Origin of the sequence: Mangrovicoccus ximenensis, from assembly GCF_003056725.1 — a bacterium.
GTDB classification, from domain to species: domain Bacteria; phylum Pseudomonadota; class Alphaproteobacteria; order Rhodobacterales; family Rhodobacteraceae; genus Mangrovicoccus; species Mangrovicoccus ximenensis.
Map to the genome: position 1 here is coordinate 1 of NZ_QBKZ01000024.1, position 110,098 is coordinate 110,098.

107 protein-coding genes and 12 pseudogenes (1 of these 119 cut by a window edge) are annotated in these 110,098 nt (G+C 68.1%); 54 read left to right on the forward strand and 65 right to left on the reverse strand.

What is annotated here, in order from left to right; translation table 11 throughout:
* The 6 genes from C7T91_RS25905 to C7T91_RS25935 all read left to right on the forward strand — a co-directional run.
* Positions 1–797, forward strand: a 797-nt coding sequence (locus C7T91_RS25905; RefSeq protein ID WP_236638514.1) for an NAD(P)/FAD-dependent oxidoreductase, incomplete at its 5' end; no start/stop codon positions are given.
* Positions 794–1,831, forward strand: coding sequence for an ABC transporter substrate-binding protein (locus C7T91_RS25915; protein ID WP_108262558.1), 1,038 nt, complete (start codon positions 794–796; stop codon positions 1,829–1,831). The genes C7T91_RS25905 and C7T91_RS25915, both read left to right, overlap by 4 nt.
* A 36-nt stretch (positions 1,832–1,867) precedes the next feature.
* A complete protein-coding gene (locus tag C7T91_RS25920) occupies positions 1,868–2,731 on the forward strand; it encodes an ABC transporter permease (protein WP_108262561.1) in 864 nt (287 codons plus the stop codon).
* Positions 2,728–3,513, forward strand: a complete 786-nt coding sequence (locus C7T91_RS25925; protein WP_108262563.1) for an ABC transporter permease — start codon at positions 2,728–2,730, stop codon at positions 3,511–3,513. The genes C7T91_RS25920 and C7T91_RS25925 overlap by 4 nt, the downstream gene beginning before the upstream one ends.
* Entirely contained in the window at positions 3,513–4,526 is a 1,014-nt protein-coding gene (locus C7T91_RS25930) for an ABC transporter ATP-binding protein (protein ID WP_108262565.1), read from the forward strand. The genes C7T91_RS25925 and C7T91_RS25930 overlap by 1 nt, the downstream gene beginning before the upstream one ends.
* A complete protein-coding gene (locus tag C7T91_RS25935; protein ID WP_108262567.1) occupies positions 4,523–4,921 on the forward strand; it encodes a cysteine hydrolase family protein in 399 nt (132 codons plus the stop codon). The genes C7T91_RS25930 and C7T91_RS25935 overlap by 4 nt, the downstream gene beginning before the upstream one ends.
* 82 nt (positions 4,922–5,003) lie before the next feature.
* Here C7T91_RS25935 and C7T91_RS25940 read toward each other — a convergent pair whose 3' ends face one another.
* Complete coding sequence (locus tag C7T91_RS25940) at positions 5,004–5,369, reverse strand: hypothetical protein (protein ID WP_108262569.1); 366 nt, start codon at positions 5,367–5,369, stop codon at positions 5,004–5,006.
* Between the two features lie 100 nt (positions 5,370–5,469).
* Between C7T91_RS25940 and C7T91_RS25945 the strand changes: the two genes are divergently transcribed.
* On the forward strand, positions 5,470–5,745 hold the full coding sequence (locus C7T91_RS25945) for a DUF4177 domain-containing protein (RefSeq protein ID WP_236638515.1): 276 nt from the start codon (positions 5,470–5,472) through the stop codon (positions 5,743–5,745).
* A 23-nt stretch (positions 5,746–5,768) separates the two neighbouring features.
* Here C7T91_RS25945 and C7T91_RS25950 read toward each other — a convergent pair whose 3' ends face one another.
* Positions 5,769–6,026: a BolA family protein gene (locus C7T91_RS25950; RefSeq protein WP_108262573.1), complete on the reverse strand. Its 258-nt coding sequence runs from the start codon at positions 6,024–6,026 to the stop codon at positions 5,769–5,771.
* A 101-nt stretch (positions 6,027–6,127) separates the two neighbouring features.
* Between C7T91_RS25950 and C7T91_RS25955 the strand changes: the two genes are divergently transcribed.
* The gene (locus C7T91_RS25955; RefSeq protein ID WP_108262575.1) at positions 6,128–6,760 is read left to right on the forward strand and encodes a DnaJ domain-containing protein; all 633 of its coding nucleotides are present in this window, start codon (positions 6,128–6,130) and stop codon (positions 6,758–6,760) included.
* Here the strand turns inward: C7T91_RS25955 and C7T91_RS25960 are convergent.
* The 9 genes and pseudogenes from C7T91_RS25960 to C7T91_RS38740 all read right to left on the reverse strand — a co-directional run bounded on the left by C7T91_RS25960 (position 6,735) and on the right by C7T91_RS38740 (position 13,903).
* Positions 6,735–7,325 (reverse strand): globin family protein, encoded by a 591-nt coding sequence (locus C7T91_RS25960; protein ID WP_108262577.1) that lies wholly within the window; start codon positions 7,323–7,325, stop codon positions 6,735–6,737. The two genes, C7T91_RS25955 and C7T91_RS25960, sit on opposite strands and share 26 nt — an antisense overlap.
* A gap of 694 nt (positions 7,326–8,019) precedes the next feature.
* Positions 8,020–8,422: pseudogene (locus tag C7T91_RS25965) on the reverse strand (hypothetical protein); the annotation flags it as partial.
* A gap of 6 nt (positions 8,423–8,428) precedes the next feature.
* A pseudogene (gene rpe / locus C7T91_RS25970) lies at positions 8,429–9,088 on the reverse strand (ribulose-phosphate 3-epimerase); the annotation flags it as partial.
* Between the two features lie 10 nt (positions 9,089–9,098).
* Positions 9,099–10,040 (reverse strand): CbbX protein, encoded by a 942-nt coding sequence (gene cbbX, locus C7T91_RS25975; RefSeq protein ID WP_108262579.1) that lies wholly within the window; start codon positions 10,038–10,040, stop codon positions 9,099–9,101.
* A 173-nt stretch (positions 10,041–10,213) separates the two neighbouring features.
* Positions 10,214–10,633, reverse strand: a complete 420-nt coding sequence (locus C7T91_RS25980) for a ribulose bisphosphate carboxylase small subunit (protein ID WP_108262581.1) — start codon at positions 10,631–10,633, stop codon at positions 10,214–10,216.
* Positions 10,634–10,692: 59 nt separating this feature from the next.
* On the reverse strand, positions 10,693–12,159 hold the full coding sequence (locus tag C7T91_RS25985; RefSeq protein ID WP_201742265.1) for a form I ribulose bisphosphate carboxylase large subunit: 1,467 nt from the start codon (positions 12,157–12,159) through the stop codon (positions 10,693–10,695).
* Positions 12,160–12,181: 22 nt separating this feature from the next.
* Entirely contained in the window at positions 12,182–13,261 is a 1,080-nt protein-coding gene (fba, locus tag C7T91_RS25990) for a class II fructose-bisphosphate aldolase (RefSeq protein ID WP_108262583.1), read from the reverse strand.
* Positions 13,262–13,274: 13 nt separating this feature from the next.
* Positions 13,275–13,460 (reverse strand): annotated as a pseudogene (gene pgk, locus C7T91_RS25995) (phosphoglycerate kinase); the annotation flags it as partial.
* Complete coding sequence (locus C7T91_RS38740; protein WP_108262585.1) at positions 13,457–13,903, reverse strand: GyrI-like domain-containing protein; 447 nt, start codon at positions 13,901–13,903, stop codon at positions 13,457–13,459. The gene C7T91_RS38740 and the pseudogene pgk, both read right to left, overlap by 4 nt.
* Positions 13,904–13,943: 40 nt before the next feature.
* Here C7T91_RS38740 and C7T91_RS26005 point away from each other — a divergent pair, with 40 nt between their 5' ends.
* The 8 genes and pseudogenes from C7T91_RS26005 to C7T91_RS26040 all read left to right on the forward strand — a co-directional run bounded on the left by C7T91_RS26005 (position 13,944) and on the right by C7T91_RS26040 (position 21,759).
* Positions 13,944–14,951: an acetyl-CoA carboxylase carboxyltransferase subunit alpha gene (locus C7T91_RS26005; RefSeq protein ID WP_108262587.1), complete on the forward strand. Its 1,008-nt coding sequence runs from the start codon at positions 13,944–13,946 to the stop codon at positions 14,949–14,951.
* A gap of 100 nt (positions 14,952–15,051) precedes the next feature.
* On the forward strand, positions 15,052–15,462 hold the full coding sequence (locus C7T91_RS26010; protein ID WP_108262589.1) for a hypothetical protein: 411 nt from the start codon (positions 15,052–15,054) through the stop codon (positions 15,460–15,462).
* Positions 15,463–16,118: 656 nt separating this feature from the next.
* Positions 16,119–16,435, forward strand: a pseudogene (locus C7T91_RS40470) (IS30 family transposase); the annotation flags it as partial.
* A 670-nt stretch (positions 16,436–17,105) separates the two neighbouring features.
* A complete protein-coding gene (phnC, locus tag C7T91_RS26020; RefSeq protein WP_108262593.1) occupies positions 17,106–17,918 on the forward strand; it encodes a phosphonate ABC transporter ATP-binding protein in 813 nt (270 codons plus the stop codon).
* A gap of 54 nt (positions 17,919–17,972) precedes the next feature.
* Positions 17,973–18,902 (forward strand): phosphonate ABC transporter substrate-binding protein, encoded by a 930-nt coding sequence (phnD, locus tag C7T91_RS26025; RefSeq protein WP_108262595.1) that lies wholly within the window; start codon positions 17,973–17,975, stop codon positions 18,900–18,902.
* A 63-nt stretch (positions 18,903–18,965) separates the two neighbouring features.
* Entirely contained in the window at positions 18,966–19,829 is an 864-nt protein-coding gene (gene phnE / locus C7T91_RS26030; protein ID WP_108262597.1) for a phosphonate ABC transporter, permease protein PhnE, read from the forward strand.
* Complete coding sequence (phnE, locus tag C7T91_RS26035; protein WP_108262599.1) at positions 19,826–21,145, forward strand: phosphonate ABC transporter, permease protein PhnE; 1,320 nt, start codon at positions 19,826–19,828, stop codon at positions 21,143–21,145. The genes phnE (C7T91_RS26030) and phnE (C7T91_RS26035) overlap by 4 nt, the downstream gene beginning before the upstream one ends.
* Complete coding sequence (locus tag C7T91_RS26040; protein WP_108262601.1) at positions 21,145–21,759, forward strand: LbetaH domain-containing protein; 615 nt, start codon at positions 21,145–21,147, stop codon at positions 21,757–21,759. Before phnE (C7T91_RS26035) ends, C7T91_RS26040 begins: the two co-directional genes overlap by 1 nt.
* Here the strand turns inward: C7T91_RS26040 and C7T91_RS26045 are convergent.
* From C7T91_RS26045 to C7T91_RS26055, 3 genes are all read right to left on the reverse strand, one after another.
* Complete coding sequence (locus C7T91_RS26045) at positions 21,756–21,983, reverse strand: UTRA domain-containing protein (protein ID WP_236638516.1); 228 nt, start codon at positions 21,981–21,983, stop codon at positions 21,756–21,758. The genes C7T91_RS26040 and C7T91_RS26045 overlap by 4 nt on opposite strands.
* Positions 21,980–23,380: a YifB family Mg chelatase-like AAA ATPase gene (locus C7T91_RS26050; protein ID WP_108262605.1), complete on the reverse strand. Its 1,401-nt coding sequence runs from the start codon at positions 23,378–23,380 to the stop codon at positions 21,980–21,982. The genes C7T91_RS26045 and C7T91_RS26050 overlap by 4 nt, the downstream gene beginning before the upstream one ends.
* Before the next feature lie 68 nt (positions 23,381–23,448).
* Positions 23,449–24,666: a multidrug effflux MFS transporter gene (locus C7T91_RS26055; protein ID WP_108262607.1), complete on the reverse strand. Its 1,218-nt coding sequence runs from the start codon at positions 24,664–24,666 to the stop codon at positions 23,449–23,451.
* An 81-nt stretch (positions 24,667–24,747) separates the two neighbouring features.
* On the opposite strand from C7T91_RS26055, the gene C7T91_RS26060 reads away from it, so the two are divergent.
* Positions 24,748–25,086: a hypothetical protein gene (locus C7T91_RS26060; protein ID WP_108262609.1), complete on the forward strand. Its 339-nt coding sequence runs from the start codon at positions 24,748–24,750 to the stop codon at positions 25,084–25,086.
* Positions 25,083–25,427: a hypothetical protein gene (locus tag C7T91_RS26065; RefSeq protein WP_108262611.1), complete on the forward strand. Its 345-nt coding sequence runs from the start codon at positions 25,083–25,085 to the stop codon at positions 25,425–25,427. Before C7T91_RS26060 ends, C7T91_RS26065 begins: the two co-directional genes overlap by 4 nt.
* 287 nt (positions 25,428–25,714) lie before the next feature.
* Here C7T91_RS26065 and C7T91_RS26070 read toward each other — a convergent pair whose 3' ends face one another.
* The 7 genes from C7T91_RS26070 to C7T91_RS26095 form a co-directional block, all read right to left on the reverse strand.
* On the reverse strand, positions 25,715–26,374 hold the full coding sequence (locus C7T91_RS26070) for a rhomboid family intramembrane serine protease (RefSeq protein ID WP_161556118.1): 660 nt from the start codon (positions 26,372–26,374) through the stop codon (positions 25,715–25,717).
* 93 nt (positions 26,375–26,467) lie between these two features.
* Positions 26,468–27,259 (reverse strand): exosortase C-terminal domain/associated protein EpsI, encoded by a 792-nt coding sequence (locus tag C7T91_RS37055; protein WP_236638517.1) that lies wholly within the window; start codon positions 27,257–27,259, stop codon positions 26,468–26,470.
* The gene (gene xrt / locus C7T91_RS37060; RefSeq protein ID WP_236638518.1) at positions 27,256–28,041 is read right to left on the reverse strand and encodes an exosortase; all 786 of its coding nucleotides are present in this window, start codon (positions 28,039–28,041) and stop codon (positions 27,256–27,258) included. Before xrt ends, C7T91_RS37055 begins: the two co-directional genes overlap by 4 nt.
* 120 nt (positions 28,042–28,161) lie before the next feature.
* A complete protein-coding gene (locus C7T91_RS26080; RefSeq protein WP_108262615.1) occupies positions 28,162–29,541 on the reverse strand; it encodes a hypothetical protein in 1,380 nt (459 codons plus the stop codon).
* 13 nt (positions 29,542–29,554) lie between these two features.
* A complete protein-coding gene (locus tag C7T91_RS26085) occupies positions 29,555–30,151 on the reverse strand; it encodes a polysaccharide biosynthesis/export family protein (RefSeq protein WP_108262617.1) in 597 nt (198 codons plus the stop codon).
* A gap of 187 nt (positions 30,152–30,338) precedes the next feature.
* Positions 30,339–32,795 (reverse strand): tetratricopeptide repeat protein, encoded by a 2,457-nt coding sequence (locus C7T91_RS26090; RefSeq protein ID WP_108262619.1) that lies wholly within the window; start codon positions 32,793–32,795, stop codon positions 30,339–30,341.
* Positions 32,796–32,950: 155 nt separating this feature from the next.
* Positions 32,951–33,622, reverse strand: coding sequence for a sugar transferase (locus C7T91_RS26095; RefSeq protein WP_108262621.1), 672 nt, complete (start codon positions 33,620–33,622; stop codon positions 32,951–32,953).
* Between the two features lie 501 nt (positions 33,623–34,123).
* Here C7T91_RS26095 and C7T91_RS26100 point away from each other — a divergent pair.
* The 10 genes from C7T91_RS26100 (at position 34,124) to C7T91_RS38120 (ending at position 42,996) form a co-directional block, all read left to right on the forward strand.
* Complete coding sequence (locus tag C7T91_RS26100) at positions 34,124–34,969, forward strand: ExeA family protein (RefSeq protein WP_108262623.1); 846 nt, start codon at positions 34,124–34,126, stop codon at positions 34,967–34,969.
* Between the two features lie 14 nt (positions 34,970–34,983).
* The gene (locus tag C7T91_RS26105; protein ID WP_108262625.1) at positions 34,984–36,519 is read left to right on the forward strand and encodes a GumC family protein; all 1,536 of its coding nucleotides are present in this window, start codon (positions 34,984–34,986) and stop codon (positions 36,517–36,519) included.
* Positions 36,520–36,552: 33 nt separating this feature from the next.
* The gene (locus C7T91_RS26110; RefSeq protein WP_108262627.1) at positions 36,553–37,407 is read left to right on the forward strand and encodes a CpsD/CapB family tyrosine-protein kinase; all 855 of its coding nucleotides are present in this window, start codon (positions 36,553–36,555) and stop codon (positions 37,405–37,407) included.
* A 133-nt stretch (positions 37,408–37,540) separates the two neighbouring features.
* Positions 37,541–38,341 (forward strand): S49 family peptidase, encoded by an 801-nt coding sequence (locus C7T91_RS26115; RefSeq protein WP_108262629.1) that lies wholly within the window; start codon positions 37,541–37,543, stop codon positions 38,339–38,341.
* A 4-nt stretch (positions 38,342–38,345) separates the two neighbouring features.
* Entirely contained in the window at positions 38,346–38,531 is a 186-nt protein-coding gene (locus C7T91_RS26120) for a hypothetical protein (RefSeq protein ID WP_108262631.1), read from the forward strand.
* A gap of 2 nt (positions 38,532–38,533) precedes the next feature.
* The gene (locus C7T91_RS26125) at positions 38,534–39,481 is read left to right on the forward strand and encodes a calcium/sodium antiporter (protein WP_108263091.1); all 948 of its coding nucleotides are present in this window, start codon (positions 38,534–38,536) and stop codon (positions 39,479–39,481) included.
* A gap of 11 nt (positions 39,482–39,492) precedes the next feature.
* Positions 39,493–40,272: an SDR family oxidoreductase gene (locus tag C7T91_RS26130; RefSeq protein WP_108262633.1), complete on the forward strand. Its 780-nt coding sequence runs from the start codon at positions 39,493–39,495 to the stop codon at positions 40,270–40,272.
* 288 nt (positions 40,273–40,560) lie between these two features.
* Entirely contained in the window at positions 40,561–42,435 is a 1,875-nt protein-coding gene (uvrC, locus tag C7T91_RS26135) for an excinuclease ABC subunit UvrC (protein WP_108262635.1), read from the forward strand.
* 121 nt (positions 42,436–42,556) lie between these two features.
* Positions 42,557–42,697 carry a hypothetical protein gene (locus tag C7T91_RS33950; protein WP_201742266.1) on the forward strand — a complete coding sequence of 47 codons (141 nt, stop codon included), beginning with the start codon at positions 42,557–42,559 and terminating at the stop codon, positions 42,695–42,697.
* 173 nt (positions 42,698–42,870) lie between these two features.
* Entirely contained in the window at positions 42,871–42,996 is a 126-nt protein-coding gene (locus tag C7T91_RS38120) for a hypothetical protein (protein ID WP_269102566.1), read from the forward strand.
* 114 nt (positions 42,997–43,110) lie between these two features.
* Here C7T91_RS38120 and C7T91_RS26145 read toward each other — a convergent pair whose 3' ends face one another.
* From C7T91_RS26145 to C7T91_RS26155, 3 genes are read right to left on the reverse strand one after another with little or no spacing between them, the layout of a single operon-like run.
* Positions 43,111–44,085 carry an alpha/beta hydrolase gene (locus tag C7T91_RS26145; RefSeq protein ID WP_108262637.1) on the reverse strand — a complete coding sequence of 325 codons (975 nt, stop codon included), beginning with the start codon at positions 44,083–44,085 and terminating at the stop codon, positions 43,111–43,113.
* A gap of 53 nt (positions 44,086–44,138) precedes the next feature.
* Positions 44,139–44,885: an SDR family oxidoreductase gene (locus C7T91_RS26150; protein WP_108262639.1), complete on the reverse strand. Its 747-nt coding sequence runs from the start codon at positions 44,883–44,885 to the stop codon at positions 44,139–44,141.
* Between the two features lie 37 nt (positions 44,886–44,922).
* Positions 44,923–45,276 carry a cyclophilin-like fold protein gene (locus C7T91_RS26155; protein WP_108262641.1) on the reverse strand — a complete coding sequence of 118 codons (354 nt, stop codon included), beginning with the start codon at positions 45,274–45,276 and terminating at the stop codon, positions 44,923–44,925.
* A 351-nt stretch (positions 45,277–45,627) separates the two neighbouring features.
* Here C7T91_RS26155 and C7T91_RS26160 point away from each other — a divergent pair, with 351 nt between their 5' ends.
* Both C7T91_RS26160 and C7T91_RS26165 read left to right on the forward strand, forming a co-directional pair.
* Positions 45,628–46,095 (forward strand): (R)-mandelonitrile lyase, encoded by a 468-nt coding sequence (locus tag C7T91_RS26160; protein WP_108262643.1) that lies wholly within the window; start codon positions 45,628–45,630, stop codon positions 46,093–46,095.
* Positions 46,085–47,044: a PQQ-dependent sugar dehydrogenase gene (locus C7T91_RS26165; RefSeq protein WP_108262645.1), complete on the forward strand. Its 960-nt coding sequence runs from the start codon at positions 46,085–46,087 to the stop codon at positions 47,042–47,044. The genes C7T91_RS26160 and C7T91_RS26165 overlap by 11 nt, the downstream gene beginning before the upstream one ends.
* 34 nt (positions 47,045–47,078) lie before the next feature.
* Here the strand turns inward: C7T91_RS26165 and C7T91_RS40040 are convergent.
* Together C7T91_RS40040 and C7T91_RS26175 are read right to left on the reverse strand one after the other, a co-directional pair.
* Positions 47,079–47,546 (reverse strand): annotated as a pseudogene (locus C7T91_RS40040) (hypothetical protein); the annotation flags it as partial.
* Positions 47,456–47,971, reverse strand: a complete 516-nt coding sequence (locus C7T91_RS26175; protein ID WP_108262649.1) for a hypothetical protein — start codon at positions 47,969–47,971, stop codon at positions 47,456–47,458. The pseudogene C7T91_RS40040 and the gene C7T91_RS26175, both read right to left, overlap by 91 nt.
* A gap of 530 nt (positions 47,972–48,501) precedes the next feature.
* On the opposite strand from C7T91_RS26175, the gene C7T91_RS26180 reads away from it, so the two are divergent.
* Positions 48,502–49,422 carry a GNAT family N-acetyltransferase gene (locus tag C7T91_RS26180; protein WP_108262651.1) on the forward strand — a complete coding sequence of 307 codons (921 nt, stop codon included), beginning with the start codon at positions 48,502–48,504 and terminating at the stop codon, positions 49,420–49,422.
* Positions 49,423–49,577: 155 nt separating this feature from the next.
* Positions 49,578–49,841: a hypothetical protein gene (locus tag C7T91_RS26185; RefSeq protein ID WP_108262653.1), complete on the forward strand. Its 264-nt coding sequence runs from the start codon at positions 49,578–49,580 to the stop codon at positions 49,839–49,841.
* Positions 49,842–51,081: 1,240 nt separating this feature from the next.
* Here the strand turns inward: C7T91_RS26185 and phnE (C7T91_RS26190) are convergent.
* The 4 genes from phnE (C7T91_RS26190) to phnD (C7T91_RS26205) all read right to left on the reverse strand — a co-directional run bounded on the left by phnE (C7T91_RS26190) (position 51,082) and on the right by phnD (C7T91_RS26205) (position 54,542).
* On the reverse strand, positions 51,082–51,912 hold the full coding sequence (phnE, locus tag C7T91_RS26190) for a phosphonate ABC transporter, permease protein PhnE (protein ID WP_407943343.1): 831 nt from the start codon (positions 51,910–51,912) through the stop codon (positions 51,082–51,084).
* Positions 51,909–52,703: a phosphonate ABC transporter, permease protein PhnE gene (phnE, locus tag C7T91_RS26195; RefSeq protein ID WP_108262655.1), complete on the reverse strand. Its 795-nt coding sequence runs from the start codon at positions 52,701–52,703 to the stop codon at positions 51,909–51,911. Before phnE (C7T91_RS26195) ends, phnE (C7T91_RS26190) begins: the two co-directional genes overlap by 4 nt.
* On the reverse strand, positions 52,700–53,494 hold the full coding sequence (phnC, locus tag C7T91_RS26200; protein ID WP_108262657.1) for a phosphonate ABC transporter ATP-binding protein: 795 nt from the start codon (positions 53,492–53,494) through the stop codon (positions 52,700–52,702). Before phnC (C7T91_RS26200) ends, phnE (C7T91_RS26195) begins: the two co-directional genes overlap by 4 nt.
* Before the next feature lie 76 nt (positions 53,495–53,570).
* Positions 53,571–54,542: a phosphate/phosphite/phosphonate ABC transporter substrate-binding protein gene (gene phnD / locus C7T91_RS26205; protein WP_108262659.1), complete on the reverse strand. Its 972-nt coding sequence runs from the start codon at positions 54,540–54,542 to the stop codon at positions 53,571–53,573.
* Positions 54,543–54,729: 187 nt separating this feature from the next.
* On the opposite strand from phnD (C7T91_RS26205), the gene C7T91_RS40475 reads away from it, so the two are divergent.
* Positions 54,730–55,110 (forward strand): DeoR family transcriptional regulator, encoded by a 381-nt coding sequence (locus C7T91_RS40475; protein WP_236638542.1) that lies wholly within the window; start codon positions 54,730–54,732, stop codon positions 55,108–55,110.
* On the opposite strand, the pseudogene C7T91_RS37065 reads toward C7T91_RS40475, so the two are convergent.
* The 10 genes and pseudogenes from C7T91_RS37065 to C7T91_RS26265 all read right to left on the reverse strand — a co-directional run.
* Positions 54,996–55,853: pseudogene (locus tag C7T91_RS37065) on the reverse strand (ABC transporter ATP-binding protein); the annotation flags it as partial. The gene C7T91_RS40475 and the pseudogene C7T91_RS37065 sit on opposite strands and share 115 nt — an antisense overlap.
* Complete coding sequence (locus tag C7T91_RS26225) at positions 55,850–57,103, reverse strand: metal-dependent hydrolase family protein (RefSeq protein ID WP_108262664.1); 1,254 nt, start codon at positions 57,101–57,103, stop codon at positions 55,850–55,852. The gene C7T91_RS26225 and the pseudogene C7T91_RS37065, both read right to left, overlap by 4 nt.
* A 66-nt stretch (positions 57,104–57,169) precedes the next feature.
* Positions 57,170–58,726 (reverse strand): ABC transporter substrate-binding protein, encoded by a 1,557-nt coding sequence (locus C7T91_RS26230; RefSeq protein ID WP_108262667.1) that lies wholly within the window; start codon positions 58,724–58,726, stop codon positions 57,170–57,172.
* 45 nt (positions 58,727–58,771) lie between these two features.
* Positions 58,772–59,659, reverse strand: coding sequence for an ABC transporter permease (locus C7T91_RS26235; RefSeq protein ID WP_108262669.1), 888 nt, complete (start codon positions 59,657–59,659; stop codon positions 58,772–58,774).
* A 3-nt stretch (positions 59,660–59,662) separates the two neighbouring features.
* Positions 59,663–59,998, reverse strand: a complete 336-nt coding sequence (locus C7T91_RS38130; protein WP_269102574.1) for an ABC transporter permease — start codon at positions 59,996–59,998, stop codon at positions 59,663–59,665.
* Positions 59,887–60,585, reverse strand: coding sequence for an ABC transporter permease (locus C7T91_RS26245; protein ID WP_108262673.1), 699 nt, complete (start codon positions 60,583–60,585; stop codon positions 59,887–59,889). The genes C7T91_RS38130 and C7T91_RS26245 overlap by 112 nt, the downstream gene beginning before the upstream one ends.
* Before the next feature lie 221 nt (positions 60,586–60,806).
* Positions 60,807–61,847 carry a ketopantoate reductase family protein gene (locus C7T91_RS26250; protein WP_108262675.1) on the reverse strand — a complete coding sequence of 347 codons (1,041 nt, stop codon included), beginning with the start codon at positions 61,845–61,847 and terminating at the stop codon, positions 60,807–60,809.
* Entirely contained in the window at positions 61,844–62,542 is a 699-nt protein-coding gene (locus tag C7T91_RS26255) for a creatininase family protein (protein ID WP_108262677.1), read from the reverse strand. The genes C7T91_RS26250 and C7T91_RS26255 overlap by 4 nt, the downstream gene beginning before the upstream one ends.
* Positions 62,542–62,895: a hypothetical protein gene (locus tag C7T91_RS26260; RefSeq protein ID WP_145963026.1), complete on the reverse strand. Its 354-nt coding sequence runs from the start codon at positions 62,893–62,895 to the stop codon at positions 62,542–62,544. Before C7T91_RS26260 ends, C7T91_RS26255 begins: the two co-directional genes overlap by 1 nt.
* A 54-nt stretch (positions 62,896–62,949) precedes the next feature.
* Positions 62,950–66,573: a vitamin B12-dependent ribonucleotide reductase gene (locus C7T91_RS26265; protein ID WP_108262681.1), complete on the reverse strand. Its 3,624-nt coding sequence runs from the start codon at positions 66,571–66,573 to the stop codon at positions 62,950–62,952.
* Between the two features lie 391 nt (positions 66,574–66,964).
* On the opposite strand from C7T91_RS26265, the gene C7T91_RS26270 reads away from it, so the two are divergent.
* Positions 66,965–67,624, forward strand: a complete 660-nt coding sequence (locus C7T91_RS26270; protein WP_145963027.1) for a hypothetical protein — start codon at positions 66,965–66,967, stop codon at positions 67,622–67,624.
* Between the two features lie 586 nt (positions 67,625–68,210).
* Here the strand turns inward: C7T91_RS26270 and C7T91_RS26275 are convergent.
* Together C7T91_RS26275 and C7T91_RS26280 are read right to left on the reverse strand one after the other, a co-directional pair.
* Positions 68,211–69,251: an aldo/keto reductase gene (locus C7T91_RS26275; RefSeq protein ID WP_108262685.1), complete on the reverse strand. Its 1,041-nt coding sequence runs from the start codon at positions 69,249–69,251 to the stop codon at positions 68,211–68,213.
* 849 nt (positions 69,252–70,100) lie between these two features.
* Positions 70,101–70,436 (reverse strand): cupin domain-containing protein, encoded by a 336-nt coding sequence (locus C7T91_RS26280; RefSeq protein ID WP_108262687.1) that lies wholly within the window; start codon positions 70,434–70,436, stop codon positions 70,101–70,103.
* A 916-nt stretch (positions 70,437–71,352) separates the two neighbouring features.
* Here C7T91_RS26280 and C7T91_RS26285 point away from each other — a divergent pair.
* Positions 71,353–71,589: a hypothetical protein gene (locus C7T91_RS26285; RefSeq protein WP_108263095.1), complete on the forward strand. Its 237-nt coding sequence runs from the start codon at positions 71,353–71,355 to the stop codon at positions 71,587–71,589.
* Positions 71,590–71,901: 312 nt separating this feature from the next.
* Here C7T91_RS26285 and C7T91_RS26290 read toward each other — a convergent pair whose 3' ends face one another.
* Positions 71,902–72,204: an SHOCT domain-containing protein gene (locus tag C7T91_RS26290; RefSeq protein ID WP_108262689.1), complete on the reverse strand. Its 303-nt coding sequence runs from the start codon at positions 72,202–72,204 to the stop codon at positions 71,902–71,904.
* 152 nt (positions 72,205–72,356) lie between these two features.
* Here C7T91_RS26290 and C7T91_RS37070 point away from each other — a divergent pair.
* Positions 72,357–72,542: pseudogene (locus C7T91_RS37070) on the forward strand (IS256 family transposase); the annotation flags it as partial.
* 285 nt (positions 72,543–72,827) lie between these two features.
* The gene (locus C7T91_RS37075) at positions 72,828–73,124 is read left to right on the forward strand and encodes a hypothetical protein (protein WP_236638554.1); all 297 of its coding nucleotides are present in this window, start codon (positions 72,828–72,830) and stop codon (positions 73,122–73,124) included.
* Positions 73,125–73,182: 58 nt separating this feature from the next.
* On the opposite strand, the pseudogene C7T91_RS37080 reads toward C7T91_RS37075, so the two are convergent.
* A pseudogene (locus C7T91_RS37080) lies at positions 73,183–74,030 on the reverse strand (tyrosine recombinase); the annotation flags it as partial.
* 119 nt (positions 74,031–74,149) lie between these two features.
* On the opposite strand from C7T91_RS37080, the pseudogene C7T91_RS26305 reads away from it, so the two are divergent.
* A pseudogene (locus C7T91_RS26305) lies at positions 74,150–74,386 on the forward strand (DNA polymerase III subunit chi); the annotation flags it as partial.
* Between the two features lie 46 nt (positions 74,387–74,432).
* Here the strand turns inward: C7T91_RS26305 and C7T91_RS26310 are convergent.
* Positions 74,433–75,308: pseudogene (locus tag C7T91_RS26310) on the reverse strand (MFS transporter); the annotation flags it as partial.
* 187 nt (positions 75,309–75,495) lie between these two features.
* Here C7T91_RS26310 and C7T91_RS26315 point away from each other — a divergent pair.
* Complete coding sequence (locus tag C7T91_RS26315) at positions 75,496–76,128, forward strand: TetR/AcrR family transcriptional regulator (RefSeq protein WP_108262693.1); 633 nt, start codon at positions 75,496–75,498, stop codon at positions 76,126–76,128.
* Between the two features lie 400 nt (positions 76,129–76,528).
* Here the strand turns inward: C7T91_RS26315 and C7T91_RS26320 are convergent, their stop codons facing one another.
* Positions 76,529–77,713 carry a M14 family zinc carboxypeptidase gene (locus tag C7T91_RS26320; RefSeq protein WP_108262695.1) on the reverse strand — a complete coding sequence of 395 codons (1,185 nt, stop codon included), beginning with the start codon at positions 77,711–77,713 and terminating at the stop codon, positions 76,529–76,531.
* A gap of 181 nt (positions 77,714–77,894) precedes the next feature.
* Between C7T91_RS26320 and cphA the strand changes: the two genes are divergently transcribed.
* Both cphA and C7T91_RS37085 read left to right on the forward strand, forming a co-directional pair.
* Positions 77,895–80,636 (forward strand): cyanophycin synthetase, encoded by a 2,742-nt coding sequence (gene cphA, locus C7T91_RS26325; protein ID WP_108262698.1) that lies wholly within the window; start codon positions 77,895–77,897, stop codon positions 80,634–80,636.
* 19 nt (positions 80,637–80,655) lie between these two features.
* Positions 80,656–81,387: pseudogene (locus C7T91_RS37085) on the forward strand (cyanophycinase); the annotation flags it as partial.
* Positions 81,388–82,837: 1,450 nt separating this feature from the next.
* On the opposite strand, the gene rimK reads toward C7T91_RS37085, so the two are convergent.
* Positions 82,838–84,265: a 30S ribosomal protein S6--L-glutamate ligase gene (gene rimK, locus C7T91_RS26335; RefSeq protein ID WP_108262702.1), complete on the reverse strand. Its 1,428-nt coding sequence runs from the start codon at positions 84,263–84,265 to the stop codon at positions 82,838–82,840.
* A gap of 151 nt (positions 84,266–84,416) precedes the next feature.
* On the opposite strand from rimK, the gene tgt reads away from it, so the two are divergent.
* A complete protein-coding gene (tgt, locus tag C7T91_RS26340; protein WP_108262704.1) occupies positions 84,417–85,547 on the forward strand; it encodes a tRNA guanosine(34) transglycosylase Tgt in 1,131 nt (376 codons plus the stop codon).
* Positions 85,548–85,787: 240 nt separating this feature from the next.
* On the opposite strand, the gene C7T91_RS26345 is transcribed toward tgt, so the two are convergent.
* Positions 85,788–86,588: a quinoprotein dehydrogenase-associated SoxYZ-like carrier gene (locus tag C7T91_RS26345; protein WP_108262707.1), complete on the reverse strand. Its 801-nt coding sequence runs from the start codon at positions 86,586–86,588 to the stop codon at positions 85,788–85,790.
* Positions 86,589–86,771: 183 nt separating this feature from the next.
* Between C7T91_RS26345 and C7T91_RS26350 the strand changes: the two genes are divergently transcribed.
* The gene (locus C7T91_RS26350) at positions 86,772–87,161 is read left to right on the forward strand and encodes an NAD(P)-dependent oxidoreductase (protein ID WP_108262709.1); all 390 of its coding nucleotides are present in this window, start codon (positions 86,772–86,774) and stop codon (positions 87,159–87,161) included.
* Positions 87,162–87,198: 37 nt separating this feature from the next.
* Here the strand turns inward: C7T91_RS26350 and C7T91_RS26355 are convergent, their stop codons facing one another.
* Positions 87,199–88,311: a mandelate racemase/muconate lactonizing enzyme family protein gene (locus C7T91_RS26355; protein WP_108262711.1), complete on the reverse strand. Its 1,113-nt coding sequence runs from the start codon at positions 88,309–88,311 to the stop codon at positions 87,199–87,201.
* Positions 88,312–88,375: 64 nt separating this feature from the next.
* Positions 88,376–89,086, reverse strand: coding sequence for a GntR family transcriptional regulator (locus tag C7T91_RS26360; RefSeq protein ID WP_108262713.1), 711 nt, complete (start codon positions 89,084–89,086; stop codon positions 88,376–88,378).
* Between the two features lie 188 nt (positions 89,087–89,274).
* Here C7T91_RS26360 and C7T91_RS26365 point away from each other — a divergent pair, with 188 nt between their 5' ends.
* Positions 89,275–90,168 carry a transporter substrate-binding domain-containing protein gene (locus C7T91_RS26365; RefSeq protein ID WP_201742267.1) on the forward strand — a complete coding sequence of 298 codons (894 nt, stop codon included), beginning with the start codon at positions 89,275–89,277 and terminating at the stop codon, positions 90,166–90,168.
* A gap of 59 nt (positions 90,169–90,227) precedes the next feature.
* Entirely contained in the window at positions 90,228–91,361 is a 1,134-nt protein-coding gene (locus tag C7T91_RS26370; RefSeq protein WP_108262715.1) for an ABC transporter permease subunit, read from the forward strand.
* Here the strand turns inward: C7T91_RS26370 and msrB are convergent.
* Positions 91,261–91,722 (reverse strand): peptide-methionine (R)-S-oxide reductase MsrB, encoded by a 462-nt coding sequence (msrB, locus tag C7T91_RS26375; RefSeq protein ID WP_108262717.1) that lies wholly within the window; start codon positions 91,720–91,722, stop codon positions 91,261–91,263. The genes C7T91_RS26370 and msrB overlap by 101 nt on opposite strands.
* Before the next feature lie 168 nt (positions 91,723–91,890).
* Here msrB and C7T91_RS26380 point away from each other — a divergent pair, with 168 nt between their 5' ends.
* A complete protein-coding gene (locus C7T91_RS26380) occupies positions 91,891–92,340 on the forward strand; it encodes a cation:proton antiporter domain-containing protein (protein WP_108262719.1) in 450 nt (149 codons plus the stop codon).
* A 57-nt stretch (positions 92,341–92,397) separates the two neighbouring features.
* Here C7T91_RS26380 and C7T91_RS26385 read toward each other — a convergent pair whose 3' ends face one another.
* The 4 genes from C7T91_RS26385 to C7T91_RS26400 all read right to left on the reverse strand — a co-directional run bounded on the left by C7T91_RS26385 (position 92,398) and on the right by C7T91_RS26400 (position 94,893).
* Positions 92,398–92,643, reverse strand: coding sequence for a hypothetical protein (locus C7T91_RS26385; protein ID WP_108262721.1), 246 nt, complete (start codon positions 92,641–92,643; stop codon positions 92,398–92,400).
* 159 nt (positions 92,644–92,802) lie between these two features.
* On the reverse strand, positions 92,803–93,279 hold the full coding sequence (locus C7T91_RS26390) for a DUF3429 domain-containing protein (RefSeq protein WP_108262723.1): 477 nt from the start codon (positions 93,277–93,279) through the stop codon (positions 92,803–92,805).
* Positions 93,276–94,226: a 4-hydroxy-3-methylbut-2-enyl diphosphate reductase gene (gene ispH, locus C7T91_RS26395; protein WP_108262725.1), complete on the reverse strand. Its 951-nt coding sequence runs from the start codon at positions 94,224–94,226 to the stop codon at positions 93,276–93,278. Before ispH ends, C7T91_RS26390 begins: the two co-directional genes overlap by 4 nt.
* 88 nt (positions 94,227–94,314) lie before the next feature.
* The gene (locus C7T91_RS26400) at positions 94,315–94,893 is read right to left on the reverse strand and encodes a LabA-like NYN domain-containing protein (RefSeq protein WP_108262727.1); all 579 of its coding nucleotides are present in this window, start codon (positions 94,891–94,893) and stop codon (positions 94,315–94,317) included.
* Positions 94,894–95,265: 372 nt separating this feature from the next.
* Here C7T91_RS26400 and rpoZ point away from each other — a divergent pair, with 372 nt between their 5' ends.
* The 4 genes and pseudogenes from rpoZ to C7T91_RS26420 form a co-directional block, all read left to right on the forward strand.
* A complete protein-coding gene (rpoZ, locus tag C7T91_RS26405; protein WP_108262729.1) occupies positions 95,266–95,619 on the forward strand; it encodes a DNA-directed RNA polymerase subunit omega in 354 nt (117 codons plus the stop codon).
* 43 nt (positions 95,620–95,662) lie between these two features.
* Complete coding sequence (locus C7T91_RS26410; RefSeq protein WP_236638519.1) at positions 95,663–97,789, forward strand: RelA/SpoT family protein; 2,127 nt, start codon at positions 95,663–95,665, stop codon at positions 97,787–97,789.
* 94 nt (positions 97,790–97,883) lie between these two features.
* Positions 97,884–98,519, forward strand: coding sequence for a DUF2062 domain-containing protein (locus C7T91_RS26415; protein WP_108262733.1), 636 nt, complete (start codon positions 97,884–97,886; stop codon positions 98,517–98,519).
* Between the two features lie 98 nt (positions 98,520–98,617).
* Positions 98,618–98,806, forward strand: a pseudogene (locus C7T91_RS26420) (pyridoxine 5'-phosphate synthase); the annotation flags it as partial.
* 571 nt (positions 98,807–99,377) lie between these two features.
* Here C7T91_RS26420 and C7T91_RS26425 read toward each other — a convergent pair.
* The 7 genes from C7T91_RS26425 to pcaD form a co-directional block, all read right to left on the reverse strand.
* Entirely contained in the window at positions 99,378–99,800 is a 423-nt protein-coding gene (locus tag C7T91_RS26425) for a group III truncated hemoglobin (protein ID WP_108262735.1), read from the reverse strand.
* Positions 99,801–99,887: 87 nt separating this feature from the next.
* Positions 99,888–100,949 (reverse strand): 3-carboxy-cis,cis-muconate cycloisomerase, encoded by a 1,062-nt coding sequence (locus C7T91_RS26430; protein ID WP_108262737.1) that lies wholly within the window; start codon positions 100,947–100,949, stop codon positions 99,888–99,890.
* Positions 100,946–101,818 carry a BKACE family enzyme gene (locus tag C7T91_RS26435; RefSeq protein WP_108262739.1) on the reverse strand — a complete coding sequence of 291 codons (873 nt, stop codon included), beginning with the start codon at positions 101,816–101,818 and terminating at the stop codon, positions 100,946–100,948. Before C7T91_RS26435 ends, C7T91_RS26430 begins: the two co-directional genes overlap by 4 nt.
* On the reverse strand, positions 101,793–102,404 hold the full coding sequence (pcaG, locus tag C7T91_RS26440; protein ID WP_201742268.1) for a protocatechuate 3,4-dioxygenase subunit alpha: 612 nt from the start codon (positions 102,402–102,404) through the stop codon (positions 101,793–101,795). Before pcaG ends, C7T91_RS26435 begins: the two co-directional genes overlap by 26 nt.
* Positions 102,404–103,144, reverse strand: coding sequence for a protocatechuate 3,4-dioxygenase subunit beta (pcaH, locus tag C7T91_RS26445; RefSeq protein WP_108262744.1), 741 nt, complete (start codon positions 103,142–103,144; stop codon positions 102,404–102,406). Before pcaH ends, pcaG begins: the two co-directional genes overlap by 1 nt.
* Complete coding sequence (gene pcaC, locus C7T91_RS26450; RefSeq protein ID WP_108262746.1) at positions 103,137–103,523, reverse strand: 4-carboxymuconolactone decarboxylase; 387 nt, start codon at positions 103,521–103,523, stop codon at positions 103,137–103,139. Before pcaC ends, pcaH begins: the two co-directional genes overlap by 8 nt.
* The gene (pcaD, locus tag C7T91_RS26455; protein WP_108262748.1) at positions 103,520–104,329 is read right to left on the reverse strand and encodes a 3-oxoadipate enol-lactonase; all 810 of its coding nucleotides are present in this window, start codon (positions 104,327–104,329) and stop codon (positions 103,520–103,522) included. Before pcaD ends, pcaC begins: the two co-directional genes overlap by 4 nt.
* 106 nt (positions 104,330–104,435) lie before the next feature.
* On the opposite strand from pcaD, the gene pcaQ reads away from it, so the two are divergent.
* The gene (pcaQ, locus tag C7T91_RS26460; RefSeq protein WP_236638520.1) at positions 104,436–105,332 is read left to right on the forward strand and encodes a pca operon transcription factor PcaQ; all 897 of its coding nucleotides are present in this window, start codon (positions 104,436–104,438) and stop codon (positions 105,330–105,332) included.
* Positions 105,333–105,430: 98 nt separating this feature from the next.
* A complete protein-coding gene (locus C7T91_RS26465; RefSeq protein WP_108262752.1) occupies positions 105,431–106,426 on the forward strand; it encodes an alpha/beta fold hydrolase in 996 nt (331 codons plus the stop codon).
* Here C7T91_RS26465 and C7T91_RS26470 read toward each other — a convergent pair.
* Positions 106,369–106,938: a YdcF family protein gene (locus C7T91_RS26470; RefSeq protein WP_108262754.1), complete on the reverse strand. Its 570-nt coding sequence runs from the start codon at positions 106,936–106,938 to the stop codon at positions 106,369–106,371. The genes C7T91_RS26465 and C7T91_RS26470 overlap by 58 nt on opposite strands.
* A 21-nt stretch (positions 106,939–106,959) precedes the next feature.
* Positions 106,960–107,091 (reverse strand): hypothetical protein, encoded by a 132-nt coding sequence (locus C7T91_RS38135; RefSeq protein WP_256368227.1) that lies wholly within the window; start codon positions 107,089–107,091, stop codon positions 106,960–106,962.
* Between the two features lie 128 nt (positions 107,092–107,219).
* On the opposite strand from C7T91_RS38135, the gene C7T91_RS26475 reads away from it, so the two are divergent.
* Positions 107,220–107,780 (forward strand): shikimate kinase, encoded by a 561-nt coding sequence (locus C7T91_RS26475; protein WP_236638521.1) that lies wholly within the window; start codon positions 107,220–107,222, stop codon positions 107,778–107,780.
* A complete protein-coding gene (aroB, locus tag C7T91_RS26480; RefSeq protein ID WP_108263101.1) occupies positions 107,773–108,960 on the forward strand; it encodes a 3-dehydroquinate synthase in 1,188 nt (395 codons plus the stop codon). Before C7T91_RS26475 ends, aroB begins: the two co-directional genes overlap by 8 nt.
* Before the next feature lie 563 nt (positions 108,961–109,523).
* On the opposite strand, the gene C7T91_RS26485 is transcribed toward aroB, so the two are convergent.
* On the reverse strand, positions 109,524–110,098 hold the 3' portion of the coding sequence (locus C7T91_RS26485) for a hypothetical protein (protein ID WP_108262758.1). It continues 109 nt past the right edge of the window; 575 of the gene's 684 nt are visible here — the last part of the coding sequence; its start codon lies off the right edge, out of view; it ends in the stop codon at positions 109,524–109,526.

Sequence of the window (110,098 nt, forward strand, 5' to 3'; positions counted from 1 at the left end):
CAACCGCGCCGAAGCTCTGGGACCTGGCCGTGATCGGCGCAGGCCCGGCCGGCATGGCCGCCGCTGCGACCGCCGCGAAAGCAGGGCTCTCGGTCGTCCTCCTCGACGAGGGCGAGGCCCCCGGCGGCCAGATCTACCGCGACATCGAGACCGCAACGCCCGCGCGACGCAAGGTGCTGGGCCCGGATTACGCGGCGGGCGGCCCGCTGGCCGAAGCCGTGCGCAGCGGCGCCCTGACCTACCTGCCGCGCAGCATGGTCTGGAACATCTCGACCGACCGGGTGCTCGACATCTCGCGTGACGGCGGCTCGACGCAGCTGCGCGCGCAATATGTTCTGGCCGCGACCGGAGCAGTGGAGCGGCCCTGCCCGGTCCCGGGCTGGACCAAGCCCGGCGTGACCACCGTCGGCGCGCTGCAGATCCTGCTGAAATCCGCGGGCATCGTCGAGGAGGACGCCATCCTCGCCGGTTCCGGTCCGCTGCTGTGGCTGGTCGCCAAGCAGATGATCGACGCGGGCATCCGGCCCGTCGCCGTGGTCGACACCACGCCGAAGGGCCGGATGCAGGCCGCGCTGCCGCATCTGGCGGGCGCGCTGCGCGGCCACCGCTACCTGCGCAAGGGGCTGGGGCTGATGCTGGCCGCGCTACGCCAATGTCGCCGCCGCCCTTTCGACCACGCGCGAGGGGCCGGCCACGCCGCCCGCCCGCGCCGAGGTGCTGCGCCACCTGGCCGGCTGAACCCCAACACCAAGAGGGCCGTCAGAGCCCCGACCACACCGACAAGGAGACCGACATGAAATCCGCCTTCCTTCTTTCCCTCTCCGCCGCCGCACTGGCCGCGTCCGGCGCGCTGGCCGACGAGATCCGGGTGCTCAACTGGCAGGGCTACGGCACCGACATCGACTGGGCCGTGAAGGCCTTCGAGGAGGCCACCGGCCATACGGTCGTGCACGAGTACTTCAATTCCGAGCAGGAGATGCTGACCAAGATGCGCACCAATCCCGGCGCCTATGACGTCGTGCTGGTGAACGCCATCTACAACCCGCAGGCTACCGCGGAAGGGCTGCTGTCGCCGATCGACCCGGCCGGACTGGAGAACTTCGTCGGCATTCCGGCCGAGTTCGCCGGCAGCGCGATGCTCAACGAAGGCGGTGCGCTCCATGGCGTGCCCTGGACTTGGGGCGTGACCTCCTTCGCGGTCAACACACAGGCCTTCGACACCGTCCCCGACACGCTGGAGGTGCTCTGGGACCCGGCGCACGAAGGCCGCGTCTCGGTGCGCGACGATGCGGTCGAGGCGATGCAGATCGGCGCCCTGGCGACAGGACAGGACATCAACGACATCCGGGACCTCGAGGCGGTCCGTGCCAAGCTCGAGGCGCTGCTGCCGCAGCTGCGCACCTTCTGGGGCAGCGAAAACGACTGGAACCAGTTCATGGCGGCGGGCGAGTTCGACGTCTCCACCTACTGGTCCGGCTCGGCGGCCCGCTCGGCGGCGATGGGCCTGCCGGTGGAATTCGTGGTGCCGAAGGAAGGCGCGATCGGCTGGCTCGACAGCCTCGCCGTTCCGGCCAGCTCGGAGCACAAGGAAGCTGCACTCCAGTTCATCGACTGGATGATCGACCCGGAATTCTATGTCGGCTGGGATGCCGAGGGCGCGCCGGCCTCTGCCAATGGCGAAGCTGCGGCGGCCCTGGACGAAAGCGCCTTCAACCGCCGCGTCCTGGGCGATCCCGAAGTCGCCGCCCGCGTCCAGTTCCAGGCGCCGATCGACGACGGGACCCGCCGCGAATACCTCGAGATCTGGCAGGCCCTGAAGGCCGTCCAGTAAGCCCGGAAGCGGCACCACTCGGAAACGGAGGCCCGCATGGCAGACCTCGAAACCCCGGCAGAGCGCAGGCGGCTGTTCACCCTGCTCTCCCCGGCCTATCTTTGGCTCACGGTGGCGGTCTTCCTGCCGCTTTCGGCCATGCTGTTCTTCAGCTTCCTTACCGACATGCCGCAGGACGCCCCGGACTGGGGCGTCACCCTAGGCAACTATGCGGAGTTCCTGACGAACCCGACCTATGCCACGCTGCTGCGGAAATCGCTGACCCTGGCCTTCACCGTCACCGGCTTCTGCATCCTGATCGGCTATCCCTGCGCTCTGGTGCTGGCGAAATCGATCAAGGGACGGTCCCGCGAGGCGCTGTTCCTGATGGTCATCCTGCCCTTCTGGTCGAACTCGCTGGTGCGGATCTTCTCCTGGGCAATCGTGCTCCGGGGCAACGGCGTGCTCGAGCGCGCGGTGAACTGGCTTCTGCCCTTCGACGTGCGGCTGAACCTGATGTTCACCACCGACGCGGTGGTTATCGGGCTGGTGCACAGCTACCTGCCCTACGTGATCCTGACCTCGTATCTGGCGCTGCAGGCGGTGGATGACGACCTGATCGACGCGGCCCGCTCGATGGGCGCCTCGAAGCTGACCATCCTGCGCCGCATCCTGCTGCCCTTGTCGCTGCCGGGCCTGCTGGCCGGCGCGGTGCTGGTCTTCGTGCCCGTCGTCGGATCCTTCATGGAGCCGCGCATCCTCGGCGGCCGCATGGGCACCTATTACGGCACGGTGATCGAGGACCAGTTCGTCGCCGTCTACAACTGGCCGCTCGGTGCAGCGCTGTCCTTCATCCTGCTTGCAGTCGTCATCGCCATCCTCGCCGCCGCGAGCCCCGTGCTGAAGAGGGCGCAGACATGACCCGTTCCCCGCTCGTCCTCCTCGGCCGGATCTGGCTGGCGCTGATCCTCGTCTTCCTCTACGCGCCGATCCTCGTCATGGCGGCGATGTCCTTCAACGCCTCGCCCTTCTACCAGCTTCCCTTCGAGTTCTCGACCACCTGGTATGCCAAGATGGCCGGGAACCAGCAGATCATCACCGCCGCCATCCGCTCGGTCCTGATCGCCTGCGCCACCACGGTGGTGGCGACGGTGCTGGGCACCGCCGCCTCGGTCGCGCTCTTCCGCTACGACTTCCCCGGCAAGCGCATCCTGCAGGTGCTGCTGTTCCCGCCGATCGCGATTCCGTGGCTGATCACCGGCACGGCGATGCTGGTCTTCTTCTTCGCCGTCGGCATCGGCCGCGGCACGCCCGCGGTGCTGATCGGCCATGTCGCGCTGGCTCTGCCGTATGTCATCGTCACGGTCTCGGCGCGGCTCTCGAGCTTCGACGTCACGCTGGAGGAGGCCGCGCGCTCGATGGGCGCCGATGCCTGGACGGTGCTGCGCCGCGTCACCCTGCCCTGGATCGCGCCGGGGGTCGTCGCGGGGGCGCTCTTCGCCTTCGCCGTCAGCTTCGACCAGTTCGTGGTCAGCTACTTCCTGTCCGAGCCCGGCGACAGCACCCTGCCGGTGCTGATCTACACCGCGATCCGCAAGGGCTTCACCCCCGAGATCAACGCGATCTCCACCATCATCGTCACCGTCTCCATGGCGGTCATGTTCCTCGCCACCCGCTATTCCAAGTTCGGAGGGTCCCGCTGATGTCCCGCGTCGACGTTGCCAACGTGACCAAGAAATTCGGCCATGCCACCGCGCTGGACGATGTGTCGATCACCTTCGAGGATGGCGGGTTCTTCGCCCTTCTCGGCCCCTCGGGCTCGGGCAAGACCACGCTGCTGCGGACCATCGCCGGGTTCTACTTCCCCGAAAGCGGCACGATCCGGATCGGCGAGCAGAATGTCGAGAAGGTGCCCGTGGAGAAGCGCGACATCGGCATGATGTTCCAGAACTACGCGCTCTTCCCCAACATGACCGTGGCCGACAACGTGGGCTTCGGCCTGCGCGTCCGCAAGGTTCCGGCAGCCGAGGAGAAGCGGCGCATCGCCGAGGCGCTGGAGCTCGTCCAGCTCGGGCATCTGGCGGACCGGCGGCCCTCGCAGCTTTCGGGCGGCCAGCGCCAGCGCGTCGCGCTCGCCCGCGCCATCGTCACCAATCCTAGGGTGCTGCTTCTCGACGAGCCGCTCTCGGCGCTCGACAAGACGCTCAGGGTCGACATGCAGATCGAGCTGAAGCGCATCCAGCGCGAGATCGGCATCACCACCATCTTCGTCACCCATGACCAGGAGGAGGCGCTGACGCTGTCGGACCGGATCGGCATCCTGAAGGACGGGCGCATCGTCCAGGCGGGCCCGCCGCGCGAGGTCTATGACCGGCCGGTCGATGCCTTTGCCGCAGGCTTTCTCGGCGAGGCCAATTGGCTGCCCGAAGCGGCGCTGCCCGGCTTGGCGCTGCCCGGCGCGGCCGCGGGACGCCGCTTCGCCACCCGTCCCGAAATGCTGTCGATCTCGGCCCAAGCACCGGGCGAGGGACGCAATGCGGTGAAAGGCCGGCTGCTGCAGCGGGTCTTCGCCGGGGCGATGGCGACCTGCCTCGTCGATGTCGCGGGCACGCAGTGGAAGCTCGTGGCGCGCGACCGCGACATCCCCGAGCTGCCCGGCGGCGGCGAGGTCTGGCTGAGCTGGGATCCCTCCGACACGCTGGCCGTCCCGGCATGAGCAGCTGGCTGCTCGTCATCGACATGCAGCCGGGCTTCGGCCATCCCGACAGCCCCTGGTGCACGCCGGGCTATGACGCGGTGGCCGGGCGGGTCGGGGCGCTGGTCGAGGCCTATGGCGACCGGGTGCTCTTCACCCGGTTCCAGCCGCCCGGCGAACCGCAGGGCGCCTGGCGGCCCTATTATGACCGCTGGTCCTTCGCAGTGGACCCGGCCCATGCCGGGCTCTGGGACCTGGACCCCCGCTGGCAGGGGCGACCGAGCGTGGCGGGCCAGCGCTTCGCCAAGTGGCGCGAAGCCGCACCGCCCCGCCCTTGCGGTCCGCCGCAAGGCAGGACATCGCCGTTTGCGCTCCGGCAGCGCTTGGTCTTGGAAGTTCCGGAGACCGGCCGCTGATGGAAGCCGCCGCAACCGCAGCCGGCCGGCCGGGGCCCCGCTCCAGGCCGGGGCGCATCCTGCCTGCGGTGCGCAGACCGGCTCAGCGCGCCGGAATCAGCCGGATTTCGCCTTCGCGGACCGCCACCCAGTAGCAGGAGGCCGTCGGTCCCGACAGCGCAGGCGTCAGGCTCTGGCAGTACCGGCCCTCGCCGGTGAAGACCCAGACGCCGCGGAACTGCTCCCCGGCATAGAGGCCCGACACGGTGCCGTCCGGTTCCACCCGGGCGCGGTAGCCGTCGCCCGAGAGCCGTTCGCCGACCACCGCCTCCTGGAAGCGGGCGCCGTCGCGGATCAGTTCGTATCCGGCATTGTCGAGCCCCGCCATGGTCAGCGGGTCGGGCCCCGGCAGATCCGCCGTGCAGGCGCCGAGACAGAGGCAGAGGAGGACGAGTTCTAGACGGGACATGGGCAGGAGCTAAGCGTCACAGTGTTTCTCCGTGGTTAACGTGGGACTTTGACGGCACGGTTCCGGGGAAGTAACGCGGAACCGGAACGGAGGGTCCCTGATGAGCTACGAATACCACGTCATCCCCGCACCCGAGCGCGGCCAGAAGGCCAGGGGCGCCAAGACGCCCGATGCCCGCTATGCCGCAGCGCTGGCCGAGGTGCTGAACGCGCAATCGTCCGAGGGCTGGGAGTTCCAGCGCGCCGAAGTGCTGCCCAGCCAGGAAAAGCAGGGCCTGACCGGCAGCCGCACGGTCTATGTCAACGTGCTGATCTTCCGCCGCCCTGCCGCGGGGACCGCCCCTGCGGCCCTGCCGGAGAGCCCCGGCGCGGACTGATCCCTGCCCGCCCTGCGCCGCGCTCAGGCCCGGATCTCGAGCGCGAGCGCGTGGATCGCGCCCATGAGGTCCTTGCCCAGGGCCTTGTGAATCGCCCGCTCGCGACCGACGCGCGTCATCTCGCCGAAGGCGGGCGCGGCGATGGCAACGCGGAAATGGCTCTCGCCCGAGCCATCATCCCCGGCATGGCCTGCATGCATGTGGCTTTCGTTGACGACGGTCAGCTCGACCGGCTCGAAGGCCTCCGTCAGACGCGCCCGAATCTGGTCCGCAATACCCATTTTTTGTTCCTGCCCCTCTTCCGCTCGGCGAATTAAACGCTAGAATTCCCGCCTGTTTCGAATTGCTACCGTGCTGTGGTCCTAAAGAAAAGGTGACTCTGATGGCCAAGGAAGATCCCTTCGGGTTCGACATGTCCGTGTCTTCCGCCAAGAAGAAGCGCGTCCGGGGCCGCCGCGGCATGTCCGGCGCCTTCGACACCTCGCAGCGCGTCTGCGAGCACGAGGGCTGCGAGGAAGCCGGCAAATACCGCGCGCCGAAGAGCCCCGACGCGCTCGACGATTTCTTCTGGTTCTGCAAGGACCATGTCCGCGAATACAACCTGAAGTGGAACTTCTTCAACGGCACGACCGAAGCCGAGATGAACCAGCAGATGGAGCAGGACAAGGTCTGGGGCCGCGAGACCAAGCCGTTCCGCAAGACCGTCGAGGAACGCGCCTGGGCGCGGCTCGGGATCGACGACGCGCATCAGGTGCTGGGCGAGAACGCCACGCGCAACCCCGGCAAGGGCGATCCGTCCTCGGGCACCCGCCGCCTGCCGCCGACCGAGCGCCGGGCGCTGGAGATCCTCGAAGCCAAGGACACTTGGACCAAGGTCGAGATCCGCAAGCAGTACAAGTCGCTGATCAAGGTTCTGCACCCCGACATGAACGGCGGCGACCGCTCCGACGAGGAACGGCTGCAGGAAGTCGTCTGGGCCTGGGACCAGATCAAGGAGAGCCGCAGCTTCCGCTGACGGCCTCCGGCACCGCCGCGCAGCTCCACAGCGCGGCGGGCAGGTCCAGCCGCAGCGCACCGGTTGCGCGCGGCAGGTACACCGTTTTCGAATATCCGGCGAAGGGAATCGTCAGCCCGTCCGAGAAGGCAACCGCCGTGACCGGGACATGGATGCGCGTCCCCGACCCCGCCTGGCCGGTCGCCTGCGCGTCAACCTCGATCTCTCCCTTCAGATGCACCATGGCGACATGCAGCGCCCGCATGCGGACCAGCATGCCCGTGGCGGCGCTGGCCAGCCCGGCCGGTGCGGCGAACGCCGTGTTGCGGTCGGTGACCGGCGCGCCGCCCATCGCGCCGAGCGGGCCGAGCACCGGCGCAAGGTCATGGGCGTGCTGCACCACCAGGCCGATCGCGGCGCCGAGCTTGCGGCCCTGCCCGGCAAGCTCGGCGGGAAACATCGGCCGGAGCGCGGGGTCGGTGCGGAAAAGCTCGGCGTAGAAATCGGCGGCCAAGCCGGGCGCGTCCTGGGCAAGCACCTCCCAGGTGGCGCGGATTTCGCGGATATCGTCTTGGCTCAGGGCCATCGTGGCATCCTCCAATTGCTGATGGTGCCACCATGGGTCCTGCGCTTTTCCGGCTTGTGTCCGGATGCCGGGGCCGGGGTTTCATTTGTTTCAGCCCCGCGGCGGGCCGCCCGGCTCCGGGGGCGGACGCTTGCCGGACGGCCTGCGGCGCGGGCCAGCTGGACCGCAAGGAGCGGCGGTGCGCGCAAATCCAAGGGGCTGCACCTGGCAAATCCAGCATGCCGGCTGCGCAGCATGGGCAGCCTCCCAAGACGGCGCGCGTGACGGCCAGCTGGACAAGCTGTTATCGGGCGCTGCGGCAGGGAGGGTCTCTGGCCGTCCGGTTCGATCCTTCCCTGCCGCGGCACGCCGCACTGTCCGGCCGACGTGGCCGCCAGCAGTCCCATGGCGACGCTGCGATCCAGTCGGCCTCGCCCTCGAGGGCCTCTTTGGCCTGCCGCTCCGCCAGATCGATCCAGCGTAGCGCCACATCGGCCCGCCCGTGGCGAACGGCTTCTTGGAAAGTCTGCCGGCTCTGTCCTGGCTGGGTTGGTGCGTCCGGGACTTCAGCCCCCTGTCCCGGCGCCAGATGACCTTGGACAGGGCCATTCCAAATGGGCCTTTGCATCTGCTGGGGGACAATGGGGCATCGACGGGGCATTGTTGCAGACGTCAGCGTCGGGACAGGATGCCCCTTTTCCCAGCTGGGCTAAGGTCATGCGTTCGATCTCGGCAGTGCGGGGGCGTCGAGACGGTTCAAGACTGGACGGCACGCGTCCTCGGTCGGATCGCAGCCGCGAATGATGCGGGTGCGGATGTGGATCTTGGCGGTCTGGCGGTCGGGGTCCCTCGGAGCGATCCGTTCTCCGAAGGACCTGAGGCCTTTCCTCCCGGCGCCGCTCCGGCTGCGGACATGGTCGCCGGACCATCGCTTGCCGAACGAGCCGGAACCGTAGCGCCAGTGGCACCGTCGAGATCGAACGCGGCCGAGGCGCCCGCAAGATGTCGCTGCGGGCCAGGGCGGCGGGGCGGTCCTCCTTCCGGAAACGCCCGCTCCTGCGGATGGGAGTGCCGCCGCGCGCCGGGATCGCCGAGTGGCACCGGCGGGTGCCGGAGGCAGCGGTGGCTGCCGCGCGGATCGCGGCGATGTTCCGGCCATAGACCTCCGGGCTGTCCACCGAGCCGCCGCGGAACACGGCGGAGCCCGCCACCAGCACATCGGCCCCGGCCTCCGCCAGCAGCGGCGCGGTGACGGGATCGACGCCGCCGTCGATCTCGATCTCGACCGGGCGGTCGCCGATCATCTGGCGCAGCCGCCGGACCTTGCCGGTCATGTCGATGAATTTCTGGCCGCCGAAGCCGGGATTGACGGTCATCACGCAGACAAGGTCGCAGAGCTCCAGCAGATGCTCGGCCGCCTCGGCCGGCGTGCCGGGATTGAGCGCGAGCCCGGCCTTCATTCCGGCAGCGCGGATCGCCTGCAGCGTCCGGTGCGGATGCGGCCCGGCCTCGACATGCGCGGTCAGCACATCTGCCCCGGCCTCGGCATAGGCATCGATATAGGCGTCCACCGGCGAGATCATCAGATGGACATCCATCACGGTCGTCACATGCGGGCGGAAGGCCTTCACCGCAGGCGGGCCGAAGGTCAGGTTCGGGACGAAATGCCCGTCCATCACGTCGACATGGACCCAGTCGGCGCCCTGCGCCTCGATGGCGCGGATTTCCGCGCCGAAATTGGCGAAGTCGGCGGACAGGATGGAGGGGGCGATCTTGATGGTCATGGCGGTCTCCTCATTCGGCCGCTTGCGCCATGCGGGCACGGTCGGTGGCAAGCCCGCCGCGGAACACCCGGCTGGCGCGCAGGTCGGTCTCGGTGATGGTGCTGAGCTCCTCTGCGCCGAGCGGGCCCCTGGCTTCGCTGAACAGCCGGTTCGCTTGGCGCAGCCGCGCGCGGTCGAGCGCGTTCCTGATCGAGCGGGCATTGGCGAAATGCGGCTGGTGGCGGCGATGCGCGATATACTCGGCCATGGCGGCGCGGGCCTCCGGCGCAAAGGCGTAGTTCTGCTCGCCCAACATGATCTCGGAGATGCGCAGCAGCTCGTCGTCGGAATAGTCCGGGAACTCGATATGGTGGGCGATGCGGGAGCGGAATCCGGGATTGCTTTCGAAGAACCGGTCCATCCGGTCGGCATAGCCGGCGAGGATCACCACCAAGTCGTCTCGGTTGTTCTCCATCACCTGCAGCAGGATCTCGATCGCCTCCTGGCCGTAGTCGCGCTCGTTCTCGGGACGGTAGAGGTAATAGGCCTCGTCGATGAAGAGCACGCCGCCCATCGCCTTCTTCAGAACTTCCTTGGTCTTCGGCGCGGTATGGCCGATATACTGGCCGACGAGGTCGTCGCGGGTGACGGTGACCAGGTGGCCCTTGCGGACATAGCCGAGCCGGTGCAGCAGGCTCGCCATTTTCAGCGCGACCGTGGTCTTGCCGGTGCCGGGATTGCCGGTGAAGGACATGTGCAGGGTGGGCATCTCGGTCGCCAGCCCCATCTGCCGCCGCGCCTGGTCGACCAGCAGCAGCGCGGCGGTCTCGCGGATGCGGGATTTCACCGGGGCGAGGCCGATCATCTCCTCGTCGAGCTCGCGCAGCACGTCGCCCGTGCCGCTGTCCTCGAAGGCGCGGGCCAGGTCGACGGTCTCGGGGCGGGGGGCGGGGTCGTCTGCGGTCTCGGTCATCGGTCTGCCTCGCAGGGTCTCGGGGGAAAGGGGGACCGCAGCCGCGCGGGCTGCGGTCCTTGGGACGGGGGCCGGTCCCCGGGGGAGCGTGAGGGGGAACCGGACCGGCAGCCGCCACTGGGACTGGAGGACGGACAGCTGCCGCGGGCGGGAGCCCGCCCCGGCGCAAGGGATCAGGCGTAGCGCGCCCCCTCGGGGCGGTCGGCCGAATAGCTCTGGATCGTGTAGCGCACGGTCCGTCCTTCGCCTTCCTGGCGGACCAGGCGGAAGCCGGGTTCCTCCTTGGGGCGGTTGACGATGAAGGACATGCGGATCGACTCCCATCCCGGGGAGGCGTCGAAGGCGATGACGCGGATGTATTTCCCGCCATGCTCCTTGCGGCATTCGTTGACCTCGTAGACCACCGCGGCGGCGTCCGGGTTGTCGAACATCGGGTGGCCCCACATCTCCCAGTAGGTGTTGCGGGGATGCGGATCGTCGGTCCATTCGACCGAGACGGCCCAGCCCTTGTCGATGGCGTATTGGGCCTGGAGGCGGATGTCCTCGTCGGTGAAATCCGGCAGGAAGCTGAAGGTGCCCTGGGTGAGGCGCATGGGGATTCTCCTTTGGAAACGGGGGAGGCGCCGGGTCTGCGCCCGGCGCGGGACAGGGCTCAGGCGGACACTTCGGGCGTGGGCGCGAAGTCCGGCGCGTCGGTGGAGGCGTAGTCGAAGGTCACGTCCTTCCAGGTGTCGAGCGCCTGCTTCAGGGGCGTGCAGGTCTTGGCCGCATCGCGCAGGATGTCCTCGCCCTCGTTCCAGATGTCGCGGCCGGCATTGCGGGCATAGACCATCGCCTCCAGCGCCACGCGGTTCGCCGTGGCGCCTGCCGCGATGCCATGCGGATGGCCGATCGTGCCGCCGCCGAACTGCAGCACCACGTCTTCGCCCAGATAGGTCAGCAGCTGGTGCATCTGGCCCGCATGGATGCCGCCCGAGGCGACCGGCATCATCTTGTTGAGGCTGGCCCAGTCCTGGTCGAAGAAGATGCCGTTCTCCAGCGCCATCGGGTTATGTTCCTCGCGGAAGATGTCGTAATAGCCCTTGGTGGTGGCGGGATCGCCCTCGAGCTTGCCCACGACCGTGCCGGCATGGAGATGGTCGACGCCGGCAAGCCGCATCCACTTGGCGATGACGCGGAAGCTGACGCCGTGGCTGCGCTGGCGGGTATAGGTGGAATGGCCCGCGCGGTGCAGGTGCAGGATCATGTCATTGTCGCGCGCCCATTTCGCCATCGACTGGATCGCGGTGTAGCCGATCACCAGGTCGATCATGACGATGCAGGAGCCGAGCGACTTGGCGAACTCGGCGCGGGCGTACATCTCCTCCATCGTGCCGGCGGTGACGTTCAGGTAGGTGCCCTTGACCTCGCCGGTCGCCGCCGAGGCGCGGTTGACGGCCTCCATGCAGTAGAGGAAGCGGTCGCGCCAATGCATGAAGGGCTGCGAGTTGATGTTCTCGTCATCCTTGGTGAAGTCGAGCCCGCCCTTCAGCGCCTCGTAGACCACGCGGCCGTAGTTGCGGCCCGAAAGCCCCAGCTTCGGCTTGACCGTGGCACCGAGGAGCGGACGGCCATAGCAGTTGAGACGCTCGCGCTCCACCACGATGCCGGTCGCCGGGCCCTGGAAGGTCTTCACATAGGCGGTCGGCAGGCGCATGTCCTCGAGGCGCAGGGCCTTCAGCGGCTTGAAGCCGAAGACATTGCCGATGATCGAGGCAGTGAGGTTGGCGATGCTGCCCGGCTCGAACAGGTCGAGGTCATAGGCGATATAGGCGAAGAACTCGCCCGGCGCGTTCGGCACGGGATCGACGCGGTAGGCCTTGGCGCGGTACTTGTCGCAATTGGTCAGCCGGTCGGTCCAGACCACGGTCCAGGTCGCGGTGGAGCTTTCGCCCGCCACGGCCGCGGCGGCCTCGATCTCGTCCACCCCGTCCTGCGGCGTGATCCGGAAGAGCGCGATCACGTCGGTGTCCTTCGGCGTGTAGTCCGGCTCCCAATAGCCCATCTGGGCGTATTTCATGACGCCGGCGGCATAGCGCTTCTTGCCGTCGGTGACGGTCTGGGGGCTCATGTCGTTCATCTCGGGGTTCCTCCCTTGGAAATCAGGCTGCTTTCTGGGCTGTGATGCGGGGGTCCAGCGCCCCGCTTGCGTATCGCTTGGCCATCTCGTCCATCGAGACGGGCTTGATTGTCTTCGCGTGCCCGGCGGTGCCGAAGCGTTCGAACCGGTCGCGGCAGAGCGCCTCCAGCTCCTTCATCGCCGGGATCAGGAACTTGCGCGGGTCGAACTCGGCGGGCCGTTCCTGCGCGACCTTGCGGAACTGCCCGGTCATCGCCATCCGGCAGTCGGTGTCGATGTTCACCTTGCGCACGCCCATGCGGATGCCCTTTTCGATCTCTTCGACGGGCACGCCGTAGGTCTGGGGCATCTCGCCGCCATTGGCGTTGATCAGGTCCTGCAGCTCCTGCGGGACCGAACTGCTGCCATGCATCACCAGATGCGTGTCGGGCAGCTTCTCGTGGATCGCGGCGATGGTGGACATGGCGAGGATCTCGCCGTCGGGCTTCCTCGTGAACTTGTAGGCGCCGTGCGAGGTACCGCAGGCAATGGCCAGCGCGTCGCAGCGGGTGGCCATCACGAACTCGACGGCCTGCTCCGGATCGGTCAGCAGCTGGTCATGGCTCAGCTTGCCGACCGCGCCCGATCCGTCCTCCTCGCCCGCCTCGCCGGTTTCCAGAGAGCCCAGCACGCCCAGCTCGCCCTCGACCGAGGCGCCGACCGCATGGGCGGCAACCGTCACGCGCCGGGTGATCTCCACATTGTACGCGTAGGAGGCCGGGGTCTTCATGTCCGCCTCCAGCGAGCCGTCCATCATCACCGAGGTGAAGCCGTGGCGGATCGCCGAAAGGCAGGTCGCGTCGTTGTTGCCGTGATCCTGATGCAGGACGACGGGGATGTCCGGGTTCATCTCCGCCAGCGCCGTCACCATGTGGCGCAGCATGATGTCGCCCGCGTAGCTGCGCGCGCCGCGGCTGGCCTGCAGGATCACCGGCGCCTCGCAGGCGGCGGCCGCGGCCATGATGGCGAGGCCCTGTTCCATGTTGTTGATGTTGAAGGCCGGAACGCCGTAGCCGTGCTCGGCCGCGTGATCCAGCAATTGCCTCAGCGTGATTAGTGCCATCTGGGGTCCTCCCTCATGCAGCCCGGTCGGCGGTCTTCAGCGCCGCGATCCCGGGCAGATCCCTGCCTTCCAGCCATTCGAGGAAGGCGCCTCCGGCGGTGGAGACATAGGTGAATGCGTCCGTGGCCCTGGCCGCGTTCAGCGCCGCGACCGTGTCGCCGCCGCCTGCCACCGTGACCGCGCGGCCCGCCCTGGTCAGCGCTCGTGAATCACCGCCTCCCCCTCCACGGCCACCCCGGCATGGCCGGACAGTTCGGACGCCGGCACAAGCTCGGGGTCGTCATGGCAGACCGCCACCAGCACCTGTCCCGGCGCCCAGAGGCTCCGGGCATCGAAAACCCGGCGGGCGCGCTCGAAGGTGCTGCCGATCAGCGCGCAATCGCCGCGGTGACGCAGGGCGGCCAGCCGCCTCGCTGGCAGGTCTCGGATCGTGACATCGTACATTCCGGGCACTCCGGTCGGACAGGCGCGGTTCCCCCCGGTTCCTGCGGCCCGTCCGCCGCCATGGCCAGCGCCGGCGGGGCGAGACGCCGGGATGGCATGGCGGCTGCATCCGCGCCCGCCCGTGCTGCCCGAATTTTCTGCAGCTGCCCAATTCCCGGACCCGCCGCAACCGCGCTGGCGAGTTGCGTTTCCCTGCATCCGGCTCCATATAGCCCACCGGAACAGACGGAGCCCACGGATGCAGAGCTATCTCGATTTCGAAAAACCCCTGGCCGAGATCGAAGGCAAGGCGGAGGAGCTGCGCGCGCTGGCGCGGGGCTCGGAAGAGATCGAAGTCGAGCGCGAGGCAGAGGCGCTCGACCAGAAGGCCAAGGCGCTTCTGGTGTCGCTCTACAAGGACCTCTCGCCCTGGCGCAAATGCCAGGTCGCGCGCCATCCGAACCGGCCGCATTGCAAGGACTACATCTCCGCGCTCTTCACCGAGTTCACGCCGCTTGCCGGCGACCGCGGCTTCTCCGACGACGCCGCGGTGATGGGCGGGCTGGCGCGGTTCAACGACCGCCCGGTCGTGGTGCTGGGCCACGAGAAGGGCCATGACACCGCCAGCCGCCTCGACCGCAATTTCGGCATGGCCCGCCCCGAGGGCTACCGCAAGGCCGTGCGGCTGATGGACATGGCCGACCGCTTCGGCCTGCCGGTGATCACCCTCGTCGACACGCCCGGCGCCTATCCGGGCAAGGGCGCCGAGGAACGCGGCCAGTCCGAGGCGATCGCGCGCGCAACCGAGAAATGCCTCGGCATCGGCGTGCCGCTGGTCTCGGTGGTGATCGGCGAAGGCGGCTCGGGCGGCGCGGTGGGTCTCGCCGCGGGCAACCGCGTGGCGATGCTGGAACATTCGGTCTATTCGGTGATCTCGCCCGAAGGCTGCGCCTCGATCCTGTGGAAGGATGCCGGCAAGATGCGCGAAGCCGCCGAGGCGCTGCGCCTGACCGCGCAGGACCTGCTTCAGCTCGGCGTGGTCGACCGGGTGATCGCCGAACCGCTCGGCGGCGCGCAGCGGGCGCCGGACGTGGCCATGGAAAATGTCGGCCAGGCGATCGAGACGATGCTGGGCGAGCTCGCGGGCCTCGACCGCAAGGCGCTGGTCGCCGACCGGCGGAAGAAGTTCCTCGAGATGGGCCGCATCGCGCTGCCCGAGCCGAGTTCCTTCATCCCCAGCCATTTCCCGGGCCGCGACCGCGGCTGACCCCGGCAGACCGCTAAGATTCTAGGCACTATTCCGGCGGTCCTGCCGCCGGACTGCCCTATCCTGCCGCCGGAGCGCCCCGGAGGACAGGAGGTCGGGCATGGGATGGCGGATCGCAGCGGCGGCGCTGCTGCTTGCGGGCTGCAGCGGCAGCATGCAAGGCGTCACCCGGGGCGGCGGCACGCCTGTGCAAGTCTCCTACCGGCAGCATTTCGACACCGGCCGCATCGCGGCGGTGATCGACGGCGAAGAGTTCCGCGGACGCCCCGCCCTTGCAGCGGCCGGAGACGGAAGCGGCAGGGCCGCCTTGGACCCGCTTATCTCGGACTTCTTCCTCGGCACCACCTACGCCACCTCGCCGTCGGGGGCGTTCACGGCCCTGCTGCGCGGCGACCGCGGCAACCGCCTCGCCTGCGACCTGAGCTACAGGGACCGCTCGGGCTACGTTCCCTCGGGCGGAACCGGGGTCTGCCGCCACAGTGACGGGAGGATCATCGACATCTCCTGGTGACCGCGGGAAAGCCGGTCCCCGTCACGCCGGACCGGACAGGCAGCGGCCAGAAGCTACGGCGCCGTCCTGCCCAGCAACGCACCCGACACAGCCGGCGCGGATGCGCCCAAGGAGAATGCGGCAGCCGCAGCCTCACTTGAGGGACCGCCGAGCGGGCGATGTCCAGAGGCAGACCCGGGACCTGCCGCCGCAACGGCGGGCGGGCCGTCGCCATCTTGCCGGTGACCGCCCCGGGGCGCAGCCCCCGCCCGGCGCATCCCCTTGGCCGGAAACGCCGGAAATGCCGCAAGCCAGCGGCGCCTGCACCGCAATGCAGTGGTCGATGAGCCGCGCCGGATCTGGCAGCCGTTCCGCCCCCTTCGCTGGAACCGGACGCCCGCTCGGCACTGTCGGCTCATTGCGCCCGAGAGACATGCTCCCCCTTGCGACGGCCTGCACGGCGCCCGGCCCGTCAGCGGCCTGTCCGGAGGCAGACCCGACCCCTGCCGCCGCAACGGCGGCGCCCCTTCGGCATTTCCCCGATGACCGCCGCCGCGATCAAGACCCGCCCGGCGTGTCCTCCTGGCCGAAAACACCGAGAATGCCGCGGGCCAGCCGCTCCTGCACCGCGTCGCCATGGGCGATGACCCGCTCCAGCGGACACGATCATCGATGCCCTCCCGCCCTTGCCCCTGGCGGCCAGGCAGTCGATCACTTTCGACCGAGGGTTCGAGATGGCTTCGTTGCGCGAACTCGGCACCGGCATGGGCACGGAAACTTGGTTCTGCGACCCGCAGGCACCGTGGCAGAAGGGCCAGGTCGAGACCCTGAACCGCCGACGCGCCGCTACCTGCCCGGCGACACCCCGGTGTCGGCGGTCCCGAACCGATCCATGAGGTCGATCTGCGACCGCCTCAACGCCACGCCGGGGACGTGCCCCGGCTGCCGGACGCCGGCCGAGGTGTACCGCGAGGAACGCGCCAGGCTGATCTGAGCCAAGACCGGTGTCGCAACCGGGTTGGAACTCACCAGGGGTGCGTGCCACCTTGAAGAGCGTCTCCTCCTGGAAGCCAATGAGTTATCCGATGAGCAAAACCGGCATGGGACCGGTCTGCAGACATGGTTCAGCGATCCGTCCCCGCCCGGGCAGACGGGAACGGCCGGGACGGCCAGCCGGCGCGCGAAAAGGTGGCTGCCGGAGACACGCGGCATCCCGGCAGCCGGTGGCCATGATTTGGAGAGGAGTGCCGGCCGCCTCGGCGCCACGCCCCGGAATTGCCCCGGCTGGAAGACACAGGCCGAGGTGTTCCGCGAAAGGATGAGGGACGAAACGGGGCGGGACGTCTGCCCTGAACAGCAGGAGCCGCGCTTCAGGCAGCGCTGACCCGTGGCGCCTCCGCCCGGTGGTCGGCGGATTGAGTCCGGCCGTGGCGGTCAAGGACAGGAGTGCCGCAAGCTCCCCGCATGCCGGGGGCGCCGCGGGCCTGCTTGGCGACCGTAGCGGCTGTGACGCCCATATCATTCAATATCAATATGTTGCAGCCGGAGGCCGGACCATGCGCTTTTCCGGACCACGGGCGCAATGCTTCACAATTCCTTTGCCTGCCCGTCACGAAACCGACGCCCTGGCGGCCTAGCAGGACCCGCGACGAAAGAGGTGATGCATGTTGCAGGTCGAAAATCTGACCCGGCGCTTCGGCAGCAGGACGGCCGTGGACCGGGCCAGCTTCCAGGTGGAGAAACCCTCGATGATCGGGATCATCGGACGCTCCGGCGCGGGCAAGTCGACGATGCTGCGGATGCTCAACCGGCTGACCGATGCCAGCGAGGGCCGGATCCTCTATGACGGCACCGAGATAACCGCGCTCGGCGGCGCCGACCGCCGCCGCTGGCAGAGCCGCTGCGCGATGATCTTCCAGCAGTTCAACCTGGTGCCGCGGATGGACGTGGTGTCGAACGTGCTGCACGGCACGCTGAACCGCCGCTCGACGCTGTCCTCCCTGTTCAACCTCTACCCCGAGGCCGACATCCACCGCGCCATCGGCATCCTCGAGCGCCTCGGCATCGCAGAGCACGCGCCGAAGCGCGCCGAGGCCCTCTCGGGCGGCCAGCAGCAGCGCGTCGCCATTGCCCGGGCGCTGATGCAGGATCCCGACATCATCCTCGCCGACGAGCCGATCGCCTCGCTCGACCCGATGAACGCCCAGGTCGTCATGGACACGCTGCGCCGCATCCACGAGGAGGACGGCCGCATGGTGATCGCCAACCTGCACACGCTGGATACCGCGCGGCGCTATTGCGACCGGGTGATCGGCATGCTCGACGGCCGCATCGTCTTCGACGGCACGCCCGCGCAGCTGACCACCGGCGCCGCCCGCGACATCTACGGCGCCGGCGCCGATTTCTCCGAATACGCGACCTCGACCGCGATCGTCACCCCGGCTGCCGCGCTGCGCGAAGCCGAGGCCCTTATCTGACCGTTTCAACCGGCCGCGTCCCGGTCCGGGGCGGCCAACCCAAGGAGAGAGAGAATGAAAGCTCTTGCACTTGCCCTGGCCGCGACCACGGCCCTCGCCTCCGTTGCCTCCGCCCAGGAGATCAGCGAATTCCGCCTCGGCATCCTCGGCGGCGAGAACGCCCAGGACCGCATCGCCAACAACGAATGCCTGGCCGAGCAGATCACCGCCAAGCTCGGCGTGCCGGTCAAGATCTTCGCCCCCGCCGACTACAACGGCGTGATGCAGGGCCTGCTGGGCGGCACCATCGATGCCGCGATCCTCGGCGCCTCGGGCTATGCCGGCGTCTACCTGCAGGACCCCGAAGCGGTCGAGCCGGTGCTGGTCAAGACCAACCTGGACGGCTCCTACGCGTATCATTCCATCGGTTTCGCCCGCAGGGACTCGGGCATCGCCACGCTCGCAGACGCCAAGGGCAAGGTCTTCGGCTTCGGCGATCCGAACTCCACCTCGGGCTACCTGATCCCCTCCGTGGAAATCCCGGCCGGGAATCCCGACATCTCCGCGAATGCGATGCAGGACGGCGCCTCGGACTACTTCGCCGACGTCAAGTTCACCGGCGGCCACGAGCAGACCATTGTCGCGGTCTATAACGGCGACATCGACGCCGGCGTGACCTGGGCCGACGGCCAGGGCGCCTGGGAAGACGGCTACAATTCCGGCGCGCTGCGCAAGGCCGTCGATGCGGGCCTCGTCGACATGAACGACATGGTCGAGATCTGGAAGTCGAAGCCGATCCCCGAAGGCCCGTTCGTCGTCCGCAAGGCGCTGCCCGAGACCGTCAAGGCCGAGGTCACCTCGATCATGGACAACCTCTACGAGACCGATGCCGACTGCGCCTACGGCGTTGCCGCCGGCGACACGCTGGGCTTCAACCCGATCGGCCACGATGCCTACGAGTCGATCATCGCCGTGCGCCGCGCGAAGATCGAGCAGGGCTCCTGATCCGCTGACCTCTTTCCCGCGGGCCCGGCTGCGTCCGGGCCCGCGCCTGTTTCCGGGGGACCCATGACCGACCTTGCCTCGCCGCCGACCGGCGCCATCCGCGACAGCTACATGGCCGAGCTGCGCCGCCGCAGGCTCTATGGCGGGCTGGCGCTTCTGGTCTTCGCCGCGCTGATGGCCGCGGGTTTTCGAACCGCCAATGACCGCAATGCCGGCGGCTTCCTCGACGGGCTGCACCGGGTCGGCGACTATCCCGCGATGGTGCTCTCCGAGGCCTGGGAGAAACGCGCCCAACTTCCCGCGAAGCTGCTGGAATACCTGCCCGATCTGGTCGAAACGCTGAACATCGCGGCCGTCTCCACCCTGGCAGGGGCGCTGGCCGGGACGGTGCTGGCCTTCCTGTCGATCCCCGGGCTCGCGCCCTGGCCCCGCATGGTGCCGCTGTTCCGCCGCCTGATGGATCTGATGCGCGCGATCCCCGAGATCGTCATCGCGCTGATGCTGATCTTCGTGCTCGGCGGCGGGCCGGTCCCGGCGGTGATCGCCATCGCCTTCCACACCGCGGGCGCGCTCGGCAAGCTGTTCTCGGAGGTCGCCGAGAATGCCGATGCCAAGCCGGTCGAGGGGCTGGCTTCTGTCGGCGCGGCCTGGGGCCAGCGCATGGCGCTCGGCGTGCTGCCGCAGGTGGCGCCGAACTTCCTCAGCTATGCGCTCCTGCGCTTCGAAATCAATGTCCGCGCCTCGGCGATCCTCGGCTTCGTCGGCGCGGGCGGGATCGGCTACGAGCTGAAGAACGCCATGGCCTGGGGGCCCGGCCGTTTCGGCGATGCCGCCGCGATTTTCGTGCTGCTCTTCGGCGCGATCGTGGCCTTCGACCAGCTCTCGGGCCATGTCCGCCGCCGTCTCGTCGAAGGAACCCGCACATGACCGCAATCGATGCTGGCGACCTGCGCGCCTCGGCAAGCCGCCTGTTCCGCCGCAAGCAGCTGGCCGGCTTCGGCCTGCTGGCCGGCGTGGTGCTCTATCTCGCCTATGCTGCCTTCGCCTTCGACATCGCCGGGCTGATGGGCCGGGCGCGCTGGGAAAACGCGGCGGTTCTGGCCTCGGACAGCTGGAGCTACAAGACCCATGTCGAGCGGCAGCACCGTTCCGGCGAGATCGAGATCGCGATCGAGGGCGAGCGCCGCGGCACCTATCCCCCGGGCGAGGCGCCGGACTGGATCGGCCTCGGCGATGCCGTCACGGTCGATCTGGGCCATGGCGCGGTGGCGCGGCTGCTGCCCGGCAACGTCACCGAGATCGACATCCCGGATTACGGCACCGCGCGCCTGGCGCTGGAGGGCCGCGACATCTCGAACGATTTCGGCGACGTGCCGCCCGGCTGGGTCAGCGCCTCGGACAAGCGGGTGATGGTCACCCTGCCCGGCGCGCGCGTGACGATGACGCCCGCCCGGACCGAGATCTTCCGCTATTTCTTCGGCTGGGACCTGTTCTGGTTCACCCTCGACAGCCCCTATTACGGCCACGGACCGGGCGAGATCCTGTTCGGCCCGCGCCTCGACCCCGAGCGCGGCAACATCGCGGGCGCGGCGCAGGACTGGTGGACCAACGCCGTCTGGCACCACAAGGACGTCGCCTGGGCGATCTGCGAGACGATCCTGATGGCCTTCCTGGGCACCTTCGGCGCGGCCCTCGTGGCGCTGCCCCTGGCCTTCCTCGCGGCGCGGAACTTCACGCCGGTCTGGCTGGTGCGCGGGCTGTTCCGCCGGGTCTTCGACTTCATCCGCGGGGTGGACTCGCTGATCTGGACGATCGTGCTGGCCCGCGCCTTCGGGCCCGGCCCGCTGACCGGCGCGCTGGCGATCCTGGTCACCGATGCGGGCACTTTCGGCAAGGTCTTCTCCGAGGCGCTGGAGAACATCGACGGCAAGCAGGTGGAGGGCATCCGCTCCACCGGCGCCAACGGGCTGCAGCGCGCGCGCTTCGGGGTGCTGCCGCAGATCGTGCCGGTGCTGGCCAGCCAGGTGCTGTATTTCCTCGAGTCGAACACCCGCAGCGCGACGATCATCGGCGCCATCACCGGCGGCGGCATCGGGTTGCTGCTGACCCAAGCGATGCAGACCCAGAAGGACTGGGAAGAGGTCGCCTATTACATCGTGCTGATCGTGCTCATGGTGATGGCGATGGACTGGCTTTCGGGCAAGCTGCGCGCCGCCCTGATCGGCCGCGGGCGCGGACACTGATGCCGCGCCTCGGCCCCGATCCGGTCCTGCATCCCGATTGCGAGATCTCGGAGAGCCGCTTCGGCGCGTTCTGCGAGATCGGCCGCGGCAGCCGCCTGTCGCGGGTCGAGATGGGCGATTACAGCTATTGCGACCGCCATGCCGAGATCGCCAATGCGCGGATCGGCAAATTCGCCAACATCGCCGCCTTCTCGCGGATCGGCGCCACCGACCATCCGCTGGAGACCGCCGCCTGCCACCATTTCCTCTACCGCTCGGACGACTACTGGGACGATGCGGAGCCGGATGAGGCATTCTTCGCCCGCCGCCATGCCCGGATCGCCGAGATCGGCCACGACAGCTGGATCGGCCATGGCGCGATGGTGAAACCGGGCGTGACGCTCGGCCATGGCGCGGTCGTCGCCTCCGGCGCGGTCGTTACGAAGGACGTGCCGCCCTACATGATCGTCGCGGGCGTCCCGGCGGCGCCGCTGCGCGAGCGGCTGCCGCGGGAGCTGGCGGAGCGGATGATCGCGCTTGGCTGGTGGGACTGGGACCACGGCCGCCTGCGCGCCGCGCTGGAGGATTTCCGCAGGCTCCCTGCCGGGGCATTTCTGGACCGCTACGGAGGCTAGTCCTCGCCCAGCGTCAGCGTGATCCGTTCCCCGGCCCACCAGGTGCGGCCATGCTCCACCGGCTGCCCGTCCGGGCCGAGATTGAGCGCGGTCGTGCAGAGCAGCGGCGCGCCCTCCGGCAGTTCCAGCTGGAGCCCCTGCGTCGCGCTGGCCGGCACGGCGGTGATCCGAGTCCAGGCGCGGGTGTAATCGGCGATCCCCGCAGCATGCAGCGCCCGGGTCACCCCCTGCCCTCCGGCCAGCGCTTCGGCGATGCCGCGCGGTGCAGCATCGCACGGCTTTCGGCATCGAGCGGTGCGATCTGGTCGAGCAGCCGCCCCCCCGCATCCGCATTCAGGCGCACTTCGGGATGATCGGCGAAGCGCGCCGCCTGCACCGCGCGGGCGGCGGCGACGCGCTCCGCGATCACGGCCGAGGTCTCGCCCGAGGCAGGCAGGTCGAGATCCTGGAACTGGACGGGGGGCACCTCGATGCGCAGGTCGAACCGGTCCATCAGCGGGCCCGAGATGCGGCCCAGGTAATCCTCGCCGCAGCCCGGCGCGCGGGTGCAGGCGCGTGCTGCATCGGAAAGATAGCCGCAGCGGCAGGGATTGGCCGCCGCCAGCAGCATGAAGCGGCAGGGATAGCGGACATGGGCATTGGCTCGGGCAACCATGACCGATCCGGTCTCGATCGGCTGGCGCAGGGTTTCCAGCACCTGGCGGGGGAATTCCGGGAATTCGTCCATGAAGAAGACGCCGTTATGCGCCAGCGAGATCTCGCCGGGCTTGGCGCCCTTGCCGCCGCCGACGATGGAGGGCATCGAGGCCGTGTGATGCGGATCGCGGAACGGCCGCGCGCGGGAGATTCCGCCCTCGTCGAGAAGCCCCGCCAGCGAGTGGATCATGGAGGTCTCGAGCGCTTCGCCCGCGGTCAGCGGCGGCAGCAACCCGGGCAGCCGCGCCGCCATCATCGATTTTCCCGAGCCCGGCGTACCGATCAGCAGCGTGTGATGCCGTCCGGCGGCCGCGATCTCGAGCGCGCGCTTGGCCCGTTCCTGGCCCTTTACCTCCGACAGGCAGCCGACGTCATGGCCCGGCAGCACTTCGCCCGGTTCCGCAGGGGGCAGAGGCGACTGGCCGGTGAAATGGCGCACGACATCCGACAGCGACGCCGCGGCCAGAACCTCGGCGCCGCCGACCCAGGCGGCTTCGGCACCGCAGGCCTTGGGGCAGACGAGGCAGCGGTCCTCCTCGGCAGCGGCCAGCGCGGCGGGCAGGGCGCCCACGACCGGCACCAGCGAGCCGTCGAGCGACATTTCCCCCAGCGCCAGGGCCCGTTCCACCGCGTCGCGCGGCAGGATGTCGAGCGCCGCGAGCAGCGACAGCGCGATCGGCAGGTCGAAATGCGATCCGACCTTCGGCATGTCGGCGGGCGCGAGATTGATGGTGATCCGTTTCGAGGGCAGGGCGATCGACATCGCGCTCAGCGCGGTGCGCACCCGGTCGCGCGCCTCCGACACGGCCTTGTCCGGCAGGCCGACGATCGAGAAGGCCGGGAGGCCGGGGGTCACCGCGCATTGCACTTCGACGGGCCGCGCGTCGAGCCCGTCGAAACTTACCGTGAAGGCGCGTGCGACCATGGCCCCCTCCCGCCGCTGACGGCGGAGCGTGGCCCCGGCTTGGTTAACGGGCGCTTAACGCAGCCCGGTCAGGCCTGTGCCAGCTGCTTTTCGCGGCGGATCACATAGGCGATGCAGCAGAGCCCGGCGACGACCGAGATCAGCATCAGCCAGATCAGCGGCAGCGCGCCCGACTCCTCGGTCAGCACCACGCCGGCCAGTGCCGATAGCCCGGCGCCGCCGCCGATCATGATCGCGCCGCCGACGCCCGAGGCGGTGCCCGCGAGCTTCGGGCGCACCGACAGCATCCCCGCCGTGCCGTTCGGCATCACCAGCCCGTTGCCGAGGCCGACCAGCGTCATCGAGCCGAAGAACACCGCGACAGTCGCCTCCCCGGCATAGAACAGGCTCAGAGAGACCAGCATGCCGAAGCTCGAGATCAGCCCGCCGGCCACGATCATCGCATTCAGCCCGAAGCGCACCGAATAGCGGCCCGACAGCCCGTTCCCGGCCATGTAGCCGACCGCCGGGGCGCCGAAAAAGAGGCCGAGCTCGGCCGGGGTCAGGCCGAACACCACCGATCCCACGAAGGGCGCGCCGCCGAGATAGGCGAAGAAGGCGCCCGAGGCCAGGGTGGTCGACAGGCAGTAGCCCCAGAACCTGCGCGAGGTGAAGAGCTCGGGCACGTCGCGGAACTGTTCGCGGAAGCCGCCCGCGGCCTGCGCGGGCGCGGTTTCGCCGAGATCGAACCAGACCAGCGCGAAGACCGCGATGCCGCAGATCAGCAGCGCCTGGAAATTCGCCTGCCAGCCGAAGGCGGAATCGAGCAGCCCGCCCACCACCGGCGAGACCATCGGCACCAGCGCCATGCCCATGGTGACATAGCCGATCCGCGAGGCCGCCTCGTTCGCCGGGTACATGTCGCGCACGATCGCGCGGCTCAGAACCATGCCGGTGACGATCACGGCCTGCGCCATGCGGAAGCCGAGGAAGATGCCGACCGTTGGAGCGAAGAGCGTGCCGAGCGTGGCCAGGCAGAACAGCGCGCAGGAGACCAGCAGTACCGGCCGGCGGCCGAACCGGTCCGAGATCGGTCCGATGCCGAGCTGCAGCAGCGCGTTCATCGCCAGATAGACCGTGACCGAGGCCTGCATCAGCGCGTAATCCGTGCCGAAATGCTCGGTCATGCGCGGCAGCGAGGGCAGGTAGATGTTCATCGTCGCGGCCGACAGGCCGGCGATGGTCACGAGGGTGAAGATGTGGGGCGGGGTGCGCCTGTCGAGGAAGCGCGAAGGCTTGGCTTGCATTGTTCCTCACATGCCGTCAAAGAGCGGGCTTGTCCATGGCTGCCATGCCGCATGCGCGGCGGGCGAGAAGGGGGCTTGGCGATGCGCCGCTGGCAGGTGACCCGCGATACGGGCTGCGTGACCCTGTCCCGACCGGGACGGGCGCGCTTCGATGTCGGCGCTGCGGCGGAGTTTCCGGCGCTGCGTCCGGTCGTTCTGGCCCATGAGATCCGCAAGGATCTGTGGCGGATGCTGCAGGATCTGCGGGGCTTCTCGCCGGTGGTCGAGATCCGCGTGGCGGCCCCGGGGCTTGCGGTCCGCGCGGGCGGCATGCTGGCGGGACAGGGGCGCCTGGCGCCGGGCATCGAGGAACGGATCGCCGGGCTGCTGGCCGATCCGCAGAAGCGGGCGCGCTGGATCGCCCATGCGAGGTTGAGATGATAAAGCACAAGGGCTTCCCGGGGCGCTTTCCCGGGACCGATTTCCAGTTCACGATCCGCCGCGCCAATCCGCGCGGCGTGACGCCGATCACCCGGCGCGAGCGGTTCAAGGACCGCAAGGCGGTCGACAAGGCGGTGGACGAAGCCTTCATGGCCGCGCTCTGGGAACATTTCGGCGAGGAGCCCTTCGAGCGGGGCAATCTCGATGCCGGGCGTCTGTCCTGGCTGTTCGGCCGCGAGGTCGTGCCTGCATCGGAGCCTTTCGATCCGTCGGATTACGAGGCGCTGCTCAGGATCGATGTCGACGCGGCGCGGCTGTCCTTCCCGGATATCTTCTATTGACGGACTCGGGGCGGTGACTCGGCTGCTGCCCTGAACGGGCGGCAGAGCCCGTCCCGTCCCGATCCTGCCCGGTTTCGCGGCATCCGCCTGTTCAACTGGCGGAGCGATGGGCATTGCCGGGAATGAGGTAACCTGCGGCCAACCTTTCCGTGGGCGGGCGGCGGAGCTGGGCGCAAGCTGATCCTGCGCCGAGGTCACGTGCGGCGCAAGCGTACGAGTGTTCCAGTTACCCCTTCCTCTGACAAGCGGCCACGGTCTGCCCGACCGGGCCGCTTTTTTTCCGGCGCTCAGGCGCTGCGGCGGCGGCGGCGGTAGATCGGCCGCCCCCAGATCAGCGCCAGCACCCAGCCGGTCAGGAAGCCGCCGAGATGGGTTTCCCAGGCCAGCTGGCCATGCAGCAGCAGGTAGAAGACGACATTGTAGGCGACGAGGATGAAGAGCGCACGCCAGATCTCGCGCATGCCCTCGCCGTAATGGCGCCGCTCCTGGTAGCCCCAGGAGATCCAGACGCCGAGCAGGCCGAACAGCGCGCCCGAGGCGCCGACCATCGGGGTGGGCGAGTTCGAGAGCGCGCCATAGAGCGCCGCGCCGCCGATCGAGGTCAGCAGGTAGGCGGTCAGGAACTTGGCGGTTCCGGCCTGGCGGGCGATCTCGGTGCCGAAGCTCGACAGCGCCAGCATGTTGACCAGCAGATGCAGCCAGCCGGCATGGAGGAAGGCGTAGGTGACGAACATAGTCACCGGCTGGAGCGTGAAATTCGGCGTCCAGTCGCGCAGCAGCGGCGCGTAGAAGGCGAAGTCGTCATAGATCCAGCCGCGCCAGTAGGGCGAGCCGAACAGGCGGAAGTCCGAGGCCTGGAGCACGGCCTCGATGGCGCAGTTGACGGCAATCAGCAGGATGACGGCAATCTGGGGCTGGCGGGTCTGGGTGGGCGCGCTGGTGGGCAAGGCATCCTCTGACATGTCAGCCGCGGGTTCCGCCCGAAGATATGCCGATGCGGAGGGGGCGCAAGTCCCTAGTTTCCTTGCGCCCGCCGCCGGTCACTCGGGCAGGAAGCGCGGCAGCGGCACCAGCACGTCCTTCATGATCGCCTGCAGGCGGCGGTCGGCCTCGGCCTCGTCGCCGTTTTCGATGTCGATGACGAAGCGGACGATGGCGCCGTCCTTGCGGTGGATGGTCCAGGCGTCCTTCAGCACCGACAGCTTGGTGAGGAAGTCGTTGGTCATCCGCTTGCCGCGTTGCTCGAACCAGTAATAGACCAGCTGGTTGTGCATGCCCTTCTGGATCACCGCGCGGTTCAGCTCGAACACGCCGTAGCCGACATCGGTCATGTCGACCTGGTAGGGGGCGAGGCTGTAGACCTCCCAGCCTCCATTGGGCAGGCAGACCTCGGGCGAGTGCAGCCCGCCGCCATTGGTCTGGTCCTGGTAATAGGCAGAGAAGAACTGGAAGGTGCTGCCGTCGAGCGAGTTGCGGTAGGTCGCGGCCACGTAGTCATCGGCCCCGAGCACGGTCTCCACCGCCGGGTCGAGCCGGGTGAAATCGCCGTACCAGGACCCGAAGCTGCGCGGGAACATCATGTAGCTCTGCCGCTCGGGCACGATGATCTCGGGCTCCTGCAGCCGGTTCCAGGCGACCGAGACGCCGACCGTCAGCACCGTCAGGGCGATCAGTGCCGCGCTGGGGACGACCGCGAAGATGCGGCGCGCCTCGTTGGCCAGCCCGTGGGTTTCCAGGTCGATGGCCTGGCTCAGCGGCAGCGGGTTCGGCGTCAGCCGCTGCAGGCCCATCGCCATCAGGAACAGGAGGCCGACGCAGGCGAGGAAGATCACCCAGCCCTCGAAGAAATGCAGGAAGCCTCGGCCTGCTCGATCCCGTAATAGTTCACCAGGATCCCGATCATGCCGATGCGGAAGCTGTTCATCAGCACGGTGATCGGCGCCGCCGACAGCAGCATGACCGCCTTGTGCCAGAACGGGCCGCGGTAGAGGATCGAGAACAGGTAGGAGAAGCTGAGGATCGGGAACAGGTAGCGCAGCCCCGAGCAGGCCTCGGCGACCTGCAGCTTGTAGACGCCCAGATCGATGATGTTGCCGTCGAGATAGACCGGGATGTTGGCCAGCTGCACCACGGCGACGCCGATCTCGGAGGAAATGCCCTGCAGGAAGATCGACAGCTTCCAGTAGAACAGCTGCGGCAGCGGCAGCATGAAGACGAGGTGCAGCACCGGGGCCCAGTGGCTCTTGCCGCGGTCCCAGCCGAAGCAGATCAGCACCAGCCCCATGATCCAGATGATCAGCGCATAGCAGACGATGTCGGCGACATCGACGATATTGCCGACCACGGCCAGCGCGATGGCGAAGAGCGAGACCGCCACGCCCGGCCAGCGCAGCCGCACTTGGTCGGGGACGGGGGGCGTGTGGCGCAGCTCGCGCAGGAAGAGATAGAGCGAGATCAGCGGGATCAGCGGACCGTGGCTGTATTCGGGGGTCACCCAGGCGCGGGCCAGGGCGGTGAAGCCGTACCAGAACACCGGAAGCGACGCGACGACCGCAAGGACCAGCCAGGCGAAACCGTGCCAATTCACCGAAACCGGCGTGTTCTGCGGTCCCACTCTTACATCCGTCGAATCCACTGACATTCCAATGCCTCTTTAACGAAAAGCCCGGGAACCAGCTATAAAGGCCGAGTCCCGGGCAATCACCTGATAATTGGGTGAAGTGCGGAATTTTCCCTAGCGCCTGGCGGAGAAGCTCCGGGTCAGCGTCAGGAAGACCGCATTCGACATGGAATCGCCGTCGTCATCCTCCATCCGGGTCTGGTGGCGGATGCCGGTGGAGACCGCCCAGTCGCGGGTGATCGTCTGGTCGTACTGCGCCGTCAGGGTCAGCCGGGTCAGGCTGCGGTCGTCGAATTCGTCCTCCAGATCCTGCTCGCGCCCGGCAAGGGCGGAGAGGGTGAAGGACGAGACCGGGTTGATCGCCTTGGTATAGGCGGCATCCAGCGCGAGGTTCAGGCGGTCATTGAGGTCGTCATTGACCGACAGCTGCTGGCTGAGGCCGATGTTGAACTGCGAGGTCGGCCCCGCGGTCACGTAGTCGAGCTGGAAGACCGGGCTGACATCGGAGGCGTCGGTGACGCTGGCCCCGGCCTCGCCCGAGAAGCTGCCGGTGGGGGTGTCGAACTCGCGTCCGACCATGACGTCGGTCTTGGTGCCGCCGGCATAGTTGCTTGCGTTTGCGGAGGCGTAGATGTTGCCGTTGGGCAGGTCATGCGTCACCGACAGGCCGCCGACGACGCCTTCGCGGGTCGTCGAACTGCGGCTGGCGTAATCGGAATCGACCTGCTGGTAGCCGATATTCGCGTCGATCGTGGTGATCGGGCTGATATCGGCCTTGGTGCCGACGCGCAGCGATGCGGATTCCGACTGGTTGCCGTTGCCGCGGTCGTTGTTGTAGCCGGAGGCCTCGACATAGATCTCGGCGGTCTCGGTCACGTCGAAGCCGACCATCGCGGTCAGCTGCTGGTACTCGCGGTCGACCAGCCCCGATCCGCTGTCCGTGTCGTGGTAGCTGATGTCGGTGGCGCGCCCCGACAGGCCGAAGCGGATGGGACCGTCGCCATTGATGTTCAGGGCGAAGCCGCCGCGCATCAGGGTGCGGCGGCCGCCGCCCCGGGTGTCGTCGAAGCTGCCGTCGTCATTGAAATACCGCAGCGGGTCGAGGAATTCGACATCGGCGTCATTGGCAAGGAAATTGAACGAGAAATCGCTGTCGTCGATGCTTCGGGAATAGTTCAGGTCGACCGAGCCGTTGTCCAGGTCGGTCTGCGTGCCGCTTTGTGGCAGATCGGCCACGCGCAGGTCGCCGGACACGTTGCCGACCAGCCGGTCGACCGGCGTGATGCTGGAAATCCCGAAGCGCAGCGTGTTGGTCCAGAGCAGCGCATCGCCCGGAGACTTGTCGGCAAGCGCGTAGTTGTCGTTGCCTTCGAGGGAGCTGCTGATGCTGGCGGACAGGATGGTGCCCTGCTGGGCCTGCTGCGATGCGGCCGGGAGCGCGATGATCACAGCGCCGCCGGAGACGGCGCTGGCAAGAAGGGTGTTGCGGATCACGTGGCGTGCTCCGTCATTCGAACAGGCGGCGCTGCGGCACCAGGATCACGTCGCCATCGGCCATCGTGGTTGCGCCGGTGATCTGCGCGCCTCGGGAAATCGCGCGGTAGTCGAAACGGTAGATGATCTCGCGGCCGTTGCTGTCGGTGCGGCGCAGCTGGATGCGCTTGGTGGCGGCGAAGTTGGTGAGGCCGCCGCCCATCGACAGCGCCTGCAGCAGCGTGGTGCCCTCGGGGATCTCGAGGCGGCCGGGCGCGTTGACTTCGCCGAGGAAGTAGACTGCGATCAGCTCTTCGTCATTGACCGTCTGGGTCTGCGGCGACAGCTGGGACAGGTTGACGAAGACCGTCGGCGCGGCGGCGAAGTTCGGCGACAGCGCGCTGGTCAGGTTGGCCTGGACCTGGCTGAGGGTGCGGCCCGAGGCCTGGATGCTGCCGGCGAAGGGGAAGCTGATGCGGCCGTCGGGCAGGACCAGAACGCTGCGGTTGAGTGCCGGGTCTTCGAGCACTTCCACGGAGAGCGTGTCGCCCGGTTTCAGCGTGTATTGCTGCGCGAATGCCATCGCGCCGGCGAAGATGAGAAAAATTGCTGCGATAATCGGTCTGAACATGCCGTGCCTCGTGCCAGGGGTGCCTTTGGGGCTTCGGGCCGAGCTTAGACCGCAGCAGATGCGAACCCAACCGCGTCAAGGCCCTGTGGCGCAGGAAAGCGCCGCGGCGTATTCCCGCGGCCACAGTTTGCGCCAGGCAGGGCAGGCTGTTGCGCCCCGGCCCGCATGGCGGGCCGGGGGTTGCGGATCAATTCGGCGTTTCGGCGGCTTTCGCGGCCGCGGCGTCGCGGGCGGCCTGCAGCTCGCCGATGCGCGCGGCATTGCCGGCATCGGTCAGTTCGATCGCCCGGTCGTAGATGACCACCGCATCCGCGGGCCGTCCCGACGCCTCGAGCGCGGCCGCGTAATGCTGCTGGACCATCGGATCGGCGGTCAGCGCGGCGGCAGCGTTCTGCAGGTAGGGCAGGGCCTCCTCGACATTGCCCATCCGGTAGGCGATCCAGCCGTAGGTGTCCTGGAAGGCCGGGACCTGCGTGCCCTTGAGGCGGCGCGCGATCACGTAGGCGCGGTTCAGGTCCTCGTGGCTGTCGCGGTAGGAGGTGATCAGGCTCGCCAGGTTGTTGGCGACGATCGTCGAGTTGCTGTTGCGGTCGTAGAGCTGCTGGTAGATCTCGATCGCGCCCTCGACATTGCCGGCCTTCTCTTCGAAGCCCGCCTTCTGCCACAGGAGGTTCATCGAGTCCGGCAAGGCCGCGATGCCTTCGTCCAGCGCGGCCAGGGCAGCGGCGGTGTCGCCGGAATTGGACAGGGTCGAGACATAGGCGCGCCAGACCAGTTCCTGCTGCGGGTTCTTGTCGAGCAGGCTGCGGTAGACCTCGGCGGCCTCGCCGTACTTGCCCTCGACCCCGAGCAGGGCGGCGTTGAGGAAGCGCAGGCCGTCGGACTCGGGCGCATCGGCCAGAACCTCGTCCATGAAGGCGCGCGCGGCGGAGACGTTGCCGTTCGACAGATGGGTGCGGATGATCGCCGCCTGCGCCATCAGCGCGGTGGAGTTGTCCTCCATCATGCCGCGCAGCAGCTCCATGCTCTCGTCGGTGCGCTGCATGCGGACCAGGATGGCGGCCTCCATCTGCGTGGCCAGCGACTTTGCCTGCGGGTCGTCGGAGGCGGCGAGGCTGCGGACGATCTGCTCGGCACGCGACCAGTCGGCCATCCCGATGTAGACCTGCGACAGCAGCTGCAGCAGGCCAAGGTTCGAGGGCGTGCGGCGCACGGCCATGGTCAGCACGTCGCGGGCGGCCTGGTACTTCTCCTCGGCAATCAGCAGCTGGGCGAAGCGGCTGCTCTCGTCGGCGGCATAGGCGGACTTCTCGGCGGCGATCTGGAGGTTCTCGCGCATCAGGTCGCGGTTGCCCTCGCGTTCATGCGCGCGGGCCATCAGCGTGTTCAGCGCGGGGTCGCGGGGCGCCTGGTCCATGGCGGTGCGCAGCGACAGGATGGCATCGCCGACCCGGTCCTGGTCGATCCGCCGCTGTGCCTGCAGCTTGAGCGCTTCGACATGGCGGGGGTCGGTTTCCAGGACGGCCTCGACGATCTCGGAGGCTTCGTCGCTGGCGCCGGTGGCCTGCAGCATCCGGGCCAAGGTCACCTGGGCGTCGCGGTTCTCGTCGTCGATCTCTTCGTCGCCGATCTCGCCGAGCAGGGTGCGCATCTCGGCGATTGCCTGCTCGCGCTCTCCGCTGTCGAACAGCGTGCTGGCGCGCAGCGTGCGGAACATCTCGTTGTCGAGCCCTTCCTCGACATAGGCGTCGATCTGTTCGAGGGCCGCTTCGGTGCCGTTCACCTGCAGCAGGAACTGCACGTATTCGACGCGGGGCAGCACATCGTCGTCCTTGCGCTCGACATCGGCCTTCATGAACTCCTCGGCCGACACCTTGTCGCCGTTGGCGAGATACCAGCGGACCAGCGCGAGCTTGAAGGTCTTGTCCTCCGGGAAGACGTCGACCCCCTTCTTCAGCACGTCGCCGATGCCCTCGGAGTCGTTGAGCTGGCTGAGCAGCTGCAGCTTGAAGTTGTAGTAGCGCTTGTCCTCGGGATAGATCGCGATCGCCTCGTCCAGCAGCTCGAGCGTGCCGTAGGAGTCATTGAGCGCGACCGAAGCGTCGATCAGGGCGTTGCGGGCGTGGAACAGGGTTTCGTCGTCATCCAGAAGCGCGCGGGCCTCGGTGCGGATCTCCTCGATCCGGCCGTTGTCGCCGTTGCGGCGCGCCGCGCGAAGGTCGCGCACCAGGAGGAGGGCGCGGACCCTCGGGCTTTCCGGGTCCAGCCTGTCTGCGGCGTCGAGATTGCTGTCGAGCCGGTCGAAATCGCCGAGCGTGGCGGACATTTCCGCCGCCAGGATGCGCGGTTCGAAATCCTGCGGATGCTGCTGGGCCGCGAGCAGGTACTGTCCGTAGGCGTCCTGGAGGTCACCCATTTCCCTGCGCAGCTCGGCATAGGCGAGCCGCGCCTCGAGATGCTCCGGCATCAGGTCGAAAATGCCGCGCAGCTCCACTTCTGCGCGCTGCAGGTCCCCGGCCTCGATCAGGGCCTCGGCATTCTCGAACTTCCGCTGCGCTGCCTGCTCGCTGTCCTCGCAGGCGGCAAGGGAAAGGATCAGAGCCGAAGACAGCAATGCGGTCCCGATCTTGCTGGTCAGTGACATAAGTGCCTCGAATTCTTTTCAATAGTCTTGAGCCAAGGCCGCCGGACGGCAGGCCCGAAGCCGCTATGCATCTATATAGCAGAAAACGCCGCGCACGAAGCGCGACGAAGACGACATCAACGCGATGTTACGTTTGGTCAGCCGACAATGCGCGGTCAGGCGCCGGTGCCCCGGCAGATCGCTCCGAAAGTCTTGAAAATCACGCGCAGGTCCGTGCGGAAGCTCAGGGCGCGGTAATAGTCTTCGTCGTAATGCGAGCGGGCGGCAAAGCTGGTTTCGTGGCGGTCGCCGATCTGCCAGAAGCCGGTGACGCCCGGGAGCAGCATGTAATAAGCCTTGCCCGGATACAGTTCCCGCTGCGACGGCAGCATCGGCCGCGGTCCGACCATGCTCATGTCGCCGATCAGCACGTTGAGGAACTGGGGAAGCTCGTCGATCGAGGTCTTGCGGATGATGCGGCCGACCAGCGTGATGCGCGGATCGTTGCAGAGCTTCTGCTTCTCGTCCCATTCGCGCTTGGCGTCGGGATTGGAGGCGAGGTGCTCCAGCAGCCTGGCTTCGGCATCCGCGACCATCGAGCGGAGCTTGAACATCCGGAACTGGCGGCCGTCCTTGCCGACGCGGATCTGGACGAAGAAGGGGTTGCGCCCGTCAAGGGCGACCAGGAAGGAGAAGATCAGTATGACAGGCAAGACGACAGGCAGGCTGCATACTACGAAGACAATATCAAATACTCGCTTAAATGTTCCGCGGTAGCCGGATAGGTGTGGTTTGAATTCGACAATTTCGCACGCTTCGTGCGCTGCCGACTGAAGATGAATGGTCACGCCAGATCACCTCATGGAGTGTACAAATGTTTTCATGCTTCAGAGATTGATTGCGTCAGACCAATGCCCTGCTGTTACTCCGGACAGTTCTAGCAGAGTTTTCAGATCGATCAATCAAGCGCTTAATTTTATGGAAAAGAAGGTTAAGTCCTCGAAGCCTGCCAAGCATATGTAATAATTCAACAAAAGACTTGCTTCGCCAGTCTGGGCCGCGTGGCATGGTTGTGTATATAGTTAATATCTTTGGGAACATGGTGGGCGTTTGCGGAAATTTACACGATTCTGGACGATGGCAGCCCGTCCGGAGCGCAGCGGGCGGGGCCAACGGGGGCGAGTCGCCGGCTTGCGACCTTTTGCTGCGAAGTTGAAAAACCGCAGAGACCTCGCCTTGCATTTGTGCCACCCGTGCCGGACCGGGCCAGCCTGGTTTTGACGGAATCTTGTTGAAGATGCCGGGATTGCCGGGGACATCGGCGGGACGGGCGTGTAAGCTGGGACACCATGAACAAGACGGCACCAACGGAAATCTACAATTCCCATTTCGGGTTTGCAGAACGGCCTTTCACGCTGCTGCCCGATCCGGAATTCCTGTACTGGTCGCGCGAGCATCGGCTGGCCTTCACGATGCTGGAATACGGCATGATGACCCGCACGCCGATCACGGTGATCACCGGCGAGGTCGGGGCCGGAAAGACGACGCTGCTGCAGTACCTTCTGCGCTCGATCACCGAAGATGTCGACATCGGCCTGATCTCGAACGCCCAGGGCGGCCGCGGCGAGCTGCTGCAATGGGTGCTGCACGCCTTCTCTGTGTCCTTCGATCCGAACTGCAGCTATGTCCAGCTGTTCCAGCTGCTGCAGGACCACATGCTCGAGGTCTACGCCGAGGGGCGGCGGATGGTGCTGATCATCGACGAGGCGCAGAACCTGACCCCCGAGACCGTCGAGGAACTCAGGATGCTGACCAACATCAACAGCAACAAGGACGAGCTCCTTCAGCTGGTTCTGGTCGGCCAGCCGGAATTCCGCGAGATGATCCGGCGCCCCGAGCTGCGGCAGTTCCTGCAGCGGGTCGGGGCCAGCTTCCATCTCGGGCCTATGACCGCCGAGACCGTCGTCGAATACGTGGCGCACCGGCTGCGCTTCGCGGGCGGCACCGGGACCGAGATCGATCCTGCGGCCATCCCGCTGATCCATGAGGTCACCGGCGGCGTTCCGCGGCTCGTCAACCAGATTTGCGATCTGGCCCTTGTCTATGCTTTCGCATCCGAACAGCCTGCCGCCACCGAGGAAACGATCCGCTCCGTCCTGAGCGACGGGGTCTTTCTCGGCGGCTACGCGTCCTAAAGGAATAAAGCGCGATGAGAATTGATTTCTCTTACTACATTTCGGTCTTCTGGAGACGGTTCCACTATTTCTTCGTGATCGCCTCCTGCTTCACGGTGATCGGGCTTGCCGTGGCCGTCATGATGCCGCCGGAATATTCCTCTTCCGCGCGCCTGCTGGTGGAATCGCCGCAGATCTCGGACCGCCTGGCCTCCTCGACGGTGGAGGTGGTGGCCAACGAGCAGCTCCAGGTGATCGAGCAGCGCGTCATGGCGCGCTCCAACCTGATCGACATGGCCACCGAGCTGGGCGTGTTTCCGAACCAGGCCTCGATGACTGCGAACGACATCGTCACCGAGATGCGCGAGCGGACCCAGTTCACCATCTATGGCGGCCGCAACCAGGCAACCTTCGTGGACGTGTCCTTCCGCGGGGCCGATCCCGCTGTCGTTGCCCGGGTCGCCAACGAACTGGTCACCCAGATCCTTGACGTGAACGTGCGCCTGCGGACGATGGCGGCGGGCGACACGATGGACTTCTTCAAGGAGGAAGTGGCGCGGCTGAGCGCGGAACTCGACCAGCAGAGCGCCCGCATCCTCGACTTCAAGACCTCCAATGCCGAGGCGCTTCCGGAGAACCGCGACCTGCTGATCGACCGGCAGGGCACGCTGATGGAGACGGTGCAGGGGCTTGAAGCCCGGCTCGAAGCGCTGCGCGAGCAGCGCAAGAATGCCGTCGAGCTGTTCGAGGCGACCGGGTCCGTCGGCTCCGGCTCGGCGATGACGCCGGACGAGGCGGCCCTGGCCGATGCGCGCCGCGAGCTCGACAACGCGCTTGCGGTCTTCGCGCCCGACAATCCCCGCCTCAAGGTTCTCGAAGCGCGGGTCCGTCAGCTCGAGGCGCGCGTGGCCGGCAGCATGGGGGCGGCCGAGGGCGGCGCCCAGGCTGTCTTCGACGCCCAGCTGTCGCAGGTCGATGACCGTATCGCGGCAACCGAGCGCAACATCGAGGAGAGCCGCGAACAGCTGGCGGCGATCCAGGAGAGCCTGGGCAAGATCCCGGCCGCGACCGTCACGCTCGACGGGCTCCAGCGCGACTACGAGAACACCCAGTCGCAGTACCGCGACGCCGTCGCGCGGCTTGCCGAGGCGGAGACCGGCGAACGGATCGAACTCGGCGGCAAGGCGCAGCGCATCTCGGTGGTCGAACAGGCGACGCGGGCAACCGAGCCGTCGAAGCCCAACCGTCCGGTGATCGCTGCCGCGGGTCTCGGGATCGGGTTGTCCCTGGGGCTCGGCTTCATCGTCCTGCTGGAACTGCTGAACCGCTCGATCCGCCGCCCCGCCGAGATCAGCGACAAGCTGGGCATTGCCACCTTCGCGGTGATTCCGCTGATCCGCACCGAGCAGGAAACCCGCTGGCGCCGGATGGTAATCATGTCCACCGTCCTGCTGCTCTTCGTGGCGATTCCGCTGACCATATGGGCCATCCACATGTATGTCGTGCCGCTCGACGTCTTCGTCGAAAGCGTGGTGAACAAGCTCGGCATGAGCGTTTCCTTCAGCAATTGATCCGCAGCGGCCGGAGTCGAAGAGGACAGACCGATGGAAAGACTTCAGAACGCCCTGCACCGCGCCCGTGAAAAGCGCGGGGAAGCAGCCGAGAGCACGATGCGCACGGCCAAGCCGCGCAGCGGCGGCGGGGGCGGCGGCAACAGCGCGGAAATCGCGGCACGCTGGGAGGCGCTCAAGCCCTTCACCCCGAACCCGCGCGCGCTGCAGCAGACCCGCGTGGTGTCGTATTTCGGCAAGCAGCAGGCGACGCCCTTCGACCTGATGCGCACCAAGGTCGTGCAGCAATGCAAGGCCAAGGGCTGGAAACGGCTGGTGGTGACCTCGGCGACGCCGAAATGCGGCAAGACCACGGTCACCGCGAACCTGTCCTTCTCGCTCGCGCGGCAGACCGACCTGCGGATCATGGTGATCGAGCTCGACCTGCGGCGCCCGAGCCTTGCCAAGGTTCTGGGGCTGAAGGAACCGCATTACTTCGCCAAGGTGCTGGCCGGGGAGGAGCGCGCCGAGGATCACCTTGTCTGCCATGGCGGCAACCTGGCCTTCGGCACCAACCTGGCGGCCGAAGCGAACTCCTCCGAGCTGCTGCAGAGCATCAAGACCCGCGAGACGCTGCAGGCGCTCGAAGAATACTACAAGCCCGACCTGACGATCTTCGACACCGCGCCGCTGCTGGCCAGCGACGACACGATCGGCTTCCTCGAATATGTCGACGCCGCGCTGCTGATCGCGGCCGCCGAGCAGACCACGATCGAGGAACTCGACGTCGCTGAAAGCGAAGTCAGCGAGATGACCGAGGTGATGGGCGTGGTGCTCAACAAGTGCCGCTATTCGGCCGGCGGCTACGGCTACGAATACGGCTACGGCTACGGGTACGGACAGTATTGACGCCGGTTGGCGGCGGAGGAGCAGGGCCCGGGGCGCAGGCAGCGTCCCGGGCCCTTCTTCATTGCGGCGGCGGCCGCGGCTTTCCGCCGCGCCGCGACTTGCTGGGGAGGGGTGCAGCCTCTATGTGCTGCGCATGAAACTGTCTTTCGCCTCCCTGCGCCGCAAGCCGCGCGTGAACGTGGTCCATCTCCAAGGTGTGATCTCTTCCCAGACGCGCGGCAGCGCGCTCAACGACCGCAGCCTCGCGCCGCTGATCGAGAAGGCCTTCTCGAAGGGAAAGCCCGCGGCGGTGGCGCTGGTGCTGAACTCGCCGGGGGGCAGCCCGGTGCAGTCCTCGCTGATCGGCGCGCGCATCCGCCGCCTCGCCGAGGAGAAGCAGATCCCGGTCCATGCCTTCGTCGAGGATGTCGCGGCTTCGGGCGGCTACTGGCTGGCCTCGGCCGCCGACCATATCTGGGTCGATCCCTGTTCGGTCGTGGGCTCGATCGGCGTGATCTCTTCCTCCTTCGGCGCGCATGAGCTGATCGCCCGCCACGGGATCGAGCGGCGGGTGCATACCGCCGGGCGCTCCAAGAGCATGCTCGACCCGTTCCGCCCCGAGAAGGACGAGGACATCGCGCGGCTCGACGGCATCCTTTCGCAGATCCACGATGCCTTCATCGCCCATGTGAAGGACCGCCGCGGTGCCAGGCTGCCCGCAGAGGCGGACCTGTTCACCGGCGAGGTCTGGGTCGGGCAGAAGGCGGTCGAGCTCGGCCTCGCCGACGGCCTCGCCCATCTCAAGCCGAAGATGCAGGAACTCTACGGCGAGAAGGCGGCCTTCACCGTCTTCGCCAAGCGGCGCGGGCTGATCCCCTTCGTCGGCGCCCGCATCGCCGGAGACCTCGGCCTCGCGATCGAGGAGCGGGCGCTCTTCGCGCGTTACGGGCTCTGAACCCGTGATCAAGATCGTCACCTTCTTCCTGATCGGCATGGCCATCCTGGCGATCTTCGGCCGACTCCGCTTGCCCAGGCTGCCGAAGCCCCGGGGCAGAACGAAACTCAAGGCACCGCGCCGGTGCCCGCGCTGCGGCGGCTTCATCGTCGGCAGCGGACCGTGCAACTGCGAGGAGCGCGACACGTGATGATGGACTGGGTCTATACCGGGCTGGGATTGGTGATCCTGGTGCTGGCCGGCGATGCTCTGGTGAAGGGGGCGGTGAACCTCGCGCTCCGCCTCGGCATTCCCGCGCTGATCGTCAGCCTGACGATCGTCGCCTTCGGCACCTCGGCGCCCGAGCTGCTGATCGGCATCCAGGCCGTGCTGGACGATGCGCCGGGCATCGCGCTCGGCAACGTGGTCGGCTCGAACACCGCCAACATCCTCCTGGTGATGGGCATCCCGGCGCTGATGGCGCCGATCATGACCGGCGCATGCGACACGCGGAAATCCTATTACGGGATGCTCGCGGGCAGCTGCCTGTTCATCGCCATCTGCTTTCTCGGCCCGATCACCTGGATGCATGGCGTCGTTCTTCTGGCGGCGCTGGTCGCCGTGCTCTGGGACCAGGCGCGCGACGCCCGCGCCCACCGCAAGGCGATGACTGCCGAGGAGGAGATCGAGGAGGTCGAGGGCGCCGACCCGTCGATGCCCGGCTGGAAGATCGGGCTCTGGCTGGTGCTGGGCCTCGTCGGCCTGCCGATCGGCGCCGACCTGCTGATCGAGGGCGCGGTCAACATCGCCCGCGATTTCGGCATCTCCGAGACCGCCATCGGCCTGACCCTCGTCGCGGTCGGCACCTCGCTGCCGGAGCTCGCCACGACCGTCGTCGCCGCGCTGCGCCGCCATGCCGAGGTCGCGCTCGGCAATGTCATCGGCTCGAACGTCTTCAACCTTCTGGGCATCATCGGCGTCACCAGCTTGGTCAAGCCGATCCCGGTCGACACGCAATTCCTGACGACCGATCTGTGGGTGATGCTCGGCGCCTCGGTGCTGATGGCGCCCTTCGTGCTGATGGGCAAGAACATGACCCGGCCGGTCGGGGCGCTGCTGCTGGCGCTCTATGCGGGCTATCTCGTCGTCGTGCTGGGCTGAGGAGGGCAGAGATGGGCGTTGCGCTGGTAACCGGAGCGGGCAAGCGGCTTGGGCGGAGCATGGCGCTCTGCCTGGCGCGGCAGGGGCATGACATCGCGGCGCATTACGCGAGCTCCGCCGCCGAGGCCGAGAGCCTCTGCGCGGAGGTGCGCGCGATGGGGCGGGAGGCGCGGGCCTTCCGCGCCGACCTGACCCGCGAGGAGGAGATGCAGGCGCTGGTGCCCGCCGTGGCGGAGGCCTTCGGGCGGCCGTTGACGGTGCTGGTGAACAACGCCTCGATCTTCGACTACGACAATATCCGCAGCGCCACCCGCGGCAGCTGGGACCGGCACATGGAAAGCAACCTGCGGGCGCCTTTCGTGCTGATCCAGCACTTCGCCGCGCAGGTGCCCGAGCCGGTCGCGGACGATCGCGGAGAGCCGGTGGCGCAGGGCCTCGCCGTCAACATGATCGACCAGAGGGTGCGCAAGCTGACCCCGGAATTCATGACCTACACCCTGGCCAAGATGGGGTTGTGGACATTGACCCAGACCGCGGCCCAGGGGCTTGCGCCGCGGGTCCGGGTGAACGCGATCGGCCCGGGCCCGACGCTGCAGGGCGCCCGCCAGAGCGATGCGCATTTCGCCGGGCAGCGCGCCGCGACCGTGCTCGGCCGCGGGTCCAATCCCGAGGATATCGAGCAGGCGCTGCTTTATTTCCTGACGGCGCGGGGCGTGACCGGACAGCTGATCTGCACCGATGGCGGCCAGCATCTCGCCTGGCAGACTCCGGATTTGCTTGGCGTAGAGTAACCTTTCCCCGGCCAGTTGTGCACCGGTGAAAGAGGGCGTCATAAATGCATCAAGGAATTGTTAGAATTCTCAAAATCTTAAGGTGTGTCTGAAAATCTTTTCTTTGTTTTCAGACCCTTGAAATTTAGCCCAAGAAATGGGCAATCTGTGGAAAGACAGGTGAAACAAGGGAAAAACGCATCTACCCAGAACTTCTCCAGAGAGTTATCCACAACTTCGGTGGATTTGTTCTCTCTTGAGCTCGCTCCGGAAACGCGGCAGGGCTCCAAGGAATCAAGACGCCCGGACATGACTGCCGATTCTGACCTTCCTCCCGATGCGCCGCTGACCGGCCACGCCCTGATCGCGGACTACCTGCGCAATCTCGAGACCTCGCCGGGCGTCTACCGGATGCTCGATGCGCAGCAGCGGGTGCTCTATGTGGGCAAGGCGCGGAACCTCAAGGCGCGGGTCTCGAGCTATGCGCGGCCGCATGGCCATAGCGGGCGGATCGCGCGGATGATCTCGGAAACCGCGTCGATGATGTTCCTCACGACGCGCACCGAGACCGAGGCGCTGCTGCTCGAGCAGAACCTGATCAAGCAGCTCAAGCCGCGCTACAACGTGCTCCTGCGCGACGACAAGAGTTTCCCGAACATCCATGTCACCGGGCACGACTTCCCGCAGATCACCAAGCACCGCGGCAAGAAATCGGCGCCCGGGCGCTATTACGGACCCTTCGCCTCCGCAGGCGCGGTGAACCGGACGCTGAACCAGCTGCAGCGGGTCTTCCTGCTCCGGAACTGCACCGACAGCCAGTTCGAGAGCCGCACGCGCCCCTGCCTGCTCTACCAGATCAAGCGCTGCAGCGCGCCTTGCGTCGGCTATGTCTCCGCCCCCGAATACCGCGCGCTGGTGAAGGATGCAGAGGAGTTCCTCTCGGGGAAGTCCACCAAGCTTCAGGCGCAGCTCGCCGAGGAGATGCAGAAGGCCTCGGAAGCGATGGAATTCGAGCGCGCCGCCGCGCTGCGCGACCGGATCCGGGCGATGACCCAGGTGCAGACCGCGCAGGGCATCAACCCGCGCGGCGTGGCCGAGGCCGACATCGTCGCGCTGCATGCCGAGAACGGACAGGCCTGCGTCCAGGTGTTCTTCATCCGCGCCAACCAGAACTGGGGCAACCGCGACTACTATCCGCGCGTCGGCGAGGGGGTCAGCGAGACCGAGATCATGGAGGCCTTCCTCGGCCAGTTCTATTCCGACCGCGAGCCGCCGCGGCAGCTCTTGCTGTCGCATGGCATCGAGGACGAGGATCTGATGCTCGAGGCGCTGGCGCAGAAGGCCGGGCGCAAGGTCGAGATCCTCGTTCCGCAGCGGGGCGAGAAGGCCGAGCTGATCGCCGGGGCCGCACGCAATGCCCGCGAGAGCCTGGCGCGCAAGATGTCCGAGACCGCGACCCAGGGCAAGCTCCTGCGCGGGGTCGCCGAGGCCTTCGGGCTCGACGCGCCGCCCGCGAGGATCGAGGTCTACGACAACTCGCATATCCAGGGCACCAACGCGGTCGGCGGCATGATCGTCGCTGGCCCCGAGGGGTTCCTGAAGACCCAGTACCGCAAGTTCAACATCCGCGGCGACGAACTGGTCCCGGGCGACGATTTCGGCATGATGAAAGAGGTGCTGACGCGCCGGTTCAAGCGCCTCTTGAAGGAGGATCCGGACCGGACGCTGGGGCTCTGGCCGGATCTGCTGCTGATCGACGGCGGTGCCGGGCAGGTGAGCGCAGTCCACGAGATCATGCAGGAATTCGGCGTCGAGGACGTGCCGATGGTCGGCGTCGCCAAGGGCATCGACCGCGACGCGGGCAAGGAGGAATTCCACCGGGTGGGCCAGAGGCCGATGGCGCTGCGCCGCAACGACCCGGTGCTCTATTTCATCCAGCGCCTGCGCGACGAGGCGCACCGCTTCGCCATCGGCACCCACCGGGCCAAGCGCGCCAAGGCCGTGGGGGCGACGCCGCTCGACGAGGTTCCGGGCGTGGGCGCGGCGCGGAAGCGCGCGCTGCTGGCGCATTTCGGCTCGGCCAAGGCCGTTGGCCGTGCCAATCTCGCCGACCTTCGCGCGGTGGAGGGCATCTCCGACAGCATGGCGCAGAAGATCTACGATTTCTTCAACCCGGGCAGCTGAGACCGGCAGGACGTGCCGCAGGCGGCGTCCGTGCCTCGCAGGGCCGGGCGCTCGGGCGCGGTGACCTTTCCGCCCGGCTCCCGGACCGGGAGGTATCGCATTTCCGGAGAGCTGGACCCACATGAACGCAAGACCGCATGTCTTTTCCGAGGGGCGCGCTGCCGGGGGCTGGGCCTGCATCCTGATCATCGAGCGGGCCGAGCACGTGCTGGGCGGCGGGCGGCGCTGCACCTACCGGATCACCCCGGCCGCGGCGGGCTGAGCCCCGTTTGCGGCGGCGCGGCATGTGCCGCAGGCGGTTCAGGCCGCACCAACAGACGGATTCTGCCATGCATGGACCGCACGGCGGGATTGCACAGGTGGACGTGGTTTCTGCGGCGCAGAAAGCCTATCTTCGGTTGCAACAGACGAATTGACCGAAGACGGAGAACACCGATGATCAACCGTACCGATGCCGAAACGATCCGCGCCGCCCACCAGATGCGCAGCGACGCCATCCGCAACTTCTTCGCGCGCCTGCTCGGCTCGCACGCCCCGGTCGGCGCACCGCACCACTCGTGACCGCCCGCCCCGGCTCTGCCGGGACCGGCCCGTGAAAAAGCCCCGGCTGTCGATCGACGGCCGGGGCTTTTCCGTTTCCGGAAGGCCGGGAGGCGCAGCACGCCCCCCGCGGGATCACTCGGCGGCCAGCGCCTTGCCCTCGGCGAAGGCCGCGCCGAAGAAGGAAACCAGCTTGGCGAAGGGGATCTTGTCGAGCCGGTCGTAGAGATCGACATGGTTGCAGTCCGCCACCTTGAAGAGCTCCTTCGGCTCCGGCGCTTCGTCGAAGACGTCCTCGGAAAAGTAGAGCGAATGCGCCTCGTCCCCGGCGACCAGCAGCAGCGGACGCCCGGCCAGCCAGTCGAGGTCGTCGAGCAGGGCGAAGTTCATCCAGGCGGGCGACGAGGTCATGGTGAACTGCGTCGTCGAGCGCGGATGGTAGCCGCGCGGACGGGCATAGAATTCGCCGAATTCCGCTCCGACCGGGTTCGCCCCGGCATCCCATTCGAGCGGCGCGCCGCGGTCGGTCATCGCCGCATCGCCGGTCTCGAAATCGCTCCAGCGCTGTTCGGCCAGCGTCTTCAGCGCGGCTTGGCGGTCGGCATCGGTCAGGCTGTCGCCGAAGCCCTTCTTCATCATCCGGCTGATGTCATACATCGACACCGTCGCCACCGCCTTGATCCGCGGGTCGATCTTGGCCGCGGACAGCGCGAAGCCGCCCGAGCCGCAGATGCCGATCGCGCCGATCTGTTCGCGCGCGACGAAGGGGCGGGTGCCGAGGAAATCGACCGCCGCCATGAAATCCTCGACCATCTGCTCGGGCGAGGAAAGATGCAGCGCGCCGCCTTCGGAGGCGCCGTTCCAGGCCGGGTCGAAGGTCAGCACGACGAAGCCCTGCTTCGCCAGCTCGTTGGCATAGATGCCGGGGCCCTGCTCCTTGACGCCGCCATAGGGCGCGCCGACGATCAGCGCCGGATATTGCGCGGTCTCGTCGAAATCGGCCGGGGCGTAGAGATCGGCGGCAATGCCGATGCCGTAGCGGGTCTCGTAGCTGACCGGGCGGCGGGTGACGTCAGGGGAAAGTTCGAAGATGTAGTTGTCCTTGGGCATGTCTGCCTCCTTTCGGAATGGGGCGGGGGCGCCGCGGTCGCGGCGCCGGGATGTCATTCGGGCTGGACGGTCGGGCGGAACAGGATCTCGTTCACGTCGACATAGGCGGGCTGGGACACGGCAAAGGCCACCATGTCGGCCATGGTCGAGGCCGGGATGCCGATCTCGCCGACCACGTCGCGCACTGCGTCGCCGAGGCCTTCCTCGGTGATGTGGCTGGCCAGCTCGGTATTCACCGCGCCGGGCGAGATCACCGTGACGCGGATGTTGTGCGGCTTCACCTCCTGGCGCAGCCCTTCGGAGAGCGAGCGCACCGCGTGCTTGGTCGCGCAATAGACCGCGCCGGTCGCCACAGTCTTGTGCCCGTAGACCGAGGACACGTTGATCACATGGCCGGATTTCTGCTCCTTGAACACCGGCAGCGCGGCGGCGATGCCGTAGAGCGTGCCCTTGAGATTGACGTCGACCATCCGGTCCCATTCGTCGATCCGCAGGCTCTCCATCGGCGAGAGCGGCATCAGTCCGGCATTGTTGAAGATCACGTCGAGGCGGCCGAAGGTCTCCGTCGCCGCCGCGACCAGCGCCTGCAGGTCCGCGAGCTTGGTGACATCGGTGGCCACCGCGATGGCCTCGCCGCCCGCGGCGCGGATATCGGCGGCGATCGCGTCGAGACGGTCCTTGCGGCGCGCGCCGAGCACCAGCTTCGCGCCCTGCGCGGCCAGGCCGCGGGCGGTGGCTTCGCCCATGCCGCTCGAGGCGCCGGTGATCGCGATGACCTTGCCCTTGATGTTGTCCGTCATGCCGGTTTTCCCTTCCTGTTCAGTCAGCCGCGCCCGGTCACTGGGCGGCTTCGATCCGCATCCGGTAGTTGCCCTTCTTCAGCAGCCCGTCGAACGCGCCGTCGATGGCGCCGAGCCGCACCAGCCCCGCCGCTGCGGAAAAGGGCTTGTAGAAGATCGCCAGGTTCCCCCAGGGCGCATAGACCGTCAGGTCGCCGGCCTCGGGCTTGTAGGCGCGCGGCGCCTCCGACGTGTCGATCTTGCCGGGCAGGTCGGCGATCTTCTCGATGCCGTGATAGTCGCTGATCTCCAGGTCGAGCGGCAGCATCGCGGCGAAGCTGCGCCCGGCCGGGGTGTCGTCGAGGGTGGCGGCGATCTCGGTCTCGCCTGCGGTCATGCGGATGCGGGTCATGTCTGTCTCTCCTGCGGGACCGGGACCTGCGGGGCAGGCACCGGGCCGTGCGTTGCGGGCCGGAGCTGGATCTAGCCGGTCCTGCGCCCCGGATAACCCCCGGCACATTGCTTCCTCCCATGAGGCGCGCTCATGAATGGCGCGGGAACCTTGGCGCAGCCCTGCGGTTGCGCGCAAGCCCGGGCAAGCGTGGCTCAGCATGGCCGCCACTCATGAAGCCGCCTCATGACCGTCTTCGGGCCAGCGCCCATGAAAGCGCTGGCGGGCCTGACTAGCTCTGGGCGAGGATGGCGCGGGATCGGCCCGCGCCGCCGGCCGAGATGCCGCCTTCCCGACAGGAGACGACCTGACATGACCCTTTCCCGCCTCGCCGCCGCCGCCACGATCGCCGCCCTTGCTGCGCCCGCCGCCTTCGCGCAGTCGCTGGAAATCACCAAGGCCGAGGACCGCGCCGGACAGATCGGCAGCAGCGAGACCTTCTCCGGCACCGCCTATGTCGCGCCGGTCTTCGCACCGAACATGAACGATGTCAGCGCCGGCGAAGTCACCTTCCTGCCGGGCGCGCGCTCCGCGTGGCACACCCATCCGGTCGGCCAGTACCTGGTCGTGACCCAGGGCACCGGCTGGTACCAGGAAGAAGGCCAGCCCAAGCAGATCATGCAGGCCGGCGACGTGGTCTTCGCTCCGGCGGGCGTGAACCACTGGCACGGCTCCACCGCAACCACCTCGGTCACGCATCTGGCGATCCAGGCGAACGAGGACGGCTCGGCCGTGACCTGGGGCCGCCTGGTGACCGACGAGGAGTTCAATGGCGAATAACCGCTTCCGGTCCAGCCGGGGGGCAGCCGAAAGGCTGCGCCTCGCGCTCCTGTCGGGCAGCATCGCGCTCGGCCTGGCGCTCTGCCCCGCCGAACGCGCAGCGGCAGGCGAGACCCTGCTCGGCGGGCTCGACTATCCCTGGGACGTCGAGGCCCATGGAAGCGCGCTCTACGTCACCGAGAAGGCCGGAACGCTCGGCATCTTCGAGGACGGCACGTTCCGGCGCCTGCCCGTCGAGACCAGCGCACCGATCCTCGACAGCCGCGGCGGCGGGCTGATGGGGCTGGCGCTGCTGCCGGATTTCGCCGAAAGCCGCCGCGCCGTGCTCTACCACCACACCGGCACGCCCGAGTCCCGGTCGAACCGCGTCATCGAGGTCGTGCTGAAGGGCGATGCCTGGCACGAGACCCGCGTGCTGATCGACGCCATCCCCGGCCATCCGCTCTACAATGGCGGCCGCGTCGCCTTCGGGCCGGACGGGATGCTCTACGTCACCACCGGCTGGACCGAGAACCGCGCCCTGCCCCAGGATCCGGACAGCCTCGCGGGCAAGATCCTGCGGATCGCCCCGGATGGCAGCATCCCCGCGGGCAATCCCTTCGCCGGATCGCCGGTCTGGTCGCTCGGCCACCGCAACCCGCAGGGCCTGGCCTGGGACGATGACGGCCAGCTCCTGGCCGCCGAGCACGGGCAATCGGGCCATGACGAGATCAACCGCATCGAAGCGGGCGGCAATTACGGCTGGCCCGAGGTCCAGGGGGACGGAACCGCGCCGGGCATGATCCCGCCGCTGGCGCAGTCCGGCCGCGGCACCTGGGCGCCGTCGGGCATCGCCTGGGCCGGCGATCGGCATAGCCCAGCGGCACGATCGGCGCGCCCGAGAGCCCGGCAAGGATCACCGCGCCGGGCTTGGCGCGTTCCGGCGGTCCCATCGGTCCGTCAGGCGTGATCCCCAGCGTGTCTCCGGCCCGCAGCGCCTGCAGCGCGGCGCGCATCGAGCCGGTCTTGCTGCGCGAGGTCCTGAGCAGGATCGGCTCCAGCCCCACGGCGCGCAGCAATTCGATGATGATCTGCCCGTCGGCATGGTCCGAGACCAGCACCTTGGCCTTGCGCCCGATCAGCGACCCGACGAAGGGCGTGCAGGCCAGCCGGGAATGCCAGGCGCAGAAGATGATCGGCTCGCGGTTGCCCTCGGGGCCCCAGGCGTCGAGGCCCAGATAGCTCCAGCGCGTGGTGCGCTCGACGAAGCGGATGTAGCGGGCATAGCCGTTGCGCACGGCCCGCTGGACGCGCGGATTGCGCTGGATCCGGACTTCCAGCCGCCGGAGCCGCTTCCTGAGTTTGACGCGCTTGGCCATGGTCAGCGTCCGGGCGCGAGCTCCTTGATCTCGGGATAGGCCGAGCGGATCAGGTCGGCCTGGGCCTGGGTGTCGATCCGCGCGAAATGCCATTCGCCGCCTTCGAGGATGGCGATGGTCGCGGTGTCGAAGCGCACCCGCTGGCCGGAAAAGATCGAGGTGCCCTTCAGCCGCACCACGCCCCAGGTCAGCCCGCCGGCATCGTCGAGCATCACGCCGGTAAGATCGGCGGTCACGTCCTCGGGCTTCGAGGTCCGGCCGAAGGCCTTGGCCTGGTCGACCAGCGTGTCGCGGATCAGCTTCGGCGGGGTCATCGCCTGCTGCGCGACGCTGGGGATCACCCGCTCGGGCAGGGCGTCGATCACCCGCGCGGCGCGGTTCTTCTCGGTGTTGCGGGCGAAGGCGGCGGCGTCCTTCTCGAGGCTCTTCAGCTCCGGCGCGCTCGGCGCGCGCTCGGCCAGGGCAAGCCCGGCGGCACAGGCGAGGACGGCGGCAAGAAGGACGGTAAGGCGCGGCATGGGCAGGCTCCTGCAGTGTTCGGTTTGGCGGAAGCTAGCCTCTGCCCCGCCGCGGGGCAAGGCAGGCCGCCGCGCCTCTTGGCATAGGTGTTTTTCTGCCTCTCCGGGCAGGCCGTGCCTTGGGCCCTTCCCGGCAGGGCGCTCCGCGGCCACTCCGGCCGGAGACCGGCTGCTGCCCCGCGCGGCAAGGGTCGGCTGCTGTCTTTCCGGGGCAATGCGCGCCGCTGTTGCCCTGAGGCAAGGCGCTCTGCAGCCGCTCTGGCGGGGAGCACCAGCCGGCCCCTTGGGGAGAGCGGTCCGCTCTCCGCCGATCTGCGCGCCCGGCTGGACGCCTGCCTCGGCTGGTGGCGCGCCACGCGGGAGGACTGATCGCGCCGCAGCGTTGCCCGGGCTTCGGGACGCGCTGCGGCATCGGCGCACCGTGCCGAATAATCTTCTGTTTCGGAGGCCGAAACGGGCTTTTCCCCTGCGCTGCCCGTGCCATCATGCAACCGGGCAGGAGTTCGGCAGCAAGGTGCAAGGAAACGGGCATGGAATCGGCGGAGACTCTGGACAGCGGACCCGGCGCGGCAGCGGTCGGAGCGGACCAGATGATGATCGACAGCTTCCTCGCCACGGCGCGGCGCATCACGGCAGCGGACCGCCCGCTGCTGCACGAACTGGCAGTCGGCGTGTTCTGGCCGCACCGCTCGCGCGATCTCGACATGATGATCCGGCTCGGAGCGGGCTATCTGGCAACCGACGAGATCGGACGCGCCATGGGGTCGGTGATGCATTTCCCGGCCGAAGACGATTTCAGCTTCCTCGGCATGATGGTGGTGGCGCCCCGGCTGCGCTCCTACGGGACCGGGCGCTGGCTGATGCGGATGGTGATGGCCGAGGCCGAGGGCTGCGACCTGCGGCTGACCGCGACCAAGGCCGGTTACCGGCTCTATGAAAGCGAGGGCTTCGAGCCGCGCGGCCTCGTCCGCCAGCACCAGGGCCGCGTCCGCTCGATCCATGCCCCCGAACAGGCCGAGGGAACGGAGATCCGCTCGCTGGTCCCAGGCGACCTCGACGCCGTGCGCACGCTCGATGCCGAGGCCTACGGCGCGCGGCGCGCCAAGGCGCTGGACGTGTTCCTCGGGGCCTCCGAGGGCGTCGTCGCCGAGCGCGGCGGCCGGATCACCGGCTATGCGCTGATGCGGAATTTCGGCCGCGGCAAGGTGATCGGCCCGGTCGTCACCGAAGACGAGCGCACCGCCATGCAGATGGTCGCGCCCTTCATCCAGGCCAACGAGGGCAAGTTCCTGCGCATCGACACGCTGGCCGAAAGCCCGGTCTTCGACGCCTTCCTGTCGGCCGCGGGACTCGGCATCTACGACACGCTGTCGGAAATGGTGCTGGGCGCGCAGCGCCGTGCCACGACGGGGCCGCAGCTCTTCGGCATGGCCTCCCACTCCTTCGGCTGAGCTCCCGCGGCGCCGCTGCTTTGGATTGATACAAGGGAGGCGCCGGGACAGCCGCGGAGCGTCCATCCGGGCGCCCTGCGGGGGGTGGCCCGGAAACCGCCGGTTCGGGCCCATCAGGCACGGCATGGCCGGTCCGGACGCAGCCGCTTCCGGGCATGCCATCGCCCCTGGCCGCCGACGGGGAGCACGGGCAGGTGCAGAGCTTCAGGATGTCGGTCCAAGTCAGCGGGCCGAACGGCGGACAGCTGGCGCGCTGCCCGCTGAACGGGACCGACGGCGGCGCCATATTTGCCGCTCCCTGCGGCTGCGGTCTCAAGATCCTCGCCCGCCTCCGGCGCGTTTGGGCCGGCTTCATCGCCGCCATCATGGTGTTCATGACCGGGTGCCGGGCCCCGGAGCGGGCCGGGGCCGCCGCCTGATGCAGGTGTTCGGGATCGACGCGATGAAAGCCTCCGGCGGTGAGCGAAGGATGGGCCAGCCTGTCTCTGCGCGCCTCGGAAATTCCCTTCAGACAACAGGCCCGGCCACCCGCGCGGTTGGCCAGGTCCGCCCGGCGGTTCGGACAAGCGGCAGCGGCAGTTCGGCTGCCCGTCCCCTGCCATTCAGGCGGCGACATGACCCGCATGTCCGGCACGGGCATCGACGGGATCCGCAGGAATGCCGCGCAGTCCAACCCGTTCCGCAATCCGTCAGGTCCCGGAATGCAAGTGCAAATCCACTCAGACGGCAGGGGCTGGCCGCAGCTCCGGCGCAAGGCAAGTTGCGGCCTCCGCTTCTCGGAGGCAAGACTGACGGAAAGCGCCCAGCCAAGGAGCCTCGCACGGCACGATGCCCGAAGCGGCCTCTCCGCGCCGTCCAGATCCGGAACGGCAAGCCGGGCGGCCCGCTCCGGGCCGGGGCGCCGCACAGGAACCGATGGCATCGCGGGGCCGCCAGTCCACGCCCGCCGGACAGCGGCATCCTTCCCATGTCCAGCTAGCGGGGCGATCCTCATGGCCGTGCGGCTGGAACGCCAGCCGCCGGACACGCACCAGTCCCGCGGGAGGCAGCGGCCCGGTCCCCGACCGGATCACGGGCCGAGAGCATGCACAGCTTGCCATGGCCTTGCGGCGGAAGGCCGTGTCCGGCGTGCCCCGGCACGCCATGCGGGAGCAGCATCCCGACCAAGCAGCGGACCACCAGTCGCCAAAAGACGAGGATATCCGGGCAGAGGCGGTCCGGAGCGCCAGACAGGCCCCGGCCGCCGGCCGGCTCCGCCTGCTCCAACCGGCTCCGCACCTGCCCATCGAACGGTCGCGGAGCGGAGCTTCATCAGCCATCCCCGCGAACCAGCCAGGGCGGGCGCGCATTTCGGCACGCCCCCAGTCCGGATCGGCCCGCATGGCTCCGGCAGTGACGGAACGGACGGTGCCGGATGGGCAAACGCCCCGGCCCCCCCCGATCAAATGTGGATGACCTTGCCGCGCCCCGTGCCGCCCGCCCTGGCGCCCGGCCGGTCACGGACCGTGCCGGCAAAGCTTGGCCCTGACATTTCGAGACCGCCGCGGAGCAGAGCCTCGGGACCGAAACGGCCGCCTTGCCCGGAGGGCCGCGCCGGGACTGGCTCGTCCGGCAGCCGCGGCAGCTGCGCCCCCGCCCCGGGCCCCGGTGCCGCCCGCATCACAGGATGCGCCGCCGCAGCCAGGCCGAGATGATCTCGCCCAGCAGGACCAGGCCGAGGATGCACAGCAGCACCGTCGCCGCCTCCTGCCATTTGAACGTGTCGATTGCCGATTGCAGGATGATGCCGATCCCGCCGGCGCCGACCAGCCCCAGCACGGTGGATTCGCGCAGATTGATGTCCCAGCGCAGGATCGCCACCGCCCAGAAGGTCGGCATGACCTGCGGCACGATCGCGTAGAGGATCACCTTGGCGCGGGAGGCCCCCGTCGCTTCCAGCGCCTCGACCGGGCGGGTGTCGATCTCCTCGATCGCCTCGCCGAGCAGCTTGCCGACGAAGCCCACCGAGCGCAGCATGATCGCGGCGATGCCCGCCACGATGCCCGGCCCGAAGATCGCCACGAACAGCAGCGCCCAGATGATCGTGTTGATGGAGCGGGACGACACGAGGATGATCCGGCCGAGCCACAGCGTGGCCCGGTTCGGCGTGGTGTTCTGCGCCGCCATCCAAGCCACCGGCAGCGACACGAGGACCGCGAAGAGCGTCGCGATGGTCGCGATGTTCACGGTCTCCCACAGCACCCGGAGGATGGTGGCGAGATTGGCGGTATCCGGCGGCACCATGCGGCCGAAGAGATCGCCCATCTGCGCCGGGGCATCCCAGACCCATTCCCAGATCACGTCGATCGAAGTGATCGACCAGCCGACTGCGAGGGCCGCGCAGAGAAGGCCGAGATAGCGCGCCATGCGCTGGCGCGGCGTGAAGCGGTGCCAGTCCTCGGGAAAGGCCTCGCGCAGCGGCGTGCCCGGCATCATGCCCTGATCGCTCATATCCGCTTCCTGATCTGTCCGCTGATCGCCTCGCTGACGAGGATCGCGCCGACGATGATGATGGTGATGGCAAGGGCGAAGTCGTAGTCGTAGCGGCCGAAGGCATTGGCCAGGGTGGCGCCGATCCCGCCTGCCCCGACGATGCCGATCATCGCGGAGGCGCGCAGGTTGCTGTCGAGCTGGTAGATCGACAGGCCGATCTGGCGCGGCAGGATCTGGGGGAAGATCGCGTAGACCAGCACCGACAGCGTTGGCGCCCCGGCGGCCCGCAGCGCCTCGACCTGGCCGAAGTCGATCTCTTCGATGCGTTCGGCCAGCATCTTGGCGACGAAGCCGACCGAATAGACGATCAGCGTCAGCACCCCGGCAAGCGGCCCGAAGCCCACCGCCTTGACGAAGAGGATCGCCACGATCACCGGGTGGAAGCTGCGCGCCACGATGATCAGCGCCCGGCCGAGATAGAAGACCGGCAGCGGCGCAATGTTGCGCGCGGCCATGAAGGCGATCGGAATCGACAGCAGCACGCCGCCGACGGTGGCCAGGATGGCGATCTTCAGGCTTTCCAGAAACCCGTCGATCAGCAGCCCGCTGCGCTCGAAGCTGGGCGGGAAGGCGCCGCCGAAGATCTGCGCGGCGCGGCCGAAGCCCTCGGCCACGCGCGGCCAGTTGACCGGCAGCGTGGCGATCGTGCCGATGACATAGGCGGCGACGGCCAGCCAGAGCGCCCATCGCAGCGCCGGGTTGCGGATCATGCGCGGCTTGCGCCAGCGGTCGCGGGAGGCGGCGCTCATGTCGCCACCTTCATTTCGAGCGGCGCGGCCGAGGTCCGGGCGCGGTCCTGCGACGGGATGCCGGCATAGATCTCCTCCATCGCGTCATCGGTCAGGTCGCCCGGCACGCTGTCGAAGATGATCCGGCCATAGCGCATGCCCACGATGCGGTCGGTATAGGTCCTGGCCTCGGCGACATTGTGGATATTGATCAGCACCGGCAGCTTCAGCTCGCCCGCTAGGTCTCGCAGCAGCTGCATGATCTGCTCGGAGGTCTTGGGATCGAGCGAGGCGGTCGGCTCGTCCGCCAGCAGGATTTCGGGACGCTGCATCAGCGCGCGCACCACGCCGACGCGCTGGCGCTCGCCGCCCGACAGCTCGTCGGCGCGCTTGTCGGCGTAATGCGCGATGCCGACCCGCTCCATCAGCTCGTAGGCGCGGCGGATGTCCTCGCGCGGATAGCGCCGCGCCAGCGCCGCCCAGGTCGAGATGTAGCCGAGCCGTCCGGACTGGACGTTTTCCATGACCGTCAGCCGGTCGACGAGGTTGAAGCCCTGGAACACCATGCCGATCTTGCGCCGTGCCTCGCGCAGCTGGCGGCCGCGCAGCCTGGTCAGCTCGGTGCCGTTCAGCTCGATGCTGCCCGAGCTCGGCTCGACCAGCTTGTTGATGCAGCGCAGGAGCGTGCTCTTGCCCGCCCCCGAGGAGCCGATCACCGAGACGACGGTCTCGCCCTCGATGGTCAGGTTGAGGTTCTTCAGCACCGGGTCGCCGGTGCCGTATCGTTTGACGAGATCGGTGATCTTCAGCATGCGGTCGCTCCGTCGCGCTGGCCGGTTTCGCAGGGCGGCGGGCAGGCCTGGACGGCCCGCCCCGGGTGGGAGGCGCTCATTCGGCGGCGAGGCCCTCGGGCGTGTAGCTGACGCCGTTGGCGGCCTGGATCTCGCGGATCACCGCCCAGTCCTCCTGATAGGTGACCGGCACGAATTTCGACACGCCGGAGAACTCCTCCCCGAGCGCCGTGCCGGAGAAGTCGAACTCGAAGAAGGCCTGCTTGATCTTCTCGACCAGCGCCGGGTCGAGGTCGTGGGCATAGGTGTAGGAAGTGGTCGGGAACGGCTTCGACTCCCAGACGATCCTGACCTCGTCCGGATCGTAGAGACCGCGCTCGGCCATGCGGTCAACCACTTCCGAGGCGACCGGCGCGGCGTCGTAGTCGCCGGCCACGACGCCCAGCATCGACTGGTCATGCGAGCCGGAATAGACCACCTCGTAATCCTCCTCCGGGGTCACGCCCAGATTGGGAAACAGCGCCCGAGGCGCGAGATTGCCGGAATTCGAGGTCGGCGAGGTATGCGCGATCCGCTTGCCCGCGAGGTCCGCCATTGTCTCGATGCCGCTGTCCTTGCGGGTATAGACTTGGAGCTTGTAGCCGAATTCGCCCTCGTCGGATCCCATGATCGCGAAGGGCACCGCCCCGGCCAGGTTGACCGCGAAGGGCGTCGGGCCGGTCGAGAAACCGGCGATGTGCAGGCGCCCCGAGCGCATCGCCTCGACCTCGGCGGCATTCGACTGCACGGCGAAGAACTTCACGCTCTTGCCGGTGACGTCCTCGAGATGCGAGATGAACGGCTCCCAGATATCGGCATAGATCGCCGGATCCTCGACCGGCGTGTAGGCAAAGACCAACGTTCCCGGATCCTGCAGCCCCTCCGCGGGCGAGTCAGCGACCAGATCGCCGTCGGCGTCGCAATACATCGGATCGAGATCGCCCCGCGGACAGTCCTGCGCCTGCGCCGTTCCGGCAAGCAAGGCAATGGCAGATGCCGCGGCGAGGCCGCGGAAAGTCGTGTCGAACATGATTTTTCCTCCGTTCGCGCCACATCTCCCTCCTCAGAGATTTGTGGCACTTGCCACATACTCAGCACTAATCAGTGGTCACTGCAATAAATTTGTCGCAATATTGTGGCAGGCTCCGCCCGGAGGATTGCCGATGACCGACCCGACCCAGCGCCTGCGCAAGGCCGATCGACACGAAAGAATACTGATGGAGCTTCGGCTTAGATCGCATCTGCGGATCAGCGATCTGGCGCGGGACTTCGGGGTAGCGACCGAGACGATCCGGCGCGACGTTGCGGAACTCGAGGCCGAGGGGCGGGTCTCGAAGGCCTTCGGCGGCGTGGTCCCGGTGGCGCCGGGACAGCGGCCGGACGTGGAAGCGCGCAGCCGCGACCGGCAGAAGGAACGCGCCGAGATCGCCCGCCAGGCGGCCGCGCTGGCGCAGCGCGACATCGCTTTCGGGCAGCGCGGCGCAAAGGGACAGCCGGGAGGCATGGCATGCGGGCTCGGCACCGACCCGGCGACCGGCTGCAGCCGCTGGCCGCGCATCCGGCCCGAAGGCAGCGAGGCGAGAAGCCCGGCGGTATAGGGATGGCGCGGGCGGCGGGTGATCTCGGCGACGGGTCCATGCTCCATGATCCTTCCGCCATACATGACGACGACCTCGTCGCACATCTCGCGGACCACGCCGATATCATGGGTGATCAGCATGACGGTGGTCCCCGTCAGCCCGCGCACGAGGTCGAGGATCTGCGCCTGGATGGTGACGTCGAGCGCGGTGGTCGGCTCGTCGAGGATCAGGAGGTCCGGCTTGTTCGCCATGGCCATGGCGATGGTCACGCGCTGGCGCATGCCGCCCGAGAGATTGTGGGGGAATTCGCGCGCCCGCACCTCCGGATCGGGAATGCCGACCATGCGCAGGAGTTCCACCGCGCGGGCGGCGGCCTCGCGGCGGGGGATCGAATGGTGGGCGAGGATGGTCTCCTCCACCTGCCGCCCGATGCGGTAGACCGGGTTCAGCGCCGCCATCGGGTCCTGGAAGACCAGGCAGAGCGCCTGGCCGCGCAGGGCCTGCCGCTCGCGCTCGGAGAGCAGCGCCAGGTCGCGGCCACGGAACAGGATCTCGCCGCCCGCGATGCGCCCCGGCGGGTCGATCAGCCCCATGACCGACAGCGAGGTGACGGACTTGCCCGAGCCGCTCTCGCCGACAATGCCGACGGTGCGGCCCTCGGGCACGTCGAAGCTGACCCCGTCGACCGCACGGACCGTGCCCTTCGGCGTGTCGAAATGGGTGGCGAGATTGCGCACCGAGAGGACCGGGGCCGCCGTCATGCCGGGCAGCTCGCCGCGACCGGGTTCATCGCGGCGCGGCCCGCAGGCATGACGGACACGCCGTCCTTGAGGATGAGGCTCAGGTCGCGCAGCGCGTCGAGATCGGCGAGCGGATCGCCGGGGCTGACGAGGATGTCGGCGGCCATGCCCTCGGCGAGAGTCCCCCGCCCGTCGAGATGGATCGCTTCCGCCGCGAAGCCGGTGGCGGCATGGATCGCCTCGCCGCGGCTCATGCCGATCTGCTCAAGCAGTTCCAGCTCCTGCACGAGGCTGTCGAAGGAGGTGTAGCGCCAGCCGGCATCGGTCCCGGCGACGAAGCGCACGCCGGCCTCGCGCAGCTTGCGGCCGTGATCCATGTTCATCGCCAGCGTCTTCACCCAGCGGTCGAGGAAGGCCACCTGGTCGGGCCGCGGGCTTTCCAGCGCGCGCAGCGCGTTCAGGATCGTGCCGCAGACCGCCAGCGTCGAGGTGACCGGAATGCCCGAGGCCGCCAGCCGGTCGGCAACGGCCGGGTCATAGCTCTGCGTGCCCGGCCCGGTGATGAAGCCCGCATGCTCGATCTGGTCGACGCCCGCGGTGATCGCGATGTCGATGGCCTCGGCGCAGAGGCAATGCACGGTGACCATGCGGCCGTTGCGATGGCTCTCGCCGACGATGGCCTGCATCTCCGGCAAGCTGTAGGCCGGGCGCCAGGCCATGGTGCCCAGAGTGCCGCCGCCCGACCCCATCACCTTGATGAAATCGGCGCCATCCTTGATCATCTGCCGCACCTTCAGGCGCAGCCCGTCCTCGCCATCCGCCTCGCCGCCCATGTACCAGGTATGGCCGCCGGTGATGGTGATCGGCTGGCCGCAGGCCATGATCCGCGCGCCCTCGGCATAGCCCAGCTCGATGGCACGCCGCGCCGAGATCGACGTGGTGCCGAAGGCGCCGAGATCGCGGATCGTGGTGATCCCCGCGCGCAGCGCGGTGGCGGCGTTGCCCATGGCGGTGGCCAGCATCACCTCGGGCCCCTCGCGCATCGCCTCTTCCAGCGTCAGCCCGTTGCCGGGCAGGTTCAGGTGGGAATGGGTCTCGATCAGCCCGGGCAGGATGGTGCCGCCGGGAAACTCCTGCACCTTCGCGCCCTCGGGCGCCGGGCCCTGCCGGACGGAGAGGATGCGGCCGCCCGCGATCTCGACCAGCGGATCGCGCAGCGGCGCGTGGCCCGTGCCGTCGATCAGCTGCGCGGCCTTCAGGAAATGGGACATGGGGAACTCCTGCCTCGGGTCGTCTTGTCGGACCGGCCCCGCAGCGGGGACCGGCCGGGATCATGGTCACTCGGCGATGGCGGCCGCGCCGAAATACTGGAAGCCGCCGCCCGACCAGGTGATGCCGGTGACGGACTTGTCGGCCAGCGTCAGGTCGAGGTTCTGGCGGATCGGCAGGATCACCGCGTTGTCGAGCAGGATGTCCTGGACCTGCTGGTAGATCGCCTCGCGCTTGGCCGGGTCCAGCTCGGAGCGGCCCTGGTAGATCAGGTCGGTCAGCGCGTCATCGCTCCAGTGGCTCCAGTTGAAATACTGGTCGGGCAGGAACCAGAAATGCAGCGCATCGGGGTCGACGCCGATATACTGCGACGGCGTCAGCGTGGAGCCGCCGTCGATGTTGAGGTCGAGCCAGGCAGGGGCGTTCAGCGCCTCGAATTGCGCGTCGAAGCCGATTTCCGACAGGAAGCCCTGGATCGCCTGCGCCTGCGCCATGTAATGCGCCTTGCCCGAGATCGCGGTGATCTTGACGGTCAGCGGTTGGCCGTCCTTCTCCCAGATCTCTCCCTCGCGGGTCCATCCGGCCTCTTCGAGCAGGCTCATCGCCTTCTCGGGATCATAGGGGTATTTGCCTGCGGCGTCCTCGTCATGGCCCAGCATCCCCACCGACAGCGGCGTGTAGCTCGGCGGATAGACACCGGCCTCGGCCAGCTGGATCAGCGCGGTCTGGTCGACCGCATACATGATCGCCTTGCGCACCAGGATGTCGTCGGTCGGGAAGAGCGAGGCGTTGATCGGGGCGAAGATGCCGAGGCCGCTGATCTCCACGGGCAGCTCGGTGTAGCGCCCGGTCGCGGTCAGGGACTTCCAGTAGAGGCCGGGAGTCTGCTGCATGACCTGGCTCTGGCCGGACTGGAACTGCTGCACGCGGCTCTGCGGGTTCGGCACGATCTGGAAGGTGATCCTGTCGATCGCCGCCGGTCCCTCATGGCCGAGCGAGGCCGCCATCCAGTTGTAATCCGGGTTCTTCTCCAGAACGATGCTCTGGCTCGGGGTCCAGGAAACGAATTTGAACGGGCCGGTGCCGACCGGGTTCTGGCCAAGCTCGGGCCCGTATTCCTCGATGGCAGCGGGCGATTGCATGCCGAGATAGGGTTCGCCCATCTGCGCCAGAAGCGGCGCATAGATCTCGTCGCAGGTGAAGGTCACCTCGAAGTCGCCGGTCGCCTCGGCGTGGCCGCAAGGCCCGAGCAGGCCGAGCGAGATCTTCGACTGGGTGTCTTCGCCGGTGATGTAGTCGATATTGGCGACCACGGCGGCGGCATCGAAGCGCGTGCCGTCATGGAAGGTCACGTCCTGGCGCAGCTGGAACACATAGGTCAGCCCTTCATCGGAGACCGTCCAGCTGGTCGCCAGAAGCGGTTCCACCTCGAAGTCCGGCGAGATCCACACGAGCGTGTCGAAGATGTTCGACAGGATCGGGCCGACATTGCGCTTGCCGGTGGTGACCGGGTTCAGCGTGTCGTTGGTCTCGGCCCAGCCCACGACCAGCTCCTGCGCCTGGGCGGTGCCCGCAAGGCAGAGGCCGAGCGCCGTCAGAACGGCGGGAAGTCGTCTTGCAGTCATCTCAATACTCCACTGTTGGTTGGGGGTCTTGGCGCCCCTCGGAATTCAGTCGGCGATGGTCGGGTCGAGCACGTCCCTGAGCCCGTCGCCCAAAAGGTTCACCCCGATGATGAAGAGGCTGAGGAAGACGCCGGGAAAGACGGTCATCCACCAGGCCAGCGTCAGGAACATCTGCCCGTCATTGAGGATCGCGCCCCATTCCGGCTGCGGCGGCTGAACGCCGAGCCCGATGAAGCCGAGCGCGGTGATCCACAGCGCCGCGACGCCGAGCCAGGTGGTGGTCATCACGATGACCGAGCTCATGACGTTCGGCAGGATATGGGTGAGCATGACGCGGACCGGACCGGCGCCCAGCACGATGGCGGCATCGACGAAGGGCAGGCTGCGGATCTCGCGCGTGGCGCCCTCGACCAGGCGGGCATAGACCGGCACGAGGATGATCGAGATGGCGATGATGCCGTTGATCAGCCCGGGACCGAGGATCGCGGTGATCGCCAGCGCCAGCAGGATGCCGGGGAAGGCAAGCAGCAGATCGACGAGCCGCATGATCGCGAAGCCCGTGGCGCCGCCGGCATAGCCTGCGACAAGCCCCAGCACCGTGCCCGCAATGGCCCCCATGACGACGACGGCAAGGCTTGCCGCCATGGTGACGCGCCCGCCGTAGAGGACGCGGGCCATCATGTCCCGGCCGAAGGCATCGGTGCCCATCGGATGGGTCCAGGACGGCGGCTGGAAGGTCTCCATCGCGCTCTGCCTTGCGGGGTCGTAGCCGGTCAGCAGCGGCGCGCAGATCACCAGAGCCGCGAGGATCACGCAGATCAGCGTTCCGGCCGCCAGCGAGCGATGGCGGAAGGCGCGCAGGACAGAGACCGCGAGCGGGGTCTTCGCGGCGAGGCCGCTGTCGTCAGAGGGGAGCGTTTCGGCAATCGCCATGGATCAGCGCCTCGCGATCCGGGGGTCGAAGAGCGGATAGCAGAGATCGACCAGAAAATTGGCGCCGGCATAGATGACGGCGATGATCAGCACCACCGCCTGCACGGTCAGGTAGTCCTTCGACAGGATCGCATCGACCAGCAGCCGCCCCAGCCCGGGGCGGGAGAAGACGGTCTCGACCACCACCGTGCCCGAGAGCAGGTTGCCCACCTGGATGCCCACGACCGTCAGGATCGGCAGAAGCGAATTGCGCAGCACATGGCGCAGGAAGACGGTGGCACGGCCCAGCCCCTTGGCGCGGGCCGTGATGACATGCTTCTGCGTCTGCGCCGAAAGCACCGAGGAGCGGATGAAGCGGGCGTTGAACCCGACCGTGCCGAGCGCCACGTGACCGCCGGAAGCACCACGCCCTTGAAGCCGGTGCCGCCGACCACGTCGAAGATCGGCCAGGTCACGGCGAAAAGCAGGATCAGCAGGAGGCCGAGCCAGAAGCTCGGGATCGACATCAGCGCCAGCGCCAGCCCCATGCCCAGCGTGTCGGCGGCGCGGTTACGCTTCAGCGCGGCGGTGATGCCGATGGCGAGGCCGAGCAGCACCGAGAGAAACAGCGCGCAGACCGTCAGCTGCAGCGTGGCCGGGAAGTTCGCGGCAATCAGCTCGGCGACCGGGCGCTGCTGGCCGTAGGAATAGCCGAAATCGCCGCGCAGGAGATTGCCGAGCCAGGTCAGGTACTGCGTGGCCATCGGTTCGTCGAGACCGAGCTGCCGGCGCAGCCGCTCGACCACCTCCGGATTCGCGGCCTGCGTGCCCAGGAGCGCCATGACCGGGTCTCCGGGGATCAGCCGCAGCATCAGGAAGACGAGCCCGCTGATCCCGAAGGCAAGCGCCGCGATGGCGGCAAGACGGCCGGCAACATAGTTCAGCATCGGGGCAAGGATCCTTGCGGCATGACGTCTCCTGTCCGCCCCGGCGGGGGCAGGCTGTGGATTTCAGCTCATCGGCTTGTTCTGCCCGGACAGGTCACAAGGAGCGCCTCGGCGCCCTCAGCCGCCCGGATGCCCTCAGCCTAGCGGCAAAGCATACGGCTGTGTCATACGGATTTCCGGGCACCCCATAGGGCAAGGTTATGGGGTGCCGGGATGGTCTGTTATGCCCCGGTGGAACGATGTACTGCGGGAAGATAACCGGCCAGCTCCTCCAGCACGTCCCAGCCCTGCGGCCGACCAGCCTCCAGCTCGCGGATCAGCGCCGTCAGCGCGCGGCAGAGTGGAACATCGACGCCCAGCCGTTCGGCCTCCGCCACCACGGCGCCGACCTGGAAATCGACCTCGGTCCGCCGCTTGCGCACCGCGATGTCGCGCCAGATGCCGGAATGGGTCTTGGCCGTGGCACGGTTGAAGGCGACGAGCGCATCGAGCGAGGCCTCCGCCGCCTCCGGCGGCGCGCCCGGCATGTAGGCCGCCGGATCATAGCCGTTGAAGCCGAGCGGCCGGGCCCCCGCGGCCAGCGCCACCGCCATCACCTCACGCGCAACGCCGGCGAAGACCTCGCGATAGCCGGGATGGGCGAAATTGTCGGACATCGAGGCCGGGGTCAGCGCCGTGGCGAAGAGCATCGCGCCATAGCCCATCTTGCCCCAGAGATAGTCCATCACCCGCGGGCTGGCCTCGGCCTCCGGGTCGAGCACGGCGAACAGGTCGCGCACCCGCACCAGCCGCGGCGTCAGGGCGCCGCCGAGCTCGCCCACCGCGATTTTGCCGCGGTTGCCGAAGAGCAGCCGGCCGGGCGCGATGTAGTCGCCTGCGTAGTTGACGAAACAGCCGATCACCCGGCCCTGCCCGAAAATCCGTTCCAGCCACGGCTCGAACAGCCCGTTCTGCGCCGAAACCACGGCGCCGTCCGGCGCCAGCACGCGGGCAAGCTGCCCGGCCGCGGCCTCGGTCTGCGGGCCCTTCACGCAGAGGAAGGCCAGATCGAAGCGCCCCTCGACCTCGTCCGGAAGGGCCGCGCGGACCGGAACCGTGAAACTGTCCACCGGCCCCTCGACCGCCAGCCCGTCGCGGTTCATCGCCGCGACGTGATCCGCATCGGCATCGACGAGGAGCACGTCATGGCCCGCGCGCGCGAGATAGGCGCCGAGAATGCCGCCGATGGCGCCCGCGCCCCAGATCAGGACCGGCGCGCTCATGCCCAATCCTCGATCACCTTGCGGGTTTCGGCAACGCCCGCCGCCCAGACGCGCGCCATCTCGTCATCGCTGCGCTGGTAGAACCCGCCGTAATTGCCGTCGCCCAGAAGGATGCGCGCCGAGACCGGATCGCGCGATTTCAGCGCCTCGACATCGACCATCGGCTTCTGCTCGGCGGGCATCTCGACGCCCGCGAGCCGCGTCCAGGGGAAGTTCTCCATCCAGGAGGCATGCGAAGCGACCGGGTCGATCGCCTTCACCGTCGCCATGGTTCCGGGCGCAGCCCACCAGTTGTGCCAGCGCACCTGCGCGTCCGGCCGTCCGGCCAGCCATTCCATCGCCGCCGTCTGGCCCGGATTGTTGCCGCCATGGCCGTTGACCAGCACGATCCGCCGCGCGCCCGCCCGGTAGAGGCTTTCCAGGATATCGCGGATCAGCCGCGCATAAGTCTCGAGCCCCAGCGTCACCGTGCCCGGATAGGCCGCGAAATAGGGGGTGAGGCCGTAAGGCAGCACCGGCCAGACCGCCGCGCCGGAGGGCCCGGCCGCCTCCTCCGCCATCTTGCCCGCCAGGATCGCATCGACCGACAGGCTCAGATAGGCATGCTGCTCGGTGCTCCCCAAGGGCAGCACCGCCCGGTCGTCGCGGGCCAGATGCGCCTCTGCCTGCATCCAGTTCATCTGGGAAATCAGCATCACTCGTGTCCTTCACCTGGTGTTTCACGGCCTGTCCGCCGGGCGCGCAGCGCCTCGATCCGCGGCAGGATGTCCTTGCGCAGCACGCCCAGATCGGGCGTGTAGCGGTATTCGATGGCGCTCTGGTCCGGGCGCAGCCCGTCGCGCACCTGCCCGGCGCGCGCGGCATGGATGATCACCTGCGCCTCGGCCAGCGCCGTGCCGAGCTGCGGGTCGTCCAGCGTCAGCGATTGCAGGATCTCGACATGCGGCAGGAAGCGCAGCGCCTCGGCGCGCATCTGCAGCACCAGCTGCGGCTTGGTGGACACCAGGACGACGCGCGCGCCCGGCTCCACTTGCCAAACAGGGGGCATCCACACACGCCCCGGGAACCGTCCCGCCCCGGGCCTGACCCGGGGCCTCTTCCGTCAGCTGCAGCCCGAGGTGCCGCCGCAGGTGTTGCACTTCATGCAGGTGCCGTTCCTGACCAGCGTGTAGTTGCCGCAATCGCCGCAGGGATCGCCCTCGTAGCCCTGCATCCGCGCCTTCATCCGCGCATCCATCGCCGCCGGGGCGGCAATCGCGGCCGTGGCCTGCAGGTCGAACACGGTCTCGAAGCCCAGCGCGTCGCTTCCCTGCACCAAATCCTGCGGCAGCCGGTTCCTGAGATAGCCCGAGGAACTGATCTGCTTCAGCACCTGCAGCGATTTCGACGCCGCGGTTTCGCCGGCGGGCTTCACGTTCGACGCGCTTTCCGAGACCCCGCCCCCCAGCGTGTCGAAGCTGGTGCCTTCGGGCTGGACATGCGCCAGGTCGGTGCGGTCGAGATAGCTCACCGCCAGCTCGCGGAAGATGTAGTCGAGGATCGAGGTCGCGTTCTTGATCGAGTCGTTGCCCTGCACCATCCCCGCGGGCTCGAAGCGGGTGAAGGTGAAGGCATCGACAAATTCCTCCAGCGGCACCCCGTATTGCAGCCCGACCGAGACGGCGATGGCGAAGTTGTTCATCATCGCCCGGAAGCCCGCCCCTTCCTTGTGCATGTCGATGAAGATCTCTCCCAAACTGCCGTCGCGGTACTCGCCTGTGCGCAGATAGACCTTGTGGCCGCCGATGATTGCCTTCTGGGTATAGCCCTTGCGCCGCTCGGGGAGCCTTTCGCGCCCGGCCCGGACCTCCTTGACGATGATCTTCTCGACGATCTTCTCCGCCAGCACGGCGGCCTTTTCCTGCGGATTGCCGGTCTCGAGCAGCTCCGCCGCCGCGTCGTCGTCCTCCACCAGCGCGGCCGCCAGCGGCTGGCTCAGCTTCGAGCCGTCGCGGTAGAGCGCATTCGCCTTCACGCCCAGCGCCCAGCTCTGCTCGTAGGCCCGCAGGCAATCCTCGATGGTGGCATCGTTCGGCATGTTGACCGTCTTGGAGATCGCCCCCGAGATGAAGCTCTGCGCCGCCGCCATCATCGAGATATGGCTCTCCACCGACAGGTAGCGCCGTCCGGTCTTGCCGCAGGGATTGGCGCAGTCGAACACCGCCAGATGCCCCGGCTTCAGGTGCGGCGCACCCTCCAGCGTCATCGTCCCCACCACATGGTCATTGGCCGCCTCGATCTGCCGCCTGGTGAAGCCCAGATGCGCCAGCATGTCGAAGGTCGGGTCCGCCATCTTCGCCGCGGGAATGCCCAGCACCCCGGTGCAGAATTCCTCTCCCAGCGTCCATTGGTTGAACACGAAACGGATGTCGAAGGCCGAGCCCAGCGCCTTCTCGATCTTGGCGATCTCCCCCTTGCCGAAGCCATGGCCGACCAGCGCCCTGTGGTCGATCCCCGGCGCCTCGGCAAGCGACCCGCGCCCCACCGCGTATCCCGTGATCTCCGCGATCTGCTCCGCCGTGTAGCCCAGCCGCTCCAGCGCCTTCGGCACCGCGCGGTTGATGATCTTGAAATACCCCCCGCCCGCGAGCTTCTTGAACTTCACCAGCGCGAAATCGGGCTCGATCCCCGTCGTGTCGCAATCCATGACAAGGCCGATCGTCCCCGTGGGCGCGATCACCGTCGCCTGGGCATTGCGGTAGCCGTGCTTCTGCCCCAGCCGCAGCGCCTCGTCCCAGGCCGCCGCCGCCAGATGCGGCAGGTCGGGATCGGGACAGTTGCGCCGGTCGAGCGGCATCGGCTTCACCGCCAGCCCCTCATAGCCGATCTCCGCCCCCTGAGCCGCAAGGCTGTGGTTTCGGATCACCCGCAGCATGTGCCGGGCGTTCCGCTCGTATCCCGCAAAGGCGCCCAGCTCCGCCGCCATCTCGGCCGAGGTGGCATAGGCCGTCCCCGTCATCAGCGCCGTGACAGCCCCGCAGAGCGCCCGCCCCTCTCGCGAGTCGTAGCCATGGCCCATGGTCATCAGCAGCCCGCCGATATTGGCATAGCCCAGCCCCAGCGTGCGGAACTCGTAGGACCGGCGGGCGATCTGCTCCGAGGGGAACTGCGCCATCATCACGCTGATCTCAAGCGTCACCGTCCAGAGCCGGGCGGCGTGCATGAACTCCTGCGCGCGGAACTCCCCCTCCCGGTAGAAGGCCAGCAGGTTCAGCGAGGCGAGGTTGCAGGCCGTGTCATCGAGGAACATGTATTCCGAGCACGGGTTGGAGCCGCGGATCTCTCCGTCCTCCGGGCAGGTATGCCAGGCATTAACCGTGTCATGGTACTGGATGCCCGGATCGGCGCAGGCCCAGGCGGCATGGCCGATCTGCTCCCACAGGTCGCGCGCCCTGACCGTCTTGGCGACCTTGCCGTCCGTGCGGCGCAAGAGCGCCCAGTCCGCGTCATCGCGCACCGCCGCGAGGAAGGCATCCGTCACCCTGACCGAGTTGTTGGAGTTCTGCCCGGCCACCGAGGCATAGGCTTCGCTGTCCCAGTCGGTGTCGTAGGTCGGAAACTCGATCGAGGTGTAGCCCTGCCGCGCGTACTGGAGCACGCGGTTGACATAGGTCTCGGGGATCATCGCCTTCTTGGCGGCGCGGATCGCCTGTCTCAGAGCATCGTTCTTCGCCGGATCGGCGGCATCGGCGATGCTGCCGTCCCACCGGGCAATTCCGGCGAAGATCTGGTTGAGATGCATCTCGTGCATCTTGGAGCCTGCAACCAGGCTCGCCACCTTTTGCTCTTCCTTCACCTTCCAGTTGATGAAGTCCTCGATATCCGGGTGATCCGCGTCGCAGATCACCATCTTGGCCGCGCGCCGGGTCGTGCCGCCCGACTTGATCGCGCCCGCTGCCCGATCGCCGATCTTCAGGAACCCCATCAGACCGGAGCTCTTGCCCCCCCCGGAGAGAGCTTCGCCCTCGGCCCGGAGGCTTGAAAAGTTCGTGCCCGTCCCCGAGCCGTACTTGAACAGGCGTGCCTCGCGGACCCAGAGATCCATGATGCCGCCCTCGTTCACCAGGTCGTCCGAGACGCTCTGGATGAAGCAGGCATGGGGTTGCGGATGTTCATAGGCCGATTTCGACTTCACCATCTTGCCGGTGAAGGGATCGACGTAATGGTGCCCCTGGGAGGGACCGTCGATCCCGTAGGCCCAGTGCAGGCCGGTATTGAACCATTGCGGACTGTTCGGCGCCGCCATCTGGCGGGCGAGCATCAGCCGCATCTCGTCGAAATAGGCGCGGGCGTCCTCTTCGGCGGTGAAATACCCGCCCTTCCAGCCCCAATAGGTCCAGGCCCCCGCCAGCCGGTCGAAGACCTGCCTTGCCGAGGTCTCGCCGCCTTGGCGCTCCTCCTCGGGGAGCTGGGCCAGCGCGGCGCGGTCGGGGACCGAGCGCCACAGCCAGTCCGGAACCGCCTTCTCCGGCACGCGCTTGAGCTTCGCCGCGATGCCCGCCCTGCGGAAGTATTTCTGCGCGATCACGTCCGAGGCCACCTGGCTCCAGCCTGCGGGCACTTCGACCTCGTCGAGGCGGAAGACAACCGTGCCATCGGGATTGCGTATCTCGGAAGAGACATGGGCGAATTCCAGCCCGGCATAGGCCTCGGCAGCTCCGGTCGTAAACTTGCGCTCTATCTTCATCAGGGCCTCTGCAGCTCGTCACTCGGGTTCCACGGGGCCCCGGAAGGGCCGACATCCGTCTGGTCGCGTGCGTCGGAAGCAAAGGCACCGGCCCATGGCCTGGCAGGGCCACAAGATATAGAAAAGCGCATTGTCCCCCGATAGCGTGAGGCCACCACATCTAGCGTAGGCGTGCCGCACGTCCACAAGTAAGCGTGGATCGCCCGCACCGGTCAACGAAGAAATCACAACTTCTTGCGGTTTTTTCTGTTGACCCCACAACATGCGATTCCCTGCGGGGCCGGATCAAATTTACTTAGAATGTTCAGGACCGGTGCGCTGCCATGCGGAATGTTATAGATACGTGAACAGACATCCCCCGTCCCGATCCTGCGAAGGAAGGAGTTTCCCCTTGGCACATCCAGGCTGCGCCCTGCGCGGCTCCGCTCTCCTCATGGCTTGCTCCCTCTTGGGCCTGGCCGCTGCTCCGGTCCCCGCAAAGGCAGGAACAGTCGCCTATTTCCATGACTTCCTGGGAGCGACCTGCATCCGCGAGGAAGATCTGGAAACCGCCTACCGCGAAGGCTTCAAGGGCACGCGGCCGCCGCCCCTGTGCATCGAGCAGCCCTGCGCCGAACTCCTGGACCGCAGCACCTACGAGCGCGAAATTCTCGGCCGCGAGGCGACCGGGGAGGAGTGGCAATCCTATCTGGACACCCGCGAGACGGTCTGCACCAGCGCCGACCCCGACAGCATGGCCCGGCTCCTGCCGGCGCCGCCGCCCGCAGGTCCGGCGGCGGTGACGCGGGCCGCCTTTTCCGGGGGATTCGATCTCGGCGGTCCGGTCACCCCCTGGCAGGAGGCAAGCGCCCCCGGCTACGGATCGCACCAAGTGGACCGCCCGGCCGGACAGCGCAGCCGCAGCGATCCGGACCCCGATCGGCTCCGTCTGGCTCAACCCGGACAGGCCCGACGGGATGCCGAGAGGCCAAGGAAGCAGTCGGCGGCGGCCCCTTGGCCGGGCCAGGAGAATGCGCAGCCTGAAAATGGACACCGGTGGCAACAACCTTGAAAACCCCCGGCACGTCCGGCAGGGAGCATGGCCCCGGAGTGCCGATGCGCGGATGAGACGCCGGACGCATGGCTTCCCACCTTGGCCAGGGGGAGGATGAATGATCCGGGCAAAGGCCGGATGCATGGAAGCAGGGTCAGCGGAACATCGGCAAACCGCTTGCAGGGGAAGGCCGTTCATGCTTGCCCGCTGTTCTGGGAGAGCCGAATTCGAAGCCGCCGCCCGGAGGCTGCGGGGGAAGAGCGGCATGCGTGATCCCGGCGCGTGCCGCTTGCCCGCGCGACGGCAGGCCGATGGCCGGGTCTCAGCACGAATTCAAGGGGCGCGCGCTGGCGGAGTCCGGCAGGAGGATCGGATGGGGATTCTGCATCCGGAAAATTGGCTTGGCCCGGGTGAAACAGGCGATCGCCTTGGCGAACATGGCCTGCATCGGCTGAGCCGTGCGTGGCTGGGCCGCCCCATGGCAAACGGCCCTCAGCGGCTGTCCGGATGACGCTGCCATGCAGCCGGAACGATACGACACCGGTGTCTCCGGGGCCCGGAGGGACTGCGCAGGCCGCTGCTGCGGCCCGCACTTGGCACACCGTCAGAACGGCTGCGGATGCGCCTTGTGGACCGCGGCGATGTCCTTCAGGCAGTCCTCGCTCAGCGTGATGCCGTCGGCGGCGAAGATCTGCTCCAGCTGCCCGGTGGAGGTCGCGCCGATGATCGCAGCGCCCATGAACGGGCGGGCGAGGCAGAAGGCCAGCGACAGCTGCACCATGGTCAGCCCGTGCCTTTCCGCGACCTGCTGGTAGGCGGCGACGGCCTCCAGCGCGCGCGGCACCAGGCGGCCGCCCAGATCCGGCGTGCGGGTGGCGCGGGTGCCCTCGGGGATGGCGCCGCCCTGGTACTTGCCGCTGAGGATGCCGGTCGCCAGCGGCGAATAGGCCAGCAGCGGGATCTCCTCGTTCATCGAGGCCTCGGCTGCATCGGTGTCGAATTCGCGGTAGAGCAGCGAGTATTCGTTCTGGATCGTCGCCATCCGCGGCAGGCCCATCTCGTCGGCGACGCGCGACCAGGTGGCCATGCCCCAGGCGCTTTCGTTGGACAGGCCGACATAGCGCAGCTTGCCCGCCTCGATCTGGCGGCCGAGTTCGCCCAGCACGTCCTGCATGTGCTCGACGGTCTCGTTGCGGTTCTGCTTCGAGGGATCATAGACCCAGTTCTGGCGGAAGGCGTAGGAGCCGCGGTTCGGCCAGTGCAGCTGGTAGATGTCGATCACGTCGGTCTTCAGCCGCCGCAGCGAGCTTTCCACCGCGGTGCGGATCTCGCTGGCGCTGATCGGCGCGCCGCCGCGGGCCTTGCCGCCCGCGCCGCCGATCTTGGAGGCGAGGATCCAGTCGTTGCGTCGCCCGGTCTTCTCGAACCAGTTGCCGATGATTTCCTCGGTGCGGCCGACGGTTTCCTCGAGCACCGGCGCGACCGGGTACATCTCCGCCGTATCCATGAAGTTGATGCCGCGATCCGCCGCCATGTCGATCTGGGCATGGCCTTCGGCCTCGGTGTTCTGGCTGCCCCAGGTCATGGTGCCGAGGCAGAGCTCGGTGACCACCAGGTCGGTGCGGCCCAGCTGTTTCTTCTGCATGTGTCTTCTCCGGATGCGGTCCCGCCTTTGGCTAGTATGCCAGTGGCCGGACCGCAAGGCCGCGGCAGGCCCGGCTTGGAACAAATGTGGAACATGCTAGAATCCGGGCATGAACGACATGATGCTGAGTCGCGGTGTGCCGCGTCCTGCGGCGGAGCTGCAGGTCTCGCCCGAAATGTCCCTGCTGCCCGGACGGGCGCATGAGCTGTGCGGCGCGGCTCGGCGGCGGCTGGCGCTTGCGGTGGCGGCGCGTCTCGCGGGGCGGCGCGGCGCCGACCGCTGGCCAGGCCCTGCGCAAGACAGCGTGCCGCCATTCGCCCTTGCCGCTCGGACCACTGGCGCGGCAAGGCCCGCTCCCGAAGCGACGGCGCACCGGATCGCCATCGCGGAAGCGGCCATGACGGGTCTTCGGGAAGCTCGGATGATCCGGACCGCGGCCGGTCGGATCGCGGCGGCAAAGCCAGCGGCAGGCGAGGTTGGATGCCTCTCTCCGCAGGGCCGGCGCCCGCACCGGATGCGGATCATCAATTTCGGATCAACCGGCGGCCGTCCGGCAGAGCTGCAGGATGGAGCTGCGGGCTACCGGCTGCCGGTCGGACCGGCGAACTGGTCAACCGGTCGGAGCATGTGGCCAGCCGGGACCTGCGTTTCGATCGAGACCTCGTGGACCAGGGCGCCTTGCGCCTGCAGCCGGGACCCCGTCATCGCTGTTCGCCCCAAGCTGCCGCTTCGAGATCGAGACAGCGGCTAGCCCTGAAGAAACGCCTTGGATTTTCAACGGAATAGGCTGGCTTCTGCCCCCTGGATTGGATTGGGAAGCTGAAAGCCAAGCAGTTCCTGCTGCTGCGGTCAGCTTTTGATCCGGTACCGGTCAGCTTCTTCAAAAACGTCGATGACCAACGTCCCGGCCTTGATCACTGCGCCATGCTCGACACCAGCTGGAATTGAATAGCTGTCGCCTGAGCGGTAAATTCTTGTCTCGCCTCCAATGGTAAATTCGATTTCACCTTCCACGACAGTGCCCCATTGCGCTCCATGCGCATGAACAGGCAGCACCATATCTTTGAGGAAAGTGAAGAAGGCCACTAGGCCAGCGTCTGACTTCACAACAGCCGTTTGAACGACATCTTCTGGAAACGGCACGTCGATGCTGGGAAAGGCCGCGATGAAATCCGGATAAGGCATGGCGAGCTCCTCTTGTCGATGATCGCGTAGACTCTAGCACAGCCGCGACCCGCCGCTTCTGCAGATTCTCCACTTGGGCTCCGGCGCGGTGCTGCAGGTCCGCGTCCCTTGGTCGGCCTCCTCGCGCGTTCCAAGATCGGCTTGATCGCGGGCGGCGGGAAAGGGCTGGCTTGAGGCGCTCCGGGTGACGAGCGCAAGAGGCTGGTCCTTCCCGCCCAGCATGGCGTGGTTGCGTTGGAGGAACTATCGGCGCCAAGGCCAAGGCGCCGCGCTGCGCAAGGCTGTCGAGAACCCATTCCTACCGGTCGGGCAACTTGGGCTGCGTGCACTTGATCTGGCCTGCATGGGAAGCGGCCGCTATATCCTCTAAATTTTCTATACGACCACCCCCATTTCGACGGCCAGCGCTCCGTCAGCCAAGCCTTCGTCACCGGTGACCTGCACGGACATTGGGGGAAACCCTGAGCCTGCGGCCTCACGGCATCTGCACGCGCCAACTGCACCGTCGGCGCGATCGGCAGCCATTGTGCGTTGTCCATCGGTCCAAGGGTCCAAGCACGCGAGAATGCTGCAGGACGCGTCGAACCGCTGCTCGAGGTGATCGACGGCAACGCGCCGAGATAAGCTCTGCGCAGCTTGGAACTTGGGACGGCGCAATTGGTTCAACAGCCAACTCTCCCAAAGCGGCGAGGTTCAGGTTGTCCGTTTCAGCCACACTGCCGACCTCTTGCCCGCCTGCCACGGTTTCCATGCCGCGGGCAGCCTGACGCCGATGACAGGCGTGGCCGCCGGATTGGCCCCGCCGCCGCGCGGCGGGCCAAGGAGCGCCGCGCACAGCAACGTGAACCGCTTTTCCAATCACAAATGATAAAATATTCATGTGGCCGCCTACGCGGCCGCGAAGAGGGAGGGAGAAATGAAGACACTTATCATGGCCGCACTTCTGGCAACGATTGCGGTCCCGGCGCTGGCCTTCCACTGCCCTGCGGACATGGCTGACATCGATGCTGCCCTTGGATCGGCGAACCTGAGCGAGGGTGATCTGGCGCGCGTCAAGGAGCTTCGGATGGTTGGAGAGACCGAACACGCGTCGGGCAACCATCAGGCCGCAGTCGATGCGTTGGCCGAAGCGAAGGAGCTGCTCGGACTCTGAGAACCGGACCGGATGCCGGCGGTCCAGCCGAAGCTGGCAGGGGACCGGGAGTTCGACATCCCGGAGAGCGGGGCATGAACGCCAGGATCCGCCATTCGCCACGCGTTGCCCTGATCCGGAAATTGCGCCCCGGCGCCAGCCAGGCAGCCGCGCTGCCGCAAGGCCGCTGAACTGACGGCATAACGCGCGATCCCGTTGGACATGCGCGTCTCCAGCGCGGAAACTTGGCAATGCCTCACGCGGAAAGGGCCGGCGCCGAACTGCCCGCCTAGCGTCCTGCTGCCGCGATGCAGGTCCGGCGGCAGCGGTTCCTCAGCCCGCGAGGAGCTTCCTGCGCGCAGCGTAGTCCTCGGCGTCGATCTCGCCGCGGGCGAGGCGCATGTCGAGTTCCGCCAGCGCATCCGGCTTCCGGCGCTGCGGCGCGGGGCCGTCGAAGCGGCGGACTGCCCATATGACACCGGCGACCACGAGGCCGAGGACGATCAGCCAAAGGACCGGGCCGAACATCATGCCCATCCCGTAGCCATAGCCCCAGTCCATCATGTGCCCGTAGCCCTCGGGATCCGCGAGCGCCGGCGAGGCCATGACCGATAGCGGAAGAACGAAGCGTTTCATGATCATCTCCTGTCATCGAAGCTGCGCCGCCCTTTTAGACCCGGGGCCGCCGCCCGGCCTTGACATGGCGCAGGCGGCGGCTGGGTCTCACGCGATCGTGCAGACCGCGGGTTCGGTCATCTTCCCGCTCGCCAAGTAGCTCATGTGGTGGCATTGCAGCATCCAGCGCGCCACCGTCTGACGGGGCAGGGTTCGATCCGCTCGCGGATCGGCTTCGGGCGAACGTCCGCGCCACCATCGAAGCGATGTTCAAAGAGGAGCTCGAGGCTTTCATCGGGCGCTGCCGCCATGGCCGTGGCGGCAGTGTGCAGAAGGGGTGCCGTCGCGGACGCCGGGACGCTGGATATCAGCATGTTTCCCGGATCGTCAGTCTCGTCCGCCTCCCGTGATACGGCGCCCTCTGCCTTCACCGGCAGGATGGGCAAGGTCAGCATCGGGCTCCGCTAACCATGGTGTTCATGGCCGGATACCGAGTCCCGGAGCAGGCCGGGCCCGTCGCCTGAACTCGTTGTTCAGGATCGACGACTTGCATCATCATCGCCGGAGGCTTCGTCCATGCCGCGCTCGCGCGGCGCTCGGACCGGTGGCGCGACCGCGCTCGCTCCTGGACGCCTGGTCGCGCCGTGTCGCCGGCTTCGCAATCTGCCGCAGCATCGACGCCCGCCTGGCGGCCAAGGCGGGAGACGGGCGGCGATCCGCAGGCAGACCGCCTGGCGGAGGCCTTCGCGGACGAGGCGCAACCGCTGCCCGAAGGCGTCGGCGAGGCCATCCTCTCCGCACTGACGCTGCTGGCCCCGGGGGCGGAGGCGGATTTCGAGGACCGGGCGCGGGCGCTGGAGTTGCTGCGCGCGGCAGGACAGGACCGGGCGGCCCGCCGCATTGCCGCCGACATGATCCTCGCCGGAGGGATCGGACGATGATGGACCAGTGGATCAGCCGTTTTCTAGAGGCGCAGAGCGCCGAGCTCGACGCCGCGCTCAACACCCGCCTCGCCCGTGCCTCCAGCACATGGGTATAGACCTCGGTGGTCGACAGGTCGGCATGGCCCAGCATCATCTGGATTGCCCTTAGATCGGCGCCGTTCTGAAGCAGATGCGTGGCGAAGGCATGGCGGATCGTGTGCGGCGTCACCGTCTCGGGCGAGACCCCGGCCTTGAGCGCCAGCGTCTTCATCAGCAGGAAAAAGGCCTGCCGGGTCATGTGCCCGGTCGCGCCGCGGCCGGGAAAGAGATAGGTCGAGTGTGGCTTGCCGCGCTTCTGCTTGGCCANGCTCTTCCTCGGNCATCGCGCTGCGCCAGCCAGTCGGCCAGCGCGGAGCGGGCGGGCGGCGACAGCGGCACCAGCCGTTCCTTGCCGCCCTTGCCGCGCACCAGGATCATCGCCGGATTGCCGCGCGCCGCGGCGACAGGCAGGGTGACCAGCTCGCTCACCCGCATGCCGGTCGCGTAGAGCAGCTCGAGCAGGCAGGTGGTGCGCGACTTCTCCATGGCGTTGCGGCCATGGTCCTGCGCGGCCGTGAGCAGGCGCTCGACCTCTTCGACGCTCAGCGTCTTCGGCAGGCGTTTCGACCGGCCCGGTCCGCGGATCTGGATCGCGGGATTGTCGGTGCGCAGGTCTTCCTCATAGGCGAAGCGGAAGAGCTGGCGGATCGAGGCGAGCCGTCGGGCGCGGGTGGCGCGGGACAGGCCCTGGGCCTCGCAAAAGGCCAGGTAGTCCTCGATCTCGGCGCGGTCGGTCCCTTCGAAATGGCTGTCGCGTTCAGCCAGCCAGCCGGCGAAATCCTTCAGGTCGCGGCCATAGCAAGGACGGCACGCCCTGGATCCATCTCGACATTGCCGGCGTCGCGGCGGTCAAGTCGGACACGGTCCTGTCGCCGAAGGGCTGCACCGGCTGGGGCGTTCTGTCGATCGACCGGCTGGTCCGGGACCGGTTCGAGGGCTGATCCATGGGCCGCGCCATGTTCTACCACCTGACCGACACGCCGCTGGAGGCCACGCTTCCGCGGCTGCTGGAGCGGTCGCTGGAGGCGGGCTGGCAGGTCGACCTGCGCGGCCGCGACCGGGCGCGGCTGGAAAAGCTCGACGGGATGCTCTGGCTCGGTCCCGAGGAGGGCTTCCTGCCGCACGGGATCGAGGGCGGGCCGCATGACGCCCGCCAGCCGGTCCTCTTGACCACCGCCGCCGCGGTCTGAAGGCGCCGCCGAGCAGTGCCGGCCCGAAGCTGCCGGCCGCCGAGAACAGCAGGAAACCGGCCGCGAAGAACAGGAAGCCGAGCGCGGGCGTCCCTGCGCGTCCCAGCCGCAGCCGCACCGGGCTGAAGAACAGGGACATGACGCCGCCGGCCAGGGTCATCGCCCCCATCAGCAGGCCCGCCGCCTGCGGCTCGGGATGGCCGAGCGTCGCGAGGAAATAGGGCGCCTGGGTCGGCAGCAGGTAGAAGCAGACGAAGCACAGCCCCGCAAGCAGCACGACCAGCGCGAGCGTCGCGATCCAGCCCGCCTCGCCATCTGTGGCCGCGGCATGGGCGCCCGGGCCGGCGTCCTGCGGGCGCCTGAGCGCCAGCAGCATGACCGGCAGGTAGACCGCGGCGATGCCGTAGATCGCGAAGGGGCCGAGCGGCGAGGCGGCGGCCAGCCAACCGGCCAGGACAAGGAAGATCAGCCCGCCGAAATTCGTGGCGGCGATCTGGAGCCCCATGAACTTGCCGCGGGCGGCGCCATGGAAATAGTCGCCGATCAACGCGGTCTGGGCGGTCATGATCAGCGCGACCGACACGCCGAGCATCAGGCGGCTGGCCAGGATCAGGTGCAGCGTCGGCAGGTAGAGCCCGGCCGTGCCGGCAATGGCGAAGAGCGCAACGCCGGCGATCAGCTGCGGCCGGCGGCCGAAGCGGTCGGCCATGGCCCCTGCGAAGGGGGCAAGGATCGCCACCATCAGCGAGGGAGCAGTCACCAGCAGCCGGGCCAGCAGCGCGGCATTGTCCTCGCCGGCAAAGCGGGCCTCGATCCCGGGCAGGGCCGGGCTGATCAGGCTGTTGGACAGGATCGTCAGGGAGGCCGCCAGCAGCAGCGCGATCGCCCTGGCGTCCTTGAGAAGCGTCAGCATGGTGCGGCCTTTCGGTCGGAAGCCTTCCGCGGCCGGGTCGGCGGGCAGCGCGGCGGAAGGTGCGGGATCGTTGTCGATGGAACGCCCGCAGGCCGTCGGGACGGGAGCCGTCCGGGCCAGGCGGGCAGTTGATTACATTTTCCCGATTCTGTAACTTCTCCGGACCGGACCGTCAAGGAAGCGTGAAGTGCCGAGAACAGGACTGAGCCCCGCCGCGGCCCGCCGCCGCGCCATCGAGATCGCCGTGGACCGGATCCGGTCCCATGGCTTCGCCAAGCTGCGCCTTGCCGATGTCGCGCGGGAGATGGGGGTCAGCCACGCCGCGCTCTATGGCCATTTCCGCGACAAGGCCGGACTTCTGGACGCGGTCACCGAAACCTGGCTGGACGAGGCGCGCGCCCGCACGGCGGCGATCTGCAGCGGGTCCGGACCGGCCGCAGAGCGCATCGAGGCCTGGTTCGCCGAGCGCTACCGCATGAAGAGCGCGCGGGCGAAATCCGACCCCGAGATGTTTTCCGGGTTCGGCGAGGCGACTGCGGACGAGCGCCCGGTGATCCGCGACCATCTGGAACGGATGACCGGCGAGCTGGCGGGGCTGCTCTGCGAAGCCGGGCTGGGCGGCCGCGAAGAGGCGGTGATGCTGGAAGAGGCGATGACCGCCTTCCTGCACCCGGCGCTGATCACCCGGGGGCCGGACAGCCGGCGGGAGGCAGCCTTGCGGCATTTGCTGCGGATCATCCTGGCCGGGCTGGCGGCCGGCTCCGGCGGCGGGACTCCGCCGGGCTGCGGGCCTTCCGCCGGAGCCCGGAACGGGAATTGAGGTCCAGCCGGGGAGAACGCGCCGGGAGAAGCCGGCGTCCCGGCCGCAGCGTCATCGCCGGGGCTGCGGAACTGTCCGGGCCATGCCGGGGACGGAGGCGATGCGGCAGGCCCCGGCACCGATCATGTCCCCGGACGTGCAGGGCTGCATGGGGACCCTGCTTGATCGCAACACCTTTCCCGGCAACTGCCCGGGGGACGCCATTGCGGAGGCAGGTCCGGCTTTGCAGCCGCAGGCCGCGGCAGAGCTCTGCGTGCTTTCGCCTCAATGCGCCCGAAACATCTGGGGAGACCGGCCGGCACTTCACCTCCGGAAAGCGATGCGGGCGCTTCTGCCCCCCAGCCAATCTGCTGCAAATTTCAAGGTGCAGCGGCCGGCTTGGCCGACCGCGACGCTGGCGTCACCGCCAGGCCGCGACACGCGCCGCCAAGGCGGTCCACGCGTCCTTGGCGGTCAGCGCTGGGGCCAAGACAGTGGCGCGCTGCCGCTGGCGACGTCCAACGGCCCATCGCGAGCGCGCGGATAAAGGCCGGCACCCTGTCCGCGCGGTGGCTTCTTCCGCCGATCCGGACCACTGCGCTCGGCAAAGGCCCGACATTGCGGGCGAAGGCCTCGACAAGTGCGCCCGGCGGATGGCCTGCATCGCGGGCTGTTGCGGTGATTTCGGCGGTGGCGTGCCGGAGGAGCCCCATGGCGAGACCCGGGCCCGCAGGCAACCGGCCGTCTCGCAGAATGCCCCGGCACCTTTGCCCGCTCGGCCCCGCTGTCCGGCATGATGCAAGGGCCCGCGAACTGCGGCGCGCTCCGACCGACTTCGCGGCCAAGGTCCGGGCGCCCCGCGACAGGGATGTCCGGGGAACGCGGCCGCCAGCGCCCACCAGGGGCCGGAACAGGCCTCGTCGAACGGGTGGCCGCCCGAGAGGTCGCAGAGCAGCACGGCGCGCGCGTCGATCTCGGCGGCAAGGTCGGCGGCCGCGGGCCAGAGCGCGTTGCCGGTATAGAGATGCACCAGCGCCTCGTTGTCGGCATGCAGGTCCAGCACGATATCGGCGTCATGCGCGAGCTCCATCAGCCGGATTCGCAGCCCGTCCAGCTCGCTGCGCACCGGCAGCCCGGCGATGGCCTGCTTCATCGCGGCGCGGATCGCGGCGACATTCGCCGCGGCATCCGCCCCCAGCGCATCGCCGATCGTGCCCGAGACCATCTCGGCGAGGTCGGGATAGCCGCGGTTGTAGTTCTCGCCGGTGGCGTCGTCATGGCGGCCGCGCAGGTAGCCGCCATGGATCTGCGACAGGCCGATCGGGTTGGCGACGGGCACCAGCACGATCTCGCCCCGGATCAGCCCCTTGGCCGCGGCCTCTCCGAGCAGCGCGGCGAGCCGCGAGAGCACCAGCATTCCGGGCAGCTCGTCGGCATGGAGCCCGGCCTGAAGATAGACCTTGGGCCGGGCGCCGGGCGTGCCGAAGCGCAGCACCGTCAGCGTCCGCGCATTCTCGGGGCCGAAGCCCAGCAGGTCCCGCGCCGTCGGGGACGGGCCGGGAGCGGGATCGGGGGAAGGACTGCGTTCGTCGGTCGGATCGGTCATGCCAGTGCTCCGCGATGGCGACAATGTCGTCCCATGTCTGGAAAAAAAGGCGCTTGCGGTCAATGCGGCGCGCTGCGGGCGCCCTGGCGGCCGGGCGGGACAATTTTTCCTTTCGGCCTTTCGGCTGACGGGGTTAGGCATGAGGTATCGCGAATTTGTGCGGTCGGAGCGGAGATTGAGCATGCAGATTGTCAAGACCTCGGTCTATGTGGGCCCGAACATCTATTCGAGGAAGCCGCTGATCCGCCTGACGGTCGATCTGCACCGCCGCGCGGGCAGGCCGGTCTCGGACTATGCCGACCTGCTGATCGATCCGCTTCTGGAGTACGTGCCCGCGCTGGCCAAGGCGGTGGACGGGCAGGGCGCGCCCTTTGCCGAGCGCGCGCGGACCGACCCTGCATGCGGCCTGGGCGAGCTGATGGCGCAGCTGGCGCTGGCGCTGCAGGCCCAGGCGGGGGCGCCGGGGCGTCTCGCCTTCTGCTGCCCGGCGAAGCATCCCGACGAGGTGGAGGTGCTTTTCGGCTACGAATCCGAGGATATCGGGCTGATGGCCGGCGACACGGCGCGCGACCTGATCCTCGACCTGATCGCGCCGCAGGAGGGCACCAGCCCGGAGAAGATGCGCGAGGCGGTCGAGGATTTCATCTATTTCGCCGAGCGCAATTCGCTGGGTCCGTCGGCACTGGCGCTGGTGAAGGCCGCCGAGGAGCGCGACATTCCCTGGGTGCGGCTCAACGATGCCAGCCTGATCCAGGTCGGCCAGGGCAAGTACCAGAAGCGGATCGAGGCGGCGCTGTCCAGCCAGACCTCGCATATCGCGGTGGAGATCGCCGCCGACAAGGAGCTCTGCACGCGGCTCCTGTCCGATCTGGGCCTGCCGGTGCCGGACCAGTGCTATGTCCGCGATGCCGAGGATGCTGCCGAGATCGCCGAGGATTTCGGCTTCCCGGTGGTGATCAAGCCGATCGACGGCAACCATGGCCGCGGCGTGACGGTCAACGTGATGACCCCGGAGGAGGCTGCGGAGGCCTATGGCATCGCCGCCAAGGAAGGCTCGGGCGTCGTCGTGGAGAGCATGATCCAGGGCGACGACCACCGGCTTCTGGTGGTCAACGGCGTGCTGGTCGCGGCAGCCAAGCGGATGCCGGGCCATGTTGTCGGCGACGGGCAATCGACGGTGGCGGCGCTGGTGGACAAGGTCAACGAGGACCCGCGCCGCGGCAAGGGCCACGAGAACATGCTGACCCGGCTGGAGCTCGACGCGGTGGCCGACAAGTTGCTGGCCGAGAAGGGCTACGATCACGCCACAGTGCCGGCGGCGGGCGAGGTGGTGTACCTGCGCAAGACCGCGAACCTGTCGACGGGCGGCACCGCGATCGACGTCACCGACGTGATCCACCCGGACAACAAGCTGATGGCCGAGCGGGCGATCCGCGCCGTCGGCCTCGATATCGGCGGGGTCGATTTCCTGACCACCGACATCACCCAGAGCTACCGCGAGACCGGCGGCGCGATCTGCGAGATCAACGCGGGTCCGGGGATGCGGATGCATATCGCCCCCTCCGAAGGCGAGGGCCGCGACGTGGGCGGCGCGGTGATGGACATGCTCTTTCCCGAAGGCAGCCCCGCGCGCATCCCCGTAGCGGCGCTGACCGGCACCAACGGCAAGACCACCACCGCGCGGATGCTGGCGCACGTCCTGAAGATGGCGGGCTTCACCGTCGGCCAGACCTCGACCGACGCGGTCTATGTCGACGACAACGTGACGGTGAAGGGCGACATGACCGGGCCGACCGCCGCCTCGATGGTGCTGCGCGACCCGACCGTCGACATGGCGGTGCTGGAAACCGCGCGCGGCGGCATCGTGCGGGCCGGCCTCGGCTACCAGTTCTGCGACGTGGGTGCGGTGCTGAATGTCAGCTCGGACCATTTGGGCCTCGGCGGGGTCGAAACCATCGACGAGCTCGCCGAAGTCAAGCGGCTGGTGGTCGAGGTCGCCAAGGACTGCGCGGTGCTGAATGCCGATGACATCTACACGCTGAAGATGGCCGAACATACCGAGGCGAAACATATCTGCTACGTCACGCGGAACGCCGACAATGCGCTGGTGCGGGAGCATATCAAGCTCGGCAAGCGCGCGGTGGTGCTGGAGCAGGGGCTGAACGGCGACCAGATCGTGATCTACGAGCACGGCCACCAGATCCCGCTGATCTGGACCCACCTGATCCCGGCGACGCTGGAGGGCAAGGCGCTCCACAATGTCGAGAACGCGATGTTCACCGCGGCCATGTGCTTCGCGCTCGGCCTGTCGCTCGACCAGATCCGTACCGGGCTGCGCACATTCGACAACAGTTTCTTCCAGAGCCCGGGCCGGATGAACGTCTTCGACGAGCACGGCTTCCGGGTGATCCTCGATTACGGCCATAACGAGGCCGCGGTCGGCGCCATGGTCGACGTGGTCGAGCGGCTCAACCCGATCGGCCGCAAGATCGTCTGCGTCACCTGCCCGGGCGACCGGCGCGACCAGGACATCAAGGCGATCGCGGCCAAGGTGGCAGGCAATTTCGACCATTACATCTGCCACAGCGACGACAACCCGCGCGGCCGGACCCCCGAGGAGGTGCCGGGCATCATCCGCGACGAGCTGATCGCGCTCGGGGTCGCGCCGGAGGCCATTGACATTGTCCCGAAGGAAGAGGAGTCCGTGCAGGCTGCGCTCGACATGGCGCGGCCGAACGACCTCGTGCTGATCTTCTGCGACGGCATCACCCGCTGCTGGAAGAAGATCATCTACTTCAAGCCGAAGGAGGCGCCGCAGCCGGTCCCGCCGGAAACCCTCGTCGCAGCCGCGGGCTTCGACGTGCCGGAGGGCTACCGCCTGATGAGCGACGAGCGCGGGGTCCGTATCGTCCTGGATAGCTGAACCGGAGCGGACACGCGACATGGCGAAATTTCCATCGAAGGCAGCGCTCGCCGCCGCGGGGGGCCGCAAGCTGGCCGTCATCGGCGGCCGCCTCGAGGATGACAACGCCGATATCTACGGCGAATTGCACCGGCTCTCGGGCGGGCGGATCCTGATCTTCCCGACCGCGTCCGCGGAACCCGAAGCGGTGGGCGAGGAAAGCCTCGAGGCCTTCCTGTCCCATGGCTTCGAGGCCGCGGTCGCGCCGCTCCACGGGCCCGGGGCCGCGCTCAGGGCGGGCGATCCCGACCTGCTGGAGCTCATCGCCGATTACGGAAATTTCTACTTCACCGGCGGCGACCAGGCGAACATCCTGGCGGCGCTGGCGCCGGGCGGCGTGCCCACGGCGGCGCATCGCGCGATCACCGCGTGCCATGCGGCGGGCGGGCTCCTGGCGGGGTCCAGCGCCGGGGCGGCGATGATGTCCCAGCCGATGCTCCTGGGAGGCACGTCGCTGGAATCCGTCGTCCATGGCGTGACCGAGCGTCCCGAAGCGCCGGGGCTCTTGATCGGCGACGGGCTGGGCTTCTTTCCCTTCGGCATGGTCGACCAGCATTTCATCAAGCGCGGGCGGCTCGGCCGGATGGTGGTGGCGATGCATGCGACCGGCCAGGCCACGGGCTTCGGCATCGACGAAAACACCGCGCTGATCGTCGAGGGCGCGGCCGGCAAGGTGGTCGGCGAATACGGCATGATGCTGGTCGATCTCGCGGGCATGGAGACCGACGCCAACCTGCGCAGCTACCAGGATTTCCGGCTGAGCTATCTCGACCACGGCGACCGGATCGACCTGCGCACCGGGCGGCCGCATCCGGGCGAGGCGAAACGCAGGGTGCTCAAGCGGGACATCGCCTATCGCGGCCGTCCGCGCTCGCGGCGCAACGCCTTCGGCGCCTACACGCTCTACGACCTGATGGCACGGCTGGTGCTCGGCGACCCGAAGCACTACCGCGGGGACAGCGTCGAGGCCTATGACGCGAAAAGCGCCTTCAACGTCTCGGTGACGCTGGAACGGGTCGAGCGCGAGACCAAATGCCTGATCGCGACGCCCGAGTCGGGGCTGCGGATGACGGCGCTGAATTTCCGCACGACGATCCTCGCCGAGAAGCTGAGCGCGACGAAGCTCGCCGACCGGATCGGCCGCCGCCAGACCCGGACCTTCGGCATGGACCCGCGCCCCGAGGCGAAGATCGTCCTCCTGGGCTCCTCGCCCTTGCGCTCTGCCGATGAGATGACCGAGGCGCCGCTTGCGCTGCTGAAGGGCGGCAAGGTCGGCGTTCTGGCCGCGGCCTCCGCCGAGCCGCGCGGGGTCGCGCGCGACCATGTCGAGATGCTGGCGCGGCACGGGATCGAGGGGGTCGATCTGGATGTCACCATCGACACGGTGGAATACACCGCCCATGACGCGGATTTCCTGCAGGATGTCGAGGCGATGTCGGGCTTCCTGTTCTGCGGCGGCAACCAGATCCGGCTGGTGGAGACGCTGCTCCACCGCGGCGAGGAAAGCGCGCTGCTGCGCGCCATCGCCCATGCCCATGCCCGCGGCGCGCCGCTGATTGCCGCCAGCGGTGCGGCGGCGGCCCTGTCGGGGGTGATGATCGCGGGCGGCTCGACCTACGAGGCGCTGCGTTTCGGCGTGTCCTCGGATGTCGGCCATCAGGGGCTGGCCATCCAGGAAGGCATCGGGCTCTTCCCGGCGGGGATCGTCGACCAGAACCTGATCGGCCAGGAGCGGCTCGGCCGCCTCGTCGTGGCCTGCGCCGAGGAGAACGAGCGCTTCGGCATCGGCATCTTCGAGGACAGCGCGGTGATCGCCTCCGAGGCCGGGATGAAGCTCGAGGCCGCCGGTCTCGACGGCTTCGTGCTGGTCGAGATCGATCCGGGCCAGCTGGTCCTGCAAAGCGACAACTTCGTCGCCAACGGCGTCCGCCTGACGGTCTTCGGCCCCGGCGACAGCGTCGATCTGCGCGACGGCACGGTGACCCGCGCAAACGGCACGGAGGCTTCCGCGGCGCTGCTGGAACGTCTGGTCGCCGGGCTTGCGGAAGAGGCGGGCGCTGCGGTGGCGGGCGACAATGCCGGGGTGCACGGCGTCATGGCGCGCGAAGGCGGGCAGGACGGCCGGGCGTGCTGTCCGTTTCCCGCCGCCCGGGCCGGAGCGCCTAGCGGTCGGCGCGGGGCTCGATGGCCTTGCGGCTGCGCACCGGGGCGGGGCGGACGCGCCGTTCGATGTCCTCGTAGAGCGCCTCGACGATGTTCTTGCCGGTGGCTTTCTCGATCCCCTCGAAGCCCGGCGAGGAATTGACCTCCAGCACCTTCGGCCCGGTCGACGAGCGCAGGATGTCCACCCCGGCCATGTTCAGCCGGAACGCCTTGGCGGCGCGGATCGCGGTCTCGCGTTCCTCCTTGGTGATCTTCACCGGCTTCGCGGTGCCGCCCTGGTGCAGGTTCGAGCGGAACTCGCCCTCGGTGCCGGCCGAGCGCTTCATCGAGGCGACGACCTTGCCGTTGATCACTAGGCAGCGGACATCTTCGCCGGCCGCTTCCTTGACGAATTGCTGCACCAGGAAATTGGCCTTGAGGCCGCGGAAGGCGGAGATCACCGACTCGGCGGCCTTCTTCGTCTCGGCCAGCACGACGCCCTTGCCTTGCGTCGATTCCAGCAGCTTGACGATCAGCGGCGCGCTGCCGACCACGTCGATCAGGTGCAGCGTGTCCTTCGGCGAGGAGGCGAAGGCGGTGACCGGCGTGTTGATCCGGTGGCGCGCCAGGACCTGGTGGGCATGCAGCTTGTCGCGGCTCGCGGTGATGCCGTCGGCGGGGTTCACGCAATAGGTGCCCACGGTCTCGAACTGGCGGATCACGGCGGTGCCGTAGGGGGTGATCGAGGCGCCGATCCGCGGGATCACCGCGTCGTAGCGCGGCAGGCGCTGGCCGTCGTAATGCACTTCGGGCGAATCCGCGTTGATCGCCATGTAGCAGCGCGCGGTGTCGATCACCTCGACGACATGGCCGCGGTTCTCGCCCTCGGCGACGATCCGGCTGGTGGTGTAGTTCTTCGGCTCGCGGCTGAGCACGGCGATGCGCAGCGCGCGGCGCGGCGCCTGGGTGCGGACATCGGCGGTCTTGTAGACGTCGTAGCTCAGCTCCGGCTGGCAGCAGCGTTCGGAGGCGGCGACCAGCATGTCGTCCATCAGCGCCTGGCGGCCGAGCAGCATCCGGTAGGCCATCGAGCCGCGGTTGGTCAGCGTCATCTCGATCGGCCAGGAGCGGTTGCCCATGTGCAGCTCGGTCGAGATGACGTAGCGCAGCTCCATGTCGCCGTTCGACGAGGTCACCTCGCGGCGGTCGACGATGGTCGCCGAGCAGGGAATCGACAGCTCGTCGCGGCCCGGGATCGGATGCACGCCGAAGCGCACCTTGGGCCGGTTGATCGGGCCGAAGGGCTCGATGTCGAAAGCATGCAGCGCCGAGGTGCGCGCCCCGGTATCGACCTTCGCCTTGAGCGCGGGCAGGCCGAGCGCAGGCAGGGACACCCATTCCTCCCATCCAAGGCGGAAATCGGTCGGGTCGGTGCTTTGATCGGTCATGCGAGGCCCCCTGGTCTCGTGGATTTGGGCCCGCCCTAGCCTCTGGGCGGGCGCGCGGTCAATGCGGCGGCGGCGGATTTCCCCGGTGCCGAGGCTTGGCACCGCGGCGGAAATGTCTAGAAGGGGATGCCCAGCAAAGGACCCGCGCCCCGTGACCCAGAGATTCAGCTTCGCCCTTCACGCCACCGACGGCAAGGCCCGCACCGGCACGATTTCCACGCCGCGCGGCGAGATCCGCACGCCTGCCTTCATGCCGGTGGGCACGGCGGCGACGGTCAAGGCGATGATGCCCGAAAGCGTGCGCGCCACCGGGGCCGACATCCTGCTGGGCAACACCTACCATCTGATGCTGCGGCCCACGGCGGAGCGGATCGACCGGCTCGGGGGGCTGCACAAGTTCATGAACTGGGACCGGCCGATCCTGACGGATTCGGGCGGCTTCCAGGTGATGAGCCTCGCCGACCTGAGGAAGCTGACCGAGGAAGGCGTGACCTTCCGGTCCCATGTCGACGGCTCGCGCCACATGCTGAGCCCCGAGCGGTCGATGGAGATCCAGAAGCTCTTGGGCTCGGACATCGTGATGTGCTTCGACGAATGCCCGGCGCTGCCGGCGCCGCGCGAGCGGATCGCCGAGTCGATGCGGCTGTCGATGCGTTGGGCGGCGCGCTCGCGCGAGGCCTTCGGCGACCGCCCCGGCCATGCGCTCTTCGGCATCCAGCAGGGCGGCGACATCGAGGATCTGCGCGGCGAGAGCGCCGAGAAGCTGCGCGGCATCGGCTTCGACGGCTATGCGGTCGGCGGGCTGGCGGTCGGCGAGGGCCAGGAGATCATGTTCAAGGTGCTCGACTACGCGCCCGGGATGCTGCCCGAGGACAAGCCGCGCTACCTGATGGGCGTCGGCAAGCCCGACGACCTGGTCGGCGCGGTGAAGCGCGGCATCGACATGTTCGACTGCGTGCTGCCCTCGCGCTCGGGGCGGACCGGCCAGGCCTTCACCCGCCGCGGCGTGGTCAACATCAAGAACGCCCGCCATGCCGACGACCCGCGGCCGCTCGACGAGGCCTGCAGCTGCCCGGCCTGCGCGCAATACAGCCGCGCCTATCTGCACCACGTGTTCCGCAGCCAGGAGATCATCTCCTCGATGCTGCTGACCTGGCACAACCTGCACTACTACCAGGAGCTGATGCAGGGCATCCGCGACGCGATCGCCGCCGGGCGCTTCGACGCCTTCGAGGCGGAATTCCACGCGGCCCGCGCGATGGGCGACATCGAGCCGCTCTGATCCGGGCCCCGGCGGGTCCGCCTGCGCCGCGCGGCGGGGCCTGGCCGGAGGTCCTTGGCGTCCGGCCGGGCCGGGTGACCGAGGATCGTCCTGGCTGGCGCGGTCGTCAGTCAGCTCCGGGCGGATGGGGCGGCTCCCGGCAGCGGAAGGGATCCTCCCTTTCCCGCGGGAGGCCGGAGCGCTGATGGCCGTTCCTGGCCGCAGCGGCTCCGCGGCGGCGGCGGAGCCGTCGGGATCGCCCTAGCTGGCGCTGTCCTTCGGCAGTTCGCGGCGGAAGGTGTTGCCCTCGGTATCGGTGGCGGTGACGGTCAGCGCGGGCGAGCCGTCATCGGCATAGGAAAAGCGGAAGGCGGGGTTCTCGCTGATCGAGATGCCGCCCTCCATGCGGAACAGGAGCGCGTCCCCCTGGCGGACTTCGAGTTCCGAGATGAAATGTGCCGGGATGAAGAGATGCGTGACCTGGTCGCGCTGCAGCCCGGAATAATTCGGATGGCGAATCATCACCTGCGCCTCGCGGCGCTCGCCCGGTGCGCCGGAGAAGGTCTTGAGCTTCATCTGCCCCATCGAGGCCAGCGCCAGCTCGGGGTCGCGCGAGGCAGGCGCCGCGCAGCCGCCCGAGGCCTTGACGAAGCGCCCCGTCATGGCGAGCCCCTCGGGCGTCCCGGCGATCACCCGGACATCGGAATACTGGTTCACCCGTACGCGCAGCTCGAAGTCGAGCGGCGCCATTGCCGGGCCGAAGGTGAAGTCCGCGGCCACGGGGGCCGGGTTTTCGTCAATGATCACCGAGGCTTTGAGGATCGTCCGTGACGGATCGACCTGCGTGATCCGCACCGGCACGGTAGCCGCGTCATGCGCGCGGTAGGGCGCATCGACCTCGAAGAGCCCGGCGGCATCGGCAATCGGATCGTCTCCGGCAAGGTCGTAGCGCAGCGCGTCCCAAGCCGGTCCGTTGACCAGCGGATTGGGCAAGTCGTCGGCCAGCGCCAGCACGGCCGGGGCGGCCATGGCGGCGGCGAGGATGGCAGTCCTCCAGAGCATGCGGTTCTCCTCCCTTGCTCTCTGAGGTTGCAAGCATGCCATGAAACGGGACAATCTCGGAAGGAAATCCGGGAAAGCGGCCTGCACGTTTGCGTGCGGCCGAGGGGGACGGGATGTTCGAAGTGCTGGTGACGCTCTGCGCGCTGGAAGGCGGCGTCTGCCGCGACATGCTGCTGCCGGGGCATGAGGCGGCAACGCTCGAAGCCTGCGCGGCCGGGCTGGCGGCGCTGGCCGCGCCCGACATGCCGGGGCTGGAGGCGAGTCGCGCTGCTGCCGCAGGGGGCGGGGGTGGTCAGCGTCGGACGCGCGGCGGTGTTCGATCACGCGGCGTTGTGCGGCCTGCTGCGGTCGGGCCATCTGGGCGGCGCGGTGCTCGATGTCTTCCCGCAGGAGCCCCTGCCCGCGGACGATCCGACCTGGGACGTTCCCGGGCTGGTGGTCACGCCGCATTGCAGCGTGGACGACAACGAGGGCTATCTGGACCGCTGCACCGACATTTTCCTGCAGAACCTCGCCGCCTGGCGGGCAGGCGCGCCGATGCCGACCCGCGTCGATCCGTCGGCGGGCTACTGAGGCGCGGCGGGGGCCGCGCGCCCCCGCTGCCCATCCGTCAGCGCACGAGATACTTCTCGATGATCGCCGGATCGGGCTCGACGCCCAGCCCCGGCTCGGCGGGCAGCAGCGCATGGCCGTCCTCGAACCGGACCGGGTTCAGCGCCAGCTTGCGCGCAATTTCATTGGGCTCCACGCAGTATTCCATCACCAGCGCGTTGCGGATCGCGCAGAGGAAATGCAGCGAGGCGGCGGTGTTGATGTCGGTGGTGAAATTGTGGTTGCACACTTTCCGTCCGCGCGAGGCGGCGTAATCCGCGACGCGGATCGCCTGGGTGAAGCCGACCCGCGTCAGGTCGATCTGCACGATGTCGACGCCGCCCTCGTCGATCAGCCGCTCGAACTGCGCCACGGAACTGTCCTGCTCGCCGGCCGCCAGCGGCTGGGACATGGATTGCGACAGGCGGCCATAGCCCTTGATGTCCTCGGGATGCAGCGGCTCCTCGATCCAGAACAGGTTGTAGGGCTCCAGGAGCTCCGCCCGCCGCATCGCCGTCCGCGCGTCCCAGGCATGGCCGGCATCCAGCATGAAATCGACGTCGTCGCCGATCGCCCGGCGGATCGCCTCGACATAGGCGATGTCCGTCCTTTCGTCGCGGCCGAAGGGCTCCCAGCCGAATTTCACGCCCGTGTGGCCCTCGTCCACGGCCGCCTTGGCCCGCGCCACGGTGTCCTCCACCGAGAACTGGAACATGTTCGAGGAATAGACCCGCATCCGGTCGCGCAGCGCGCCGCCCAGCAGGGTGACGATCGGCTGGCCGAGGGCCTTGCCCTTGATGTCCCAGAGCGCGATGTCGATCCCCGCCATCGCCTGCAGCACCGCGCCGGTGCGGCCATAGAAGATCGTCGCGTCGTACATCTTCTGCCAGAGCCGCCCGGTCTCCAGCGGGTTCTCGCCGATCAGCAGCCGCTTCAGCCCGCTGACCATCGTGTGCGAATAGGGCGCCTCGATGATCGCCTGCACCACGGTCGGCGCGCTGTCGACCTCGCCCCAGCCGGTGATTCCGGCATCGGTCGAGATCCGGATCAGCAGCGTGTCCTGAGAGCTGTCGGTGCGCGCCTCCACCTTGGGCAGGGCGAGATAGAAGGTTTCGACATCGGTGATCTTCATGGGGCATCCTTCGGCCAGGGCCGGTCTTCGGGTCGTGGGGGGCGGAGATGGGGATGGGCGGGGCCTAGCGTCCGCGCCGCACCCGGTGCTTCTCGATCAGCAGATCGAAGTCGATCACGTGGATCTGGGTGCGGATATGCTCTTCGAGTTCGCGGCGCATCGTTGGCAGGTCGCCGCCGGAGAGCAGGTCGAGCAGCCGCACATGCTCCTCGACGATGTCGTCCATCGCCTTTTCCAGGGCGGTCAGGCCGATGATCACGGTCAGCTGCCGCGACAGGGTCTGCCAGAGCGCGACGAGCGGCTGATTGCCCGAGAGTTCCACCAGGTGCTGATGGAACCGGGTGTCCGCTTCCGCCAGCCCGTAGGCGTCGCGGCGGTCGCACATCAGCTGCATCTCGCGGATTTCCGCCCCGAGCGGCGCAAGCTTCTCCGGCGTCAGCGCCCCTGCCTCATGCGCACGGGTGACGGCCAGCGTCTCCAGCGCCACGCGGACATCGAGGATCTGGTCCAGCCGGTCCTTCGACACATCCATCAGCCGCGTGCCCTTGTAGGGGGCGGCCACCACGACGCCGAGGCTTTCGAGAACCCTCAGCGCCTCGCGGATCGGCACCCGGGAAAGCCCGAGCATCTCGCCCAGGTCCTTCTCGGTCAGCCGCTCTCCGGGAAGGATCACGCCGCGGGCCGCCGCCGCGATGATCGCGTCGATGGCATGGTCCACCAGCGTCCGCGGCCGCGGCGCCTGCCAGTCTTCCTTGCGGGTGGAGATGGCGCACATGTCCTGTCCTCGATCTTGCCGCCCGCGGCAGCCGCGGGGAGAGGCACCGCCGCCTCCCGGGAAATGAAGTAGCGGCAAACAAGCCCCTTGCCAAGGGTATAATTGTTATACAATGCTACAATCGTGGTTCGCGGGCACGCCCCTCCGTGCCTGCATTCCTCCAACAGGGAAAAGCAAGGATGACGAAAATGACCTCTCCGACCCGCATGATCGCCTGCGCCGCCGCCATGGCCGCCGTGCTGGCGCCCGGCATCGCCTCCGCCCGCGCCTCCGAGGAGCTGAAGCCCGCGCCCTCGGATTTCGCGGAAATGGAGGCCTGCCAGGGGCTCCGCACGAAATATCCCGAGCTGTCGGGCAAGACGCTCACCGTCGGGCTCGGCGGCTACAACATGGGCTTCCAGCAGCCGGTGGACGGCAATCCCGATGACCTCGAAGGCCTGGACCCGGACATGCTCGACCGGCTCGGCGCCTGCCTCGGCTTCGACTACGAATTCCAGCTCGGCGCCTTCAACGTACTGGTCACCTCGATCATGTCCGGCCGGCTCGACATCGGTCCGTCGATCTACGTCACCCCGGCGCGCTCCGAGCAGGTCGCCTTCGTCTCGTCCTACCAGGTGGTCGACGGATCGGTCGTGCCGAAGGGCAACCCGAAGAACCTGCAATCGGTCGACGACCTCTGCGGCATGACCATCTCGGCCGCGGCAGGCACCTACGAGGCCACCACGCTTGCGCCCGAGCAGACCGAGAAATGCCTCGCTGCCGACAAGCCGGCGGTCGACGTGCTGCTCGTGCAGAACACCGACAACGCCATCATGGCGGTGCAGGCGGGCCGGGCCGACATCCACCTGACCTCGGGCGCCGTCGCCGCCGGCCTGGCGCGCGCCGACGAACGGCTGGAGCAGGCCTTCTATGTCGACCTGCCGATCCGCAGCGGCTATCCGATCGCCAAGGAGAACACGATGCTGCAGAACGCGGTGCTCGACGGCATCAAGGTGATCCAGGAGACCGGCGTGCAGAAGCTGATCATGGACAAGTGGGGCCAGGGCGGCGAAGCCCAGCGTCCGGCAGAACTGTTCAACTGATTTCCTGATCCCTCCGGTGCCGCCCCCGCGCGGCGCCGGTCCTCCTGTGCGGGACCCCAATGGACACGTTTCTCCACTACCTGACCTTCCCCTATCTCTGGGAAGGCGCCGTCATCGCCGTGCAGCTGCTGGTCGGCGCGCTCACGGGCGGCATCGTCATCGGCTTCTTCCTCTCGCTCGCAAGCCTGTCCAAGGCCTGGTACGTGCGCCTGCCGGTCAAGACCTACATCTACCTGCTGCGCGGCACGCCGGTCCTGTTGCAGCTGATCATCCTCTACAACGTCCTGCCGCAATTCGGCCTGGTGCTCAGCCCCTTCGTCTCGGCGCTCCTGGCGCTGACGATCAACGAGACCGCCTATTGCGCCGAGATCATCCGCGGCGGCATCATTTCCGCCAACCGCGACCAGCGCACCGCGGCGCAGGCCTTCGGCTATACCCGCAGCCAGGAAATGCGCTTCGTCGTCATCCCGCAAGCGCTGCGCGCGATCCTTCCGACCCTGGGCAACGAGAGCGTCGGCCTGCTGAAATCCACCTCGCTGGCCTCGGTCGTCGGCGTCGCAGAGCTGACCATGCGCGGCCAGACCATCGTGTCGCAGAACTTCCAGTTCCTGCCGGTGCTGCTGGCCTCGGGCGGGATCTACGTGATCATGTCCACCGTTCTGGCCGCGGGCCAGTGGTGGATGGAGAACCGGGTGAACCTCGAGCCGCGCGCCGCACGCGCCGGGCGCCGCAAGATCCCCGACATTCCCGCCGGCACGCCGCTTGCGGCCGTCGATCCGCCCTCGCCGCAATCCGACCGGATGCTCGAGATCCGCGACCTGGAAGTCGGCTACAACGGCACGCCGGTGCTGAAGAAGCTGACGCTGGTGGTGAAGCGCTCCGAGGTCGTCGTGCTGCTCGGCCGCTCGGGCTCCGGCAAGTCGACGCTGCTGAAGGCGATCCTCGCGCTGATCCCGGCCAGCGCCGGCAATATCCGCGTCGGCGGCGTGGTCATGGGACAAGGCCCGACCGGGCGGCCGCTCCCGGCCCGCGCGCTGCCCGCCAACCGCGCGCTGTCCCGCAAAGGGGGCGGCGTGCCCGCCGCCTGGCGGCTCAGGAGCGCGCAGCGGCGTCCCGGAACAGCTCGGAGAAGGCGCCGTAGCCTTCCGCCTCCAGCGCGTCCACGGGCACGAAGCGCAGCGACGCGGAGTTGATGCAGTAGCGCATGCCGCCGGCTTCCGGTGGGCCGTCGGGGAAGACATGGCCCAGATGGCTGTCCGCCCCGGCCGAGCGCGCCTCGATTCGCACCATGCCGTGGCTGGCATCGCGGTGCTCGGTGACGGCATCGCCGAAGACCGGGCGGGTGAAGCTCGGCCAGCCGGTGCCGCTGTCGAACTTGTCGATCGAGGCGAAGAGCGGTTCGCCCGAGACCACGTCGACATAGAGCCCCGGCTCCTTCAGGTCCCAATAGGGATTGGCGAAGGGCCGCTCGGTTCCGTTCTCCTGGGTCACGCGGTACTGTTCCGGGGTCAGGCGCGACAGCGCCTCCGTCCTGTCCTTGGTCGCATCGGTCATGGCTGCGTCTCCTCTTGGGTCCGCCCCGGATCTCGGGTCTCGGGACGCAAACATCAAGCCCTGCCGTGCAACCCGGCCACGGTGCTGTCCTTGCGGCAGACAGGCGGCTTACCTCGCGGCGCGGCCTCGCCTATCCTCGGACGGAGAGTTCCAGATCCGGAGGCCCGCATGTTCGCCACCCTCGTCATCGCGATCGTCACGGTCGGCTACTGCCTGATGGCGCGCCGCCTGTCGCGGACCATCGTGACAGCGCCCATGGTGTTCATCCTGCTGGGATTCCTCCTGGCGCAGGCCGGCGGTTCCGGCGAAGCCGAGGTCGTCCATGTCCTGCATTCGGTGGCCGAGGTGGCGCTGGTGGTGCTGCTCTTCCTCGATGCGGCGCGCACCGACCTGCGCCGCCTCAACAGCCAGCGGCAATGGCCGGTGCGGATGCTGCTGCTGGGCATGCCGCTGGCGATCCTGCTGGGCACGGGGATGATCGCGGCGCTGGCGCCGGGCTGGCCGCTGGCGGCGGCGGCGAAGAGCCCCCAGCCGGCCAGGGGCGGCGCCAGCAGCGCCCAGCCGCCGGTCGCTGCGGCCCAGAGCACGACCGGCACGAGCATGAGCGAGGACCAGTAGGGCAGGGCGCGGGTGACGCCGTCGGCGCGGGTGAGCAGGGACATGGGGCCTCCTGCGTCAGATCTCCTCGAACCAGGGTTTCGAAAGGGTAAACGCCTTGGCCGAGCGGAAATCTGATTTCGCCACGAAATGGCCGCGGCGCGGCGCGGCCTCCTGCGGCAGCCGCGCCACCATCGGCCGCAGCCGCAGGTGGAAATGGGTGAAGGTGTGGCGCACCTCGCCGTTCAGCGTCTGCCAGTCGCCGGGCGCGGGCGGCATGGCGACAGGCTCGGCCTCGGCGGCCGCGCATCCGGGCCGCGGCATGGCCGGGGCCGCAGCCGAGGTCTAGCACCCGCCCGCCGGGGCGGACCCGGTCGAGGAAGGCCTCCAGCCGGGGAGGGGGATCGGCGCTGTGGAAGCGGTCGCCATAGGCGCGGGCCTCCGCGTCGTAGAGCGCGACGGTCTCCGCATCGGGGCGGCTGCTCATCCGAGCAGGCCGGCGGTCAAGCTGGCGCAGACCAGCAAGGTCAGCAGGTTGCGCAGCCGCATCCACCAGGGCGGCGTCAGTCCCTGCCGCTCGAACAGCATGTCGAGGCCCAGGAGCCCGACGAAGCCCGCGATCAGCACGACCGTGGCGCGTTCCGCCCCGCCGCCGACGAAGACCAGCGCCCAGAGCGCCGGCAGCACCGACAGCGCGAAGCCGCGGCTGCGCCACGGCCCGTCGCTGCGCGCGGCGAACCCCCAGAGCGCGCCGGACATGAAGGAGAGGATGATCGTGCCATAGGCGACCTGCAGGTGCAGTCCGACGAAGCGCGGGCCGAGCAGGGTCATGCCGAGATCGAAGAGCGCGGGCGAGAGCCCGGTTGCCAGTCCCCAGAGGAAGGGCAGCACCCCGGCGAGCCCCAGCCAGAGCGCGGCGGGCGGGATGCGGTCCGGTCTCTGGGCGTAGCTGTCCTTCATGCGGGTTCCCGCAGCACCCTCGGGATCTTGAACTCGACCTGTTCGGTCGCGGTCTCGACCCCTTCGAGCGTCACGTCATAGCGCGCGCGGAAGGCGTCGACCACTTCGTTGACCAGCACTTCGGGGGCGGAGGCCCCGGCGGTGATGCCGACGGCGCGGGCGCCTTCGAGGGCGCGCCAGTCGATCTGGTCGGCGCGCTCAACCAGCTGGGAATAGGTGCAGCCGGCCCGGCGCGCGACATCGACCAGGCGCTTCGAGTTCGAGGAATTCGGCGCGCCGACCACCAGCAGGGCATCCACCTTCGGCGCGACCGCCTTGACGGCTTCCTGCCGGTTGGTGGTGGCGTAGCAGATATCTTCCTTGTGCGGCCCGATGATCGCCGGGAAGCGCGCGCGCAGCGCGGCGACGATGTCGACCGTGTCATCGACCGACAGCGTGGTCTGGGTCACGAAGGCCAGCCGTTCGGGATCGCGCGGCGCCACCTCGGCCACGTCGGCAACGGTCTGCACCAGCAGGACCTCGCCCTCGGGCAGCTGGCCCATCGTGCCGATCGTCTCGGGATGGCCCGCATGGCCGATCATGATGATCTGGAGGCCGGCCTCGGCATGGCGCTCGGCCTCGATATGGACCTTGCTGACCAGCGGGCAGGTGGCGTCGACATAGAGCATCTGCCGCGCGGCCGCTTCGGCGGGAACCGATTTCGGCACGCCATGGGCGGAAAACACCACGGGACGGTCGCCGGGGCATTCGTCGAGTTCCTCGACGAAGATCGCGCCCTTGGCGCGCAGACCGTCGACGACATAGCGGTTGTGGACGATCTCGTGGCGGACGTAGACCGGGGCGCCCCATTTCTCGAGCGCCTGCTCGACGATCTTGATGGCGCGGTCGACGCCGGCGCAGAAGCCGCGCGGCGCAGCGAGGTAGAGGGTCAGGGGCGGGGTCTGCATGGGGAATCCGGTCACTGGGTCATGGCAATCCATGGCCGGATCATAAGGCGGGGCCGCGGAGATGTCACCCGCCCGCGGCCGGGCCAGTTCAGGCGTCCGAGTTCTCGGCGACGGCGTCGCTGTCGGAACTGCGGGGCTCGCGCGGCGGGCGTCCGATCACGTCGCGCAATTCGTCGAGTTCGATGAAGTTGTCGGCCTGGCGTCGCAGGTCGTCGGAGATCATCGGCGGCTGCGACCGGATCGTCGAAACCACCGACACGCGCTTCCCCTTGCGCTGCAGGGCCTCGATCAGCGGCTTGAAATCGCCGTCTCCGGAAAACAGGACCACGTGGTCGACATGCGGCGCAAGTTCCAGGGCATCGACGGTCAGCTCGATGTCCATGTTGCCCTTGACCTTGCGGCGCCCCTGGCTGTCGATGTATTCCTTCGCCGCCTTGGTGACCATGGTGAAGCCGTTGTAATGCAGCCAGTCAACCAGCGGACGGATCGGCGAATACTCGTCGTTTTCCAGGAGGGCGGTGTAGTAGAATGCGCGCAGCAGCTTGCCGCGCCGCATGAATTCCTGTCGCAGGAGTTTGTAGTCGATGTCGAACCCGAGCGCCTTGGCCGCCGCGTACAGGTTCGACCCGTCTATGAACAGCGCGAGCCGTTCGTCTCTGTAAAACATTTAAGTCCCTTCCCAAATGTGTCGCCCGAGCTATTGCTGGTAGCCTCGGGCCAACGGAGCAAACTTAATCAAAAGAAAGCTTGCCGCAACCGGAATTGACATTCCAGCGCGCCTGCTCAGGGACGTACTAATTTACCCCGCTCCCAAAATCATAGTCCAGCGGCGGGATTCTGCCCAGCGGGAAATTGCTGGCACCCCCATAAGTTGCAGCGGGAATTTAAGAATTGATGAAGCTGCCCGGTTCAGGCGCACTGTGCTTGCCGCGCCTCTGCCGGCCAGGTAAAATTTCGGTCATGCGATGCCCGTCTTGCGATCCTGCGGGATCATCTCTATAAGCCACGCTTCCCTAACCGAGGATCGAGGACGAATCACATGGCTCGAGTCACTGTAGAAGACTGCGTCGACAAGGTGCCGAACCGGTTCGAACTGGTGATGCTTGCCGCCCACCGGGCGCGGGAGCTCAGCAGCGGCAGCCCGCTGACGGTCGATCGTGACAACGACAAGAACCCCGTCGTGTCGCTGCGCGAGATCGCCGAGGAGACCCAGAGCGCCGAGGAGCTCCGCGAGCGGATGATCGCCAGCCACCAGACCCAGATCGAGGTGGACGAGCCCGAGGACGATGCGATGTCGCTGCTGATGGGCGTCGAGAACGACAAGCCCGACGACGACGACATGACCGACGAGAAACTTCTCCGCGCATTGATGGAAGCCCAGTCTGAGCGATAATACGGTCAACACGGCCCCGGCGCGGCACGAGCCGCTTCTGCCGGTGGACGATCTGGTCGCGCGGGTTCTGACCTACAATCCGCGCGCCGACATCGCGCATCTGCGCGCTGCCTATGATTACGCGCTGGCCTCGCATGAAGGGCAGTTCCGCCGCTCCGGCGAGCCCTATATCGTGCATCCCGTGGCGGTCTCCGCGCTGCTCGCCGAGCAGAAGCTGGACGATGCCACGCTGATCACGGCGCTGCTGCACGACACGGTCGAGGACACCACCGCGACCCGCGACGACATCGTCCGGCTGTTCGGAGCCGAGATCGCCGATCTGGTCGATGGCGTCACCAAGCTCACCAATTTCCAGCTGAACTCGAACGAGACCAAGCAGGCGGAGAATTTCCGCAAGCTCTTCGTCGCCATGTCGAAGGACATGCGCGTCATTCTGGTCAAGCTCTTCGACCGGCTCCACAACATGCGGACGATCAAGTCGCTGCCGCAGGAGAAGCAGGTCAAGAAGGCGCGCGAGACCATGGACATCTATGCGCCGCTCGCGGGCCGCATGGGCATGCAGTGGATGCGCGACGAGCTGGAGGACCTGTCTTTCCAGGTGCTGAACCCGGATGCCCGCCGCTCGGTGCTGCGCCGCATGGCGCGGCTGCGCGGCGTCGCCGAGGACGAGGTCGAGAAGATCCGCTACGACATCGCCCATGAAATGACGGGCGAGGGGATCCTGGCGACGGTCTATGGCCGCGCCAAGCGTCCCTATTCGATCTGGCGCAAGATGGGGCAGCGCGACAGCGACGAGTCCTTCAACCGCCTCTCCGACATTTTCGGCTTCCGCGTCATCACCGAGACGCGGATGGACTGCTACCACGCGCTCGGCGCGATCCACCGCCGCTGGCGCGCGGTGCCGGGGCGGTTCAAGGACTACATCTCCGAGCCCAAGGTGAACGGCTACCGCAGCCTGCACACCACCGTGCTCGGCCGCGACGGCAAGCGCGTCGAGGTGCAGATCCGCACCCGCGAGATGCACGAAGTCGCCGAGAAGGGCGTCGCCGCGCATTGGTCCTACAAGGACGGCGAGCCGATGGAGAACCCGTATTCGGTCGACCCGGCCGCCTGGGTGGGCGGGCTCTCCGAGTATTTCGAGGCCGGCACCGACGTCGCCGAGTTCTTCGAGACCGTGAAGCTGGAAATGTATGCCGACAAGGTGTTCTGCTTCACGCCGAAGGGCGAGGTGATCAAGCTGCCGAAGGGCGCGACGCCGCTGGACTTCGCCTTCGCCATCCATACCCGCATCGGCCTGGCCTGCGTAGGCGCGCGGGTCGACGGGTCGCGCGTGCCGCTCTGGACGCGGCTGCGGAACGGCCAGTCGGTCGAGATCATCACCGCCGAGGGCCAGAGCCCGCAGGCGACTTGGATCGACATCGCCGTCACCGGCAAGGCGAAATCCGCGATCCGCCGCGCGCTCCGCGAGGCGCAGCGCGACCGCTTCATCAAGCTCGGCCGCGAACTGGTGCGCGGAGCCTTCTCCAACATCGACAAGAAGGCCACCGACAAGACGCTGATGGCCGCGGCGCGCAATCTCGGGCTCGGCAGCGACCACGAGGAACTGCTGTCGCGGCTCGGCTCGGGCGAGATCACCGCGCGCGACGTGGTCACCGCGGTCTATCCGGAGCTGGCCGAGGCCGAGGCCGAGGGCGAGCTGGTCGAGATGCGCCGTGCCGTGCTGGGCCTCGAAGTCGGCCAGAGCTGGGAGCGCGGCAGCTGCTGCCAGCCGGTGCCGGGCGAGCGCATCGTCGGCATCACCCAGCCGGGGACCGGCGTGATGGTCCATGCCATCGACTGCCCGCGGCTTGCCGATTACGAGGACCAGATGGACCGCTGGGTCGATCTCCACTGGCAGCCGGGCCGCCATTCGGCCTCTTTCGGCATTCCGCTGGAGATCACCATGTCGAACGATGCCGGGGTGCTCGGCCGGGTCTGCACGCTGATCGGCGAGCAGAAGGCCAACATCTCCAATGTCGAGTTCTCCGACAGGAAACCGGATTTTTACCGGGCGATGCTTGAAGTGGAAGTCAGCAACGTGGAACATCTCCACCGCGTCATGACCGCGCTTGAAGCAGACAACAACGTGGCGGAAGTTCGTAGGCACAGGGAATCGGAAGAGCGCCCCTGAACCCGGCCGGGCGGGTTCAGGAACGCTGTCATGTCAGGCGATCGCGGCTGTGGGTGATCCGTCTGCGGGACGGACGAGGCTTGGGGTAAATCAGGTGTTCAAGCGCCGGGACAAACGCGGAACGGTTCGCATCGTTCTCGAGGCGATCTATCCGCCGGGCGGCTGGGGCCGCGCGTTCAACTACATGTACTACCGGCTGAAGCGCCTGCCCGATCCGCCGCACCGCATCGCGCGCGGCATCGCGGCGGGCATCTTCACCAGCTTTTCCCCGCTCTTCGGACTGCATTTCTTCCTGGCCGGGTTCTTCGCCTGGCTGCTGCGCGGCAATGTCGGCGCGGCGATCATCTCCACCTTCGTCGGCAACCCGATCACCTTTCCCTTCATCGCCGCCTCCAGCATGTTCACCGGCAACCTGCTGCTCGGGCGCGAGACCACGTTCCATTTCCATGCGCTGATGCTGGCCTTCAAGCGGGCCAGCGGCGAGGTTTGGTGGAACATGATGTCGATCTTCAACGGCACCGAGTCGCATTGGGAGAACCTCGTCGAGTTCAACCACGAAATCTTCCTGCCCTACCTGCTGGGCGGGGCGATCAACGGGCTGATCATCTCCTCGGCGGCCTATGCGCTGGCCCATCCGCTGATCGACGCCTATCAGCGCCGCCGCTCCCGGCTCCTGCAGCAGAAGCTGCAGGCGCGGCTGAAAATCCGCTCGGGCGCGATGGTGAAGTAACACCTGCGCGTCTCCGGCGCGGTCCGCAGGCCTTGGCGCTTGCCTCTCCCCCATGTCCCGCGCTACCCGCAGGACGGCACAATCAAGGGGAATCCGTCATGGCCACAGAGCGACTGCGCCTCGGGGTGAACATCGATCACGTGGCCACGGTGCGCAACGCCCGCGGCGGGGCGGTGCCGGATCCGGTGCGCGCGGCCAAGCTTGCCGAAGCGGCGGGGGCGGACGGGATCACCGCGCATCTGCGCGAGGACCGCCGCCATATCCGCGACGAGGACATCGCGCGGCTCGGTCCCTTCAGCGCCACCCGGGCCAGCCGGTGCGCCATCATCTGCGCCAGGGCCGGTTCCAGTCCCGCGAGCCCCATTGCCGAACGGGCGTCGATCAGCGCGCCCGAGACGGCCGAGGGGTCGCCCGAATTCAGCGCCAGATCAAGCGCCTGCACCGCGCGCACCCGGTCCCAGACCGCCCCGGACACCGTCGCACGGCGCTCGGTGTAGAGTCCCAGCATCCGGTTGCCGCCGACCGATCCCGCCCGGGCCAGCCGTTCGGCGGCTTCGAGCTGGGCCTTCCAGCCCGAGACGAAGCGCAGATCCGGCCAGGCAAAGGCCAGCGGCAGGTCGCGGGTCGGCAGCGGCTCGCCGATCGCCTCGTAGAGCCGGAAGAACGCCCGGTCGCCGGTCAGGAAAACCGCCGAGATATGGGTGTCGATCCGCTCCGCGGGGCCGGCCCCGTCGCCGCCCTCGAGAAAGGCCATGGTCTTGCTCTGGTCCTGCACCAGCATGGCGCCCTCCGCAGTTGCTGCCTGACGGCAGCCTAACCCGGACAGCGCGGCAGGGGGATGACGCGGATCAAGCCGGCTCAGAACAGGCGGGGCGGTGCGTCGGCCGGTCGGCGCACGCTTTCCACGCCCATCCTCATGCCGCGGCCGATCCGCGAGGCCATGCCGTGGATCGCGTCGGCCTGCTCCGGCGCCAGCACGGCATCGGCGGTGGCGCGGAAATGGCCGAGCCAGATCGCGAAATGTTCGGGCAGCACATCCGGATTGCCGATATGCGCCATCTGCGGATTGCCGGAATAGGCGCCGACCTGGATCCCCAGCGCGTTGCGCCAGAACCCGGCGATCTTCGCCTCGTGGCGGCGCCAGACTTCGCCGTCTCTGCCGATCTTGCGGCGGAAGACCGGGCCCAGAACCTCGTCGGCCCGCACCCGGGCATAGAAGGCGGCGACCAAGCGGTCGATATCCTCGGAGGTCAGGGCGGCAGGCTGGGACGTCACGGTCATGGGCACTCTCCTGAAAGCTTCCGCTGCATTGCGGCAGCGGAAGTGATCAAGCACATAGCCTGCCAGGCCGGCCCGGGTCCACCGGTCTCAGCCGCGCGCGCCCAGATCGGCAATCGCCGCGCAGAGCCCCTGGGCCAGCGACAGGCCGCGGCCGGTGGCCATGACCATCTGCGGCAGCACCATCCATTCCAGCGACCAGGCGGCGCCGGAGCGTTCCTGTTCATGGACCAGCGCCTGGTGCATGGCCGAAACCTGCACCGCGTTGAACCGCGCCAGCGTCACCAGCAGTTCGGCGGAGACCGGGTTCTGCTTGTGCGGCATCGCCGAGGAGCCGCCGCCGCCCGCGAGCCGGATCTCGTCGATTCCCTGCAGCGCCATGATCGCCGCGTCCTGGCCCATCTTGCCGAGCGTGCCCGACACGAGCGACAGCCAGGAGGCGTATTCGCCGATCCCGTCGCGCATCGCCTGCCAGGATTTCGCAGTAGGCGCGAGGTCCAGCTCCGCCGCGAGACGGTCCGAGATCTCTCCGGCCTTGCCGCCCGAAGCCGCCCGGTCGCCCGCCGCCCCGCCAAATTGCAGGCATTCCAGCCGCGGCCGCAGCTCGGCCAGACGATCGAGATGGCTGTCGAGCGGCAGCGCCCAGGCCAGCACCCGGTCCTTCACGGTGATCGGCAGCGCCGCCTGCATCCGGGTCCGGCCCATCAGCGGCCGGTCGCCGTAGCGGTCGAGCAGCCCGTCGAGATCGGCCCGGAGCCCGCCCAGCTTTTCCGCCAGCAGGTCATTCGCGGATTTCAGCGACAGGATCGTCGCGGTATCCATCACGTCCTGCGAAGTCAGCCCCTTGTGCAGCGCGGCCTGTGCCTCGGCATCGACCGCCTGCTTCAGCTCGCGCACCAGCGCGGCGACGACCACGCCGTCCTGCGCCATGCCCGAGCGCAGCGCCGACATCGCCGGCTCGGCCGCGAGAATCTGGTCGGACGCCCGGGCCGCCAGAGCCGGCTCGACGCTGCCCACCGCGCCCAGCACGCGGGCATAGGCGGCCTCCATCTCCAGCATGTGGCGGAGCGTGGCCTCGGGGCCGAGCAGCGCGGAGAGGTCCGGCTCGGCGAAGAGACCGCCGAGCCAGGGGTGATCGAAGACCGAAATCATGCCGCGGGCCGCAGGCCGAGGATTTCGCGGGCCTGCGCCAGCGTCGCCACCGGACGCTCGTACTTCGCGCAGAGATCGGCCGCCCGCTTGATCAGCGCGGCGTTCGACGGCGCGAGCGTGTCCTTGTCGAGACGTACGTTGTCCTCGAGCCCGGCCCTTGTATGGCCGCCCGCCGCGATCGCCCATTCATTGACCATGAGCTGGGTCGCGCCGATCCCGGCCGCGCACCAGTTGGCCCCGGGCGCCCGGCGCTTCATGGTCTCGACATAGATGTCGAAGATCTCCTTGTCGGCCGGCATGGCGTTCTTCACGCCCATGACGAACTGGACATAGAGCTTGCCATAGAGCTTGCCGGTCTCCTGCATCTTGATGGCCTGCAGGATGTGGCTGAGGTCGAAGGCCTCGATCTCGGGCTGGATTTCGTAGGTCTTCATCTCGGAAGCCAGCCAGTCGACCAGATCCGGCGGGTTCTCGTAGACCCGGGTCGGGAAGTTGTTCGACCCCACGGACAGCGAGGCCATGTCGGGACGCAAGGGCAGCATCCCGCCCCGGGTCTGGCCGGCGCCCGAGCGCCCGCCGGTGGACAGCTGCACGATCACGCCCGGGACGTGCTTTTCCAGTTCTTCCTTCAGCCGCGCGAATTTCTCGGGATCCGAGGTCGGGGTCTGGTCGTCATTCCTGACATGGGCATGAATGATGGAGGCTCCCGCCTCCACCGCTTCATGGCTCGACTCGACCTGCTCCGAGATGGAGATCGGCACCGCCGGGTTGTTCGCCTTGGTCGGCAGCGACCCGGTGATGGCACAGCACAGGATGCAGGGCTTGCCCGCGACCTGCTCCGGTTCAGACGTCGAAAAAGATGGTTTCATTGTCGCCCTGCAGATGGATGTCGAAGGTATAGGTGTCACCCTCGCGTTTCGCCATCAAGGTCGGGATCCTTACCTTGTGCTCCACCCGTGCCAGAATCGGGTCCTCGGCATTTGCCTCGGTCTCGTCCTCGAAATAGCAGCGGGTCATCAGCCCGAGGTTGATCCCGCGCGCCACGATCCAGAGCGTGATGTGCGGCGCCTGCAGGCGGCCGTCCGGGAAGGGGACGCGGCCGGGCTTCACCGTCTCGAACGTGTAGACGCCGGTCTCGCCGTCGCCGGGCTGGCGTCCCCAGCCGGTGAAGGCCGGATCGGCGGTGCCGCGGGTCTCGGCCGGCGAGTTGAACAGCCCGTCGGCATCGGCCTGCCAGGCCTCGACCATGACGTCGCGCAGCGGCGTGCCGGAGCCGTCGATGACCCGGCCCTTGAGCGTGATCCGCTCGCCCTTCGCGTCGCCGGTGATCATCTTGGCGCCCAGATCCTCGGGATAGACGCCCTCGAGGCCGGCAAAGGTCGGAACGCAGCCGATATGGACATACGGGCCAGCCGTCTGGGACGGAGATTCCTTCAGGAAATCAAGCGGCTGCATCAGTTGCCCTCCTTGCGGTTCTCGAACATGGTCGAGCGGCGGCCGCGCAGCGTGATGTCGAACTTGTAGGCGCGCGAATCCATCGGGATGGAGTTGTTCATGTCGAGGGGCGCGATCAGCTGGCCGATGGCGGCCTGGTCGCGGATCGTGTTCACGATCGGGCAGATCGGGATATGGGGGTCGCCTTCGAAATACATCTGGGTGATCAGGCGCTGCGCGAAGCCGGTGCCGAAGACCGAGAAGTGGATATGCGACGGGCGCCAGTCATTCACGCCGTTCGGCCAGGGATAGGGACCCGGCTTGATGGTGCGGAACTGGTAGTAACCGTCGGCATCGGTGATCGCCCGGCCGCAGCCGCCGAAATTCGGGTCGAGCGGCGCCAGGTAGGTGTCCTTCTTGTGGCGGTAGCGGCCGCCGGCATTGGCCTGCCAGAACTCGACCAGCGTGTTCGCCACGCCGCGGCCGCGCTCGTCCTGGACCCGGCCATGGACGATGATCCGTTCGCCGATCGCGCTTTCGCCCGGCTGCGCGTAGTTCAGCACCAGGTCGTTGTCGAGCTCGCCCAGCATGTTGTGGCCGAAGGCCGGACCGGTGATCTCGCCCAGGCTGGGATCGAAGCTGATCTTGGCCTTCTGCGGCGAGCGCAGGACCGAGGTCTTGTAGTTCGGGGTCAGCGCCGGCGGATGCCAGTCGAGGTCGCGGGGATAGAACGCCCCGGTCTCAGGGGGATTGTTATGCATTGGACTCCTCCATCTGCGCGAGCGTTTCCTTGATGATCTTGTTCGCGTGGTTTGCCGCAGGCACGCCCGCGTAAATGGCGACGTGGAGCATCGCTTCTCTTATGTCTTCCGGGCTGGCCCCGGTATTCTTCGAGGCCCGCACATGCATGGCGACCTCGTCCCACTGGCCGAGCGCCGCGAGCAGCGCCAGCGTGATCATCGAACGTTCGCGTTTCGTGATCTGCGGGCGCGACCAGACATGGCCCCAGGCCGCCTCGGTGATGAGGTTCTGGAAGGGTTCGTCGAAATCGGACTTGGCGGCTTCGGCGCGGTCCACATGGGCATTGCCCAGCACGGAGCGGCGCGTCGCCATGCCCTGGTCATAGCGGGTCTGGGTCATTCCAGGCTCTCCTTGATCCTGTCGAGATGCAGGGCGACGAGATGCGCGACCTCGTCGGGGAACTCGATCCCCGGCAGGTGCCCTGCCTTGGCAACGGTTTCGGTGGCGGCGCCCGGGATCAGCGCGGCCATCTCGGCGACCAGCGCGGGCGGGGTGGAGCCGTCTTCGGCGCCGGCAATGCAGAGCGTCGGCACGGTGACGGACTCGGCGGCGAGGGTGAAATCGGTGTCGCGGATCGCGGCGCAGGTCCCGGCATAGCCTTCGACCGGGGTGCGGATCAGCATGTTGCGGTAGCCCGCGAGCTGCGTCGGGAAGCCCTCGCGGAACCCGGCGGAGAACCAGCGCTCGAGGATCGGGGTGGCCAGCGCCTCGATGCCCTCGTCCTCGATGGTGCGGATGCGGGTGGCCCACATGTCCGGCGTGCCGATCTTGTGCGCGGTGTTGCTGAGGATCAGCCCGGCAACCAGATCCGGCCGCGCGGCGGAGAGCCCGAGCGCGATCTGCCCGCCGACCGACAGGCCCAGCACGACCGTGCGCTCGGCGCCCAGCAGATCGAGCAGCGCGGCGAGGTCGGCGACATGGTCGGCCATGGCGATGCTGCTGCCGAGGTCGCTGAGCCCGTGGCCGCGCTTGTCGTAGCAGACGAAGCGCACGCCCGGCGCCTTCGGCGCGAGATGGGCCAGAACCTCGTCCCAGATGCGGAAATCGGTCCCGAGCGAATTGACGAAGACCAGCGTCAGGGCGGCGTCCTTCGGACCCGTCACGCGGACGTGGAGCGTGATGTCATTGGCGGTGATGAACGGCATTGGAATCTCCCTGCACTAGGTCTGGCATATGATTTCAGGCATGTGTAATAATTTCTTGGCCAGAAATCATAGCGGATGAGGTATGCGTTTATCCGGTCGTCTCAACATGCGTCACCTCGAATTGTTCGTCGAGGTCGCGCAGCGCAAGAGCGTCAGCCGCGCGGCGGAGGCGCTGAACCTGACCCAGCCGGCGGTCAGCCGGACCCTGCGCGAACTCGAGGAGCTCTGCGGCAAGCCCCTGTTCGAGAAGCAGGGGCGCGGCATACGGCTGTCGCCCTTCGGCACGATCTTCCTGCGCCATGCGGGGGCGAGCCTCGCCGCCGCGCGCGAGGGGCTGGCCGCGCTGCAGAGCTTCGATCCCGGCCAGGGGCCACCGCTGAGGATCGGCGCGCTGCCGACGGTGCTGGCCACGATCCTGCCCAAGGCCGTCGTCGCCTACCGGGCCGAGGGCCCCGGTGCCCGGCTCGAAGTGTCGAGCGGCTCGAACCTGGTGCTGCTCGACGCGCTGCGCGAGGGCCGACTCGACCTGGTGATCGGCCGCCTCCCCGCCCCCGAGAACATGGCCAATGTCGCCTTCGAGCCGCTCTACCGGGAACGTGTCGTGGTGGTCGTGGCGGCCGGCCATCCGCTGGAGGGCGCCACGCTGCTGACGGCCGAGGATCTGGCGCGCTATCCCGTCCTGCTGCCGGGCAGCGACTCGATCATCCGGCCCTTCGTCGAACGGCTCCTGATCGAACAGGGGCTGACCCCGCCGCCCGACGCGATCGAGACCGTCTCGCCCAGCTTCGGATGGGCCTGCGTGAGCCAGGCCCAGGCGATTTGGTTCATCTCCCGCGGCGTGGTAGAGGCGCATCTGGCCCAGGGCGAATTCCGCGAGCTGCCGATGGATACCGGCACGACCGTCGGCTCCGTCGGGCTCTGCACCCGGCTCGACAAGACGCCCGGACCGTCGGTGACGCGCTTCGCTGCGCTTCTGCGCCGGCTCGCGCCGGAAGGCCCGTGAGCGCAACCGGGCGGCGAACCGCCGCGCGCGTCACTATTGTGCGGGCAGCGCTGCGGGCAGCGCGATAGGTTGGGGCCAAACGGAGGGGACTCGGGCAGATGGCACGGATCAAGGCAGGCGAGGTCACGCTGGGCGCGCGGCAATGGGGCAGCGGACCGATTCCGGTCCTGTTCATCCACGGAAACCTGGCCAGCAAGGACTGGATCGAGGTCGCCGCGCAATGGTTTCCGCCGGACATGAGCGTGCATGCCGTCGACTGGCGCGGCTGCGGCGACAGCGACCGGCCGACGCCCGACGACAATTACGACAACTACTCGATCACCCAGCACGCCGAGGACATGCTGGCGGCGATGGACACGCTCGGGATCGGCTGCTGCCATCTGGTCACCCATTCCACCGGCGGCATCATCGCCGCACGGATGCAGCTCATCGCGCCGGAGCGGATCGGGCGGATCCTGCATCTCGACCCGGTTTCGCCGATGGGCATCCGCTTCGAGGAAAGCTCGATCGCCGCCTTCCGCGCGATGGAACAGTCGAAGCAGACCACCCGCGCGGTGATGGCAAATGCCGCCTCCTCGCTCTTCCAGACGGACAGCTTCCTGCCCGGCAAGATGCCGAAATTCCGCGACGGGATCGACCACCTGCAGGCGATGTTCGAAAAGGTGATCGACCAGACCTTCACCGCCGGGCACGGCATCTGGCTGGGCACGCCGCTGAACCTCACCAAGGAAGCGGAGTCGGGCGAGCTGGCCGAACAGATGGACCGGCTGGTGCATGAAACCCTGATCCTCTGGGGCCAGCAGGACACGATCATCCAGCAGAAGGACATGCGGGCGATGGCCGAAGCGCTGCCGAATGCGCGGCTGGTCGAGGTGCCCGGGGTCGGCCATTCGATGAATATCGAAGCGCCGCAGATGTTCGCCGGCTTCGTCGCCGGCTTCCTCTCGGGCATCCGCCCTCTGCCGCCGGAACTGCCCGAGCAAGCCGCTGCCGGAGAGCCGGAGGACGCCGCGGCAGAGGCCATGGCAGCCGCGGCTCAGGAACCGCCGGACCGCTCGCCGCGCCTCTTGTGGTGGCTCAACCGGAGCATGTAGACCGGCAGGGCCAGGAGCTCGCGCAGCGCGGCCTTCAGCCAGCGGTCGAGCCGGCCGAAACGCCAGACCGGGCGGGCCTGCGCCCGGATGCCGAACCAGCGGAAGGTCATCACGGCACGCGGACAGTGATAGCTGTCGGTGACGACCAGCGCACGATCTAACCCCTCCGCCTGCATGAGCCGGGCCGTGAAGAGCGCGTTTTCCAGGGTGGAGGTGGAGGCGTCCTCGCAGAGGATGCGCTCGGGCGCGACGCCAAGGGATTCCAGCCGGTCGCGGATCACATGCGCCTCGGCGGGCGGTTCCCTGCCCCAGCCGCCGGATCCGATCAGCACCGTCCCGGGGTGCCGGGCTGCAAGCTCGGCTCCGCGGGCGATGCGCCGGGCCAGGGCCGGACTGGGAATGCCGCCGGGCCAGACCGCCGGGCCGGGGGCGACAGGCTGTCGCTGAGCCAGGGCACCCCCGCGGCCTGCTGCGCCGCAGCGGGTGTGCCCGCGAGGCAGAGACCGGCGCAGAGCGCGATCCGGGCGCTGGCGCTACTGCGCGCCAAGTTCCACCGGGATGGTCATTTCGGTCCTGTCCGGCGAGAGGTTGCCGAAATAGGCGAATCCCACCAGCCCTATTCCTGCCACGATCAGCAGGAATGCCAGTACCTTCAGTAATCTCATGTCAGACCTGCCTTCGGTGCCTCTGCGCGTTTGACGATGTTTCTTGTTCAACTTATACGTCGCGCCCCAGTATAACACGGTGGTGCCGTGTCTCAATCAGTCAAAAGACAGCAGGACCGGACGGCAGCTTGACCTACCGATTGAACAGAACAGTGGTCCTGGTGGGGATGATGGGCTGCGGCAAGACCTCGGTCGGCCGCGAGCTCGCGCGCAGGCTCGACGTGCCCTTCCTCGATTCCGACGAGGAAATCGTCCGCGCCTCTTCCTACGAGATCCCGGAACTCTTCGCGCGCTTCGGCGAGGTGTATTTCCGCGAGAAGGAAACCCAGGTGATCCTGCGGCTGCTGCATGGCAGGCCGAAGATCCTCTCGACCGGCGGCGGCGCCTGGATGAACCATACCAACCGCGTGAACATCACCAAGTTCGGCGTCGGGGTCTGGCTGGGGGCCGATGTCGGCGTGCTCTGGTCGCGGGTCAAGGGCCGCACCGGGCGGCCGCTGCTGCAGACGGCCAATCCCTACCAGACGCTCAAGGAGCTCTGCGAGAGCCGCAACCCGGTCTATGCGCGCGCGCCGATCCATGTCACGGCACTGCCGCAGGACAGCATCGCGGACACGACCGACCGGGTGATCGCGGAGCTGGCGAAACTGGACGACATCCTGGAGGAAAGCGGTGAGCGAGCTGATTGAACGGGTCCATGTGGATCTCGGAGAGCGCGCCTATGAGGTGCTGATCGGGGAGGGGCTGCTGGGGCAGGCCGGGCGGCTGATGGCGCCGCTGCTGCACCGCCCGCGCGTGGCGGTGGTCTCGGACGCGACGGTGGCCGGGCATCACCTTGCCGCGCTGAAGGCGGCGCTTGCGTCGGAGGGGATCGAGGCGGCGAGCCTCGAGCTGCCGCCGGGCGAGGCGACGAAGTGCTGGGGACAGCTCGAAACCGTCTGCGGCTGGCTTCTCGACCAGAAGGTCGAGCGGCGCGACGTGGTGGTGGCGCTCGGCGGCGGCGTGATCGGCGATCTCGTCGGCTTCGCGGCAGCGGTCCTGCGCCGCGGCGTGCGCTTCGTGCAGATCCCGACCTCGCTCCTGGCGCAGGTCGACAGCTCGGTCGGCGGCAAGACCGGCATCAACACCCCCCATGGCAAGAACCTGATCGGCGCCTTCCACCAGCCCTCGCTGGTGCTCGCCGATACCGGCATCCTCGCGACGCTGCCGCGGCGCGACCTGCTGGCGGGCTATGGCGAGGTGGTGAAATACGGGCTTCTGGGCGATGCCGCGTTCTTCGCCTGGCTCGAAGGGAACGGCCCGAAGCTCGCCGCGGGCGATCCGGCGGCGCGGCTGCGCGCGGTGACGCGGTCGGTCGAGATGAAGGCCGGGATCGTGATGCGCGACGAGACCGAACAGGGCGACCGGGCGCTGCTCAATCTCGGCCATACCTTCTGCCATGCGCTGGAGGCGGCGACCGGCTATTCGGACCGCCTGCTGCATGGCGAGGGCGTGGCGATCGGCTGCGCGCTGGCCTTCGAGCTGTCCTCGCGGCTGGGGCTCTGCCCGCAGGAGGACCCGTCGCGGGTCCGCGCCCATCTGCGCGAGATGGGAATGAAGACCGATCTGGCCGACATTCCCGGCGCGCTGCCCGGACCGGATGCGCTGATCGAGCTGATGGCGCAGGACAAGAAGGTGCTCGACGGCAAGCTGCGCTTCATCCTGGCGCGCGGCATCGCAGCTCGCCACCAGCTGGCAGCCCGCTGCCGCCGCCACGCCGTGGACCTGCGCGATCACCGGCTGCGGCATGGTCCGGATCAGCCGCATCATCGCCGAGCAGCGCGCGAAGAGATCGGCGCCCTGCATTCGGCATCTGCTCGGTGCAGCTGAAAGGCATTCGCGGCCAGATCGGCTCCTGCCATGGAAAGTATCGCCGTGGATGACGCTCCGGTTCGACAGTGGCGATCTCTCCGCCTTGGCATGGCGAAACGCCGCCGGGCTGGGGTATCCACCCCATCAGAAGCGGATGGCCGCGCCGGAGAAAACCGGCGCCCCCGCTTGCCGCGTTTCGGCGCGAGCCAGGTCCTGTCCCAATCCAGCCAGGCCAGCAGCAAGCTGCGCCGCTTCGAGGCGTTCTCCGTTGCGCCCGGACCAATGGCTCACCGCAGGATTTCCAGTTCGCCTTGCGGGCGCGGCCAGGCCCGGACTTCGCCATGCAAGGCCATTGGCCTGCCGGATTGCAGAGGCGAGTCCCGATCCTCGGAGAGGTCCCAACAATGCCTCGGCGAGGCCCCAATCTGGCAGTGATCCGTTCCGGCAATTTCCTTGCTCTGCGTTGCCGCGTTGTCCTGTCCGGTCGTTCCCGGCAATCCGTGCCGTGGCGGGTCCGAAACGAAAAAACCGGGCCGCCGGTCTGGCGGGCCCGGTCAGGGGACGGGAAAATTGCCGGCGGATCAGCTGCCGGCGAGCTGCTTCTTCAGCTTGTCGACCGCCGTGGCCGTGACCTTGACCACGTTCTTGGTGGCGGTGATCCGGTCGGTCGCAGCTTGCTCGGCCACCACCTGCTGCGCCTTGCGCAGCTCGCTGCCCAGCACCTGCTCCTTGTTCTTCGAGCCGCGCGAGGAGCCGAACTCGAAATCGAAGGCCGAGCCGATGTTGCGCGCGAACATGCCGCCGATGCCGATCACGAAGCCGATCACCGTCTGGTTCAGGTCGGGCTTCAGCGTCACCAGCGCGACGATCGCCACGATGGCGACGAAAGCCGAGACCAGCATGATGTTGCCGCGTTTCTCGCCGCGGGTTTCCTGCGAGCGGCGGGCGTCCTGGATGTCCGCGAGGAAGGCGCGGTCGCGCTCCAGCTCGATCCGGGCGAGTTCCGCGTCGAGCTGCGCCAGGCTGGTCCGCAGCTCGACCATCAATTCGGGATTGGCGGTAAGGACGGCGCGGGCTTCCTCGACCTGGGCAGGGGTCTGCACCGGCAGGCCGACGACCTTGGAGACCTCGGTGGCGATGCTCTCGGCGGCTTCGG

Bases quoted from the DNA above. Each gene is read 5' to 3' on its own strand.
- C7T91_RS26235 (WP_108262669.1), bottom strand. From the start codon at position 59,659: ATGGCGATTGCCGAAACGCTCCCCTCTGACGACAGCGGCCTCGCCGCG.
- ispH (WP_108262725.1), bottom strand. From the start codon at position 94,226: ATGCAGACCCCGCCCCTGACCCTCTACCTCGCTGCGCCGCGCGGCTTC.
- C7T91_RS26005 (WP_108262587.1), top strand. From the start codon at position 13,944: ATGCAGAGCTATCTCGATTTCGAAAAACCCCTGGCCGAGATCGAAGGC.
- C7T91_RS26175 (WP_108262649.1), bottom strand. From the start codon at position 47,971: ATGCCGCGCCTTACCGTCCTTCTTGCCGCCGTCCTCGCCTGTGCCGCC.
- C7T91_RS26465 (WP_108262752.1), top strand. From the start codon at position 105,431: ATGGCACGGATCAAGGCAGGCGAGGTCACGCTGGGCGCGCGGCAATGG.
- cphA (WP_108262698.1), top strand. From the start codon at position 77,895: ATGCAGATTGTCAAGACCTCGGTCTATGTGGGCCCGAACATCTATTCG.
- C7T91_RS26160 (WP_108262643.1), top strand. From the start codon at position 45,628: ATGACCCTTTCCCGCCTCGCCGCCGCCGCCACGATCGCCGCCCTTGCT.
- phnC (WP_108262657.1), bottom strand. From the start codon at position 53,494: ATGCTGAAGATCACCGATCTCGTCAAACGATACGGCACCGGCGACCCG.
- C7T91_RS26110 (WP_108262627.1), top strand. From the start codon at position 36,553: ATGGAAAGACTTCAGAACGCCCTGCACCGCGCCCGTGAAAAGCGCGGG.
- C7T91_RS25935 (WP_108262567.1), top strand. From the start codon at position 4,523: ATGAGCAGCTGGCTGCTCGTCATCGACATGCAGCCGGGCTTCGGCCAT.
- phnE (WP_108262597.1), top strand. From the start codon at position 18,966: ATGACCGACCTTGCCTCGCCGCCGACCGGCGCCATCCGCGACAGCTAC.
- C7T91_RS25925 (WP_108262563.1), top strand. From the start codon at position 2,728: ATGACCCGTTCCCCGCTCGTCCTCCTCGGCCGGATCTGGCTGGCGCTG.
- C7T91_RS26065 (WP_108262611.1), top strand. From the start codon at position 25,083: ATGATAAAGCACAAGGGCTTCCCGGGGCGCTTTCCCGGGACCGATTTC.
- C7T91_RS26100 (WP_108262623.1), top strand. From the start codon at position 34,124: ATGAACAAGACGGCACCAACGGAAATCTACAATTCCCATTTCGGGTTT.
- C7T91_RS25930 (WP_108262565.1), top strand. From the start codon at position 3,513: ATGTCCCGCGTCGACGTTGCCAACGTGACCAAGAAATTCGGCCATGCC.
- C7T91_RS25960 (WP_108262577.1), bottom strand. From the start codon at position 7,325: ATGGCCCTGAGCCAAGACGATATCCGCGAAATCCGCGCCACCTGGGAG.
- C7T91_RS26360 (WP_108262713.1), bottom strand. From the start codon at position 89,086: ATGTGCGCCATCTCCACCCGCAAGGAAGACTGGCAGGCGCCGCGGCCG.
- C7T91_RS26320 (WP_108262695.1), bottom strand. From the start codon at position 77,713: ATGACCGATCCGACCGACGAACGCAGTCCTTCCCCCGATCCCGCTCCC.
- C7T91_RS26290 (WP_108262689.1), bottom strand. From the start codon at position 72,204: ATGAAACGCTTCGTTCTTCCGCTATCGGTCATGGCCTCGCCGGCGCTC.
- phnC (WP_108262593.1), top strand. From the start codon at position 17,106: ATGTTGCAGGTCGAAAATCTGACCCGGCGCTTCGGCAGCAGGACGGCC.
- C7T91_RS25955 (WP_108262575.1), top strand. From the start codon at position 6,128: ATGGCCAAGGAAGATCCCTTCGGGTTCGACATGTCCGTGTCTTCCGCC.
- C7T91_RS26365 (WP_201742267.1), top strand. From the start codon at position 89,275: ATGACCTCTCCGACCCGCATGATCGCCTGCGCCGCCGCCATGGCCGCC.
- C7T91_RS26380 (WP_108262719.1), top strand. From the start codon at position 91,891: ATGTTCGCCACCCTCGTCATCGCGATCGTCACGGTCGGCTACTGCCTG.
- C7T91_RS25920 (WP_108262561.1), top strand. From the start codon at position 1,868: ATGGCAGACCTCGAAACCCCGGCAGAGCGCAGGCGGCTGTTCACCCTG.
- C7T91_RS26105 (WP_108262625.1), top strand. From the start codon at position 34,984: ATGAGAATTGATTTCTCTTACTACATTTCGGTCTTCTGGAGACGGTTC.
- C7T91_RS25985 (WP_201742265.1), bottom strand. From the start codon at position 12,159: ATGAACGACATGAGCCCCCAGACCGTCACCGACGGCAAGAAGCGCTAT.
- uvrC (WP_108262635.1), top strand. From the start codon at position 40,561: ATGACTGCCGATTCTGACCTTCCTCCCGATGCGCCGCTGACCGGCCAC.
- C7T91_RS26255 (WP_108262677.1), bottom strand. From the start codon at position 62,542: ATGCTGATTTCCCAGATGAACTGGATGCAGGCAGAGGCGCATCTGGCC.
- C7T91_RS26280 (WP_108262687.1), bottom strand. From the start codon at position 70,436: ATGCCTTATCCGGATTTCATCGCGGCCTTTCCCAGCATCGACGTGCCG.
- cbbX (WP_108262579.1), bottom strand. From the start codon at position 10,040: ATGACCGAGACCGCAGACGACCCCGCCCCCCGCCCCGAGACCGTCGAC.
- C7T91_RS33950 (WP_201742266.1), top strand. From the start codon at position 42,557: ATGAACGCAAGACCGCATGTCTTTTCCGAGGGGCGCGCTGCCGGGGGC.
- C7T91_RS26370 (WP_108262715.1), top strand. From the start codon at position 90,228: ATGGACACGTTTCTCCACTACCTGACCTTCCCCTATCTCTGGGAAGGC.
- C7T91_RS38135 (WP_256368227.1), bottom strand. From the start codon at position 107,091: ATGAGATTACTGAAGGTACTGGCATTCCTGCTGATCGTGGCAGGAATA.
- C7T91_RS26260 (WP_145963026.1), bottom strand. From the start codon at position 62,895: ATGCCCCCTGTTTGGCAAGTGGAGCCGGGCGCGCGCGTCGTCCTGGTG.
- C7T91_RS26085 (WP_108262617.1), bottom strand. From the start codon at position 30,151: ATGTTCAGACCGATTATCGCAGCAATTTTTCTCATCTTCGCCGGCGCG.
- C7T91_RS26060 (WP_108262609.1), top strand. From the start codon at position 24,748: ATGCGCCGCTGGCAGGTGACCCGCGATACGGGCTGCGTGACCCTGTCC.
- C7T91_RS26435 (WP_108262739.1), bottom strand. From the start codon at position 101,818: ATGAAACCATCTTTTTCGACGTCTGAACCGGAGCAGGTCGCGGGCAAG.
- pcaG (WP_201742268.1), bottom strand. From the start codon at position 102,404: ATGCAGCCGCTTGATTTCCTGAAGGAATCTCCGTCCCAGACGGCTGGC.
- C7T91_RS26400 (WP_108262727.1), bottom strand. From the start codon at position 94,893: ATGTTTTACAGAGACGAACGGCTCGCGCTGTTCATAGACGGGTCGAAC.
- C7T91_RS26050 (WP_108262605.1), bottom strand. From the start codon at position 23,380: ATGGTCGCACGCGCCTTCACGGTAAGTTTCGACGGGCTCGACGCGCGG.
- pcaQ (WP_236638520.1), top strand. From the start codon at position 104,436: ATGCGTCACCTCGAATTGTTCGTCGAGGTCGCGCAGCGCAAGAGCGTC.
- C7T91_RS26345 (WP_108262707.1), bottom strand. From the start codon at position 86,588: ATGCTCTGGAGGACTGCCATCCTCGCCGCCGCCATGGCCGCCCCGGCC.
- rpoZ (WP_108262729.1), top strand. From the start codon at position 95,266: ATGGCTCGAGTCACTGTAGAAGACTGCGTCGACAAGGTGCCGAACCGG.
- C7T91_RS26150 (WP_108262639.1), bottom strand. From the start codon at position 44,885: ATGACGGACAACATCAAGGGCAAGGTCATCGCGATCACCGGCGCCTCG.
- pcaH (WP_108262744.1), bottom strand. From the start codon at position 103,144: ATGCATAACAATCCCCCTGAGACCGGGGCGTTCTATCCCCGCGACCTC.
- C7T91_RS26180 (WP_108262651.1), top strand. From the start codon at position 48,502: ATGGAATCGGCGGAGACTCTGGACAGCGGACCCGGCGCGGCAGCGGTC.
- C7T91_RS26130 (WP_108262633.1), top strand. From the start codon at position 39,493: ATGGGCGTTGCGCTGGTAACCGGAGCGGGCAAGCGGCTTGGGCGGAGC.
- phnE (WP_407943343.1), bottom strand. From the start codon at position 51,912: ATGAGCGATCAGGGCATGATGCCGGGCACGCCGCTGCGCGAGGCCTTT.
- C7T91_RS26115 (WP_108262629.1), top strand. From the start codon at position 37,541: ATGAAACTGTCTTTCGCCTCCCTGCGCCGCAAGCCGCGCGTGAACGTG.
- C7T91_RS26350 (WP_108262709.1), top strand. From the start codon at position 86,772: ATGAGGCGGCAACGCTCGAAGCCTGCGCGGCCGGGCTGGCGGCGCTGG.
- C7T91_RS26430 (WP_108262737.1), bottom strand. From the start codon at position 100,949: ATGATTTCGGTCTTCGATCACCCCTGGCTCGGCGGTCTCTTCGCCGAG.
- C7T91_RS26145 (WP_108262637.1), bottom strand. From the start codon at position 44,085: ATGCCCAAGGACAACTACATCTTCGAACTTTCCCCTGACGTCACCCGC.
- C7T91_RS26245 (WP_108262673.1), bottom strand. From the start codon at position 60,585: ATGCTGAACTATGTTGCCGGCCGTCTTGCCGCCATCGCGGCGCTTGCC.
- C7T91_RS26225 (WP_108262664.1), bottom strand. From the start codon at position 57,103: ATGTCCCATTTCCTGAAGGCCGCGCAGCTGATCGACGGCACGGGCCAC.
- C7T91_RS25950 (WP_108262573.1), bottom strand. From the start codon at position 6,026: ATGGGTATTGCGGACCAGATTCGGGCGCGTCTGACGGAGGCCTTCGAG.
- C7T91_RS25940 (WP_108262569.1), bottom strand. From the start codon at position 5,369: ATGTCCCGTCTAGAACTCGTCCTCCTCTGCCTCTGTCTCGGCGCCTGC.
- fba (WP_108262583.1), bottom strand. From the start codon at position 13,261: ATGGCACTAATCACGCTGAGGCAATTGCTGGATCACGCGGCCGAGCAC.
- msrB (WP_108262717.1), bottom strand. From the start codon at position 91,722: ATGACCGATGCGACCAAGGACAGGACGGAGGCGCTGTCGCGCCTGACC.
- C7T91_RS26385 (WP_108262721.1), bottom strand. From the start codon at position 92,643: ATGCCGCGGCCCGGATGCGCGGCCGCCGAGGCCGAGCCTGTCGCCATG.
- C7T91_RS25980 (WP_108262581.1), bottom strand. From the start codon at position 10,633: ATGCGCCTCACCCAGGGCACCTTCAGCTTCCTGCCGGATTTCACCGAC.
- C7T91_RS38120 (WP_269102566.1), top strand. From the start codon at position 42,871: ATGATCAACCGTACCGATGCCGAAACGATCCGCGCCGCCCACCAGATG.
- C7T91_RS26185 (WP_108262653.1), top strand. From the start codon at position 49,578: ATGCCATCGCCCCTGGCCGCCGACGGGGAGCACGGGCAGGTGCAGAGC.
- C7T91_RS40475 (WP_236638542.1), top strand. From the start codon at position 54,730: ATGGAGCTTCGGCTTAGATCGCATCTGCGGATCAGCGATCTGGCGCGG.
- C7T91_RS26165 (WP_108262645.1), top strand. From the start codon at position 46,085: ATGGCGAATAACCGCTTCCGGTCCAGCCGGGGGGCAGCCGAAAGGCTG.
- C7T91_RS25915 (WP_108262558.1), top strand. From the start codon at position 794: ATGAAATCCGCCTTCCTTCTTTCCCTCTCCGCCGCCGCACTGGCCGCG.
- C7T91_RS26090 (WP_108262619.1), bottom strand. From the start codon at position 32,795: ATGTCACTGACCAGCAAGATCGGGACCGCATTGCTGTCTTCGGCTCTG.
- C7T91_RS26250 (WP_108262675.1), bottom strand. From the start codon at position 61,847: ATGAGCGCGCCGGTCCTGATCTGGGGCGCGGGCGCCATCGGCGGCATT.
- C7T91_RS26425 (WP_108262735.1), bottom strand. From the start codon at position 99,800: ATGACCGTGACGTCCCAGCCTGCCGCCCTGACCTCCGAGGATATCGAC.
- C7T91_RS26155 (WP_108262641.1), bottom strand. From the start codon at position 45,276: ATGACCCGCATCCGCATGACCGCAGGCGAGACCGAGATCGCCGCCACC.
- phnD (WP_108262659.1), bottom strand. From the start codon at position 54,542: ATGTTCGACACGACTTTCCGCGGCCTCGCCGCGGCATCTGCCATTGCC.
- C7T91_RS26040 (WP_108262601.1), top strand. From the start codon at position 21,145: ATGCCGCGCCTCGGCCCCGATCCGGTCCTGCATCCCGATTGCGAGATC.
- C7T91_RS26125 (WP_108263091.1), top strand. From the start codon at position 38,534: ATGGACTGGGTCTATACCGGGCTGGGATTGGTGATCCTGGTGCTGGCC.
- phnE (WP_108262599.1), top strand. From the start codon at position 19,826: ATGACCGCAATCGATGCTGGCGACCTGCGCGCCTCGGCAAGCCGCCTG.
- pcaD (WP_108262748.1), bottom strand. From the start codon at position 104,329: ATGCCGTTCATCACCGCCAATGACATCACGCTCCACGTCCGCGTGACG.
- C7T91_RS26055 (WP_108262607.1), bottom strand. From the start codon at position 24,666: ATGCAAGCCAAGCCTTCGCGCTTCCTCGACAGGCGCACCCCGCCCCAC.
- rimK (WP_108262702.1), bottom strand. From the start codon at position 84,265: ATGACCGATCAAAGCACCGACCCGACCGATTTCCGCCTTGGATGGGAG.
- phnD (WP_108262595.1), top strand. From the start codon at position 17,973: ATGAAAGCTCTTGCACTTGCCCTGGCCGCGACCACGGCCCTCGCCTCC.
- C7T91_RS26010 (WP_108262589.1), top strand. From the start codon at position 15,052: ATGGGATGGCGGATCGCAGCGGCGGCGCTGCTGCTTGCGGGCTGCAGC.
- C7T91_RS26265 (WP_108262681.1), bottom strand. From the start codon at position 66,573: ATGAAGATAGAGCGCAAGTTTACGACCGGAGCTGCCGAGGCCTATGCC.
- C7T91_RS26390 (WP_108262723.1), bottom strand. From the start codon at position 93,279: ATGAAGGACAGCTACGCCCAGAGACCGGACCGCATCCCGCCCGCCGCG.
- phnE (WP_108262655.1), bottom strand. From the start codon at position 52,703: ATGAGCGCCGCCTCCCGCGACCGCTGGCGCAAGCCGCGCATGATCCGC.
- C7T91_RS25945 (WP_236638515.1), top strand. From the start codon at position 5,470: ATGAGCTACGAATACCACGTCATCCCCGCACCCGAGCGCGGCCAGAAG.
- C7T91_RS26275 (WP_108262685.1), bottom strand. From the start codon at position 69,251: ATGCAGAAGAAACAGCTGGGCCGCACCGACCTGGTGGTCACCGAGCTC.
- C7T91_RS38740 (WP_108262585.1), bottom strand. From the start codon at position 13,903: ATGCAGGGAAACGCAACTCGCCAGCGCGGTTGCGGCGGGTCCGGGAAT.
- pcaC (WP_108262746.1), bottom strand. From the start codon at position 103,523: ATGACCCAGACCCGCTATGACCAGGGCATGGCGACGCGCCGCTCCGTG.
- C7T91_RS26285 (WP_108263095.1), top strand. From the start codon at position 71,353: ATGAAGACACTTATCATGGCCGCACTTCTGGCAACGATTGCGGTCCCG.
- C7T91_RS26355 (WP_108262711.1), bottom strand. From the start codon at position 88,311: ATGAAGATCACCGATGTCGAAACCTTCTATCTCGCCCTGCCCAAGGTG.
- C7T91_RS26230 (WP_108262667.1), bottom strand. From the start codon at position 58,726: ATGACTGCAAGACGACTTCCCGCCGTTCTGACGGCGCTCGGCCTCTGC.